The sequence below is a fragment of the Undibacterium sp. GrIS 1.8 genome, from assembly GCF_040544445.1.
GTDB lineage: Bacteria > Pseudomonadota > Gammaproteobacteria > Burkholderiales > Burkholderiaceae_D > Undibacterium.
Genome location: NZ_JBEONQ010000001.1, coordinates 1 through 115343, shown reverse-complemented (window position 1 = coordinate 115343; position 115343 = coordinate 1). Strand labels below are relative to the sequence as shown.

Here is a 115343-nt window from a genome sequence, read left to right as displayed (position 1 = left end):
TGTGCTACCACATGTTGCATTTCGCTCGGATGTTGAGTGGAGCAATATACCTGCATGCTCCGATCTTCTTTTGGCAGCGCATAGGCAATCTGACCTTCCAGATAAAACTGCTCTTGTCCGCCGACCTGTAATTGTCCCTGCACTTTATATGGAGCACTCAGCAAGGCTTGATGCGCATCACCGCGGCGTAAAGCCATCGGTGGCAATACAAAGGATTGCGCCTCTCTGGCCGCTTGCGGCGTCAAAATCGCTGGCAAATCTTCGTATACGATCTGCGCTTTCCGCGCGGCTCTGCGCGCCAGATCATGGCTGCTGGCGACGACCACAAAGATCGGTTGACCTACATATTCGACCACATCCTCTGCCAGAATCGGATCGTCATGCAGAATTGGGCCACAATCATTGGTGCCCGGAAAATCGCTGGCGACATAGACAGCAACGACGCCTTCAGCCGCTTTCACGGCATCCAAGTTGATGCTGATTAGCTTCGCATGGGCTCGTTGCGAAAGTCCTAGGGCGGCATGTAAGGTGCCACGCAATTCGGGAATATCATCGGTATACGTTGCGGTACCGCAAACATGCAAAATCGCCGATTCATGTGGATGAGCCTGACCGACTTCTGCCCACGGAGGGATTTGCGTTTCGTGCTTCATGCTGACGCTCCTTCCAGCGTATTTGCCGCAAAGACATCCAGCGCATTGACCGGCAAGGGAGCGTCAGTGCGTGTTTCCAGCCAGAAGCGACGCAGCAAATTTTGCGCTGTTTTCATACGATATGCGGCAGAGGCACGCATGTCGGACAGCGGTGCGTAATCTTGTGCCAGTGCTGACATAGCGGCTTCTACTGTAGCTTGATTCCAAGGCTGATTTTCCATCGCGGCTTCGGCATGAGTTGCGCGCTTTGGCGTTGCTGCCATGCCGCCAAAGGCAATTCGTACCTGACTTAGCTGGTCACCATTCAATTCCGCAGAGAATGCAGCGCAGACGGCAGAGATATCCTGATCAAAACGTTTTGCTAATTTATAGGTGCGGAAAATCTGCTGTGATGTTGAGAGTGCCACCGGTACCGGTAGCGGGATCTTGACCGCAGCGACGATTTCTTCCGGAAGCAGATCTTTTTTCTGATACGCCAGATAAAAATTTTCCAAGGCTAGCGTGCGTTCACCATGCACGCTATGCAGCACAACTTGCGCTCCCAGCGCGATCAGCCAGGGCATAGAATCCCCAATCGGCGAGCCGTTGGCCACATTGCCACCTAATGTGCCAACATGACGGATAGGCAATGAGGCAAAGCGCTGCCATAAATCATTGAGTTGCGGATAATGCTGGCAGACCGCACGGTAAGCATCATCTAGGCTCACACTGGCACCGATATGCAGCATGTCCGCATCGATAGATAGTTGATGGAGTTCTGCGACCTGTCCGAGATAAATAATGTCGCCCAGATCACGCAATTGCTTGGTCACCCACAGACCGACATCGGTAGCACCTGCTAGCAAGCAGGCAGTTGGTTTTGCGGCTCGTAACTTAGCCAGCTCTGCTAGTGTCCGCGGTGCATCAAAGCGTTGGCCTTGATGTGTATAGGCTAACGAATCTGATCGTTGCATGCTGCGCAATATCGACTTTAAATTGGCCTGATTGAAGACCGGCTTAGACTGCTTAGGCAGGGCACACATTTTATGTGCCGCGTCAATAATCGGACGATAGCCCGTGCAGCGACATAGATTGCCGGACAAGGCCTCGTCAATTTGCTTGCGTTGCAGCGGAAGGTCGCTATCGGTCTGTTTTAAATACAAATCCCACAAGGACATCACAAATCCAGGCGTGCAGAAGCCGCATTGCGAGCCATGACATTCCACCATTGCTTGTTGTACCGGATGAAGTTGATTGCCGGTCTTTAAATCTTCAACTGTGAAAACCGCTTTGCCATCCAGTGTCGGTAAAAATTGCAGACAGGCGTTGACTGACTTCATCTGTAATTCATCCTGCTTTGATGGATCTTGTGTCAGCTCGCCAATCACTACTGTACATGCGCCGCAATCACCTTCGGCGCAACCTTCTTTGGTGCCTGTGCAATGCAAATCTTCACGCAGATATTGCAGCAAAGTTTGGGTCGGAGATGCATCAATGATGTGATGCTGTTTGCCGCGGTAATAAAAACGGATGGGGTCAGACATGATTGCTCCGGCAAGTATTTTGTGAGGACTGTTGCTTAGCTGCCAAATTTGGCACAGAATGGCACACAGATAAGTAGCTTTTTCTCTTGTTACAGATTATCACTCAAGCACTAAATTGCCATACCAGAATGATGATGCGCAATATCAATCGTCAAGCATTTCAGCAGAAATTATCAATCGTAGCGAAGAAAATTTTGTAGTATTGTTCAATCGCTGTAATTAGTTCAATTGCTTAAAAATAAGACACATTAATGACATAAATAAATGGAAATACTTTCTGATCTTATTGTCAAAAATGCTAGTTTAAAGATGTATTCGAGTTACAGAAAAAACCTTGCCACACGGAAAAAATAGCGTATATTCTTTTGCCTATGTGCTTAATTTTCTTGCTTGGCGCAATGCTTGCTTGTAAAAAATTGATTCATAAACTAATCACGTACTACGCACTAAAAACGCGCATTAGCACTAAAAGCTGTATGACCACTTCTCGTTTTTATAATTGGCTATGCAATGAAAAAAGCAAGTTAGTTGATAAACCAGTACGTGGATTTTTAATTCCTTACTTCAATCAGACAGAAATATGAACTTCACAAAAATGAAGGTTGGTAAACGTTTGGGACTGGGTTTTGCATTAGTGCTTGCCCTGCTGATTGCGATCACCGCGCTCGGCATTACCCGCATGTCACAAATCCAGAGCCGGTTAGAAAAAATCGTCAACGTTAATAGTGTCGAGTCGCGTCTGATTATCGACATGCGCGCGATTGTGTACGACCGCATGGTTTCATTGCGCAATCTGACTTTGCTCAACGATGCTGATGATATGGCGCCAGAAATTGCCAAAATCGCAGAACAGTCTAAAAAATATACCGAGGCTGAAGCAAAGCTCGCTTCGATGTTTGCTGCAGAGTCTGCGACCACGCCAGAAGAGAAAGCCATGCTGGCTAAACTCAAGGAGCAAGAAAATGCTTCTGCCGCATTGCCTGCTAAAGCCCAAGAGTTGGGTATGGCAAACAATGCAGAGGTAGCTACCGTTACCCTGATCAAAAAAATTCGTCCGGTACAGAAGAAGTGGTTAGACGCTTTGGATGAGCTGGTTGTATTAGAAGATAAATTGAATGTGCAAGTCGCCCAAGATGCGCAGTCTGCTTTTGCCGCTGCGCGTAACTTGATGCTTGCATTGGGTGGACTGGCACTGCTGGCGGGGATTTTTGCCGGTGTTGTGATCACTCGCAGTTTGCTCAAACAATTGGGTGGTGAGCCTGATTATGCGGCACATATCGCCAGCCGCATTGCCGCTGGTGATTTGGCTGTTGAGATTGAAAACCATAGCAGTGACACCACCAGCCTGATCGCAGAAATGAAAACCATGCGTGACAGCCTGGTTAATATTGTTGGTCAGGTCCGTACCGGTACCGACACGATTGCCACCGCTTCCAGCGAAATCGCCAGCGGCAATCTGGACTTGTCTTCCCGCACTGAACAGCAAGCCAGTTCTCTGGAAAAAACGACCTCGTCAATGAAAGAGTTGACCACCACCGTTAAGCAAAATGCAGATAATGCGCGTGAGGCGAATCAACTTGCGGTCTCCGCATCGGAAGTTGCACGTCAGGGCGGTGTTGTAGTTTCGCAAGTGGTTGATACGATGGGATCAATCAGCGATTCCGCTAAAAAGATTTTTGACATCATTAGCGTCATCGACGGTATTGCTTTTCAGACCAATATTTTGGCTTTGAACGCAGCGGTCGAAGCAGCACGTGCAGGTGAACAAGGTCGTGGCTTTGCGGTCGTTGCAGCAGAGGTACGTAACCTGGCACAACGCAGCGCTGCTGCTGCAAAAGAGATCAAAACGCTGATTGGCAACTCGGTAGAGCAGGTTGAAATCGGTAGTAAGTTGGTTGGGCAAGCGGGTGTCACGATTGATGAAGTCGTCTCCAGCGTGAAACACGTAACCGACATCATTGCCGAAATCAGTGCTGCCAGCCAAGAGCAAAGCGTCGGTATCGAGCAAGTTAATCACGCCATCATCGAGATGGACAGCATGACTCAACAAAATGCTGCGTTGGTAGAAGAAGCCGCCGCTGCTGCGCAAAGTCTGCAAGATCAAGCCGCAGAGTTGGCAAAAGTCGTCAGCATCTTTAAACTCAATGCGCTAGAACAATCTTTTGTTAAAGTACCAGCACCAGTTCGCAAGGTTGAGGTTTCACCAATCAAAGCCAAACCAAAAACAATGGTCAAAGCCTTACCTTCTGCCAGAGCAACGGCAAAGCGCGCAGCAACCAGCAGTGCCAGCAAAACCAGCGCCAGCAGCAACGCAGCGCAGCGTAGCAGCCCAGCGAGTGCGGACGAGTGGGAAGAGTTCTAATCTAATCTGCGACCGCGACTGTAGTTGCGGTCGTAGCTTTTAATAGTTTTGCTGATCAGTTCTTATCTGGCCAAACTTTGCAACTTGTTGGTTAGAGACGTTTAACACTATTTGTGGCACAATTTTTATCTTACTTTGACAATGAAGAGTCTGTTTATGAACGCACGTTTATCCGCCATCGCCAGCGCTGTTCTACTTGCAGCGGTTGCCAGTTCTGCTATTGCAGCAGATGTAACGCCAACCATTGATAACAAATCCTGCGATCCACCAAAGTACCCAAAAGCTGCCTTGATGAATGAAGAAACAGGTACCGTATCAATGGGATTTTTGGTCGCTGTGGATGGTAAAGTCAGTGAATCAAAAGTAGAAAAGTCTAGCGGTTCCAAGAGTTTGGATAAAGCTGCTTTGTCCGCGCTGAGCCAATGTAAATTCAAACCAGGTACCAAAGACGGTAAGCCAGATCAGGTTTGGACTAAGGTAGATTTTGTTTGGAAATTAGAATAAGCCTAAGATAAGCCTAAGATAAATTTAAGCACTAGATAAGCTAGAAGTAGCTCGCTTGATATTTGTTTTGTATATCGAGTGCGGCATATACTCCCCTAGTTTTTATGCTAAATAGCCCGATTGTCTAGGTTTCTTATGGACACTCTTAAAATACTATGTGGGAGTATTTAGTATTCGTTGCGATACTTTAAGTCAATCTAAAGTAGGTTTGAACATAAAAAAAGGGAGCCATTGGCTCCCTTTTTTGTTGCTCCAGCTCGTGTGTGCTCGAGGTTTAATTCTAGCGGGGATTGCCCGACAAATGAGTAATCCCATTTTGCTTCAATTTGAATCAGAACCGGAACTCAAACTACAAAAAATCTGTAGCTGAGTTTGTAGCTAAATAGCAGCTAAGTTTGCAGTTAAGCTCTCAGTAAAGTTCTCAATAAAGCTTTATTTACTACCAGCTTCAGCCTTCAAGCCACGACGGATCAGCAAAGGATCAATCTTGGCATCCCTTCCACGGAAGCTACGGAAAGAATCCAGAGCATCTACACTACCACCGCGTGACAGCAGTTGTTGACGGAACCAGTCACCGTTTTTGCGCGTCAGGCCGCCGTTTTCTTTAAACCATTCCACTGTATCAGCGTCCAGCACTTCACTCCAAAGATAGGCGTAATAACCAGCTGAATAGCCACCGGCAAAAATATGCGAGAAGTAGGTGCTGCGATAACGTGGCGGTACTGGTGCAAAATCAACGCCAGCTTGCTTCAGCGCAGCAGCCTCAAATGCGAGCGCATCAGTCGGTACTTGGGCTGGCGTCAGTTGGTGCCAGCGTTGATCGAGTAAGGATGCAGCGATGTATTCTGTAGTGGTAAAGCCTTGATTAAACTTAGCGGTAGCACTCAATTTCGCCAACAACTCTGGTGGCATTTCTTCCCCAGTTTTGTAGTGGTGTGCATAGTTTTTCAAAACCTCTGGCCAGACTGCCCACATCTCATTCACCTGGGATGGATACTCGACAAAATCCCGCGGTACGCTGGTGCCTGAGAAGCGCGGATAACGCACGTTGGAGAACATGCCATGCAAAGCGTGACCGAACTCATGGAAGGCCGTGCGCACTTCGTCATAAGTCAACAAAGTCGGCTGACCTGCTGGTGGTTGCGGGATGTTGAGATGATTGGCAACGACCGGTAGCGTTCCGAATAAACCAGATTGCTCGACATACGCATTCATCCATGCACCACCACGCTTGTTGTCACGAGCGTACATGTCGGATAAAAACAGCGCCATCGGTTTGCCATCCGCATCAAATACTTCAAACACGCGCACTGTCGGGTTGTACACCGGCAGGTCTTTGCGTTCTTTAAAGGTAATGCCATAGAGTTTGGTCGCTGCAAAAAACACGCCATTTTCCAGCACATTACTCAGCTCAAAATAAGGGCGCAATTGGCTGTCATCAAAACTGTATTTTGCTTTGCGCACTTGTTCGCTATAAAACGCCCAATCCCATGCGGCAAGTTTGAAGCCGCCTTTTTTAGCATCGATCAGCTTTTGCATTTCTGCGGCTTCTTTCTTTGCATTCGCGACTGCGGCTGGTGACAATTCACCCAGCATTTTATTCACGGCATCCGTAGTTTTAGCGGTCTCATCTTCCAACTGATACGCGGCATGATTTGGGTAACCTAACAACTGCGCGCGTTCAGCACGTAACTTCGCCAGATCAATCGCCACCTGACGATTATCAAATTCACCGCCATGATTGCCACGCTCGATCGAGGCGTCATACAGGCGTTTGCGGATAGCACGATTCACCAGATTGGCTTCATAGGGCTGACCAGTCGTGTTCATTAACGGAATCAGATATTTGCCTTCCAGACCACGTGCTTTTGCCGCACTGGCAGCACTGGCGATCTCGTTATCGCTTAAACCTTTGAGTTCTGCTTTGGTATCTACCAGTACAGCGGACGCATTGGTTTCTTTCAACACGTTTTGGCTAAAGGTCGTGCCCAGACTTGCCAGTTGAGCATTCAGTGATTTGAGTTTGACTTTGTCGGCATCTGACAACTTAGCGCCAGCACGTACAAAATCGGTGTAATAGCGTTCCAGCAAGCGACGCGATTCAGGATCCAAGGCGAGTTGAGCACGCTGCTCGTACACTTCATTGATGCGCTGGAATAATTTGGCATTTAAGGTAATCGCATCACGATGCGCCGCCAACTTAGGAGCCAGTTCACGCGATAAAGCTTCAATCGTCGGATTGGTGTTCGCACCAGACATGCTGAAGAAAACGGTGGATACGCGCTTCAGAGTCTGGCCGGCACGCTCCATCGCAACGATCGTGTTGTCAAACGTCGGTTTAGCGGAATTGTCGGCAATACCATTAATCTCTGCCGTATGTTGCCGCATGCCTTCGGTAAACGCCGGCGCATAGTGTTCATTTTTGATTTTGTCGAAAGCGGGTAAGCCATAGGCTAAGGTACTTGCCGCTAAAAATGGATTGCTGACATAGTTATTCTCAGCAGATATGACAGATGTAGCGGGTGTAGCAGGTGCTGGCATTGGTGCAGACGGTAATGACGATTTTGCAGGCGTTGCAGGTGGTGTATCTGCTGCCATACTGGTATGGATCGCCAGGCTGGAGCAGAGCAACATGAACAGGGATTTGGACATGAGGGTCTTTTCTATCGAAGTAGTTGAAAAATGAATTCAGAAGTGACTGACAAATTGAGTGGCGAATTAGTGAATCATTTAATTGAATAAATAGATTTGAATCAATCCTGAGTAAGGCAGCAAATCATAGCACCAGAGCATGCTTAACATGTAGTAGCTCAGAGTTGACCTGACAACAACTGGTAGAAGACTGCGGCCAAATAGTTTTGCAGCAGTACGAGAGAGCCAAAAATGGAATAAGCAGCGATGCTTAGTGGCCAGAAGCGTACTATCCAACATGTTGAGTAAGATGCTCTATATCATTAACTTACTTTGAATAGGAAGGCGTAGGAACAATGGAATCTATTGTGCAGGATGCAGTTATGGCCAGGTCCGAGGGACTCTACGAAGACGCATTGCGACTGTTGAGAGGGGTATTTGGCCGCATAAGGGAAAGCGTTCCTGGCACCGATGAGTCCTACTTCATCACGATGTTCGAATGGAGTCAATTGTGCGCAGAATACTATCCAGCATATGAAGCCTTAGTCAGCGCCCGTGACGAAGAGGTGGTCTACCTGCTTAATGGCGACGATACCTTCGGTACTCGCGCAGTCGCCTGGCCGCATTCACGATTCCAAGTCATCGTGAATATGAACGAAACGCTCAATGATACCCGTGCAACATATGAGCTATTTAAGCAACTCTTGTCGCTACAGCCAACATTCGCACATCGCGAAGCTTCTTTTGCTTTGCCAGCCATAGTGGAGGCTGAGGACTTTGTTCTGGCGACTCGCTACCTTGCGGACCCATTACCTCGATTAAAGGAATTGAATCAGTTGGCGGCTCAGTTACCCCTGTTCCCGCCGATCTCTGTGGCGCCGCGCTTAGCCGCCGAGCTGATGAATTTTATGCGGGACGTGATATTAGGTGCGACTGTCTTAGAGGGACTGGGAAAAGATGCTGAGGCAAGATCTTTACGCGATGCTGCACTGACGGGTATCGCATCGGACGAAATCCGCGCACTCGCGAATCTGGAGATTGCAGTACCTGATACGATCATGCGTGAATTAAGCTCTCACCAGACGCGCCTCCATGAAGCATCCAACAAAGAATAAGCAATGGAAAGTAAGTCGCCGATGTCTGGCAAAAACCGAGCAGGTGCTGAACTTGAAGCAGGTTTATATATATGATTTTGGTTTAGTGTTTAAAAAGGAATATCGAATATTGTCTGAAATTCGATGCCGTCCTAACTAAGACATCAGTCTTTTTCCATAAACCTTTGCAGACGTTGCACACCCAACTCCAGTTTGTCTAAAGAGCTGGCAAAGCACCAGCGCACATAGCCTTCGCCTTCATTGCCAAAAGCACTGCCCGGTGCCAGCCCGAGTCCTACTTCTTTCACCAGACGTTTGCATAAACTGAGTGTGTCGGTTGCGCCGTCAAAACGGAAAAATAAATACATCGCACCTTTGGGTTTGGGCGTTGTAATGCCGGGTAAATCATTCAGACTTTGATACAGAAAATCGCGCGCGGCCTGATAACGTATCAGTGTGTTCTGTACGATGGGCTCGCCTTGCTCCAGTGCGGCGATGGCAGCGGTTTGGATGAAGCCGGGGGCGCAGGAAGTGTTAAATTCGATCAGCTTGCCGAGGTCTGCCATCACGCTTAATGGTGCGACGATCCAGCCTAGACGCCAGCCCGTCATGAGCCAGGATTTTGAAAAACTATTGGTAGAAATTACCCTATCTTCCGGGCTGGCGATATCCAAAAACGAGGGCGCGCATGCTAATGCTGATGGATCGTTGCTGACGCTGCCACTGACGCTGCTGCTATCGTTGTACACCAGACGTTCATACACATCGTCTGCCAAAATCCAGATGCCGTGTTGACGACAATGTGCCAAGACGATTTCTTGCTGATCACGTGGCATGACCCAGCCGGTCGGATTATTCGGTGAGTTAAGCATCAGCATTTTAGTATCGGGCGTTAAAGCATTTAGCAGCAACGGCAAATCTAATTCCCAGCTCAGACCAAATTGCAGAGGCACAGTGACCATGTTTGCACCGAGTATCTTGGGGATTTCGGTTAAGTTTGGCCACAGCGGTGTGACTGCGACGACTCTGTCGCCGGGATTCAAGATGGTCTGCGCCACCAGCATTAAGGCCGATACGCCAGATGAGGTCACGGCAATACGTTCCATGCTGATGGGCTGATGCAAGCGCGACAGGTAACTTGCAATGGCTTGCCGCAATGCAGGAATACCGTAGTTATGGGTGTAAAAAGTATCGCCAGCATCCAGCGCCTGTTTTGCCGCATCGCGGATAAATTGCGGCGTCATCTGATCGGGTTCGCCAAACCAAAAAGGCAAAACATCCGTCATACCTATGCCTGCATTAGCCACTTCACGTATCTGTGATGCACCGAGTTGCTGGACGATAGGGCGGGCTTGTGGCAAGAACATAGCAGACCTTTGTATTGATGATGTTGGTAAAGGATTTGAGCGTTGACGATACTCGCTCCGAGTGTAGCGCAAACTTTGTGGATTTGGGTTCGACTTGGACTCTGTATGATTTCTGATGCGAGCTATCAGCGCGTACTAAGTCAGCCAGAGAGTGATTGCTTCTTTTGTCATGGCAGTCAATCAAGCTGGGTTTGCTTATCTGTCCGAAAATGGCTAGAAATAGTCAGGCGGATGCCGTATAAAGATGGCTTCAGAAGCGAAAAAATCGCCATACCAACACGACCTTGGTCATCACAATCTAAACGGCAATGAGCACGATAAATTTATCCGATTTCTCTACCACGTTTAACGATACTGTCGAACGCGACCTGTATTTTTATCGTGCTTTGTCCGCCAAGGACAGTCGTTTTGACGGCGTATTTTTTGCTGGCATCAGTACGACCGGCATTTATTGTCGTCCGGTTTGCCGGGTCAAAATACCACGCGCATCTTCTTGTCATTTTTTTGATAGCGCTGCGGCGGCAGAGGTAGCGGGTTTCCGGCCTTGTCTACGCTGTCGTCCTGAGCTTGCGCCCTATGCTTTACAACAAAATCTGGCCTATGCCGTATGGCAGCGAATTGCCGCCGGTGCCTTGAATGATGCCGGGATAGAAGCGTTGGCGCTGCAAGTCGGTTTGTCTTCGCGCCAATTACGCCGCGTGTTGTTACAGCAGTTTGGGGTGACGCCGGTTGAACTGGCGCAGACGCAGCGGCTTTTATTCGCTAAAAAACTGCTGCAAGAAACTCACTTGTCAATGGCAGAAGTGGCTTACGCCGCAGGCTTTGGCAGCGTGCGGCGCTTTAATGCGTTGTTTGCTACTCGTTACAAAATGGCGCCCGGATCGATACGTCGCACGGCGTCAGAAGAGAGTGAGGGTTTGGTCTTGCGCCTGGCGTATCGCCCGCCTTATGCCTGGGATGCGTTGATGGCCTATTTACGCGGGCGCGCCATGCCGGGGCTGGAGGCGGTATTGGATCACGACGGCATCTACTCCTATATTCGCACTGTGCAATTGGAAGGTAAAACTGGCTGGCTACAAATTACGCATGTGCCAGACAAGCAGCAACTCGCTTTAAAAGTTGCCCCCGCATTGTCAACGGTGCTGATGCCCTTAATCGCCAAGGTGCGCCAGCTTTGTGATCTGGAAGCGAATCCCGTGGTGATTCAATCGCATCTGGCAAATGATCCCTTGCTGGCGGCACAAATAGACCGCACCCCGGGTTTGCGGGTGCCGGGTGCATTTGATGTGTTTGAGCTGGCGATCCGCGCCGTACTTGGGCAGCAAGTCAGCGTCGCCGGCGCGACCACCGTCTCTGGCCGACTGGTGCAGCGGTTTGGTGAGGTGACCAGCACGCCGTTTGCGGCCATTGGTTTTCACTTCCCTAGCCCCGCCAGACTGGCGCAATTATCGGTGGAAGACATCGCGCAGATTGGCGTCCCAAAAAGCCGCGCCGCGACTATCCAAAACGTCGCACGATTCGCGCTTGACGGTGGTTTGCAACGGCAACTGGGACTTAATTTTGATGAAGTCGTTACCCAGTTAAAAACGGTGGTTGGCATTGGCGAATGGACCGCTCAATACATTGCCTTGCGTGCTTTGCGCTATCCCGACGCTTTCCCTGCGGGTGATTTAGCACTGCAAAAAGCCGCGGCTGTATTGCCGGAAGTCCGGCTGACCGAGAAGCAGTTGCACCAGCGCGCAAACGCCTGGTCACCCTGGCGCGCGTATGCCGCACTGCTGTTATGGCAATCACTGAGTAAGGAAAGTAAAGATGGAAAATAAGAGCGGATTGCGCAGATCAGGTTGATGCGCTTGGCAGCCATCGAAAAATCATGATCTCTTCTACTGTTGCTACCACTCAGGTAATTAATGCAAGCTTTCAAATAATTTTATAGTGATCCGAGAATCGTCATGTTTTATACCCAAATTAATAGCCCACTGAAGACCATGTTGTTAGCCGCGACCGAACAAGGCTTAGCTGGCGTGTATTTTGAACAGCATAGCCATTTTAAAGGCAGTGAGGGCTGGATCAGGCAAGACAGCCATCCGGTCTTGCAACTCGCAGCGCAGCAACTGGACGAGTATTTTTCAGGACAGCGCCAGATGTTTGATATCCCGTTAGCTGATTCGCTAGGGACGGCGTTTCAAAAAGCGGTGTGGCAAATCTTACGTAGTATTCCTTATGGCAGCACCATGAGCTACGGCGAGATCGCTCAACAGCTCAACAACCCGGGCGCAGTGCGTGCGGTGGGCGCTGCCAATGGTCGCAACCCGGTGTCGATTATTGTCCCTTGCCACCGGGTGATCGCCAGTTCCGGCGCGTTGACGGGTTATGCGGGCGGTTTGCAAAATAAGCAGTGGTTGTTGGCGCTAGAGGGACAGCGTTCTTTGTTGTGAAGCAGATTTTGCACTGATGAAAACCCCGGAGAACAGCCAGTCAATCACGTCGATTCATAGAGTGAAAATAAATTACTCCCTATAAGTATATTTAAGTTGTCCATATAATGATTGGACAATAAAGGGGGCTTTATCAAAAAAATAGGGGAGTATATTTATGTTTGGTAGTTATTTGATTTTATTAAGGCACTCAAAAAACTCCTTATATTTACTTAATATCTAGTTAGTAGCGACTTAATATCGACTTGTTAGCGCGCCAGCTTTACGCAAGCTGTGCGTAATTCACACACTGTCCAACAATATTTACTCTGCGACTTTCACTTTTTGTCTTGCACCAACTCGGATAAAAAGCACGCCAACAGTGCGGTACAGCCAGTATTTGCACACCATCTGAGAAAAATCCCCCAGCCTGGCTATATACCATCGCACCATGTTGATGCGCGGCAACTAATATGGTTTTTGCGAATATCTCCTATACGAATAATCAATTTTTACAGATTTGTGCACTGCAGTATATTGAAGTCACCAAGAGCGGTTTTGCTGCAAATGTAACCTTAAAAAATCCACTTTTGTTGTCGCGCATCTATTTGATTCTTATTTGGTTTCACCACATTCTTCGGAGGTTTTATGTCTGCAACTACTCGTCATTGCTACGCCATTGCTGCCTTGTTACTGGCGGTCGCTTCTGCTCCTACATTCGCTGCAGAGATCAAAAGTCCTTTCGATACGAAGAACTGTGAAATGCCTGCTTATCCAGATAAATCACTCAGCCAAAGTGAAGAAGGCATGGTCAAGTTGCAGTTTTTAACCGATACCGCAGGCAAGGTGGTCGATGCCAAAGTAGTCCAGTCTAGCGGACATCGCAGTCTGGATAATGCGTCACTGAATGCGGTAAAAGAATGCAATTTCAAACCGGTAGCGACCGCTCAGTTAGTCGCCAAAAACTGGAGCAATATCTCGTTCGTGTGGTTGATGGAATAAGGTTTGCGTTTCGTCCGTATTGCAAGAATTGGTTGATTTGAATTTGAAACTGAATTTCAAACTGAATTTCAAACTAAGTTTGAAAAGTTAAATTTGGATGTCCAATCATTCTGCGGCTTCTAGCCTGTTTTTGGCTTGTAAGCCACAGAATGATTGGACTTCTATTTTCAAACACTTAAACCATCATTATTCCCTGTATTTCAAATATTTCATCTACCAGAAACAATCTCGGCATAAGCTACTGGTTTTCACAAAATTAATCATTTGTCGAGGGCTATGTATGTCGTTATATCAATTTCGCTCACCGCTGGTGCGGTTGAGTGTTTTATCACTTCTTGCGGTGCTGAGCGCCTGTAGTACTGTAAAAAGTACATCTGCACCAGACCAGTCTTCATTGCCCGCAGCAGGTAAAAGTGGCGTGCTGTATTCGTGGGTAGTGTTGGGTGAAAACGGCCAAGCGGTGGCGCGCAGTGTGACGCAAGACGCGGTTTGCCCGTCTATGATCATTGATGGCACACCACAAATTATGCAGGTGCGTGCCGCTGCGGGCACTGTGATGCAACGTGTAACCGCCAGTAGTGCGGATGATTCTAAGCCTTCTGATTTTCCTATTCTGACGTGTGAAGCGACATTAAGCCCAGCAATCAAATCGGCCAGTATTGCGGGTCAAAATTTGCCACTTCCTAAAGCCGCGCCGCAAAAAATTATCGTAATCGGTGACACCGGTTGCCGTATGAAGAAGACGGATAATTATTACCAACCGTGTAATGACGTCAGCAAATGGGCATTCCATGATGTGATTAAAACCGCAGCGACATTTAAACCCGATTTAGTCATCCATGTCGGCGATTATCACTACCGGGAAAATCGCTGCCCCGACGGCAATGCGGATTGCGCCGGCAGTCCTTGGGGTTATGGCTGGGATACCTGGAATGCCGATTTTTTTGCGCCAGCCGCACCTTTATTGCGTGTTGCACCTTGGGTATTCGTCCGTGGCAATCATGAGAGTTGCGTCCGTGCAGGCCAGGGCTGGTGGCGCTTGATGGACCCGCGTCCTTTGCTGGCGGGGCGTGATTGTAATTTGCCACAAGAGGATTTAAGCGGCGATTACAGCGCACCGTATGGCGTCCCTCTGGGTAAGATCGGGACTGATGACGCACAGCTGATCGTCTTTGATTCTGCCAAAGTCCCGAATAAAGTCTTGGCAAAAACCGACCCTGCGTATGCCTTGTATATGAACCAGTTCAATCAGGTAGAGCAACTGTCCAAGCAAGCTAGCTTCAATATTTTTGTCGACCATCATCCTATACTCGGGTTTGCGCCGGAGAAGAAAAAAGGTGGCCCGGTGGATTTCAAACCAGGTAATGCCGCCCTGCAGGATCTGATGCAAAACATTCATTTTGCTCGTTTGTTCCCTGACAATGTGCAAGCCGTTTTATCAGGTCATGTGCATTTGTTTGAGGCGATTACCTTCAGCACCGATCACCCGACGCAATTTGTGACAGGTAATGGCGGCTCGTCGCTGGATATTCCTATGCCTAATTTACGTCCTGCCACGGCGACACCGTTTATGGGGGCTGAGGTGGATTACTTTAGCAACACCAACGATGTCGGCTTTATGACCATGGAGCGCGAAGCACAGGGCTGGAAGATGCAAGCCTGGAATAAAGACGGCAAGTTGATGACCATCTGTTTGCTGAAAAATGGCAAAACTACTTGTGAAGCTGCTACGCAATAGTCATCTGGATAATAGATTTTTCTATGTCGTATTATGAAAAAAGCGAGACAAGAGTTGTCTCGCTTTTGATCACTCGAATTAATTTCATATACTGATCGTTGAAAAGCTGTTGCAGCGTGTCGCTAAGAGAAAATGTTATCGACTTGCAAAAAATCTCGTTCGGTATGTACGGTATTTACAAACAAGCGGATCATCTTGACACTATTTTTTGTGATCTGGTGGTGGTTTGGAGCAGCGTGTGATTTCACAACTACCACTGCTCCCGTGATCAACCCCTAGTTAAAAATAGCCTTTGAGTGACACCATATAGCTTCGCGGTGCTTGCCATTGATATTGATCTAACGCCATTGTTGCACCAGTAGATATAGCAGTCACTTTTTGGCTATTGGTGATGTTATAAATACTGAACTGTACTTTAAGCTTTTTGATCATCGATCCCAAATCGCCGAAGGTATAGGCTGCGTTCAGATCGGTATTTCCATACCCATCAATTTTATAGGCTGCTGGTTCGTTGTTGACCGCATACTGATCGCCCACTTGTTTATAGATTAATGAAGCGTTCCAAGGTCCTTGATTAAATAGCAGGCCCAGAGCAGCCGTCATTTTTGGTGCTTTTGCGATTGTGCCGACGCCAGCAGTGTTGTTGCTCTTAAATTTTGCACTATTGTATGAATAATTTGCATATAGCGCCCACCCTCCATCAACTAGCCAAGTTCCTTCCGTTTCAAAACCTTTATAAACTGTGCCGCCCTGATTGAAAAAGACGGTCTGACCGACTACGACACTGGAGCCAATTTGATTATTAAAATCGATGTAGTAAACGTCCGCCGCAAAATGGAACCGGTCCGATTTATGCACGCCTCCAAACTGGTAGTTTGTAGTCGTTTGAGGGTCTGGTGTATTACCTGGATTAGTAACCTGCAAAGCAGTCCCTAAAATCGGTACTTGCATACCTTTAGCATACTGAAGATAAAGCGCATCGTCCTTATCTAACATATGGTTCACTGTGAGGAAGGGAAGGCTTGACGTAAAAGTCTCAGAGAAATTAGCGGCGATGTTGGAGCCTTGGTTCTTAATTGCATCGACACTGCGCGTAAAGTGCGAATATTTGAATCCTGGTGTAACTGTGGTGCTATCCGTTACAGCCCATTCGAACTCGACGAAAGGTTGGTATTGTTTCCAGCTAGAATCTTGATTGAATTTCGTACCCTTACCAGCCAAAGTGGGATCCAGCAGTGTCATAGTGGATACGTCCAGGCCATACTGGTGACGTATCGTATCTGACTGCTCTAACCATAAACCGGCACGCAACAGGCCATTAGAAAATTCTTTAGTCGCTTTCAAAATATCGCCAGTTACGCGATAGTGATTTAACTTGTCATAGCCTAAAACTCCACCTGCCGGCACTTTAGCGCCGCTATACGAACTGGCATTAGTGCCTGCGCCGGCAGCGATGACGCCATGACCTAAATAGCCGCTTGCATCAAATCCTGCGATAGTTTGATTATCGTAAAAATAGCTATAGAGATTGTTATCTGTTTGGAAGCCGTTACCCCAGTCAGATTGCAGGCGGAGGTATTCAAAATCCGTTTTTTTATGAACTGTGTTGTAGCCATAATAACCTTGGCTAGTTGGGTCATTGTTAAGGCTGTAGTTCTTGCCGAATAAAGCAGCCTGAGCCAAAGTCGCTCCGGAAGTCGAGTCTGGTAACGCAGTCTTGATGTCGTTGTAGGTAGCAAACACAGTGAGCCGCGTATTGCTACCGAGTTTCTGCTGGTACTTTGCAACGAAATTCGCGCCATCCATCGTGTTGTAACTGAGGTAGCCATCGCTCTTGATTTGTTGCACATTCAATTGTAAGGTTGAGCCGTTCTCACCAAATTTTCCGCTCTCAAAGCCGATACCGTATAAATTTGTGTTCCAGTTGCCGTGCGAGAAATATACTTCTGTCGCCGCTTTGGCCGCGGGTGTTTTGGAATATAAATTTATACTTCCCCCATATGTTGCCTGCCCAAGATTACTAGCATTGCCCGTGCCGCGTTCTACAACCACACCGCCGATGACCGCCGCTGGAAAATAAGCGGTCGAATGATGTGTCGGGTCATTGGTATCGCCGAAAGGGATACCATCCCAAGTCACGTTATATTGCGAATCCTGAAATCCACGCAGTACAGTTTTAGTATCTGCTGCGCCTGGTCCATTCGATGACGGTTGGGTCGACGCACCAGGAGAAATACCAGCAATCGTGTTGAAATTACCTGTTGGCGCTACCGATTGTTCGATATAAGCACGTGAAATAATTGATTGTGGTTCCGTCGTAGTCAGATTTACCTGGGTAGGAGCAACCGCCGCAACTGAATCGCGTTTGGCGGCAACTTCAACTATTTGACCTGCGCCGCTTTGTGAGCCCACCGAGCCAAGGTTCACGGATTCTTGGCCGAAAGCAAGGTATGGGAGACTCAGAGACAATAGTGAAACTGATAATGCCTGATTCAAGTAGCGCTTACGAAATGGAATTGCATGAAGCATCTTGTTACTCCTGGTATTGAAATACATTGAGAGATAAAGCTATCGTTTTGCGGCGTATTAGATTGTCACTAAGCTCAGTGAACTATTTTGTCGCCGAAAATACTTGGAGTGAGATGAACAGTGCAAGGCAAGCACTCAGTGCTACTTCGTATGAAGAATGCCTTACAAAAGAGCCCGCACAGAAGGCATGTATGTTGCGGAATGTTTGTTACTTACCGATGACAGTACCCCTGATCTTGTCTCTAAGTTGCAAAATCACGACACACTTGGTTAGACCAATATCCTGCGATAAAACTTAGACGAGGAGGATTGAACTGCAGCTGTCGATGTTGAAAATTGAACATCCTCACCTCGATAAAACACATCATAAAAAAATCGCCAGCCTGATTCGCGGTTTTTTTATCAGCGGATAGTGCAATCTTCGCTATGTCTTTGTTAGCGTTGGGAAAAAATCGTAAATCCCTAAAAAAACGATATACTCCCCACTTTATTTATGTATAACAATGCTATCGTCCAGTATTTATAAGGGTAAAAAAATATACGTAGTGGGAGTATATTTTTCGGTGAGGGTTAATTTGACTCAGTTTGTGTGAGGACAATGCGCGATGCCAGTTTTTTTATTTGGCTATACGTCAATCAGGAATACATGTTGATTCTCACATTTTCATGTGTTCACCGTAATATAATCGGCGAGGGTATTGCCTATCAGCTTTTTACTGGATAGATTATGAGAACTTTTTTTCACCCGCTTTTCGGACTATTGGGTGTCGTTATATTGCTCTCCGCCTGCCAAAAAAAACCGGCGCCAGATAATTCTAATGTGACTGCATCAGCTGACCAGACGGCTGTATCGGCGACCGCGCCAACAGGTATCGTAAAAAATGCAATACGCCACACCGAAGAGACTGCCGATGTCACCAAGTGGATGGAAATGGCTTCAAGTAAAACGCCCGCGCAACTTGCTGAGGAAGCCAGATTAGCGAAAATCGCTAAAGATACGAAGTTGGAGCAAGAGGCAAAATTAGCGTTGGACGCCAAAACGCTTGCAGCTAAAACGACAGTAATTCCGCCGGTAGCTCCGCTTGTGCATGATCCTGTAAAAACAACTGCTGCTGCGGTCACACCACCAGCAACCGCCACCGCAATAAAACAGGCAGACGCACCACCGCTCCAGGTGGCTGCTGTACTACCTAAACCTGTACCCGCAGTAGTTGCAACACCAACGCCTGCGCAATCACAAGTACAGACACAAGAAAATACAGAGCAAAACCAACCAAAACTCTTGTCTAGCGTTCAGCCGACATTCCCAGTTACCGCCACCTTGGCCGGTGTGACTGAGGGCTCTGTGACTACGCGTATCAGCATTGGTAGCGACGGTAAAGTACTGCAAGTTGAGATTGTCAAAGCCAGACCAACTAAGGTTTTTGATAAAGAAGCGATCGCTGCGTTATCGCAATGGAGGTACGCACCGCTGGCTAGTCCGCAAACAAAAATAGTGGAATTGAGTTTTCAAAATGTACTTAAATTATTGACGAGCGTACAGCCTTTATTTCCAGCTGCTGCAACCCAGGCAGGCGTGACAGAAGGTCTTGTGAGTGCTCGCATCAGCATTGGTACCGATGGCAAGGTAAGCCAGGTCGAGATTATTAAATCTAAACCGACTAAATTATTTGATAAAGAAGTGATTGCCGCCGCATCGCAATGGAAGTACGCGCCGATCTCTAGTCCTCAGACAAAAATACTGGAATTCAGTTTGAAACAGAGTAATTGAGGCAGCCGCTCAGAGGGAAAAAACAAGAGGCAATACCGAACGCAGAGAAGAAAATAAAGCTAGCTAACCAACTACTCTAAACTAAAAAACAGTGGAAATCTTATTCCACACGAGCAAATTACATACTTGTTGCGAAATTGCTCGCAATCATTTTTCAAACTTGATAAAAAATACCAATCGGCTAAGCTAGGATAAAAATAAAAATAAAAATAGAGTATTAATCCTAAATCGTTGCTTTGTGGTAACTTAGCGCCCCTTGAGCGCAAACCGGACATAAATCGAATAATTATCGATTAATTATTGAGTAGCTACAGGTCGGTGATACATTCGTTGCATGCTAGCCATTGACTACTGATTGATCATTTTTTCGACTATCTGTCCGTGCATTTCAGATCACACCAAATCACTCAAGTCTCTCACCACGAGAGATGAACACCTGTTGTTTGAGAGAGTAATTTACCACTACGTTTTACTAAAAAGGAACTATATGAAACTAAAGCCCTACCTCGGCCTGCTTGCATTGCCATTGGCAATTTCCACAGCCTACGCCGCAGATATACCTGATGGTCCGACGATTACGATCAGCGGCTTTGGCACAGCAGCGTTAACCCGCGCCTCCACGGATGACGCAGAATTTGCTCGTGTCGCCCAACTAGGCGGCGTTAAAACCAGCGCAGGTACTGGTGTGGATTCTAATTTTGGTATACAAGCTACCGCCAAAATGAACGACTGGCTTTCATTCACAGCGCAAGGCTTAGTACGCAAACACGTCACCGACGAGTTTGGCGGCGAACTCGCCTGGGCCTTCGCCAAATTCAAAGTCACCGACAATTTAAATGTCCGCGTAGGCCGTATGGGACTCCCGGTCTACATGATCTCCGACTACCTCAATGTAGGCTACGCCAGCACCTACCTACGTCCACCGGTAGAAATGTACAGCCAGGTCAACTTAGAAAATGTTGACGGTGTAGATGCGATATATCAAAGCTCGTTTGGCGAAAGCACACTGACAACACAGGTCGCAGCAGGACAAAGTGAAACAAAGGGCAACGGCAACTCCTACACCGCGAAATTTAAAAGCATAGCCGGACTCAACATGGTGTTAGAGAATGGACCTTTTACGGTTCGCTTCGGACATATCTACACAAAATTTAGCGTTGATGACTCCCCCTCTTTAAATGCAGTAGTCGGTGGTTTAAACCAATTTGGTTTCACATCCCAAGCCAATAGCCTCAAACTCCACGACAACAAAGCGACGTTCACCTCGCTTGGACTCACCGTCGACTGGAAAAATATTTTAGTACAAACGGAATACGGCAAACGTAAATCAGAGAGCGTCTCCTTACCAGACACCTCCTCCTGGTACACCATGTTTGGCTACCGCTTTGGCAAATTTACTCCATACTTCACTCACGGCTCTGTCAAACAAGACAGCCCAAGAACGGTCGCAGGATTACCAACGACAGGACCCTTAGCAGGATTAACTGCAGGTGCCAACGTATTGGCATCACTGGCACCGATACAAACCAGCAATAGTATTGGCATACGTTGGGACTTCAACAAATCCGCTGATCTGAAAATACAGTTTGACAGATTGTCTCCAGAAAATGGCGCCGGTACCTTCGTGAACGCCAAGCCAACATTCCAGGGTCCTGTGAATGTCGTTGCGGCTGCTATTGATTTCGTATTTTAAGGGGGACGACATGAAAAAAATTATTCAAGCCAGTCTTGTTACCGCCAGCCTGACGCTTTTTGCTATTCCAGCAATGGCAGAAGTTGTTGCCATCGTTAGCGCAAAGAGTGCCGCTTCTGCTATGTCGGCAGATGAGGTAGCACAATTTTTCCTTGGTAAATCTGCCAAATTAACGCCAGTAGATCAGCCGGAGAGTTCTGCAATTCGCTCAGAGTTTTATAAAAAAGTAGCGGACAAAGAGCCATCTCAGGTGAAGTCGATTTGGTCGAAACTGGTCTTTACCGGTAAAGGTACTTTACCTAAAGAATATGGCTCTAGTGCGGACGTCAAAAAAGCCGTTGCTGCAGATGCTAATTTGATCGGTTATATCGAAAAATCTGCGGTCGATTCCAGTGTCAAAGTAGTCGTCAGTCTTCCATAAGCCTGGTTCAGGTTTGCGCTCTGTTGTGAGTAAATGTTTCTGCAACAGAGCGCTTTAGTTTTGATTTCATTTTCGAATTCAGTTTAAGTCGTAATCTCTTTAGATTTGCAATGTAATTTGTTGTTGTGCTTTTTTAGTATTGGCGGTTCATTTCATTTGTTTTGATGATTTTCCGTTGTATTACATGCATGATGTTCAATATAAAAGAGGCGTTTATGAAACTAAAGCCCTACCTCGGCCTGCTTGCATTGCCATTGGCAATTTCCACAGCCTACGCCGCAGATATACCTGATGGTCCGACGATTACGATCAGCGGCTTTGGCACAGCAGCGTTAACCCGCGCCTCCACGGATGACGCAGAATTTGCTCGTGTCGCCCAACTAGGCGGCGTTAAAACCAGCGCAGGTACTGGTGTGGATTCTAATTTTGGTATACAAGCTACCGCCAAAATGAACGACTGGCTTTCATTCACAGCGCAAGGCTTAGTACGCAAACACGTCACCGACGAGTTTGGCGGCGAACTCGCCTGGGCCTTCGCCAAATTCAAAGTCACCGACAATTTAAATGTCCGCGTAGGCCGTATGGGACTCCCGGTCTACATGATCTCCGACTACCTCAATGTAGGCTACGCCAGCACCTACCTACGTCCACCGGTAGAAATGTACAGCCAGGTCAACTTAGAAAATGTTGACGGTGTAGATGCGATATATCAAAGCTCGTTTGGCGAAAGCACACTGACAACACAGGTCGCAGCAGGACAAAGTGAAACAAAGGGCAACGGCAACTCCTACACCGCGAAATTTAAAAGCATAGCCGGACTCAACATGGTGTTAGAGAATGGACCTTTTACGGTTCGCTTCGGACATATCTACACAAAATTTAGCGTTGATGACTCCCCCTCTTTAAATGCAGTAGTCGGTGGTTTAAACCAATTTGGTTTCACATCCCAAGCCAATAGCCTCAAACTCCACGACAACAAAGCGACGTTCACCTCGCTTGGACTCACCGTCGACTGGAAAAATATTTTAGTACAAACGGAATACGGCAAACGTAAATCAGAGAGCGTCTCCTTACCAGACACCTCCTCCTGGTACACCATGTTTGGCTACCGCTTTGGCAAATTTACTCCATACTTCACTCACGGCTCTGTCAAACAAGACAGCCCAAGAACGGTCGCAGGATTACCAACGACAGGACCCTTAGCAGGATTAACTGCAGGTGCCAACGTATTGGCATCACTGGCACCGATACAAACCAGCAATAGTATTGGCATACGTTGGGACTTCAACAAATCCGCTGATCTGAAAATACAGTTTGACAGATTGTCTCCAGAAAATGGCGCCGGTACCTTCGTGAACGCCAAGCCAACATTCCAGGGTCCTGTGAATGTCGTTGCGGCTGCTATTGATTTCGTATTTTAAGGGGGACGACATGAAAAAAATTATTCAAGCCAGTCTTGTTACCGCCAGCCTGACGCTTTTTGCTATTCCAGCAATGGCAGATGTGGTTATTGTGGTGAACCCTAAAAATCCCCTAGCAAATATGACGCCGGAACAAGTGGCGCAGTATTTTCTCGGTAAATCTACTACTTTTACACCGTTAGATCAGCCGGAAAACTCAGCCATACGAGCGGAATTTTATAAAAAAGTGGCAGATAAAGAGCCATCACAAGTAAAGGCAATTTGGTCAAAATTGGTCTTTACCGGCAAAGGTACTTTACCTAAAGAATATGGCTCCAGCGCCGAAGTAAAGAAAGCGGTTGCGTCTGATTTGAATGCGATCGGCTATATTGAAAAATCCAGTGTAGATGTTACGGTTAAAGTCATCGCGAATTAATGGCTGTATTGAGTAGATGTAACTCAGGATCGATTATTTTTTATGTCAGACTCTGGTGAGAGTAAAAAAAATAAATGTAATGCGCAGCTAGCGCGTACAAGAGCAAAGCGTGTGTTAAGACACAATATTTTTCATTGTTTTGACAAAACAAGCTAGGCTATTTCCCTGTATCTTTTGGTTTACACGTATCGTGTTTAGTAGTTGAGACACTCAGCAATTGATAACGATTTCGTTCATTTGAATTATTAGCAAGTAAAGGCGAAGACATGAGCATTAAACGCAGAATATGGGCCTTACCAGTCATTGCCACGGTCATTTTCGGTGTTGGTCTGGCAGTCAGTGTATATTTTTCTACCATAGCGATTTCGTCGATTAAAGCTACTGCTGATGTCGACTATCCTGTACTCGACCGCGCAAAAATTTTGTCCTCCGATGTTCAGGGTTTGACCGACATGTTGAGGGACGCCGTATCTGAAGGTGATAAAAAGCGTATTGATGCGGTGGCTGAGACTGCCAAAAAAGTGAAAGAAAAACTCAAAAAATTAGGTGAAGTGCCAGGTCAAAAAGCACTCTCCGATAAATTAAGCGGCGAGTTTGATGCCTATTATGCGCCCGCCCTAAAGGTCGCCAAAATCATGCTGGAGATTGAGCAAGGTGATCCGCAAGCAGAGATCGGCACCATGCAAAGTGCGTTAAAAATCTTGCAGGCCGATTTGACCAAAACCGTAGAAACGGCACAAAGTCAATTCAGCATGGGTATTGAGAAAAGCGGCGATAACGTTCGCAACGTGCTTTACACCGCAATTTTGGTCGCACTGATGGTGACAATTTCTTTGGGTGTAGTGTCCTTCTTTGTCGTGCGTACGATCTGGCAACAATTAGGTGGTGAGCCAGAATATGCCCGCGAAATCGCTGCTGCCGTTGCTGCCGGTGATTTGAGTATGGAAATCAGTGTCGATGGCGAACATGGAGCGAGTTTGCTATCTGCCTTGCAAGAAATGCAGGTGCGTTTGCAATCTATGGTCTCTGACATTAAAACGTCTGCAGAAACCATTAAAGTTGCCAGCTCAGAGATCGCTTCTGGTAATGCAGACTTATCCAGCCGTACCGAATCGCAAGCCAGTAGCCTGGAAGAAACCGCCAGCTCGATGGAGACATTAACCGATACCGTAAAACAAAATGCCGACAATGCACGTCAGGCAAATCAGTTGGTACAAAGCGCCTCCGGCGTGGCAGTTAAGGGCGGAAATGTGGTGAGCCAGGTGGTAACAACCATGGCGGAAATTAATCAGTCCTCTAAAAAGATCGTCGACATTATTGCGGTGATTGATGGCATCGCATTTCAAACCAATATTCTGGCACTGAATGCTGCAGTAGAAGCGGCACGCGCAGGTGAGCAAGGCCGTGGTTTTGCGGTGGTTGCCTCTGAAGTACGTAATTTGGCGCAAAGAAGTGCCGCAGCCGCAAAAGAAATCAAAACTCTGATCGGTGACTCAGTCGATAAAGTTAATATCGGTTCGCAATTGGTGGATCAGGCCGGTAATACGATGGATGAGATCGTTGCCTCGGTTAAACGCGTCAGCGACATCATGGCGGAGATTACATCAGCCAGCCAAGAGCAAAGTGCAGGCATACAAGAGGTGAGCGTCGCTATCGGCCAGATGGACGAGATGACACAGCAAAACTCCGCCTTGGTAGAACAGGCCGCTGCGGCTGCAGAGTCACTGGAAGAGCAAGCGGATCATCTGACCCAAGCACTCGATGTGTTCAAGCTATCGTCTGCGGCACCGGCACCGGCACCGGCACATGGCATCAAAGCACGACCCGCTAGTCCTGCTGTGAAGACAAAGGCCTACCAGGCAACGGCAATAGGAATGGATTAGATTCCCGAGTCTGATGTCAGAATAGTGACATCAATTCGTTTCCTCCCGTCCGCTTGATTGGCTTCAAGCGGATTTTTTATGCCTGAAAAACTGAATACAAATTGAATCAATACCGTTGTTCAGGAGTGTAAAGCGTATACATTTTCTATAATTACCCATACATTCAGTAATCCCCTATACATTAATCACAGACTCATCAGACATATATTCTCTAAGCAATATTTTTCAGCATCTTGTTTGGCAATTCCCGATCGTTATTACTTCATTGGAAGGACTTACCGTGAAATTGTTTTATGACCTGAAGATTTCGGCAAAACTATTTGTGGGCTTTATTACCTTGTTATTGCTCACCTGCTTTCTCGGTGTGTTTTCTATCTATCAATTAGCTCAGGTGAACCAGACCACCACGGATCTCGGTACCAACTGGTTGCCGAGTGTTGATGCCGCGATGGGGATTAAAGAGCGTATCTCCCGTATCCGCTCGCAAGAGGCGCAGGTTGTTTCTGCCGAGAGTCCAGAAGAGGCTGATAAATATGCCGGACGGGTCAAAGAGGCCGTTGCCGGGCTCAGAGAATATGAGAAAAAATATCAGGTTTTGATCAGCTTGCCACAAGAAAAAGCCGAGTTCGACGAGTACCTGAAAATGATGAGTAGCTATCTCGCACTCTCGGACAAAATGGCTGCTCTGGCGCATGAGGGTAACAACAAGGACGCAACAGCAATTTTGCGTAATGAATCATCCAAGCTAAATACCCAGATTCGTACGATTGTCGACAAACTGGTCAAGATCAACAGTGAGGGTGCCGCTGCCTCCTATCAGCAAAGTACTGAAGTGTATAAAAGCTCGCGCTTATGGATTATTGGCGTTCTTGCCGCAAGCATTTTGTTAGGGCTGACGTTGGCGTACTGGATTGCTAACGTTGTCTCCAGTCCTTTGCAGTATGCAGTCAAGGTAGCGCAAACGGTAGCATCTGGTGATCTGACTAGTCAGATCGATGTAACTAGCAAGGACGAGACCGGTATGTTGCTGCAGGCGCTCAAAGAAATGAACGCAAGTCTGCTGAAAGTTGTCAGTGAAGTCCGCAACGGAACGGATCAAATTGCGTCTGCGTCGATGCAGATTGCGCAAGGTAATATGGATTTATCCAACCGCACCGAAACTCAGGCTAGTTCATTGGAAGAGACAGCATCTTCTATGGAGGAATTAACCTCGACCGTCAGACACAACAGCGACAATGCACGGCAAGCAAATCAACTGTCGATTTCTGCCACGCAGGTCGCGATGAAAGGCGGTGATGTGGTCTCACAAGTGGTTGATACGATGGGGTCGATTAATGCCTCATCGAAAAAAATTGTCGATATTATCGGTGTCATTGACGGCATCGCCTTCCAGACAAATATTCTGGCATTGAATGCTGCTGTTGAGGCTGCCCGTGCCGGCGAGCAGGGACGAGGATTTGCAGTAGTTGCGTCGGAAGTGCGTAATCTTGCGCAACGTTCTGCCAGCGCAGCAAAAGAGATTAAGGAACTGATCAATGATTCGGTTGAAAAAGTAGATCAGGGCTCACGACTGGTGGATCAGGCAGGTAATACGATGAATGAGGTGGTTGAAAGCGTCCGGCGGGTCAGTGACATCATCAGCGAAATCAGTGCCGCTGGCGCAGAACAAAGCTCGGGGATTGATCAGATCAACACCGCTGTCACCCAGATGGACCAGGTTACGCAACAGAATGCCGCCTTGGTCGAAGAGGCCGCCGCGGCAGCAAAATCCTTGCAGGATCAAGCCGCGAATCTCAGCGAAATCGTCAGCGTATTCAAACTCGACCAAACTAACCTCAGCCGCACTTCATCCGGCAAATCATCCATCGTTGCCGCACGTTCTATGTCTGTGGCAAACAAGCCCAAACCAGTTGCCCGCGCTTTGCCAAAATCCACCACGGCAGCTCCGCGTAACGGTAGTTCTGGCGCTGCAAAGTCTAAAGTCGCTACGGTGGAAACGGATGACTGGGAAGAATTTTGAGATAAAAAAACCTGTCAGGTGGCATCTTAAACACCAAGCTGACAGGTTCTTAAGCATGTCTCAAATCTGAAACTCACCAAGCGTTAAAGTAGTGCTATTGCGATACCTTAACGATAAAAAAACATCTGCAAAACAATATACTCCCCCTCATTTTTACTAAAAACACGATATTGTCCAGAGATTATATGGACAATAAAATATACATGGTAGGAGTATATATTTCCAGTAATTAACTTAATTCAGTTTGCTTGACGATAATGCGTGATACCAGACCGTATTCGCTGGCCTCGGATGCATTCATCCAATAATCGCGGTCAATGTCGGTCGTGACTCTTTCCAGCGATTGCCCTGACTCTTTTGCGATCAAGGCTGCAATGCGTTCACGGACTTTGACGATTTCACGCGCCTGGATGGCGATGTCGCTGGCTTGTCCGCCTGCGCCGCCGCTTGGTTGATGGATCAGGAAGCGGGTATTGGTCAGGCAGAAGCGACGCTCTTTTGGCACCGCCAAAAATACATTCACCGCGGCGCTGCCGACCCAGCCAGTACCGACCATATTTACCGGTGCATCGATAAACTTGACGATGTCATGAATCACGTCGCCTGATTCCACATGGCCGCCGGGCGACGATACCAATATCGTGATCGGATCTTTGGATTCAGCCGCCAGCGCGATCAGACGCTTGCTGACATCAGCAGCCAACTTGTCGTTGATGGTGCCAAATACCAGCACGGTGCGTGATTTGAAGGCTTTTTCTTCCAGAAAAGGGCTACGTGGTGCGTTGTCGTTGTTATTTTCGTCGGCCATAATATTGTCGTTTGGTTGGATTGGTGTAGTGGGTGGAAATTTTGTGTAGCTGATGTATAGCTTGCTTTAGATGGCTATGGGCTTGTATTTTTCAAGTAGGCTTCTGCCAGTCGTACCCAATAAGTTGCGCCTATCGGTAGCAAATCATCGTTAAAGTCATAACTGGGGTTATGCAGGTTGCATGGTCCCAGACCATGGCCCATATCGCGGTGCTCGCCATCGCCATTGCCTAAGAAGACATAACAACCCGGTTTGGCCTGCAACATAAAGGCAAAATCTTCTGCGCCCATAGTGGGTTCTACCTGCGCATCGACGCGCTCATCTCCGACGATAGAGCGCATTACATCGACAGCAAAGGCGGTTTCTCTGGCGTGATTGATCAGTGGCGGATAGTTACGTTTAAAGCTAAATTCAACGGAGGCATCAAAGGCAGCGGCAGTATGTTCTGCAATAGCACGCATCCGGTTTTCCAGCAGATCCACCACCGATGTGGTGAAGCCGCGCACCGTACCGATTAAGCTGGCTTCATCGGGGATGACATTGGTTGCACTACCGGCGTGGATTTGGGTAATGGACAGCACCGCGGTGTCCAGCGGGCTTTTATTGCGGGTGATAATCGTTTGCCAGCTTTGCGCAATTTGTACCGCGACCATGATGGGATCGATGCCCTTGTGAGGTTGTGCCGCATGCGCGCCTTTACCTTTGACGACGACTTCAAATTCATTGGACGAAGCCATCATTGGCCCTGAGGTCACGCCAAAACTGCCAACCGCCGCACCAGGCCAGTTATGCATGCCAAATACGGCCTCCACCGGGCATTGTTCAAACAAGCCGTCATCCATCATGCGCTTGGCGCCGCCACCGCCTTCTTCCGCTGGTTGGAAGATGACATACACGGTTCCGTCAAATTCTTTGTGCTGAGATAAATAATGTGCCGCACCTAGCAGCATCGCCGTGTGACCATCATGGCCGCAGGCATGCATTTTGCCTTCATTTTTTGAGGCATGCGGAAAGGTATTAAATTCTTGCATCGGTAAAGCATCAATGTCAGCACGTAATCCGATGGCGCGCTGGCTGCTACCGTTTTTGATGATGCCGACCCCGCCGGTGATGCCAAGCCCGCGAATGACAGGGATGCCCCATTCTTGTAACTTGCGGGCCACCACGTCTGAGGTGCGATGCTCTTCGAAACTCAGCTCGGGATGGGCGTGAATATCGCGTCGGATTTGTTGTAGCTCTGTATGGAACTGGAGGATAGGGTCAATTAATTGCATGATGTTCTCCGTACAAATAGTGAGCAATAGCGTTAGCAATGGCGAACAAAATAGCGAACCAATAGCGAACCTAAGAATTCACTCAGAATACTTGCTAATTTGTTGCGCCAAAACAGTGCGCAGTGTATGTTGTTGCACAATGCAGATTGGCAAGTAATCGGGCAAAAAGATAAGGCAAAAGATCGAGCAAACAATCAATCAGTGCAAGCCATCATCCCTACATTAGATGTGCAATCGCCAAAGGTTTTCGCCTTAGTGCGTGTTGTAAAAACAGTGTCAAAAAATAGCGTCAAGAAACTGTATTAATAAATTCAAGTGTAAATCATTTTGCTGCAATCGGAATCTAGTTCGTTTTCTATCCTAAGAACCTGATTGTGAGCACCGTTCCGTACTATTTTTAAGGAGTCTTCGATGTCGATGCTGCACACAATCAAAAGCAAAATAAAAATAAAACCACGCACAGTGTTGCTGGCCGCCAGTATCTCTGCGTTCTCTACATTAATGGCTGTCTCGCCCCAGAGTTTTGCGCAAGAATTTAAATTGGCAATGAGTTCGCCGCCGACTTCGCTCGATCCTCACTTTTATAATGTGTTTCCTAACCTGAATGTCTCAGACCATATGTTTGAGACTCTGGTCACGATGGATGCCGATAGTCGCATCATCCCTGGCCTGGCAGAATCATGGACGCTGGTGAATAACCTGACCTGGGAATTAAAACTGCGCAAAGGCGTCAAGTTTCATGATGGTTCCGAAATGACTGCCGACGACGTGATGTGGTCATTAGATCGTCCGGCAACCATCGTAGGTAGCCCGGGCAAATTTGATGTCTACACCAAAGCAATCATCAATAAAAAGATCGTCGATGCCTATACCATTCGCCTGACGACCAAAGAGCCTTACCCGTTAATGTTGCCGGATTTGTCAGCGATTTACATCGTTTCTAAAAAAGCCACGCAAGGTTTGACCAGCGATGATTTTTCTAGCGGCAAAGGGATGGTCGGCACCGGTTCGTATAAGTTTGTAAAATTTCTGCGTGACGACAGAATTGAAATGGACCGCTTCGATGGTTATTGGGGCAAAAAAGTCGGTAAATGGAGCAAAGTGACTTTGCGTTTTATCCCCAACGGCGCGACCCGCATTGCGGCTCTGTTAGCAGGTGATGTGCAAGCCTTGGAGAACGTACCGACCCCCGACGTCGCGCGTATCCGTAGCGACACCAATCTGACCATGATGTCAAAAGTATCGCACCGTCTTATCTATTTATATCTGGATGGTACACGCGATAAATCTCCGTTTATCACAGACAAAGATGGCAAACCTATGGATAAAAATCCATTGAAAGACATCCGGGTACGTAAAGCGATTTCGATGGCAATCAATCGTGAAGCGATTAAAGATCGTGTTATGGAAGGACTGTCACAGCCGACTGCCAACTTGGTTCCTATCACTTTATTTGGTCATAATCCCGAACTCAAAGTCATGAAATATGATCCTGACATGGCGAAAAAATTATTGACCGAGGCTGGTTATCCCAACGGCTTTGGTGTCACGATCCAGACGCCGAATAATCGTTATGTCAATGATGAGAAAATTACCCAGACTATCGCGCAGATGCTGTCAAAAATTGGTATTGCAGCTAAGGTAGAAGGTATGCCAATGTCGATCTATGCCTCCCGTGGGATTAAGCGCGAATACTCAATTGGCTTGCTCGGTTGGGGCGCACAGACTGGGGAAGTCTCTTCCCCTTTACGCGCGATTGCCGCCTGTGATGAGCCTGAAAAAGGGTTTGGCGGTAACAACTATCTCAAATATTGTAATCCTAAAGTGAATGAAATATTAGGTAAGGCAATGAATACAGTAGACGATAAAGTCCGTCTGAAGTTATTGCAAGATGCGACTGCGCTGGTGATCAATGATGCCGAGATCATTCCGATTCATCAGCAGGTGACGACCTGGGCGATGAAGAAGAATATTACCTATATTCCACGTACCGACGAACGCACTCATGCTTATGATTTCAGTGCCAAGTAGTCAGACCTGAATAGTCGTATCTGCCTTACTTCGCCATCGCTCATTCTCATTTCCATATACGAGAATATAGCGATGGCGCTTGACGTAGTTTAAGTAAGTTTTCACAGTGGAACAGGAAGTAGCATGTTGGTTTTTATTATTCGCCGTCTGATGCAAAGCATCATTGTTTTACTGGTGATGTCGCTGCTGGTGTTTGCCGGCGTGTATGCAATCGGCAATCCGATTGATGTATTGATTAGCCCAGACGCCGATCAGCTGGAGCGTGCCCGCACCATTGCCGCATTTGGTTTAGATAAACCGATGGTGGAGCAATATTTCATATTTTTAAAAAATGCACTCAGTGGTGATATGGGGCGCTCATTTGCATTTTCTACGCCCGCTCTTGCCCTGATTTTTGAACGCATGCCAGCAACGATGGAGCTTGCAGTCTGCGCCATTGTGTTGTCGGTAGTGATGGGCGTACCGCTTGGTTTGTGGGCCGGGTTGCGTCCCAACGGCGTAGCGGGAAAAACGATTATGGCGGTTTCCATCCTCGGTTTTTCATTGCCTACATTTTGGGTCGGGTTGATGCTGATTATGGTGTTTGCCGTACAGTTAGGCTGGCTGCCATCCAGCGGACGAGGCGAAACCAGTTTGCTCTTCGGTATCCCTGTGAGTTTTTTAAGCTGGGATGGTCTCCGACATATCTTGATGCCCGCATTTAACCTTGCCTTGTTTAACGTCGCATTGGTCATACGCCTGACGCGTGCTGGTGCACAAGAAGCGTTGCTGCAAGACTATGTCAAATTTGCACGTGCCAAGGGTTTGCGAAATAGCCGCATCATTGGCGTGCATGTACTCAAAAATATTTTAATACCCATCATTACCGTGATTGCTTTGCAATTCGGTTCGATTATTGCGTTCGCGATTGTGACTGAATCGGTGTTCGCCTGGCCGGGCATGGGTAAGCTGATTATTGATTCTATCCGTGTACTGGACCGGCCTGTCATCGTGGCGTATTTGCTGCTGATTGTGACGATGTTTATTTTGATTAATTTGGTGGTAGATGTTTTGTATTCTTTGCTCGATCCGCGAGTCCGACTTTCTGAGAGCAAATCATGACGACGACAGTGCAAAAAACAGCCGCCCCGTTTAAAGCGGATACGCCGTTCCGGCGATTTACCCGTCAATTTTTTGAAAGCAAAATCGCTACGGCTGGTTTAGTGTTGCTGGTATTGATTTTGTTGGCGGCAGTTTTCGCCCCCTGGATATCACCTCAAGATCCCTACGATCTCGGTAATTTAGATGTGATGGATTCGCGTCTGGAGCCTGGCCAGATGTCGGCCGACGGCAAATTACGTTTTCTGATGGGTACCGATGAGCAGGGACGTGACATGCTGTCTGCGATTATTTATGGCTTGCGTATTTCTGTGATGGTTGGTGTCAGCAGTACCGTGATTGCCCTGGTGATTGGCCTAACGCTGGGACTGTTTGCTGGCTACGCAGGCGGCAAGATTGAATCCCTGATTATGCGGATTGCCGATATCCAGTTATCGTTTCCACCGATTTTGATTGCCTTGATTTTGCTGGCGCTGAGCGGACAGGGCGTAGGCAAAATCATCATCGCGCTGGTCGCAGTGCAATGGGCTTACTACGCTCGCACCGCAAGGAGCGCAGCCTTGGTGGAGCGTAAAAAGGAATATGTGGAAGCTGCAATGGGCTTGGGTTTGTCACCTGCCCGGATTATTTTGCGACACCTGCTACCTAATTGCTTACCGCCGTTGATTGTGATCGCTGCATTGCAGGTAGCTTCGGCGATTTCACTAGAGGCGACGTTATCCTTTTTAGGTTTGGGTTTGCCAGTCACTGAACCCTCACTGGGACTGTTGATTGCGAATGGCTTCCAATACCTGCTGTCGGGTAAATACTGGATTAGTTTCTTCCCGGGCATCGCTTTATTAGTGACGGTAGTGTCCATCAATCTGGTAGCCGATCAGTTGCGCGATGTGCTTAACCCGCGTTTGCAGACACAATAAGAGGACGTGATGCCAGAACTAAAACAAGCAACGCAACCCACGCAACCGATGCTGACTGTCGAAGGATTGACGACCGAATTCCATACCCGGGCAGGAGTAGCAACTGCAGTGAATGATGTTTCGTTCTCCGTGATGCCAGGACAAATTATGGGATTAGTGGGCGAATCTGGGTCGGGCAAATCGATGACCGGTTATTCCATCATGGGTTTGATTGATGCCCCGGGTAAAGTCGTGGGAGGGCAAATTTTACTCAAAGGTCAGGACTTGCGGGCGATGTCTGCAGAGCAAATGCGCCAGGTAAGAGGCGACCGCATTGCGATGATTTTTCAAGATCCGATGATGACTTTAAATCCGGTATTGCGGATAGACACGCAAATGACCGAGGCCATTTTTGCCCATCACAAAGTAAGTAAATCTGCTGCGATGGAAATGGCACGTGATGCTTTGGTACGGGTTGGCATTCCTTCACCGGATGAGCGGTTGATGTCGTATCCGCATCAATTTTCTGGCGGCATGCGTCAGCGTGTGGCGATTGCGATTGCTCTGCTGAATAAACCTGATTTGATTATTTGCGACGAGCCGACCACGGCCTTGGACGTGACGATACAAGGACAAATTCTGTTTGAGATGCAAAAACTTTGCCGCGAATCCGGTACCTCCTTAATCTGGATTACGCATGACTTATCGGTGATCGCCGGATTGGCCGATACCGTGAGCGTGATGTACGCTGGCCGGATTGTTGAGAGTGGTACGGTGGAGCAAGTACTGAACCAACCACGTCACCCTTATACCTATGGCTTGATCGCCTCTGCGCCGTCACGTAACCCGCGTGGTCAGGCTTTACATCAGATTCCCGGCATGACACCCTCTCTATTAAACTTGCCAGTCGGTTGTGCTTTTCGTGAGCGTTGCAGTCAGGCGCAGAGCGATTGCGCCAATGTGCCAGCTTTAACAGAGATCGATGGCCGCTCTGTGCGTTGTTTTCATCCAGCACCCTTAGAGAGCGAGTTAGTCGCATGAGCATTATTCACTCTGACGCTACACCGATATTAGAGCTACGCAATGTCAGCAAACGTTTCGTCAAACCATTGGATACCGCCGCCAGGATCGCTAATGTGTTTGGTGCCAATATGCAGCAACAGACCGTGCACGCGGTTGATCAAATTGACTTGGTTGTGCAAGCTGGGGAGGTGGTTGGTCTGGTTGGTGAATCTGGTTGTGGTAAATCGACTCTAGGACGCATGGCAGTCGGTTTGCATTCGTTGTCTGAGGGTTCGCGTTGGTGGCGCGGGCAAGAAGTGAGGCAAATGGAAAGTACTGCACAGCGCAAGGTACAGCTTGGCATACAAATGATTTTTCAAGACCCGTATGCGTCTCTTAATCCGCGTATGCGAGTGCAAGACATTATTGGCGAAGCGCCTGTTGTGCATCAGATTATTTCAGCCTCTGAACAAAAGTCTTATGTCGAAAATTTGTTGCAGCGGGTCGGTTTAGATCCTGCTGTTTTACGGCGCTTTCCACATCAGTTTTCTGGCGGCCAGCGTGCGCGGATAGGCATTGCCCGCGCGCTGGCTGTGAAGCCCGAATTTTTGGTCTGTGATGAAGCCGTCGCAGCGTTGGACGTCTCGATTCAGGCGCAAGTGCTGAACTTATTTATGCAGCTACGGCAGGAATTAAACCTGACCTATCTGTTTATTAGCCATGATCTTGGCGTGGTGCGCCATTTGTCCGATCGGGTGGTGATTATGTATTTGGGCAAAGTGGTGGAGTCGGCACCTGCAGAAGAGATATTTGGACATGCCAACCATCCCTATACGCAAGCATTGATGGCCGCAGCACCTAAGCTGGAGGTGAAAAAAACCACATTTTTTGCTATCAAGGGTGAAATTCCATCTCCGCTGAATCCACCTTCTGGATGCTACTTTCATCCGCGCTGTCCGCATGCTATGCCACGTTGCGCGGTCGAACAGCCCTCTCTGAGAGAGATAGCTCCGCAACATTTTTCAGCTTGTCATTTAACTGAATTTAGCGGTGGGTAAGTCCTATCTTATTAACATGTTGCTGTAAATGAACATTATGTGTTTTGGAAATAACTGGTATACGAAAAATAAAGCAGCCTTATTTGCTGCGCTGCGATAAAGTGAACCTGTCTCCTCCAACACCGTAAAGGTTTGGATTTCAGCCCGCAACCTCAAGGTCGCGGGCTTTTTTTTGCCTATGAAATCAATAGTAGTTTGTTCCGCATAGAAAATGACGGGCTTTCCTATGGAAGTAAATTCGCTTTGATGTTGCGTAATATTTTGAGGGAAAATTTAGAGGAAAGACTCGGTAATTTGATATTCGCTTTGTGAATGATTGATATGCAAAAATAATGTTTTGTTTATTTGCTGCACTGCGATATAGTTACACCTGTCTCCTCCAACACCGTAAAGGTTTGGATTTCAGCCCGCACACTCTGCGGGCTTTTTTTTGCCTGAAATTTTGCGATGATTTTAATTGGGGGCATCTGAATTTATGCGATCTGATATGACGTTGTTTTGCCGCGATAATTTGTGATTGAAAATATACTGCTGTAAGTATATTTTAGACGTCCAAATAATGATTGGACATTAAGCCTAATTGCTAAAATTTTATGGGGAGTATATTAATTTGGCGGCAAGCGGTTGTAGCAAACAAGCCGCAACTTGTATTGGTTATGTTGATCTTAGTCGAGTCGCTAAACGCATATGTCAAAAATTTAAACCGCTTCGTCAGATCAGCTTACATCAGTGTAGACGCACATATTCATCTAACTCATTCAGCCACACCTGCTTTTGTTCCGGCGATGCGAAGGAAGCACAGAAGCTGTTTTTTGCTAACTGTATTAATTCGGCGCGTGTCAATTCCAGCGCGTCGGCTGTGGCGATGAAGTTAGTATTCATATAGCCACCAAAATACGCAGGATCGTCGGAGTTGATGGTGATGCACAGACCCGCACGCAACATGCGCGCCAGATTGTGCTGACGCAAATCGGATACTACGCAGAGTTTTAAATTAGATAAAGGGCAGACCGTCAGTGGTATTTGTGTTTGCTGCAAACGCTGCATCAGCGCGGCGTCTTCCTCCGCTCTGACGCCGTGGTCAATGCGTTCTACTTGCAAGACATCAAGTGCGCTGTGGATGTAGGATGGCGGGCCTTCTTCGCCTGCATGTGCGACCAGGCGGAAACCTAGCTCTAATGCTTTGGCGAATACGCGGGTAAATTTTTCTGGTGGATTGCCAACTTCGGCAGAATCAAGGCCGATGCCATTCCACAGATCGGCATATGCATCACGCAGCGCTATGGCGGCATCCAGCGTAGCGAAGGCGTCTTCTTCGCTGAGGTGGCGCAAGAAACATAAAATCATACTGCCAGAAAAATCATGTTCTGCTTTGGCCTCGCGCAAGGCGCGTGCAATACCAGCGAAAACGACCTCAGTCGTAATCCCTCTGGCGGTATGCGTTTGCGGATCAAAAAATAATTCGACATGGCGCACATTGTCAGCCAATGCCCGTTGGATGTAGGCCATGGTCAAATCATAAAAATCCTGCTCGGTCTGTAACACTGCAGCACCAGCGTAATACAGATCCAGAAACGATTGCAGGTCACTAAAGTTGTATGCAGCACGGATATCTTCTACAGATGCGTATGGCAGTTTGACCGCATTGCGTTGCGCCAGTGCGAACATCAATTCTGGCTCAAGCGAGCCTTCAATATGCAAATGGAGTTCGGCTTTCGGCAGACCACAAATAAAGTCGTGTAAGTGATTACTCATAGCGTTGCTGTACTCAAAATAGAAGATGGATTAGTCGGTATGTTTGTAACTGAGTTTGCAACTGCGTTTATAACTGAGTTTATAACTGAGTTTGTAGCTGCATTGATAGACAGTACCGGGTTCGCTGGCAGTGCAGGGGTGGTTGACCATAACTGCAATAATTGTGCGGCAACTGCAACCGCAATCACGCCTGGTTCTTTGCCTGGGATACCTGGCAAGCCGATAGGGCAAATCATGCTTTGTAATGCTAGGACGGGAATGCCACGTTCTTTTAAGCGATGCTCAAAACTGGCGCGTTTGGTCTGCGAGCCTATCAGTCCAAACCACGCTGCGTCGCCCCGCTTTAAAATTTGTTCGCTCAAGCGTAAATCTAAGCCGTGATGATGCGTCATGACTAAAAAATAAGTGCTGGTTTCAGCATGAGCGATGACGGCTTCCGGTGTGTCGGTAGCTTCGGTTTGTACGTTAGCAGGTAATTGTGCCGGGAACAAATGATCGCGTTCGTCTACCCAGAGAATCCGGCAAGGAATTTGCGACAAAACCTGCACTAAGGCGGCACCGACATGACCAGCACCAAATAAAATCAGTTGCGGTAACACCGGTCGCTGTTGCTGAAAATGACTGAGCTGCGTCGTAAATTCTGCATCGCTCCATTGATCCAGGCGGTCAAACTGAATCTGCACAGCGCCACCGCAACATTGCCCCAGACTAGGGCCAAGTGCCAGTTTTTCAGTACGTGGTGAGCTTGTTTTAAATAGGGTTTCAGATAGCCACAAACGCGCCATTGCCAGCGCTTTCCATTCCAGATGCCCGCCACCTATCGTGCCGTATTGCGTCGCGGGTGTGACCAGCATACGGGTGCCTGTGCCACGCGGCGTAGAGCCAAGTGCCGCGGTGATGGTAACTAATACCGCATGACGCTGATCTGACGACGTGCTACTGAGACTTTGCAAGCCACTGAGCCAATCGAGCGGGGAAATGGACGAGGACATGATAGAGGCGTTTAGTGAGGCTTAGTAGCGTTTAGTCGGGTTTAGTCGCGCTGGGTGAGGGCATTAATGCATGAAGTTTGACAATAGCATTTCTACTATCTCGTTGCATACAGCTAAGTGTATGCGAGCCATCACTGGTAGATGATTGAATAACCCTGAGCGCAGAGCGTGCTCAGGGTCATGTAGAGCTTGTGTGATTTGAATAGATCGCTATCTTTTACGACAGTTGACTTACTGATATGCACAGTGCGTGCTTAGTGCAGTTGTACCGATTGCTTCATGTAAGAATCGAACTGACCCAGAAAATCATCGATATCTTCGATGCTAGGTTCGCTGGCAATTAATTCGTGGACATCTTTGCGGAAGTTGGCAGCTAGCGGGCCGCCGATAAACCATTCGCGACGCACCGATTTATCGGTAATTTCATAACCGCCAAAGCGTAAAGCTTCATGGTCGGTGTCGGCGCCGTATTCAAAGACGCTGTATTGCTCGCTGTTGTAGATGAGATTCATTTTGCATCCTTTCTGGTCGGAAATCGTTGGTGGTTTCAATTTCTGTTACTAAGGACATGGTGCTGATCTGCGCAGATTTCAAGCCTCCCCACTACAACTGCCTTCTTTAGCTTGCCACCTCATATTACCTTTGACTTTGTATTTTGCTGGAATATTTTGTATCTTTGTCTTATTAGTGTTACGGCCGGGCAACGCAGAGCTTTAGCTTTTTCGGACTTAGGTGGATTCTTTGCTAAAGAAAATAGCTCAATATTGAATGATTGAGACCGACTCAATTAAATGATTTTATTTATATCTGCAGGAGTATATTTTATTGTCCATGTAATGATTGGACAATACGGCTATTTTTGTAAAAATGGTGGGGAGTATATGATTTTACGAGCTTTAACCCAGATTTTCCATTAGACCGCTACTACTTCGCAAAAAACGCAGAGGGCATGCGGTGTTAAGCGGGATAGCACGACCGCGATTCGAGTGGGATCGCTACAGCGACAATTGCACCTTTGGCGAACTGCCTGGCGTTGTTGCTCCTCCTGGCAAGATGCAGCTTGCGTCGTCGTCGCGTCTAGCCAGTCAGTCCGCCAAAGGCACACTTGTCGCTGTTCCAATGGAAAATCTGGGTTTAATTTACCAGCCAGAGCTTAAAATAATATCTGCATCGAATCTCAGCAAGTCCACATACGGCGCTTGTGATAAAAAGTCACGCAGTTGTGTTAAATGCTCTGGATTGCCTAGTGCCAGAAACAGATAATTGGGTTTTTGTCGTAACAGGCGATTGAGTGTAACGCGCATGGCGAGGTTGCCTATGCAACACATACAGCCGGGTGCGATGCGTTGTATTTGTAGTGTGGGTTTGAGCTTTGTCTGCGGTGCTGTTGCCGGATCAGACAATCTATCGTTGATGACTTGGAGTGCCAGTTCACCGCTAGGCAAGCCTTCCAGTATGACGGCGACAGAATTTGCGCTATGGATACCGGCAAGGACTTGCATCTTTTTTACAGCGGCAGCAATCGCAGACTCTCTTTGCTGATAACTGCCGCCGCTGACCAGCGTGACTGATGTAGGACATGTGGGCAACGTACGCAAGTTAGATTCTTGCATGCAGTTTTATTCGCCGCGTTTGGCGTATTTAACTGACTCCACTCCAAGTTGCTTTAATTTACGATACAGATGCGTGCGTTCTAAACCCGTTTTTTCTGCTACGCGGGTCATGCTGCCGCCTTCGCGGTTGAGATGGTATTCAAAATAAATACGCTCAAAAGCATCGCGTGCTTCTCTCAGTGGCAAATCGAAGGACAGATTGGCAAACTGATTATTCACCGCCGGTAGAGGACTTTGCGCCGTCGTAAAATTGCGCTGATCAAAATTGCTGGCGCTGGAGGCGAAGCTACTGGATGTCAGGCTATTGGAGTTACTCAAGCTATTGCTATTACCACTGTTGCCAAGAGAGTCGCCAGTTATTACACGTAAAGCGGGTGCGGCAGGACGGGCTACTTCTGGCGTGCGCGTCAGACCTTGCTGAACTGCTTTCAGCAGCTTTTGCAGGGCGATGGGCTTTTCTAAAAAGTTCAGCGCGCCAATCCGGGTGGCCTCGACCGCAGTGTCGATGGTGGCGTGACCAGACATCATGATGACGGGCATCGTCAACATACCGTCGCGTTGCCATTCTTTGAGGAGTGTGACGCCATCGGTATCTGGCATCCAGATATCCAGCAACACCAAGTCAGGGCGGGATGCCGCTCTTGCTTCGCGCGCTTGCTGGGCATTTTCTGCCAGTTGAACGACGTGTCCCTCGTCGCCTAAAATCTCCGAGAGTAGTTCCCGGATGCCCATTTCGTCATCGACGACCAATATGTTTGCCATAAATTACCCTATTAAATTCTGGTCCATTACCATGCAGTGTTCCTCTGGTGGGTTCCATCGCACATAGCAATAGTGGAAATCAAATTAAACGACATTTGAATCCGGTGCTAACTTTAACAGCAAAATCGATATTTTTGCACCGTTTGTATCGCTACGATTTTGAATATCAATTCTACCGCCATGTTCATCAATAATTTTTTTCACCATCGCCAGGCCTAAACCGGTGCCGCGTGGTTTGGAAGTGGCATATGGCTCAAAGGCGCGCGCTAAAATTTTACTAGAAAAACCGGGGCCGTTATCGATGATAGACAGCCGCACCGCAGCGCGTTCTGCCTTGTCGGCGCTGGTATAACGAACTAGCTCCGCGACCACATCAATTTGCGGGATCGCGCCTGGTTTGGCGTTGTCAGCAACCGCATCTTGCGCGTTTTGTAAAAGATTATGGATTACCTGGCGCAGCTGGGTAGCGTCACCCATGACTGAGGGAAGATTGCTGGCCAACTTGAGTTTGATCGCATCCCGCCCATCGCCAGCCATATACAAATGCAGTACTTCATCAATTAAGGCTGCCAGATTTAACGGTGTCAGCACGGCGGGCGGTGTTTTTGCGTAATCGCGGAAATCATCCACCATGCGCTTCATCGAGGTTACCTGATTGACAATCGTGGTTGTGCTTTTCTTAAGAATAGCAACATCAGCTTCGCTCAGCTTGTCTTGCAGCTTCATCTGCAAACGTTCGGCCGATAACTGGATCGGTGTCAGCGGGTTTTTGATCTCATGCGCTAGTCTTCGCGCCACTTCGCCCCAGGCGATTGAGCGCTGTGCCGAGATAATATTGCTGATGTCATCAAATACCACCACATAACCGTTACCCGAAGAGACCGGCAAATGTGAGCCGCGTGCCAATAAGGTAATGCCTTGTTCTTCGGTATTATTAGGCGCTGTGCTTTCAGTTCTGTTGGTTTGTAGTCGTGGAATTTCGATTTGCTGCTGCCAATGCTGTGCGTTCTCATCCTCGCCACCGGCGGCGGATTGTGCATGCTGCTCAGAGAATGCTTTATCGACTGCCACGGCGAAGCCGCTCATGCCTTCGATCTCGCTGATTGGCTTGCCGATGTCATGCTCTAAACTGCGTTGCAAAATCCGCTCTACTGATTCGTTACAGGTGACTAAATTGGCATGCTGATCAAGCACCATTACACCGGCGGACATGTTAGCCAATACGGATTCTAAATAGGCTTTGGCGTTTTCTAACTCGCTACGGTTTTTCTCCACTGCGGCACGCGCATCAAATAACTGCCGGGTCATCGTGTTAAACGATTGCGTCAGACTACCGAGTTCATCTGATGTTGTGATGATCGGCCGTGGTGAGAGATTACCTTCTGCTACCGCTTTGGTACCTTCGGCTAATAAAAGAAGAGGGCGCGCCAGCTCGCCGGAGATCAGAAAAGCGCTGGTGACTGCGGCAAAAATTGCCAGCAATAACGTCAGCGTGAGGGTAAAGATATACATGGTTTTCAAGCTGCCGCGTCCTAAAGAGCGGACTTGATATTCTGCCGACGCATTGCGCAGTGCTTCTGCATGCGTGGCGAGCGTGGTAGGTACGGGATGGATTAATTGCAAATAAATTGCTTCATTTTGCAAAGACAAACCACTTGTGTTGGTGCCAGTGGCGGAGTGCAGGGCAATCACGACGCGCGAACGTAACAGATCGCGTGGCTCCGCTGGCAGAACGGGGCGGCTGGCGCCGGCATTAGCGGCACTATTGTCAATAAACGAGACCGGTTCAGAATTGCCCTCAGTCGCGGCATAAGCATGCGATACCCGCGCCTGCCGTATCATCGCCGGGGTAGGCAAATCTGGCACCAGTCGCCCCATATTAGCGGAGGCGGTGGCAATAACGCGTCCTTTGCTATTAACGAGAGTGGCGTCTTGCACATCGAGCTGTTCTCGTAAGCGTCCCAACCGGATAGACAAACTCATTTCAGATGGTTCTGATAAGCGGCCGGACATATTTTGTGCTTTGGATTCCAGATCGGCTAATGAGAACTCGAGCGCACTGCGTCCCAGATTTAAGCCCGATTCAATCGCTGCTTCGACTTTGACATCAAACCAGGATTCGATAGAGCGGGTTACGAATTGCACTGATACGACGTAAATCACCGCGCCCGGCAAAATCCCTACTAACGCAAATAACATGACCAGACGCGTCATCAGGCGAGAGCCAAACTCCTTAGACCGATAGCGGCGCAACAGGCGCCACAGAAGAGTGATGACTAACACCGACAGCGCAAAAGCAATGACTGCATTCGCCCCCAGCAACCAGCCGTAATAATGCTCAAAATTGGCAGAATTTTCGGATGCAGTGGTTAAAAAGAATAGCAAGATGCTCATCAGAGCACCGCCAATAATCAGGGCATACCGGAGAAAACGTGTCACTTCTCTTCCGCCTTGAAGGTGAACTGTTTCCAGTCCGAGGCAAGCCGCCAGTCGCTATTATTTAAAGCGCTGATCAAAAACGGTTTCGGTAGCTGGCTTAGATCAAGTTTTAAACGAACTGCTACGTTGTACACTGCGCCATTCGTCAGAATGCCATGCTCTACAACGATCCAGCGCCTGGGGCGAAGTACCACGGCCATTGCTTCGCTAAGGCTGTCAAATGTTTGCTGTACGCCATTGTTGATCGTCGCAGTATATTTGAGCGTCAAAATGTTGTAGGCGATGCGGACGGTCTGCGACGAGCGTATGGTTTTTTCGTCAAACCAGTACCAACGCGGTCGGCTTAGCTCAACCTCGGTCGTAAATACCATCGGTATGCCGCGGGTGATCGCATCTTCCAGCCCGTGACTTAACTCAAAAGCAAAACCGGTAGCAATCCGGTAACCTTCTTCGGTGGTTTCCAGTTTTGCCAGGGTCACCTCAACATCGGCGGCCAAGGCCGCTGGTGCAGCTAAGGCAGTAACGCAGGCAAATGCCAGCATCAACAGCAAGTTGAACCATCCGGCCAACAGGCCGTTTAGTAAATGAATAGAGCGTCTGATCATAAAATTATGATGAGGCGAAACAAGGGTCATGATTGTCTGATAAGTATGAGTGCGGTTTTTCGCATCATAGCTTGAAAGTCGCTCTGAATTTTATTAAGTTTTAGCAATAAGTGCTAAGCGGCGGGTTTTTGAAACAAAGCGTAGAACAAACCGTCATGATCGTTGTTCTCAGCCGACGTTGTGTCTGATTCTGTTGCTTGCTCGGCGGTCTGTTCCGTTGTCTGCTCAGTTATCCGATCAGCCACAATGGCGGTCGGCAAAAGTTGACCAGGTGCATCCAGACGGATTGCGTTATGACGTTTTGCAAAAGCCGCTGCCTGCAATTCAGACTCCATTGGCCAAATAGAACAAGTGACCAACAGTAATTTGCCCTCTGGTTTCAGCATGCGCCATAGATTGTCTAAAATCCGGGCGGATAAGGTCGATAACTGTACTGCATCCGCCTTGCGCCTTAACCAGCGGATATCCGGATGACGGCGCACCACGCCGGATGCGGTGCAAGGAATATCTGCCAAAATCCGGTCAAACCCTTGTTTATCCCACCAGCCAGAGCGGCTGGCATCGCCTTCTTTCACCTCTGCTGACAATTGCAAGCGCGCCAGATTTTCGTCAATCCGCCCCAAGCGTTGCGGGTCTGCATCCAAGGCTAATAAATCGACATTGGCTGTTTCCAGAATATGGCAAGACTTGCCGCCGGGAGCAGCGCAGGCATCTAGCACTCGCATACCGTCTTGTACATCCAGCAAACTTGCTGCTAATTGTGCGCCTGCATCTTGTACTGAAACCCAGCCTTGCTCAAAACCAGGGATTTGTGCCACCGGCACCGGTTTTGTCAGGCGCACTGCATACGGTCCGATTTGGATTGCCTCTATGTGTTCGCTTGCCAGCGTTTGTAGATACGCCTCAGTCGTGATCTGACGACGATTCACCCGCAGCGTCATCGGCGGATGTTGATTGCCTGTGCGCAAAATTGCTTGCCATTGATCAGGGTAAGCCGCCTTGCATTGATCAATCCACCATTGCGGGTAATTCCACAGCGCCGCTGGTTGTTTGATCACGGTAGCCAGCAAACTGTCTTGCTCACGCAGAAAACGCCGCAAAATCGCGTTGACCATGTTTTTGGCATGCGCCATGTGTGAACTGGATGCCGCCGCATTGACTGCTTGGTCGACCACCACAAAGGCTTCGTACGGCAGTTCCTGATCTTCTTCCGCCTCATTTTTGACCAGCAAGGTCAACGCACAACACAGCAATCCGTATAACAAAGCTGGTTCCGGTGCTTTGGTCGTCATCAAGGTGAGTAAGGCATCAACCCGGCCAACCTGACGCATGGTGCGATAAGAAATGTCTTGAATCGCCCCTTTAATTTGCGGCGTTGCCTTGCTTTGTGTAAACACTTTAGCCAAGGCTTGTGGCAATGCCACGCCGTCTAATACATAGGCTACTGCTTGCGCCGCCCCCACCAGACTAAATGCGAGCGAATCTGCTTTGATATCCAGATACTCGATGCCCGATGTGTCGTGTACATAAGCGTTTGGCTGCGCGCTAGGGGCGTTTGATGAGCTTGACGGGCTTAATGAGGCTGGCACTACAGGTCTGGCCGCTGCTGCATCAGTTGCCGTCGGTTTGCCGGGCCGACGCTGGTCTGTAATGCCATTAGATGACGGGGAGGATTTTGGCGCTGGTGCTAATGGTGCCGACCGTGCCGGTTGGCCGGACTTTGCATATGGCTTAGAGGTCGCTGGCCTGCCTGATTTATTGGTCTTATTGTCCTTTTGGACAGCGCCTGATGCGGCAGTTTTAGTGATCTTTAAGGTTTTTCTTGGCGGTTGTAGCATATGTGCATTCGTTTAGACAATTTTGGCTGCCAGTGTAACAGCCGCGCCAGCGTATTCGCTAAAAACGCGTTCCGGTCAGCCAGCTTTTGAGGTAAAACCGTTTGCCACTGAGAATTACAAAGGCAAGGAGAAGATCGTGAGAATAACTAATAATTCGATATCAGCCAATATCAAATATCCCAGGTTTTAATATACTCCCCCATTTTTATCTAAAAAATGACGTATCAGGCAGGTTTTATATGGACAACTAATATATACCTGATGGGAGTATTTATGTTTTGTGACTAAGCTGTTGTTAGGCTGCGATGAAATGTCGCTGCACCAGCCATGTCCGCACATCGTCAAAGACACGGGTGGCTTCCAGCTCGTTAAAAATTTCGTGATAAAAGCCGTCGTAAAAATGCGCTTGCGCAGTTTCTTCCGGTAAACGGGCAAAAAAGCGTTGGCTGCCCTCGGGGTCAACCAGATGATCATCGCCTGCCACGATCATTAGCACGGGGATTTTAAGTTGTGGCGCGTGATCATGGGCGTATTCCATCGAGGCCAGCATACTATTTAATAAGCGGGCGCTGATTTTGGAGTGCACCTGAGTATCGTTGATGTAGGCCTGAATTACCTCGGCATCATGCGACAAATACTTTGTTTTTAAACCATTAGAAACACCAAGACCAGGGAACAAGACACTGGCAACTTTGAGTAAGGCTAGCTGCATGCCAGACATCGGTAATGCCAACGCCGGGGAAGACAAAATCAATCCACGGATAGGCGCCAAACCGGCAGTCGCAAAACGCGCTGCAAACAAGCCGCCCATGCTGTGCCCTAACAATAGCGGCGGCGCAGTCAGATGTTTACTGAAATCATTAATCACCAGTCTGGCATCACGCAGCAAAGATTCTTCGTCAGAACTATCGCCACGCGCACCACCAGATGCACCATGGCCACGATGATCATAAGTACGTACCGCAAATCCCAATGCGTTAAAAAACCGCGCCACATGTGCATAGCGACCACAATGCTCGCCCAGACCATGCATGATCACAATGCCATCGTGCACCGGTTTTTTGTCATCCGTCAGAGACAATGGCCAGTCACGCACAAAGAGCGACGTACCGTCACTGGCGGACAAGCTAAACTCTAGCGTTTTATCAATATGCGATGTCATCGCTGCCTCCGGCGCGGGACTAAACTAAACGCCCCACATTACTTCTCTTTGCATTTTATGCGCTGCATGCAGCATTTCAAGCAAAGGATATGCGCGGCTGGAGAAGCTGACGGTCTCTGTTTTTTCATGCTCGTTATCATGCTGATCGTCGTGGTGGTGCGCGTCAATATCGCGTTGCAATTCTTCCGACACACTATGTGCTTTGCTGTCAGCAACCGCAGCCTCGATGACCTGGATCGCATGTTCAGTTTCTGCTGCAGTGATAATGCCTTGATCGACATTTTTATTCAGCATGTCCAATATCCGACGCGCATGTTCTTTGTACATGGTGACTTCGGTAGCGGCTTTCGATTTGAACGTGATTAACATGAATTTTCCCTATTGATAAATATGAGCTGATGCTATTTTTGATTGAATTTGGTGGAGTCTTGCAGGGCTTGCACAAAACCGCTATCGCAGCCTTGCTATAACAGTTTTCTTCATTGGCGCTGGTTGATGAATAGTTCAGTTAAGCTTCGGATTAATGATATGCCTAAAAATTAGCCTCGGCAATTCTTAACCCATTCAGCTTACCTAAGTCACATCAACGGGTACGCTGATCTTCTGAACGGAAGCGCGTCACTTCAGGATCGCGCAAGGCTAGGTGCTTGGTACTGCGCCCCGTGACCCGTTTGCGCCACATCTCAAAACTGGATCGCTTCATATATTTACGCATGACAGCGATTACGTTTTTCTCGTCCAGCCCGAATTGTACTTGGATTGCCTCAAACGGCGTCCTATCTTCCCACGCCATTTGTATGACGCGGTCGACTGTTGCGGTATCAAGTTCTGGTAATTTCATACAGTGTGAGTCTCAAAGATAAAAAGATAATGGTTTTGCGTAAGTCCGATTACTTACTTAATCAATGACTTAATTAATTTTAAATGAGGTCATAAAAGTATCAATCACATCAGGGGTGACGGCTTTTTCTCGCCCCATAATCACCGCCTGATAAACCCAAGGCCCACGTGTGATAAACCGCGCTACCAATAGTACTGGTTGACCATTTTGCAAATTGCCGTGCGCCTCAACATCAACTGAATGCTCAAGTTTGCCTGGTTTTTCGCTCACGATGGTACCGTGGATATTATTGATCATGCCATTTTTCATGGCTGCCAATACCATAGCAATTTTGCTCGCATCCTCAATTTTAGCGGTACCGATGGCAAAGCTCACGCCGTCTACGTCTGCGCCTGTCATTTCCATTTTAAACTGCGTACCCTCCAACTGCATATCGCGTGAAAAACTGGCTGGCTTGGCGGGCATTAAAACTGTGTAAGGTACATCGCTGCCACGAACCTCACGCCAATCGAATTTAGGTGAGCAAGCACACAATAAAAATGCACAAGCAAGTGCGATCAGGTGAGGGTAACGACGTGGCATTTTTGAGGATAAAAATAAAGGCATTTGTACAATCAGTTAATAAGGGAAGTTCAAATTAAGGGCAGTTCAAATGATTTGGTTAAACCGGACGCAGCTAAGATAATGTTTTTCTTATAGAAGTTCTTCTATTGTATGTTACAAGCGCCAATTAGCTATTTAGCCAGAAATAAAGCCGAAGTCCTTGTACAGATAGCATTGGGTTTTTGCCTGACTACCGTTTATCCGGCACATCGACCAATAAAACCCTTAAGTCAGCAATCGGTCGTATCGTGCTGGTGACGGTGGCTGGTCCTCAATATAGTGTGCATATCGGCAGCAATGCCTTGGGAACTTCTAACAACCAATGGAGCATGATCATGCAAGAGCAAACACAACAAACAAACTCGCAAACACAAAAACCAGAAAGCACATTCGACGCTGTTACCGCTTTATTGAGCGAATTGTGGACGACTGTCATCGATCTTGCCCGCACCGGTCTGCGCTGGCTGCGCCGCTTGCCTGCGCCGCAATTGCTCACCTTGTCGATTGCATTAGCCATCGTGCTGACCATTTTGCCTTTGGCTCTGGTGTTATTTCTTAGCTTTTTGATGATTAAGCTCTTAATTTTGGTGAGTGTCTTAGCCACCAGAAAAAGTCGTCAACGCGCCACACGTCTTGAGCATTCCCGTTCAGTAGCGGGGAGTCATCCTGATCAGGGCGATCAGAGTGGCGGTGGACAATGAAATCCAATGGAAATAATCGCATTTTGACGATCGTTTTAGACATCGTTGAAACCACAACCGTATTGTGGTGGCGGTTTTTTGATTGGCTGGCGGTGGTGTCCTGGCAGAATCTGGCCATTGTCTGCTTTGCGGTGATGATGGTCGTCGGCCCGATATTGCGGACACCTGAATTAGGCGCGTTTTTTGCCATCAGCTCGGTCGCTATCAAAGTGCTGGCAGGTGGCAAGCGTCAGGCTGATTTAAAAGCGGCCGATGCCACTACCAAGGCCAATGTCGAAGCCTTGGAGCGGCGTTTGATGGAAGCGCAGATGGCAACCTTGCAGGCACAGATTGAGCCGCATTTTTTGTTTAATACCTTAGCCTTGATTGGTCAGCTGATAGAAACCGATCCGCTACAGGCTGCACAAATCCACGCCCATCTGATTCAATATCTACGCTCGGCTTTACCGCAAATGCGTGAGCAGGGCGGTGGCAGATTAGGGCAGCAGGTCGCGCTGTCGCGGGCTTACCTCAATATTATGCAAGCCAGGATGCGTGAACGTTTACAAGTCAATTTCGATGTTCCTGTGCACTTGGCAGACGCTGCTTTCCCGTCGATGATGTTACAAACCCTGGTTGAAAATGCGATCAAACATGGTCTGGAACCGAAGACCGAAGGCGGCATAATTCATGTCAGCGCCGCTGCCGCAGGCAACTATTTGCAAGTCAATGTCAGAGATAGTGGCATTGGCTTTAACGTCCACGCCGATGATGGCATAGGTTTAAGTAATATCCGCGAGCGGCTAAAAATTCTATATGGACAAGATGCGCAGCTGATGATTGAGGCACCGATTACCGGTGGAGCGATTGTGAGTATTCGCATACCGTATTCCGGACGTGCTTAAGTCCTATCGAATCAACAAGTGCAAAATCTTAAATTTGTAGAGTAAATTTTGACAGAATTTTTGTGAATCAAAAAATGACGAATCCAATCTCGACATCTTCGCCCCCTCTGACACCTCTCACCGCGCTCATCGTGGATGACGAACCTCCGATGCGCGATCAGTTACGCGCCAGATTGCGCGAAGTCTGGCCAGAGTTGCAGATCATCGCCGAGGCAGGCAACGGCATGGCGGCGGTCGAGCTGGCGAATTTACATCGTCCGGACATTATTTTTCTCGACATCCGCATGCCGGGACAAAGCGGGATTGAGGCCGCACGTGAACTGGTAGGGCAATCGCATATCGTATTCGTCACGGCCTACGATGAATATGCGGTGCAGGCGTTTGAACAAGGCGCTTTGGATTATTTACTCAAGCCAGTCGATGCAGACCGATTGCGCGCAACGTGCGAACGATTACAAAAGCGCTTGGCCTTGGCCGCACAAGCCACACCATCACAAGCGCCGCAAAACCCAACAAAGAATCTGGAACAAAACCAGCAGATCATGGATTTGCTGAGCCAGCTTGCGCAGCAAAAGCAAGCCAAGCGCGACTATCTGCGCTGGATACAAGCTAGCGTCGGCAGCAGTCTGCGTATGATCAGCACTCGGGAGATTTTGTTTTTTCAGTCCGACGAAAAATATACGCGGGTACAAACAGAAACCACCGAAGTGTTGATCCGAAAAACCCTCAAAGAGCTGGAGGATGAACTTGACCCGGATGAGTTCTGGCGCATCCACCGCTCGACCTTAGTACGGGTCGATGCGATTACCGAAGTGACGCGCGATTTCCGCGGACGGCAATTAATCCAACTAAAAAATCATCCAGAAAAACTAGAAGTCAGCCGCAACCATGCGCACCTTTTTCAGCAGATGTAGCGGGGACGGCTGTAACTACCCGAACTAGTTTGTTGAGGAAAAGAATCTAATTTTTAGACTGTCTACATTGATCGATATTAAGTAAAAGTACATATACTCCCCATTATTTTTTCGATAAATGCCACATTGTCCAATCAATATATGGACATAAGATAGATACTCACTTAGAGTATCTATCTTTGCCGAGGACGAAAAATTAAAGCTGAGATCGCTAACGTAGACTATGGCGGCGAATCCAGAGAATAGAAAGCTAGCAATAACTACTATCAATTTCATGCGCTGCCATGCTGGAGCAAATGCGGTTAAACCATGGGTTAAGCCAACGCATACCTTGCTTGAATTTTATCGGTTAGAGACGATTTAACCTCTAGCCACTCGTCATTCGTGATGCTGTAGAAAGCAGTATTTCTTGGCTTGCCATTGGGCTCAATTTTGTCCTTCCTTTGAATACCTTCGAAAATGGCGCCGATTTTTTCCAGAGCTTTGCGCGATCTGGTGTTATCAGCCTTTGCCCTGAACTGGACGCGATTCGCCAAAAGATGCTCAAAACAATACTGAAGCAATAGAAACTTGCACTCCAAGTTAACGCCTGTTCCCCAATATGCGGTATCAATCCAAGTGATGCCGACCTCTAGTTTTTTATCCAGCGAGTGGATTTCTAGGAGCCTCGTCGTCCCGATGATTCGCGAATCAATCAAATCAACAATCAAAAATGGATATGCTTTGCCAGCGTTACGATCACTTAATGCTGCGTTGAAGTTCGGATAAAAAATCTCTGGATTCGAGTAATCAACCGACGTTTGCTTCCAAATTTCCGGGTTGCAGGCAACTTTAAAAAGTTCGTCAAGTTGATCTGCTTCAAGAGGGCAAAGCTCCACCTTTTCACCGAGTAGATGAACGGGGTGTTGTATCCATGTGTTGGTCAAAATGATTATCCTCTGGTCTAACGTGTTTTAATTTTCATGTTGCAATGATAATCGACCGAATAAAAATAGGAAGCTCGCTTTTACCGAGCCAAGCGGGGGGGCATGGGCTTAAGCTCCTATGCACTATAACGATATAGCCATGATAAGGCTCAGGAAAAAAGCCACGCTGCGGCGAGCCCGAGTGCGCAGCCCATAGCGAGGACACCGACAATAATGGCTAATCTGTAGGGAGACCGTTCAACGCGACTGGCCCACGCATCGATTGGATCGATCAACTTCATGGGGCGGTATCGCAATAGCCACTCGACTGCTATGGCGAGGGGGATCGGCAATGCAACAAAAGCCAGCCAACCGATAAATGAAGTCGGATAGTGAGGGAACGACAGAACGATGTGGGCGGGTACCGAGATCAAACTAATGACAACGTACAAGATAGCCAAGCGGGCGAGACGCTTCAAAGGGGGTCTAACGTTTAACATGAGAGGTGTGCTTTATTGCGGCGTCTTGATTGAATGGTTAGCAACTCATTACGTGAGAGCGCTAGCCACATAGGCTGTCGATGTATTGCGAGAATGACGGGTATGCGGCGTTCGCTCGCGCAAGGACAGCCTGCGCCTTCATTGCGGCGACTTTTGAATTCATGCGCGCAAATTCAGTGAATTGAGGATTGGGCTTAGGATCTAGCTCTGGATATGCAATAGCTTCAAGGGGTCCAATACCGTCCGCTAGAAGCCACAGGTACTCGTCTAGGTTTGTAGCGACAATACCTCGGTCTCCCTCGGACCCAAGGAAAACTACGGGTTGTTCTTCGAGTACCGTTTCTGAAAGTGTGAACCACAGTGCCACGTAGCCGCCGGTTCCGTCTTGTCCAAATACGCGAAACTGAGATCCATCGACCGTTGAATTACCAGTCCATGTTTTGAACCAATTCAAGGTCTCCTCAGAAGATAAGAACGATTGATAGGGCTCAAAGTCTATTCCTTCGCCATCGTTATAGTCGAACGCCAACTCGTGGAGTTTCGCCAGTATGGTCGGAAGGGTTGTGCTCCATATGTTCATACTGACTCCGTGCAAGGTTCACGCTGTATAACGCATGGGTGAGTGGATGACCGCGTACGAAATTTAAAATACTGAACCGCATCACGGTCGGTCCTATCGACTACCTTTTATGCGGTCAAGATCGGCTCTGATAGTGTCGCGCCGGGCGAATGTTATGAACTCATTTTCTTTCGGATTCGCTTCCCAGAATTGGATGATAGCTACCGGAAGTAGTTCGCGTGGGACTTGAATCTCAAGAGGAACGCTCCAAGTCGAAAAACTTGGATCACCAAATCCGATGAGACAACCGCCTTTCACTAAACCTTCTATCACTTTTTCCAATGTTTTCTTATCAGGCGCTACTCGCAAACCTCCAAAGCTACCATTCTGAATATTCCAAAGAAAGACGAGGTCACTACTCGCTTCTTCAAGCAAGTTTTCAATCCAACTTTCGATGTGCGCAGGCGTGTGGGTCATGAGGGATAACGTGACTTAATTTTTATTTTGTAATGATACCCGACAGAATAAGGACAGGATGCTTGTTCTACATCTCATGAAACCCTCATGAACGTGAGCTGTACTTGGTTGTGCCGATTAAATACCCAGTGAAACCAAATACCTTAAGCCAATCCCACGCTCTTGATGTATGGTTTCTGGCGCAAGCAAACAAATCCGCCAAGATAAGATGAAATGCTTGGCAGGATTTGTTACCATGCAGCTATCCCCATATCTGATCGGTGCTGCGATGTCACTTCGTTCCTCTCTTTGCCTCGGCGTTTGCGCTTTGACTTTGCTGGCGGGTTGCGATCGCCTTGGGCTACCTGATCCCGCTAAAGAGGCCGCCGCCAAAGAGGCCGATGGCCGTGCCACTGGCGGCGCATGTCGTCATTCTGGCCGTGCGCTGGAAGATTGTTATGTGCTTAATCCCGAGGCGTCCAGGTCTGCTGTGTATGCCGGTTGGAAAGAGATGAGTGACTACATGCGCGAAAATAAAATTGACACCGTCAAGCCAGAGAAGGTAGACGCAGAGGCGCATGCCAAGATGGAAGCGGGTGCAAGTGCCTCGGCCAGCGCACCTTCCGCCAGCGCATCGGCATCGGACAGTGCTAGCGAAAGTGCTAGTGCCAAAGGCAAATCCGCCAAGCATTAAGTGGTGGTCGGTGGAATAAACCTGATTTGCCGACACGGCATGATTGCTGGTGATGCATCAAAATATTTATCTACGTAAAATAGATACTCCTATACAGTATTTTAAGGTGTCCATATAATCATTGGTCAGTAAGGCGATTTCTGTAAAATAAAGGGGGAGTATATAAAATTCACCCCATGAATCATGACCAAGGATGTAGTCAAACCAGCCGTGCCCTGATCCGCTAAAAGGAAATCCCATGCATCCGAATGCCCAATTAATCACCCAGTTTTATACCGCCTTCCAGCGTCTGGATGCCGAAGCGATGGCGGCTTGCTATGCCGCTGACGTGATTTTTTCTGATCCGGTTTTCCCTTCTTTGCAGGGTGCAGAGGCGGCGGATATGTGGCGCATGCTAACTAGCAAAGCGCAGAATTTTTCTGTCGTGTTTGACGGTATCTCAGCCGACGATCAGCGCGGGCAGGCGCATTGGGTGGCAACTTACACGTTCTCGCAAACTGGTAACACAGTGATCAATGATATTCATGCCAGCTTTGCTCTCCGCGATGGCAAAATCGTACAGCACACAGATCAGTTTGATTTATGGAAATGGTCGCGCCAGGCTTTGGGTTTGAAAGGCTGGTTACTGGGCTGGACGCCGCTGGTGAAAAATGCCGTGCAAGCCCAGGCTGCCAAAGGCTTGGCGATTTTCCGTGGCAAGCGCAGCTAATTGAGCTGAACTAGCGTAGATATCTGGCAGCCCGATTTGTCGGTGTAGAAGTCAGGACTTACGCAAAACCGTCCCAATTGCGTAAGTCCTAAAAAGTTTGTTTTGCAAACCGGCTTACCTGAGACGCTATTCCATGACGTCAGCTTTGTGAGATTTTTGGTAAATGATTTTTTTACGTCCACCGTCACAGCTTGCGACCACTCGGTTTTTGGTTTCTGTATCTGCACTGACTACTTGCAGCCTATAGTTTTTAACCCCTTTCCCCTCCAGCTTTGCTTCAATCTTTTCTTTGATTTCTGCACAAGGTGTGATGGCTGCCATGCCAGAGGCAGAAACCAACGTCAGGCTGCTTGCTAAGATAAGTTTTTTCATTGAACACGCTCCTTGTAATTGTCAGGATTTGGGCAACATTGTTTTTGTGATGTTGCGCAAGCCCCATGTGGATGGATCTGTGATTTTAACTCTTGCCCTCAGTGCAACAATGGCACATAAATCTGGCTGCGACAATCACTTGTGATTATTTGTGATTATTTGTGATTATTCATGATGCTTAGATGGTAAAAACGTATCATTTCTACCTATTAGGATTTTGTGGAAGTACTGCCTGTTTCTAACCCTTCTAAAAAATGAGCGCTCGCTTGATACCGATAAGTGACGGGTGCTTGATGTGCAGTTGATGTGCCGGCGACAGTCCGTTGATACTCATTATTATCGGTTCATCCACTGTTTTTACTATTCATGCTGACTATCCAATCTGAATCCGCATGAGTCGGTGTACGATAGCGAAAGTCGATGATAAATTTTTGTGCTGCCAGGATAAAACCATTCGAATGAAAAGTAACGGAAAACAGACCAGTCGTTTGGCTGCCGCACTTGGCATTTTTCTGGTGCTGACGATTATCGTTTCTGCCGTTGCCTCCATCTGGGTATTGCGCGGTCAAGAGGTTGAGAAATGGCAAAAGCAGACCGAGGCATTCAGCCTGATGCTGGCCGAAAATACGGCCCAGCAAATGGGCACTGCCTACCTCGCTTTAGATAATGTGGTTGAGCGGATACAGGACCGCTGGACTATCGATTCTGAGTATTTAAATACCCATGTCAACACACTGGAGTTTCATCAAGTATTGGCTGAAAAAAAGAAGTTGTCGCCGCAGATCGATGTGATTTTTATACTTGATGCTGATGGTAATTTGATTGCCAATTCACGTAGTTTCCCCTCCGTTACAATCAACGGTGCCGATCGCGATTATTTTGTCGCACAAAAAAATGACGCTAGTCTTAAAGAGTACGTCAGTACCTCCACACGCAATAAAGCCACTGGTCAATGGACATTTTTTATCAGTCGTCGCTTAACGGGCAGCGATGGCGAGTTTATTGGTATCGCTGCTATTGGTGTGTCGCCCTCCTTTTATTCCAGTTTTTACGAAAAAATTAGTATCGGTGGCCGTGCCGCGGTGACTTTGTTCCGCGATGATTTTACCTTTCTGACACGTTGGCCAGAGCGTGATGATCTGATGGGTAAGCGCAGCCTGACGGGTAGCACCTACCAGTTAGTACATGATCAAAAAAAGAAATCCGGTGTGATCATTACCAATACTGAACGAATGGCAGACGGTGGAAAGCCTCTGATGCGTATGGCGGCGATCCAGACACTGGATAAATATCCTTTGATCATTAATTTTTCGATTGAGGAAGAGCTTTATCTCACAGACTGGCGCCGCACCAGCGGCGTGATTGTTACCGTAGCTTTGGGCGGTGTGATCGCGGTCATCATGGCGTTTACTTTATTGCTTAGTTTGTTAAAACGGCGCGAAATTGATTTAGAAATTACCAAAGAATTAAAGCGTCAGGCCGAAGTGATCAACCGTAATCAAGCGACTTTATTACAAGATCTGACGCAGCAAAAAAGGGAGTTAAAAGAGTCGTCTGACCGCTTTCTGGCGGTATTTCAAAACGCAGCCGATGGCATCATCATGGTCGATGAGAACGGTAATATTGAAACCTCCAATCCAGCTGCTTTAGCGATGTATGGGTATGATCCTGAAGATGTCGTTGGCAAGCACGGAGAGTTTTTTGCGCCGCCTGATAGTAAGGATTTGATGGCGCTGGCGATGAGTTATCCAGAGTTTGTGAGTTCAGGGATGATTTATCTGGAGGCCGAGCGCATGCGTAAAGATGGCAGCTTATTTCCGGCGGAATTATCAATCAGTGAGTATCAGCTATCGGGACATCGCAAACTGATCGTCATCGTGCGTGACATCAGCGAGCGACGCAAGATGGAGAAGATGAAGAGTGAATTTATCTCTACCGTCAGCCATGAGTTGCGCACACCGCTAACCTCGATACGCGGCTCGTTAAGTTTGCTGCTAGGCGGCGTGGTTGGTGCCATTCCAGAAAAAGCGCAGATGCTAATTACGATTGCACATAAAAATAGTGAGAGCCTGACGCGCTTAATTAATGATTTATTAGATAGCCAAAAAATCGAAGCGGGCAAAATGGATTTTTCTTTCCAGACTTTGCCATTACGTGACTTATTAACCAGCGCGGTACAAACCAACCAGGCATTTGCTCAAAACTTGGGCGTGCGGATTGCGCTGAGCGAAGAGATTCCAGCGGTATCGGTCAATGTAGACGAGGGACGGTTTCAGCAAGTGATGGCTAATCTATTGTCAAACGCCTGTAAATATTCACCCAAGGGCGCGGATGTAAAACTCCTGGTGAAGTTATCTGCGGTGAATAAAGTGCGGGTAGAAGTGATCGATCAGGGTAGCGGTATTCCTGAAGATTTCCGCGAGCGGATTTTTCAAAAATTCTCGCAGGCAGATTCTTCTGATACCCGTGCCAAAGGTGGCACGGGACTGGGTCTGGCGATCACCCAGGCGATCATGCATCAAATGCATGGCGAGATCGGATATGAAGGCCAGCACGCAGAAGCGGGGACATGTTTTTATATTGAATTACCGATCTCGTCCTTGGCTTTGCCATCGCCCATGTCACCTTCGTCAAACTCACCACCAACTGCCGATCCAGCATCAGACTAAGCCGATATTACGTGCTTTGACGCCGGCAAATACATGATCCAACTGGCTGGCATTCAAGCCGTAAATACCTGCGAATAATCCGCCTAAGACGGCACGATATTCATTCAATACGGGGTAATCGCGGTTTTGGAATAATTTGGGTTGTTCCAGCTGAATTTGCTCACCGGCGACCTGGCCGCCTTTGATGCCACCGCCCAATACCCAGTACACACTGCCATGGCCATGATCGGTGCCGCGCTTGCCGTTTTCGCGGAAAGTACGACCAAATTCACTTAGCACCACCACCGTCGTATTGCGCCAAGCGTCGCCCATTTCTTGCTGATACGCGACCAGTCCGCGCCCCAGCTCATCAAACTTGCTGGCTAATGTGCCGCTGGCACCGCCTTGATTGACGTGGGTATCCCAACCACCGACATCGACAAAGCCGAGAGCATATTTTTCTCGCATCATTTTGGCGATGCGTCTTGCTTCCAGTTCAAAGCCCTTGGTCGAGATTGCATTGCGGTTAGCTGAATTCATCTCTTCTTGCATCTCGCGCGAGACTTCTTCGCGCACCGCAAAGCCTTCGGTGACTTGCTGCGCCAGACCGGTCTGGCTATACATTTGCGTAATGATTTTACTCTGGCGATTATCCACATTCGACTTGCCGGGCGACCTTAGCGACGTGTTGGCAATACGCGCCTTGCCTTGCATAACGATCGGTAATTGATCGGTGAATGACATTGCTGGCGCACCATTCAACACATCTGCCAGACGGTTTAAAAAACCCGAATGAAAATTACGTGTACCAACCAAAGGCTGCCCCAGTTCTATGCTGTCCTGAGTTTCAAAATGGCTGCGCGAGAGATCATCCGTACCCGCAAATGGGATAAAGGCGGCTTCTCCTTTTTGATATAAAGGATAAATGCTGTCGCGCAAAGCCGGGTGCAAGCCCCAGTCCGCATTCAGTTCCAATGCTGCATTGAGTTCTGTACTGATGCCCGTAGTATTTCCTGAACTGCTTCCACTCATCGGACGGGCGATGGCGATATTGGGACGCGCTTCGTAATAAAAATTACTCGATGTCGGGATCAATAAGTTACTGGCATCGTAACCTCCACGCAAAAATACAATGAGTAAGCGGTTTTGGGTGGCTGGTGCGGCAAACAGGCTGCTACTGATACTGGTGGCAGACAGTGCGGCAAATGCTTTGAGTAGATCACGACGGTTCATGATAATTCCTTTGTACTGGTGTGCTGATATCGGTCGGCTACGTTATTTGGACTGCGCACCCGACAAATTTTTTGTCAATCGTGTAGTGAAACCGTGTAGCAAATCACCGACGCATCATCTCTGGAGATGCCAGAAAAAACGCGTTCCATTCTTGTGGCGAATTGGCTTGCATCAATGCTTGTTGCGTTCCCACGCTGAAGCTATTCGCCCAATTTTTGACATAAGGTGAGTTAACTAATGCAGGTTGCGGCGGGCGCGGCGGTGCCGCTTGATTATCTATTTTGAATAAGCCAGGATTGTTGTTTGCCAGCGATTTTGCGACATCAAAACGCATGGTCATTTGCCCCGGGCTGGCCCAAGCGCTTTCTTGCATGGAATAGCCATCGGGGGTTTGCCGACCATTAGTCTGCTGCCCCAGCATATTGAGCCAATTCAGCATCGGGCCAGTGTTCATGATGGGATTGCCGTCGTAAGCCATGCGTATTGAAGAGACGACATAATGCATAGGGTCTTTAAACTTATTCCCCAGCGAGGCGATAAATTCTGGCGACTCAAACATACTGCGCAAGACTGCTGGAATATTGCCATCAGTTTGTAAAAACCGTTGCGCCATTTTGGATACCAGAGCATCGGACGGTGTATCCGAGACAAAATAAATCGCAAGTTTGCGGCTGATAAATTGCGCCGTTGCAGGCTGGCGACTGAGCAAGGTGATGACTTCATCCAACTCTGGTAAGCCGCGACCATGCACGACTTTGTTAAGTATTTTTTTATCGCCAAAATCGTGGCGCTGTGGGTTAAATTCAAAAATGCCATTGCGTACATACAGTCGTTGCAATTCAGCCTTCATCTTCGGTGTGTCCGGATTTTGGTTGACCCCAAATCCAGTAAGCACTCGCGCAAGTTCTTGCACATCGCCTTGGGAGTAGCCGCTGCCGACACCCATGGTGTGCAGCTCCATCAACTCTCTGGCGTAGTTTTCGTTGATACGATTGACCGCATTTTGATCATTATCTAGATAACGCAACATCGCCGGATGCAATACCGTGGCGCGTAATAAATCATGGAAATTGCCCAAAGCATTGGGCCGAATCGCACGCTCTTCAAAGTCGCCCAACAAGGCGCGTTCGTTGGCTTTGCCGTTATGAATATTAAAATGATTCATCCAAAACCAGCTCATCTGTTCTTGCAATTGGTTTTGTGAATACACTGCGCGCAATAGCGATCTGGTTGCGGCCTCTTTCGCCAGACGGGATAATTCTTGTTGGTAATCTTTGCCTAGCGTGTCGTCAATACCCTTTTGTTTTTCTGCGGTGATACGACGGGTTTCCAGATCTTGCATTAACTGGTCAAAAGGCCGCTGGGTAATCGTCATACTATCAATTTGTGCCTGTATTGCTGGCGGCAAGATGGCAACACGGCCACGCAATTGCTGGTCAAGGTAACGATCCATGCCCGCCGCGCGCAATTCTTGTGAGGAGGAGGCATTGGCGCCCCAGGTAATGCGGTTGAGTAGTTTGTCTGGATCTACGTGTGCCGCTTCCAGCACATGACTTACGGGGGCGTTATTAACTTGAGTGGTTTGGTTTTGCGGCGTATTCGCGCAGCTTGCCAGTAATAATAGTGAGCCTAAGCCGGCGATGTTGGTGATGTTAGCGAGCTTGATCCCGTAGCGCGCCAGAGTGAGAGAATTTGTTGTCATGATCGACCTTCGTAAATCGATAATCAGATGAAATTAAACTGATGTGAACTTGCTACCCGCCCGCTTTGCAGTATTTGCGTCTGGTATAGAAAGCGACTTTGCCGTCTAGTTACAACGCAGCACAAGGAAAAAAGTTATCATGGTTTTTTCGCTGAATCTGCAAATTTAGTAACAGGCTGTAACTCGGCTGCAACTCGGCTGTAACTCAGTTGTGGTTCAGTTGTGGCTCGGTTGTGGCTAGGCTAGGGCGGTTTGCGTAAGTCCTGATGACGTAACATAGCAGCCGCCAGTTGATCTTTTAATCTTGTCTGGAGTCGCCATGTCAGGTCTGATGAAGTCCCGAAAAAAGCTTTTTTTAGTCACAAGCATATGCGTTAGCGCTTTATTATCTTTGTCGTCGGTCTCTCCTTTATCTTTGGCAGCGCCCAATACCGCATCTGATCCAGCCCTAAATCCCGGGCTTGAGGCCGCAGTCAGCAAATTAGAGGCCGACGGATTTAAGGGCTTGGTATTAGCTGCGCACGGCGATCAGGTCTTGTTAGAGAAAGTCGTCGGCGAGCCGCAAACCGGGCAGCCTGCCTTGAGTAAAGATAGCGTGTTTCGATATGCCTCGATTACCAAGCTATTCACCTCGGTCATGGTGATGCAGCAGGTGGATGCCGGTAAGCTGGCGTTGGATATGCCGCTCGGCAAATTCTGGCCGGATTTCCCCAACGAGGCAGCGCGGGCAATCACCCTCCGGCAGTTTATGTTGCACATGTCTGGCTTGCCTAATCCAGATAAGTTACCGCAGTTTTATTTTGCCCGTACGCCAGCATCCGGTGACATGCAACTGAGCGCTACGACGGTCTGCGCCGCGCCTTTGCAGCGCGCGCCGGGCGAAGCATTTGATTACAATAATTGCGATTTTATCGTCTTAGGTGCACTGCTAGAAAAAGTCACTGGCATCAAATATCAAAAGTTATTGCAGCAAAAGATATTCAATCCCGCCAAAATGACCCATTCCGGTATGTACAGTCCGCCAAATTACGACGATCTAAGCCATGTGCATGGCATCGTCAGCGGCAATCCAGAAATCCCCATCAACTTTGCCAGCTACGGTGCCGCAGGCGCGACTTTTGGGACGTTGCGGGATTTATTGGCTTTTGATCAGGCCTTTAGCCGGGGTAGGTTATTCTCCCCAGCCAGCCGGGCTGAGATGGTGAAACCGAATGCCGTTGGCGGCGCTTTGGGCGTCTGGTCTTATCCATTTTCTGCCAAGGCGGATAAACCCGCCAGCATGATCGTCGAGCGCCAAGGCTGGATAGGTGGCATCCGCACACTCAATTTGATAGACATCAAAAACGAAGCTTACCTGATCATGATCAGCACCAACGGCGATGTCGATTTAAGCCAGACCTGGGCCAACAAAGGTCCGGCGGCAGGCTTGTTGCAGGCGACTTTGCTGGCGATTCCATAATTGGGTAAAAACAGAGCAGATGAATATACTCCCCTTATTTTTTTGTAAAATTGGCTTATTGTCCAGACTTTATATGGATAGTATAAATATACCTATAGGGAGTATATTTTTTGATATAGAGATTTATTGACAGATTTTGATTCAAAACCAGATTATTAGAGAACCACCGATGAAGCGATTACTCCTAATTTTGACACTCTTTTTCGCAGGTAATGCCTGTTGCCAAACCAATGAGCCAGCTCCGCAGCCAACTCAAAAGCTTGCAGCTAAGTTAGCAACTAAGTTAGCTAGCCCCGACTATTTATTAATGATGCGTCATACCAGAGCGCCCGGCGTCGGTGATCCTGCCAATTTCAAGCTGGGCGATTGTAAGACGCAAAGAAACCTCAGCGATGAAGGTATCACCCAGGCAAAAAGAATTGGTCAGTGGTTAAAACAGCAGGGCATACAAACTGCGGCGGTGTATGCGAGTCCTTGGTGCCGGACAAACGATACGGCGCGTCTATTGGGTTTTGGACCAGTCACACCAGAAAACGCGCTGGCATCGACTTTTGAAGAGAAGAATAGTGCGGCCTTAGCGCCCAGTGATTTACCGACGTTTATTCAAAGCGCGATCAAAACCAAAGGCTCAAAAGCGTTGATTCTGGTCACGCATCAAGTCAATATCTCGGCGTATTCTGGGGTAGATACCGCCGCCGGTGAGATGGTATTAATTAAGCTGGATCAAAACGGGAAAATGCTTTCCCGCGAGGTTTATCCGAGACCTGATTAAGCGCTCCAGCTTAAATATCATCCAAGATATCAGCACCAGCGTTGTCGTCCATGCTGCTGATATCGTCAATTCCGCTGGCATCGGCCAAACTGTTGCTGTCATGGTTGCTGCTATTGCTGTTATCGGCAGCAGTTTTATCTTCACTAAAGGAATTCGGGATTAATCCGCTGTCAGCATTACTGAGGCTGGCTGCCGGGTTGGTTTCTCGGTTCGTTCCTGCATTCATTCCGTGATGGTTGCCAACTAAATTCTCTATTCCCTGAAACAAAAACGCGCCTGCTGCAACACCAGCAGCAGTTGCCGCAACGGTACCCAGCATATTGCCGGCATTGCCGCCGAAGAAGCCTGAACTTGGCGCAGATGCCATCGGATTCGCAAATGCGGGTGCCAGAGCTGGCGCGGTCGGGTTTGCCAGCGGCGTTCCGTTTGTTCCGCTGGTCCCATTGATGGAGGTAGTTGCTGACGGCGAGCTGGTCGGTGAGTTTATTGGGGGACTACTGACGCTATTGCCCCAGGCCGTATTGGTGGCTTGCAAAAATCCACCGGCAGTATTGCCACGCGTGGCTTTGAGTTCCGCGTTTTCCGCTTGTAACTGCGCGATCTGGCTTTGCGCGTTGGTCACCGCTTGTTCCAGCAACAAACTGCGCTGCACCAACAAATAAGCCGCATCCGGCTGGCGTGCAGTGGCATCGGCAATCATGCTTTGTGCCTGCTGATCCTTATTCAAGGCCTGGGTTTGCACCAGTTGCGTTAAAAAAGTTTGCAATAATTGAATTTCGCTGGGGGACATGAATTGCTCCTTGGAGAGGTGTGCGCAGGGTAATAGAGTAAATGCGGTGCATACGATGAGACTTATCTTGCTGCGAAGGGGCGCATTTCAAGGGACAAGCCTGAATTCACTGTTTCCAGCCAGTTCTTAATTCGCCCCCAACGTTCTTCAGCGATCTTCAGCGCTCTTTTAAAGCCCTGCGATACTGGATCGCCTCAGCAACATGTGGCTGACCTATTTGCGCGACGTTGGCAAGATCGGCAATCGTACGCGCTACTTTTAGCACCCGATGGTAGGCACGCGCTGACCAGTTAAGTTTGATCATGGCATTTCGCAACAGTTGTTCGGCAGCTTGGTCGGGCTGACAATACTGATCAATCTCTGTCGTCGATAAATGGTTGTTGGTTTTGCCTTGGCGCACAATTTGCCGCTCAAAAGCCGCCTCAACCCGCGCATGAATTGCGGCAGTCGTTTCGCCATCCGCTTGTTTCAATAAATCCTGATGAGGCAATGCACCGACCTGGATTTGCATATCGATACGATCCAATAAAGGACCAGAAATTTTGTCCTGATAACGAGCGATATTGTCCGGTGTGCAGCGGCATTTGCCATTGGCATGTCCAAAGTATCCGCATGGGCAGGGATTCATCGCAGCGATGAGTTGGAACTTAGCCGGAAAATCCGCTTGTCGCGCCGCGCGTGAAATCGTGATATGACCAGACTCCAGCGGCTCACGCAAGACCTCTAAAACACGACGGTCAAACTCAGGCAGCTCGTCTAAAAATAAAACACCGCGATGAGCGAGCGAGATTTCTCCGGGGCGCGGGACGCCACCTCTGTTAATTACAATAAAAATAGCGACTGAAACATTTGACTTTACTAGTATAAAGTAACATTATTAACATCAGAAATCACGACTGAATTATATTTAAAAGAGCTACTAACTTTTTGAAACATGAAATGATACGACTAGATTTAAAACTCCCTGTTAGAGAGATAAAGACAAGCAGACGGTCTTTAACTGGGCGAGTCTCTTTATTAGGCGGTGGAAATGCTACGTTTGAGTCTTCGTTAGAACGTGACTGGCTGATCTCGTTAGATTTTGATCCATCGATCCAGTTAGTTCGAGAGCAACCTTTTTCTCTTTTTTACAAATTCGAAACTTCAACGCGCCGCTATACTCCGGACGTACTTGTTGAGCAAGTTTCTCCGTGTGGAAATATTTTTACGATAGTTTATGAAGTCAAGCCGAGAGACGAATTAATAAAAGATTGGCAGTTGTATAAGCCAAGGTTTAAAGCGGCAGTTAACTATTGCCGTGCTAAAGGTTGGCGCTTCAAAATAGTAACGGAGAAGGAAATTCGTACTCCTTTCGTTCGTAATGCGAAGTTCTTGCGTAGATATCGTCACTTACCTGTGCAACAACTAGTCGGTGACCAGCTTCGCTATACTCTTAGAGCACTTGGGGAAACAACACCACAAGCGTTACTTGCTGCCGCCTATTTGACCAATGAGTTACAAATGACGGCTGTTCCCGAGTTATGGCGTCTTATCGCTTCCAGAAAAATTGCTGCACTGTTGGATGATAATTTAACGATGTCATCAGCAATTTGGTTACCAGGAGACTGACTTGGCTGGAATTTCAAAATCTTTTTTTAAAGCTGAACCAGGTCAACTAGTTGAATCAGATGGAGAGCTTTTTAAAATCACTCACCTTATGTCAATTAGCAGCGTTTTGGCCGTTAATATAAAAACAAATGAAAGTGTCCGACTTCATGTCGAGAATTTAGTGCCAATTTCTCCCACTGAAGTAACTGAAAAAAAATATGAGGAGCGCCTGCATCCTGATCTTGCCTTATTCAGCGATGACGAATGGGCCGAGGCACAGCGTCGCTTTCAAGCAATCAAACCCTTGTTACAAAATCCTATTCGTACAAGGGAAGATGCAGAGACAATTGCGACGAAGCACAAGATTCATCCTGCTACCCTTTATAAATGGTTGAAACTTTATCAAGATGCAGGACACGTTTCGTCTTTAGTACCAACAAAAAGAGGACGTAAGACTGGAACGAAGCTATTGGCGAGTGAGCAGGAAAAAATTATTGAATCTGCGATTGAAGATATTTACTTAAGTAAACAACGTCACAAACCTCAGGACGTTATTGAAGAAGTCCTCCGACGGAGTCGACTGGCGAAAATACCTCCTCCGCATCCGAATACCGTTCGGAATCGATTGGCTGTCCTAAGTCCAGCTAATACTTTGCGCCGTAGGGGTTTTAAAGAAGCAGCAAGAAACAAATACGCGCCAATTTTGGGGCAATTCCCTGGAGCGGACTATCCGTTTTCAGTCGTTCAAATTGATCATACTGAAGCAGACATAATTCTTGTAGACGAAGCGCATCGCAAGCCTATTGGGCGCCCTTGGTTAACGCTTGCTATCGATGTTTACAGCCGAATGATTGCTGGGATTTACATCACATTTGAAAAACCAAGCGCTACCTCTGTGGGAATGTGTTTAGCTCAGGCTATCTGTCCCAAACGTGAATATTTAGCTGAAGTTGAGGTCGGGGGTGAATGGAGTGTCTGGGGAGTAATGGGAACGGTACACACTGACAATGCGAAAGAGTTCAGAGGTACGGTATTAGAGAGAGCATGCGAGGAGTATTTTATTGATTTGCAGTGGCGGCCAGTTATGCTCCCTCATTTTGGTGGCCATGTAGAACGTCTAATGGGGACGATGGCTAACGAAATTCGTAAATTGCCGGGAACGACCTTCTCTAATCCAACTCAGCGAAAAGGTTATGATTCTGAAGGCATGTCGGCTTTGACAATTAAAGAATTTGAGCGCCACATCGTTGAATTTATAGTTAACGTTTATCACCAGAGAGTACATTCTCAAATAGGAATGTCTCCTAAGCAAAAGTGGGAGCTAGGAGTACTTGGTGACGCTAATTCCAGTGGGACGGGAGTCATGCCAATTCCTGCGGATCCACTGAGAATTAGATTAGATTTTATGCCTTTCTTTGAGCGGTCTGTTCAGCAATATGGCATACAAATCGACGGAATTTCCTATTACGATAAAGTGTTAGATCCTTACATTAATGCAGCAGACCCAGATAATCCAAAAGCTAAACGAAGCTTTTTAATCCGGCGAGATCCGCGAGATATCAGTAAGGTCTATTTCCTTGATCCTGTAGACCAACGCTACGTTCCATTGCCATATCGAAATATTGGATATCCAGCGATGAGTGCTTGGGAATTAAGAGAGGTTCAGCAAACGTTAAAGACCCAAGGTATGCGTAACGTAGATGAACATATGATTTTTGAAGCGTTAGACCGCATGCGAGTTCGAATTGAAGAGGCGAAACAAAAGACAAAAGCAGCTCGTCGACAGCAAACTCGTATTCCTTTACCCAAGCTGCCAGTGGTAGTGTTTTCAAAAATCCATTCACCAGCAGATAAATCTATGAATCAAAATGAGCGAAATTTCGGAATGGCCGAAGATGATCCCTTTGCGCAACCGATAAAGCCATTTGATGAAATTTCAATTATTCGATGAACACATTTGAGCATTTGGATGCGCAAGTAGCCGACGCGCTAACACTTCCTAATCTTGATAGATTGGAGTTTTGTCGATCAGATAGATGGATGGGTTACACGCGCGCTGCTCAAATTCTAAAGCAGCTTGATCAACTATTGATTTATCCCAAAACACTACGAATGCCGAACCTTTTGATAGTCGGAAGAAGCGGTAACGGGAAAAGCTCAATTCTTGAGAGATTTGCACATCGTCACCCTGTACAGATAACAGAGACCGGCAGTCCCATCGCTCCATTATTGCAAATACAAATGCCCGATACACCGAATGAAACCGAATTTTGGTCAACTATACTTTGGGCATTGAGTATTTCTCACAGAGAAAAAGATCCTGTCTCTATAAAGAAGCGCCAAGCAAAGTCAGCTTTGCAATATGCGTCTGTAAGATTATTAATCATTGACGAGTTTAATAATCTTGCAAACGCTGGGAAAAAAGCACCTGATCTTTTAGCCGCTATAAAAGGGTTAAGTAACGAATTGAAGTTATCGGTAGTTGCAGCGGGAACTCAAGCAGCTATTAACGCTTTGAATTCTGATCCTCAAATGAAATCTAGATTTGAACCAGCAGCACTTGATCGCTGGAGACTAGACAGCGAATATCTTCGATTTCTTGCCAGCTATGAGAAGCTTCTTCCTTTGGCTGAACCTTCTGGACTCGCTTCTCGAGAGATTGCACCAACGATTTATGGAATGGCAGGAGAGACTATAGGTGCAACTGTAAAACTCTTGAAGTCTGCAGCGTGCTATGCAATTGAATCCAAAAGAGAGCGTATTGACGAGCATATACTCAGGAACTTGAATTGGACAAAGCCTGGTGAGTGGGATGATGTTGCCCGTAGGTTGTAATTCTATCAAACCGTGGACGTTCAGAGTTGCGGCCAAAAGCGATGAGTTACTTAGCTCGTATCTTGCGCGCGTAGCATATGCACATGGAGCAACCCCTTACCGTTTTTATTCTTTCCACTTACCATGTAGAGCTATCTGGTCCAGAGATATCGATCGTAGCGCATCAGAACAGTTAATTTCCGATATCGCAAAACTTTCAAGCTTAGAGCCTCATCAGATTTTATCGATGACCTTATGTCAGTTTGAATCGGTGTTTAAACCATTGAACGCCATTAATTCTCAAAATAAAGCAGGTGTGTGTCCATGGATAAATACCGTTGGCATATTTCATCGATACCGCACTGGTTATGGTGTGCAGTACTGTCCTTTTTGTCTTCATGATGACATGACTTTTAAAAAAGTATGGAGATTATCGTTCGCTACCGTTTGCGCCATCCATAACTGCTCTTTAACTGATTGTTGCCCGCACTGTGATAAACAAATCATTTTTCATCGGACAGACTCTTTTTACCCAACCTGCCATTTCTGTGGCGGCATTCTAACGATCCCTTCCCCTAAATTAGTAGGTGACGTTGATTTCCAAAAACGTAAAGAATTTCAATCTACACTTCTTCAAATTAGTTTGGGGAGCAGCATTAGAATACTTGATAGAGAAATTAATTCTTCTGATTTCTTCGCTGGGTTATCAATTTTGATGAGTACGACCAAAGCTTCGTTACGTTTACATAAGGAAAACACGGGATTGTCGGCCATATTAAAAAATTGTTCGGGGAAAAGAATTGAACAATTGAGGATCGACCAACGCACCCAGCAATGCCTTATCTTGGATGAGATACTTTTTGACTGGCCTAATCAATTTCTTAAACTTGCAGAGTTATTGCGGATGACTCAATTATCCTTTGATCGCCGCAAAGTTTTTCCGGAGTGGCTGAATATTGTCTTCGAATTAATGCCTAAGGGGGTGAGTCGATACCGAAAAAATGTTCCATTCGCAGTGTGTCGACAACTTGAGGATATTCAAAGGGTAAAGTTAGATGGCTGGCGAACTGAACGAGCAAAAGTACTAATCACCGCGGCAATAACATCATGAGTATTGATTTAAAACACGGTAGATATTGCGACGAATGCGGTAGGACAATACAAAAAGCAAAACGAGTTTTTGAAGGTAAGGACTACTGCTCGTCATGTTACCCAATTGTTTTTGTGAAAAGTGTTTGCACTTCATGCGGCGGCTCAGCAAGGATGCACCGTTTCTCTAAAAATACTCCTTTGTGCTCTCTTTGTACTCGTATAGGACGCGTTTGCGCTCGCTGTGAAAAGCCCGTGTTGAAAGCTGGATTAATTTATTCTGGCAAGGCTATATGTCCATCTTGCGTCCCTCATTTTAGGGCGCAATTAGCATGCTCCTCTTGCGGATGTTTAAGTACTAGGTTATCTGCTATGCCATCAATGGGTATAGAGGATAAAATTTGCGATTCGTGCCGCAATAAATTTACACATAAAACATGTTGTGTATGTAGAAAGTTTCGCAAAGTTGAATTTATTAGCGAGAAAAATAGGCCATTTTGTGCTTCTTGTGTTCCTGGGAAAGAGCTTTCACATTCATGTCCTGACTGCAACATGGAGGTTCAGGGAAATGGTTTTTCACGTTGCAGAGCGTGTTTGAATTGGAATCAAATTTCTCACGAAGCAAACATGTTTCAACACGTGTTAACTCGCGAGTGGGCAAAAAATATTTTCTTGGGATTCGGAAATTGGTTTCATCAACGAGATCCAGCAAAGCCTAATTTAGTTAAAAATTTTAGAAATCATCAATTATTTTTTGAACGACTTGATGCCACATTTATTTCTTTAGATGAAATAAATTCGAAATCGTTATTACAGTTTTTTGGTACAGCTGTTCTCCGAAAGCATTTGATAGTAATGCAATATTTTTCTGAGGAAATTGGCATTGAGTTATCTAAAGAAGCCAAATTAGACAGCGCTGAAAGAGGGCGGATTGGCAACATATTGCAGCAGAGTAAAAAATTTTCTTGGAACAAGATACTTGAGCATTATTCTAATTGGCTAGAACAATCCGGCGCCGCTGTTCGCACACATAGACTTTACTTATCAAGTGCAGCATCTTTTTGTAAACATGCAAATCTGTCAAATCAGCCATGGACTGAGGATATTATTCGTCAATTTCTACAACAAAACCCAGGATTGAGAGCCAATCTTTTTAAGTTTGTAGGATATTGCAAACGTTCTTACGGTTGGGATGTATATGTTCCACCCCGATCAGAAAATGCGAATTTAGATGCGGTTACAAAAACCGTTTCAGATTTGAGAAAACTATTTTTGAAAGTTGCTAAGGAGGGTGTTGACTTTGTCGACAAAGGGACACTTGCTAGGATTATTTCGAAGTCTTTTGGATTTCCGCTGAAGGATTTGATGAATTTATCACCAGATCAATTTAGAAACGGACATGAAGGCTTAGTTTTTAATTTTATGAATGAATCCATACTTGTACCATCCGGGTTAGAGGAGATAGTCAGTGTTTATATTAGGCGTCTTTCGCCTTGAGATTCTTGTAGAAAGTTAGCATACGGATTTTCTTGCTTAACATTCTCATGTGGCCCCAAATCTTATTTTTCATTGATTAGTTCAATATTTTTAATCTGGGATACACTAATATTTTGTATGGAGGCAATATGGAACATAGCAGCAAAAAATTCTGGATTGTGACTCTCGGTACTTTAGCTCTAATACCCCTGATTTTGATGATGCCTGGCGTATATGACTCTATGCCAACTAGAGTAGGTATTATGATGGGTATCGGCCCTTTAGCACTTCTTGCGGGAGGTGCAAGTTCGGTTAGTTCATGGCAAAAGTCATCGTTCTTTTGCGGATTAGCGTTGATCATGCTCGGTATAGGCTTCTTCGCCTTACAAGGTGGATTTGCCACTATTGCTAAGATTGCTGAAACAAACGGACGGTTTTCAAAGGAAGACGTGAAATTCTGGTCTGAAGGTATAGAGCTTTGGATTTATTCTGTTCCAGTAATCAGTATTGGCATCGGTATAAATGTAGTTTCTGCTTACATTAGTTCTGAGCGACCCAGCTTGGACGGTAATACTAATTGATGATTTCAATGGCTGACAACTTGTGAGTGTAAGCGTTCATCTCTTCAGTTTGTTCTAATCGAAGGCATTTTTGGGGAACAATTGGCCATTGTCGGGCATAAATAAACGTTGTACCGGCGGACATTCAAACTATTGGGAATAAGGGCCGATTTCCCGACTATGTGATGCTTGTCTATATATCCAACTGTGGTAGAATTTCCGGATACCAGCGACTAGGAGCAGCTCCAGTCTAATGTCTGGTCCCTAGGGCGATTTATTAACTTACGCATGCCCGGTCGCTGGCTCAGCCCGACCGGGCGTTTCGTATTATCCGCACAAACTTGCAGTTGAATGTGTAGTACTCGCATTGCGTAAATTTTGAGGGTAACTGCTCAATGAATCCACGGCCGCTGCATCAGCTGTTCGATGCGATGTATCGCGATAAGTATCGATTTGAAGAGTTCTTGACGCTAAAGCCCGAAGAGCACTACAGTCCCGTCCGCTGGAAAAATCGAACCATATACAAGCCCTCGCCAACACTGAAGGAATTTCACAATTTTCTCAATGGCTTCCTCCTTGAGTCCCTTCCTGTGGACAACTCAGTTTCGTTTGCTTATCGTAAAGGGGCAACCCTTCTTCAAGCCGTTTTACCTCATGCTCAGAGCCGCGCTTTCTATCAGACAGATTTTGAACAGTTCTTCGAAAGTATCACTTCGAATCTGATCCGATCGATCCTTAGTCGAGCTAACACTCCTGTCTCGAATCTAGCCGAGCATATCGACCATATCCTTGGCCTCCTAACCATTAACGGCAAGCTGCCGATTGGCTATTCGACATCTCCGATACTGAGTAACGCTTGTTTGCTTGGATTCGATAAGCGCTTAGCTGCCCTAAGTAACGCGCGAAAATGGGTGTACACCCGCTACGCTGATGACATCATCCTTTCCGCGGAAGATCGTCTAGCAATTGAAGGTGCTAGCCACATAGTTGAAGATTGCCTTAAAACTGAGCTTGGAGACGGTTTTACACTCAACCAAAGCAAAACCAAACTTACCACCGTCGGAAGAAAGGTAAAGCTTCTTGGCTTCGTCATTTTGCCTACTGGCAGTATCGTCATCGATCGTGTTGTTAGAAATAGGATTGAGTCTTGGCTCCATTTTTATGTGACAGATCGGTCTCGTTTGGCGAAGATATTTGTAGAAGAGCGAGGCGAAAGAATGGAAGATGGTTTGCAAAGGCTTAGTGGGCTAATTAGTTATGTATATTCAGCGGACTTGGCCTATCTGGAAAAACTGAGAATGAAGTTCGGGAGTACTGTTATTGATAGTTTTCTCCATAGGTCCACTCAATGACTCGTCTACAAGTGACCCTCGAATCGATTCAGCACGTAACTAGCCTGGCATTGGATCTTGATCTCTCCCTCCCCGGATTGGTTTGCATGGTGGGACGAAACGGCACCGGCAAAACAACCCTAGTCCGAGCACTCCGCAATCTCACCAATGCCGATACTTTTATCAGGACCGCAACCCCCTACGCATTTTCTCCCGCGAGCCGAATCACTTATATCGTAGATGGAACCCGGGTGGTGTTCGAATATGACGAAAAAATTCGTTCGTTGAACTGCAAGGGAGTTATACCGTTCGAGCTACGAAATCTTATTGCAGCCGAGCTGCCGATGCCACACGGTACTCGATTTAATTACTTCAAGAGCGCTAGCGAGGCGGATTTGGACATCCGCAAGGCGATCATTCTTGGAAATCATAATCATCCTGAGGAACTCATTTCCTTCCTTGCAGCTATGTATGGCTCGACACGCTATTCGAACATGGTGGAGGTTTCAGTTAAAGGAAAGAGTTATTACGCCATCGTCAAGAGTAACGGACTGTATATCCGAGAAGACTACCTAAGCTCTGGGGAATATTTCCTTATAAACCTATATCGAACCATCAAAGATTCCGCTCAACTTATCGTTATTGATGAAATAGATATTTCCCTTGATTCGGCAGCTCAGGCAAATTTGGCGGGATGGATAAGAGCTTTCAGTGCACTTTATAAATGTAAGATTCTATTTACAACGCACTCGCTCGCCCTGATGCAACAGCTTGAAACCAGTGAGCTCTTTTACATTGATGAGAGAGGCGGACACATTTCTATAACCCCTAGATCCTATAGCTACGCGAAAGCGCGTCTATTCGGATTTTCAGGATGGGACAGATACATTCTTACTGAGGACGAGGTGCTTCTTGGCTTTATTGAGGCATTAATAGAAAAATTTTGCCCGAATAGCTTCTTCCGTTACAAAGTTATTTTCATTGGAGGTGGAACACAGGTCGTTGCTCTAATGAAGCACAACGAGCAAGAGCAATTCTTATCTTCACCGGAAAAAACCATTGCTATTCTCGACGGGGACCAAAAAAACGAGAAATTTACTTGTTATCCTGGCGTCCACTTGATACCCATTGATAGTGTTGAAAAGGCCATTTATGCAGACAGTCGCTCGAACGCCGAATTCCCTTTTATAACCGATAGGGCCGATTTCACTGGCCCCAAAGATTTTCACAACTATCTCAAGCAAAAAAAGATAGCAACGCAGAAACAAATCTTCGAGTACTTGATTAGCAGAAACGACGAAGCGCTTCAAAACATAGTCGGTGTGCTTCGCAATTTTCTTACCCCTACCGTCTAATATGTTCTACGGACTGGTGTGTTAAAACCTTTTGTTTAGACAACATGGCGTGATAATTGACGTGATATTGTGAAAAATTAGAAGATATTGAAACAATTCAATCTTACTTCTAACTATTCACATGTGATTTGTAATCGCAGAAGCATACACGCCGCGATCGGATTAAGCGAAAAAGTGCTGGATGGCTTTGATTAAAAATCGCGCAGAGATATGGGATCCATACAAATGCAGTTCGTCATTCTTTGCCTCACCACAAAGGTCAACTACCGTCTTGGCACAAATGCAAGAAGGCGAATATGGAGAAAGTTCAGCCGCCCTATGTATAGAAAAAATTTCCATATCCAAAGCGTTGACTTTTCTATGAATTGCTTCAATCTTAGATAAAAAATCTTCACTGGCAATTACTGCAGAACCGCTAGTGAAGATCCCAGCTTCGGGTTTAGGTACGGTGTTTGGGCGCGTGGCTGTACCAAAACCTTCCTCTAACTCAGAAACCAGATCGTCTGAATCGATCAGTTCTTTTAGCTTTGTAAGCGTGGTGTGATCTGTCGGGACTTGATAAGGCTCCTGGGAAAATCTGTCGTCCGTCCATTTACCAGATTGATATTCGTAAGCCATACTAGAAATAAACAACTGCCCCATTTTCGCTCTATCACTAAAACCACCACAGATCCCGCTCATTCCGACGACACTAGGTTTAAATCGGTCGATACACAAACTTGCGGTGATAGCTGCGTTCACCAGACCCATCTGGGGCATTAAAATAACTGTTCCCTTTTTCCCCTCTAAACTAATATCGTAACAGTCAATGCCACTGCGAATGATCTTTTTTCCCGGAAGCAGTGTGATGTAAGGATTCCTTTCCTTTTGTAGCGCGCAGAAGATAATAAAATCGAAATTCAAATTCTTTTTAATTTGGATAATTAAATGATCTAATGTTGATTGCCAGCTCTTCTTGTTCGAGTAGTCCGCCAAAATGCATCCATTAGATTCGTAGAAATTTCTCAGTTCTGGAAAATCACCAGGATATGAACTAATCGCGAGCAATAATGCGTCATTCTTTCCAGCCTTAATGATCGTTTCTAATATTGCTCGTCCATTTTGATATGCGACACCCTTATCAACACTCGGTAGTTTGAAATCGATTATAAATAGCACTATATTAGAGTTCAGCTTGGCAGCGAAATCTGTCATGTTTCTCGCATGAATTACATCATTTTCGGAAATACCTTGCGACTTCAAACGGCCAATTATAGCTTTTGACTTTGAATTATCATCTTCAATCAACATTATCTTCATTGACATGTCCTTAGAATGGACATAATTTTTTGCAATGTTGGCTTCGATTTATAGTTATACAAAACTGCACCTACAACAACTTGGCCATACTTTTTATGTATCATTTCGGCAGAATCTTTCAGCTTGACTTTTTTGCCAGCGATATAGAAATCAGGATATTGCGTTACTATCAATATTTTAGTTGTTTTTTTTGCAGATTTAAGTGCACGTAAAACTTCAATGCCACCTTGCGCTTGATCATGACCCTTTTTCTTATCATCCGCATTATCCCCAAAAGTGGATAGTGCCATATCAAGAATTATCAGAACGTGGTCACTCTCCGTAACTTTCAACACGGCACTGCTGACGCTATCGACTATCTCGGGATCTAATCTATACACCTCACGCACGCATTGCTTTATTTCTTCACGCTTGTGAACTTCATCCTCTACAAGTAGTATCTTCATGATTCAATTTCTGCAGTGATCGATTCTGTTGAAACTTCGACATGCATAGAGAATCCTATCGTCAGTCCCCCTGATGCTTCATCGGCCGAAAGTCTTACCGTGTGCGAGCCTTCGCTCGCGCGAGTAATAATCTTTATTTTTTTTATGCCGGTATAGCCCTCTGTGACCATATCCGTTACCGCCTCTTTGGATTGAATTGCGCTAGAGATTCTCTCATAGGATGGCGTGAAAGCAGATCCAGAAACTGTTGAAGTTATATCAATGGACACCAAATCCAAAACAGAATTAGCATCTACTTGATTTGAGTTTACGTCTATCAATATCTTTCTATTTTTGTCCCCATGCTTTTGCGCATTTTTTAGTAATACCGCTAAACAGTCATACAAACGGTGCACACTAATGCCCGTGTACTTATTTTCAAGAGCATCCCCGATATATTCAACCTGGTTGTTCCTATGTAATTCAATTAGAATAATTTGGCATAACTCTCTGACAGTCGCAGAGATAAAGCCTGTTTGAGGAACTTGAAACCAATCAGCAACTTTTCTTAATACTTCATTGACTGCCTGATGTAGATCTGCTTTTATTTGCGACTCAATTACGCCAAAAGATCCGGAAAAATACTTATCTATGGTTGCACTGGCTTCTTTAAGTAGAGTGGTCCTAATATATCTAGCAGCATGCTCCAATTGAGGTGTAATCTGCTGCCAACAAAAAGCGATTACCAAATCATTTAACAGCTCACTCGCCCCAGCAGTTCTTAATGAATTCGACAATTTTCTAATATTATCTTGAGTAGTTACTTCCTCTAAATCAAGGATGGCATTGAAGAATGAACCACTTGACTTGAATTGGAGATAATCTCTCCTCAGTTTATCGATCAGAGCCTTATAAGCAGACGTCCAAGCATCCACCGTCTTTCGTAAATTGGTATTGGACATTAAGATGCTGTATTCTGACTTCCTGAACACAGCGTCGACGGTATCAGTCGTTACACCGTCTAATGTGTTGTGCCTGATGCGACGTCCCAAGTAAGATTGAATACCAAATTCGGTATTTAAGCAAAATTGTTCAAACGCATCTTTAGATATCTGCGAAAGAAGGTATTCATCTTGATCGCTAATACCAAAAAGTATTAAGCCCGGCTCGGCTTGTAGTCCTGCATTTATGGAGGCAATTAATGCCTGATTTTTTGGGTATAAGGATCGATATTGCTCAGTATATATTGTCGGATTGCTATCGAGCCACTTCTTCATCGAAACGCTATCAACGTACATTCGACTGCTATCGAAATACCTCTCTAATGCTGAAAGTTTTGATCGGGTGTCTATCGCATCTGCTTCGATAATATATTCAATTCGATTTAGACGCTCACCTACGGCTCGCAAGATATCTACCCGAATTTTGGCTGCCTCTGACGCGTTTTTGACAAGTGTGTACAATTTTTCCAGAGTCACCTCGTCAAGTGATACAGCGATATAGTTAGCTACAGCGGGAGAATCTTTTAATAAATATTCGATGAATTCGATGATCGAACCATGATGCTGAGAATTTACATGCGAAATAAAATCTGAACGAAATTCGAAATCAATGTCTGGGTCGATTGACTTAGATCTGAACAACGCCATGGCAAGAACAGCAACCAAGCTTTTTGTTTCTTCAGAAGCAGTTAGATATAAAGTGTTAATCTCCTCCTCGGTTAGAAGGACGTCTAAACTTAGAGTATTTTCAAAAACAAATTTGATCTCATCTTTCGATAGTTGCAAAATGTTCGATTTATTTTTTATAAATTTGAGGAACAAAAACGTCCGATAGAAAGTATCTAACTTTATGGGAATGTTGTCTGATAATAAAGATCCGTCATTGAGTAATAAAACAGATTTACTGTTTAGAGAGTCAGAATCTAAAAAAATCTTATCTCCAATTATTTCCGCCAGCAAACGTGCACCGATGATACGGTCTAGTTGGCTCCTAAACCTCGCAAATTTTTTGCGCTCTAAGAAAGCTGAGGACACACGGTACATGTTTAAAGTAGTATCACTTTCTATGTCATGTGACATATAGTGATCGGTAACTATATTGTCTTCATCTGGCTGGTCTGCAAATTGTTGCATGCTCTGCATTTGATTAAAAATTTCTGTAGAAAGATGCAATTCAAATTCGCGTTTGATGCTGTCAAAATCTTCACTTAGGTTGAAAATTATTAAAGTTGAGTAGATCGCATCGATTAACGATGATTCAGTAGCTCTTAGCAAGAACCCTGCGACATCCGTCTCGTTAAGCGGCGTAGGTACAAAATTACTAAGAGATAGTGCTTTCCTAAAATCTCCGTTTACCCTTTCGACAAGACCACTTATTCGTCTTTGAGCCACGCCGAACAATGAAATTTTTGAGCTCAAATTTTCAAGCGCACTGAAGTGCATGCCGGCATTTTTCTGATGCTCTATTTCGTTCTCAATTTGAGTTACGATGAAAAGTGCTGCCGGAGATAGGTCTCGCGCGCTTCTTATATATGCGAGCTTATAAGAAACATAATTTGATGCTCCGTACTTTTGACACATCTTGAGCATTAAGTCCAATGCAAATTCGGAATCTAGGCGTTCAAGGTATACAAGATTTTTGATGGCGAGCAGCATTTCAAAAACCATATCGCTCATCGAATTTATATAACCCGCTGTGTAAGAAACCTCATTGCGCCATGTAATCGGTGGAAAACCTGTCATGACGAATAAATCATCACTAGTTCTCTTTTTTCTTTTTTTTGAAGTTTCCCGGAGCCCATGAGGTCCTTTTAATAAGGCTCCCACTATTGCACTATCGTGGCTAGTATTCCCTGCGCGGATAGTATTTATATCTTGGTTCAATAGACTTTCTTTCGCAATGTAGCCGCGTAATAAGTTTCTTTTATTTACGCTACGAATTTTTGAGATCAACTTGTAGACATCAGCAGTGCGGGAGAAATTAAGTTTTGAGAAATTATTTTTCACTATAAATTGTAGATATATAAATTTGTAATCCGAATCCCCAAACCAGTCAAGGATGCCGCGAACTGTTAGCCCTATAAATTCTTGGATGCTACTCAGTTAATATTGATCCTGTGTGCAACACATATAAAACACTGTAACGACAATTTTCATTTGTTTGATTGCGAAGGTTTCTCCTGAGTAATTCGATACTGTTGGTTGTACAGTCAAGTTATATTTTGAGTTAACTTAATAATAAAGCAAAGCATAGCGTACTAGTAATTAACATAAAGTTGGCTTACCTTGATTACATCACGACGGTAACTTTTTTGATTTTATTAAGTTTGGTCAAAACTTAACCACATGAGCACAGCAGCGTTTTCTACGCTTTACTATCAAGCATAATATGCACTTTTGAGAGATCGTCTGACCAAATGTTAGTACGTTGAACTTCGGTTGATATACGAATTAGTGCATTGGATATTTGGGACAGCAATAGCTGACACTTACAAGAGAGAAATTTATGCGGTCATTGCCAGAACAAGTCCAGGATATTCATATTCTGTTGGCTCTAGCACCTGAAGAGCTTGGATATGAGGTGCTTCGACTAGCAAAAATAAATGAACAGCTTGGCTCCTTTCATCCGGCCTCATTTGATCAGCAAGCAAACGGGCCGAAATATCCAGAGCAATATCGTACCGAGGCAGTCGTTGCATTGGGTGAAGCTCTGGCATGGTTGACGGCCAACATATTTATAATGCCGGTGCCGGGCGTTAACGGCCAAAACGGACATATGATCCTCACTCGTCGTGGGAGACTCGCACTTGAGCGGAAAGTCTATGATCGATACCGCAATGCTGCAGTCTTTCCAAAAGTACTGTTACACCCCTCAATTGCCGACGATGTTTGGCTAAATTTGGCACGGGGAGATTACGACACCGCGGTTTTTCAAGCCTTTCGCGCCGTTGAGGAGTCCGTACGCGAGGCAGGGGGATTTCGCGCTGAAGACGTTGGTGTCGATCTTATGCGCCGTGCCTTTAATCCGGCGAATGGTCCTCTTGCTGACCGAAACCCAGCAGCGCCGATTGCGGAAAAGGATGCATTGTCGAGCCTCTACGCAGGCTCCATTGGTTCTTACAAAAACCCACACTCACATAGGACGGTTGCTATCGTTGACGCGACTGAGGCTCAGGAAATGGTTATGCTTGCTTCGCATTTGTTACGCATTGTCGATGCCCGCCGTTTTGCAAAACCTCTAAAATAATGATCATTACTTTGTTTGCAAAATGTGATTTGACATACTAATTTTTATTAAAAGGCAGTAGCTCAATATTAGCGCCAATTTACAGAAAAGCTCCAATTATGATCGGTTGGTGGATAGCCATCAAACTACACTTGCCAGAAGAATTGAGTGAGATGAATACGGACTATCTGGCACCAACACTGGCTTCGGAAGCCAGTATCGGTGGTATCGGTTGGCAACAAAGATGGTAAATGATGGCAAGGCTACCCATTTTTTGAACGGTGGATATCCAAATAGTTATGCGGGCAAACTTTGTGACATGTAACCTTCAATTATTGGCGGCGGCTGCGTAATACCAAATAGCGTTCGAGAGGAGATAATTACGCGGCTTGATAAAATGAAGGCTTGCCAACTAGATCAAATTTTAACCATTGAGGTTTGGGATCAATCATGAAATGACAATAAAAATCTTCTATGTTGCCTGAAAAAATATTAGGGAGTATTCATCAGTTTTTATCATCTAATTGAGTAAAAGAATCGGGTGAGAGATGCGATTGAGAACTCAGAACTGTCTTTCGATTCATAAATATGCATATAAGTTCGAACAGATCCTTCAACTTCTGCCAAACCGTTTTGTAGCGGTATATCCAAGTTTTTCCCCTCATGTAATGCGATAATTTCAATGCAGTGAGAAACGGCATCCAATGGATCACAATTAAAATTGTATAAAAATGGAGATCTGAAACCTCCCGTCCTACTTTCAATCTCGATCCAATATCCTACGATATCTTGAAATTCAATCTCTATTACGAGTGCTGCACGTGGTTGTCCTATTTTTAGTGATCCATCGTCAAGCCGTTTGCTAGGCGTTACCAGCCGCCATCCCTTTTTAGGCCATTTCCCTGTAATTCTTGATTCTTCGTCTAAAAAATTCCAGCAAGAGTCTCCAGAATGTCTAATCGTTTGTAGTTGTGATGGCGGTGATATCACTGTGAAACGAGCAATGATTTCCTTATCTGCCAGTTTTTTTAACGCGTTTTGCAGATATTGAAATCGTTGCTCCGGTTGCCGCACTAATTCGATCTCAATGCGTACCTCTGAGACATTATTCTGTCCGTAACCTAAATTTCCAGGAGAGGTCATGTCTCCACCATCTATGTTTGGCTTTGGCGATGACGGTTTTCCGGTGTATGTTTTGCTCTTGATTTTCTGTAGTGTAGAGATCGTTGGTGGATTAATCCACGTCAATGTATCCATAACGAGTTCAGTAGGCTGTCCCTCACTCATTGCGTCCGCATTATTATTGATGGTAGTCGCATCATTGGGTGGTTTTGGTGTTGGGACGCCGCTCGAAAAAGGCGGCGGCGCATCTACTTCCGTTACTTCTGATCCTCTTAAGGAGTTGACATATGCAGCAGTTTTTATTTCTGGCACCACTGGGAATGAACTCGCAATAATTTTTGTGATAAGGATTTTGGTGGGTTGATGCTCATTACTAACTTTATTTTTATTTAAAGTAGCATAAGAATGTAGAGCAAATCCTCTTACATCTAGGCTTACTGGTGTGTTTCCTTGAAAAGGAATTTTTGCACTTATGTGCCACGGATTGTGTGCTCCAAATCCCCGCTCTTGTAGAGCATTTGAGTAGATTGATTCTGCACATACGCGGGCATGTGGATCGAAATAGTAGAGCGCTAGCAAAGGCGCTAGTTCTCGCTTTACTCCAATCTGGCGAACTAAGTTCCACACTCCGGTTTGCTCATCAATCTCGGTCTTCATCCCAGAGTCTAATTCTCCAGTGAAGATGAGACTTTTAAGTGCTTCAGGCCAAGGTCCGTTCGTAAATGCACGAGCCATGGATGTGTGCAGAGCGTAATACGTTTGAAAAATTACTGCCCTAGGAATTACATAGGTAAATTTCTTTGTTCTAAATACTAAGCATTGGGAGTGCGGAAAACTTTGTTTTGGAACACTAAACTCAGAAGGGTTCAAAATCCTGTGGGGGAATTTAGGATCCCAACCTAGACTTTGTGGAATCTCTTCTTGCAAAGTTACTGTTTCGCATGATGCCTCCCCCCCTGGCAAAAAGATTGGTAATCGTATTGTAGGAATATCGCCGACTAAAACTTTATGCTGATATACCTGCCCAATATAAATTGAAGGAATGGCTCCAGCAAGTACCCGAGGACACGGATTTGTAAAATGTTCAGGGTTTTTAAATGCACTGACGTTCAAGAGACTTTGAATGTCTTTTTCTGAAAGGCGGTTTAAAGAAGGAAGAAGTATATCCGGCAATTTTTGAAGGAGAACTTCAACTGATGCAGATTTGGTAGACAAGTGAGGTAGCTGGATTTTATCTACCCATTTAACCATCCAGAGATGGTCATCATCAGGGAATTGATCAAATGTTGCCATATGCGACGCCTTAAGTTAAGCCAGTCGCAATATTACATGTTTGGTAGTGTTTTTACGTGGAATTAACAACCTCCGCCAACTAATGCAACCCCAGATGCTGTGTGATGCGGCGACCTAAAAGGGCGATTCTTCCATTTAGAGACCGAGAAGCCGCTTGTCAAGGATTGCACCGCGGCAGATTCCAATGCTTCCTGGTCGGTCATGCTCGGCAAAATTCCGGGGAAACGCGCTGCCAACATGGATTTTCCAGTACCTGGCGGACCCACCATCAAGACACTATGCATGCCTGCTGCGGCAACTTCTAAAGCGCGCTTGGCTTGCAGTTGCCCTTTCACTTCCATAAAGTCGGGATAAGGCTGACGTTGCGTGACCGTAGTCACCTGATGCGGCTTGAGCTTTGCCGCTGCGTCAAATCCGGCGAAGTGGGCGCACACCTGTAATAGCGAATCCGCAGGATAAATGGTGGCGTCTTTGACCAGTGCGGCCTCATCCGCGTTAGCGCGAGGCAAAATAAAAGCACGTGGATTTTGGGTATTTTTACAAATCGCAAATGTCATCGCTAGCGCACCACGGATAGGGCGCAACTCTCCAGACAACGATAATTCCCCTGCAAATTCATACTGATCTAAAGCATCACCCGGGATTTGACCAGACGCAGCCAAAATGCCTAGAGCAATCGGCAAATCAAACCGACCAGATTCTTTATGTGAAAAATATCACTAAATGAGAACGACACAACGCTATTTGCGAATGCATTGCAATTAGCGTTGAATTTCAGACTTGTTTTACTTTTTTATTAAGGAATCTATATGAACAAAGATATAACTACAAAGCAAGATGTTCTCAATTTGGCAGACGCAAGCAACGAGTTGTGCACAGCAATTGAGATATTTAAACTTGCCCATCCAGATAGTGACAGTCTTGCATGGAAAAATCTTTGCAAGCAAAAAGAACTGCTTTGGAACTTACTTCCCAAATTTGGCTATTAAAGGCTAAGTGATGAAGACAGTTATTTTAATCGCCAAGGGTTTCTGGTTTTTCTGGAATATCCCATTTAGGAACAACAGCGATCAAATTGGGATCATCAATTTCAAATCGAGCGACGGTCTTTGTCACTTGTATTGGATGCGTTGTGTAGAAAAAACACCAAGCAATAGCATTTGCCTCGACAACATCGTTCAGCGTCCCCATCAATGCTCTGTCATTTTCATTCAACCATTTTTTGGTGAGTTTAATTTCAGCCGAAGTAGTTTTGCTAGTTTTCTTACCATCCAGGCGTATTTTGGAGTGAAATTTCAACAGGTATACGTAGTCAAGCTCAACTATAGAAACCTTCCCCCGGTAAATTCTTTGTCGTTGCAAACTGGGATGGAAACCAAGGACTGGTATGCAAATACTATAAAAATTTCCTCCAGCAATATTTTTTATTTCAAGCGGAATATCCTTGCGAGCATGTTCAGTAAGCGACAAATAGGTCACTGCCACTTGCAACATGAATTTAGAAGTCGTTGGGCGTTGCGTGTCCGAAGCGTCTCCTCCTTTCGCCGACCCCGATCCACTCCCATTTCGCTCTTTCGGTTCAAGCGTTTCCTCGTTCTCAGTGGTTTTTGGTTTCGAGCTGCTACTTTTTTTCCCTCTTGGATCAAAGACAAAACCCGAACTGGCCACAACGGAACTCGCTTTACTTGCCGGGATATTTTTTTTGATTTTGGAGTTCGATGTCTTAACGTCCGGTCTCGTTATCCAAGTACAGGTGGCGATATGAGGATATGCAGCGTGTCCGCGGAAATACGGGGACTTAAACTTCTCTCCAAAAGCATCGACTCGGTCATACAACGCAGCGACGACCAAAGTAATTTTTTCATTGCGACATTTTGGGTCACCGCACCAAAAGGTGAACCGCTTCCTTTTACCCTCTGGCTGTTTGAAAAACTCTATATGAGCCTCTTCAAGAGTGATATTTCGTTCAAGCTCTACACAATACCCAACAGCTTTTGTCATACAAAAGCTCCTTTGAAATTCAAACCTATTTAAATGCCCAATGAAAATATACAATATGAAAAATACCATATTATTTGTAAAGAGCGTTCAACCAAGCATCAGAAATTGTGAACCAAAACCTGTCCAAGCAGTGGCAATCCTCAGATGGAATTGAGGGGTTATTCATGCCAAAACGAATAATTGGCCCTAGCCATTACAGCGCTACTGGGCGAGTATCGTCACATAAAAATGGTTTAAGTCGAGACGCAGAATCGGGATTGGAACAGGATTTCTTAGTATTACTTGAGTTTGATAACCAAGTAGCTCGTTACGCTGTGCAACCAATCACCATTCAATGGGAAACCAAGGAAGGTCAATTAAGAAAATATACGCCAGATATTTTGGTTCTTTATCATACGAAAATGGTGGATTCTCTTCCGATTTTTCCACCAACAATATTTGAGGTCAAGCCGAGAAAAATATTGAAACGCGACTGGGAAGTCTTTAAACCAAAATTTAAAGCAGCAATGGCGTGGGCGCGAGAAAATGGTTTTCGATTTAAATTGATTACAGACGAGCAAATATGGACACCGTATCTCGAGAACGTACGTTTCCTCACTCGATATAGAGAGAATAGTTCGACTAAAAACGAAGTGTTTGATCGGAGCAGACACATTGCTTTGCGTGAGGCACTTCGCAAATTAGAGCTGGCAACTCCTCAATCATTATTATCCTTCCTTACCGAGTCGCGTCAATTCAGGTTGGAACTTATTCCGATGATTTGGCAATTGATGCACTCAGGGGTCATTGCTGCAGATTTAACTAAACCACTGAATATGAATACTGCCATTTGGCTAAAAAAGCAGGTACGCTAATGAATATGCCTTCTCCAGAGCTATACCCAGGTAGTGTTGTTGAAAAAGACGGTGTTACCTACTGTATAAGAAGGATTAGTGCGCGAAAAAAAACTATAACAGCAGTAAACATTGATGGTGATTTAACAGATGAATTCAATTTTACCCTTGAACAATTTGGTAACTCACGGATTGCAAAAAGCTCGAATCCAGAATTCGACTTAGATGAAATTAATCCGGAGGATTGGGAGCAAGCGTTAGAACATTTCCGCTTAACAAGGCCGTTATTCGCTGTTGGCTCAAGAACAAAACAAGATGTAATGAAAGTTGCAAATGAGGCACAAGTTAGTGTTTCAACGATTTATCGGTGGATGGATAAATTTTCCAAAACAGCGAGAGTATCCGCCTTTCTTCGGTCGAAGCGGAGCGATCACGGCTCTGTAAGACTGACCCGTGAAGTAGAAGTATTGATTGCCCAATTGGTGAATGAGCAAGTACTGACTAATCAAAAATTAAAGATCTCGAAAGTATTTAGATCATTAACGATACTCTGCCGCGATTTGGGGTATCCGATTCCTCACCCAAATACTTTTTTAAATAGGGTCAGGCGTATCGCACCGCTTACGCTCGCTACAAAAAGACGAGGCAGAAATGCTGCCCTTGCCTTAAGCCCTATTCGCGGATCTATACCTTGGGCAGATACACCTTATAGCCTGATTCAAATTGACCACACCGTAGTTGATCTCATTCTGGTTGATCGTGTTCACCGTGTTCCACTGAAGCGGCCATGGCTTACGCTTTCAATTGACGTCAATACTAGGATGGTCGCTGGCTACTATATTGCCTTCGATCCTCCCGGAGTGTTAGGAACAGGCATTTGCATATCTAACTTGATTCTACCTAAAGACGCTATTTTAGCGAGGTTTGGCATTGACACCTATTGGCCCTGCCAAGGTATTCCAGGAATTATTCATTTAGATAATGCGAGAGAGTTCAGAGGAAATGTACTGAAGATGTCTTGTAATGAATACGGAATCGAGCTGAAATTTAGAAAAATTAAGAAGCCAGAGTACGGCGCTCATATTGAGAGGCTAATGGGTACTTTCATGTCGGAGGTACACGCGCTACCTGGAACAACTTTTTCTAATGTACAAGATCGTGGCGAATATAACTCTGAAAAAGAAGCTGCCATGACTTTGGAGGATTTTGAAAAATGGCTTCTTAATTTGATTCGAGCATATCATCATCGCCCCCATAGCGAACTGGGCATGCCACCAATTCAAAAATATCTGCAGAGCCTAGAGGGTAACGATGACCAACCTGGTATAGGAATGCTACCTACAGTTCAGGATGATGAAAAGCTACGAATCGATTTTCTTCCGCTTGAACGACGCAGTGTTCAACCATATGGAATTTTAGTCGATAAAATATATTACTTCTCTGATGTATTACACCGATGGATCGGTGCTATCGATCCAAAGTCGAGAAGAGAGAAGCGAGAATTTCTTATCCGTAGAGATCCTCGGGATATCAGTTACATCCTATTTTATGATCCCGACTTATGTCGATATTTCAGAGTCCCGTATAAGAATACGTCATTCCCTTCAATCAGCTTATGGGAGCTAAGAGCCATCAATAAATACTTAGCTGACCTAGGTAAGGAGGACGTCGATGAAACTGAAATTTTCAATGCATACAAAGAAATGCAAAGTATCGCAAGTAATGCAGTGAAGCTAACAAAGCGAGAAAAAAGTGCTCGTCTAGCCAACGAGCGCCAACACACCATTGTGACACACCCTACACCTATGTCTAATTCTGGAGCAGCTGAAAAGAATGAAGCTGATTTCTCAACGCTTTCTCTCTCGAAAATAATAACTCCATTTGACGAAGTTGAGGATATTTAGGATAAACATGACTGTTGACGAGATAAGCAATGCAGATCGAATTAAAGCACTCGAGAATCTTTTTTGGATAGGATATCCGAAAGCCGCCGAGATTCGAAATGAGTTAGAGGCATTGCTGCAACATCCTAAAATGCATAGGATGCCGAATATGGCTGTCATTGGAGAAACAAATAACGGCAAAACGATGCTATTAAATAATTTTTATAAAAAGCATGCTGTACCAATCGATCCAATCAACAGAAAAACAATTCTGCCAATCGTCAAAGTACAAATGCCACCTGAGCCAGACGAGAACCGATTCTATGATGTGATTTTAGAGAGACTTTTTGCCAATGAATCCCCTAGAGAGCCCGTGACATCTAAAATAAGTAGGCTAAAAAAATTATTTGATCGACTGGAAACAAGACAGCTCATTTTGGATGAATTTCAGCATTGCTTAGCGGGATCTACGAGCCGCCAGCGAAAATTTCTTAATGCTCTGAAGTATCTTGGTTCAGAAACACAAATCACGATCGTCGCAAGCGGGACTCTGGAAACCTTAAATGCGTTGCAAGCAGACGTACAGATTGCAAATCGCTTTAACACCATGTTTTTACCCAAATGGATATTGAACGATGATCTGCTTCGATTACTGAAGACAATGGAACCTAAGTTAGGGTTAAAAGAAGAGTCTGGATTATCAGACGAAAGACTGGCGTCATTGATATTGGCCGAGTCTCAGGGGACGATCGGAGAAATACATGCATTGCTAAAAGCGCTTGCGAAGTATGCAATTCTCTCAGGGGAGGAAAAAATAAGCGAAAAAATGTTTGTTACATCTACATTAAGATTGGCTAAGTGGCGTAATCCAGCCGATCGAAAGAAAGCGGAATAAACGTCATGTCAGTCGAATGCTGGCTGATGCGACCTAAGCCCTTAGAAGATGAACTTTTGTCTTCTTGGATAGTACGGATTGCGTGGGAGAACGTGGAAAAGCTTGAATCAATGAGCTCAAAATTATGGGGTACTCATAGCCAGGTTTGGAGCAAAGATGTAGATCGCTTTGCCGGTCGATCCGTTATTGATTTGGTTGCTGAAAAATGTGGTGTTTCTATCGCCAGAGCAAATCAAACGTCCTTGCGTACTTATGAGGGTATTTTGTACGAAACACATGGCAATAGAGGCGCTGCCCGGTGGATTATGCCTATTGGTAGCAAAAGTAGAAAGAGATCACTGTTTGGACTCCAATGTTGTCCGCACTGTTTGAAAGAAGATATCGAACCATACTACCGGCGCAACTGGCGTTTGGCGTTCGTTACGATTTGCTCAAAACATAGAACTTTATTAATTGACCGCTGTGATCAATGCGGATCTTCAATTACATTTCACCAATCAGATTTTGGATCGTTTGAATTGCCAGATGACCTGAGAATGACTTTTTGCAAAAAATGCGGGCGAGACTACCGAGACATAGAAGGTCAAATTGTTGTGAGCCACATTTTAGGTCCTTGGGTTGAGTACTTCCAGAAGACCGCGGAAATGGTTATGTTTGATCGTTGGGTTGCCCTAAGTAAAAGGATTGAAGTTCCCTCTGTGATGTTTTTTGAAGGTGTTAGGCATCTTATCCGAACGCTTGGTTCAAATTCTTATGCCAGTAAATTGAGAAGTACCGTTTTAGAAAATTTCAATTTGCCGAGCGCACCTTTAAACTATGTAAACGGCATCTTCTTTGAGCGGCTCGCTTTAACAGAGCGGTTTTTATTGATTGGAATCATGGGTTGGCTGCTAAGCGATTGGCCCGTTCACCTTATAGATTCTGCAAAGAAAGCACGTCTATCCAGTTCTTACTTTCAGATTTACCAAGACCCTGTCCCATATTGGCTTGCAATGCCAATTGAGTGGGATTTAAAAAGAACTTGGTATAAGCCGAATAAACAGGAAATTGAGGCCGTGGTGCGGTATCTTGATGGACAAGGGTTACCGATAAATCGTAATAGTTTAAGAAAATGGTTGGGACGATGGTATGTTTCTAGGCATAAAAAAGAGAAGGTTTGTTGTCTAGATTCCGAGTTTCCATTGCGTAGCCATAATTAGATTTATAAGTGGATAGCTGCGGGTGCACGCTGGGAGTGCTGCACTTACCGCGGTGGGCTATCTGCGTCTGCTGGCGCAAAACATGTCTATAGCGCGGCGTGACGAAGGCGTCTCTGTACTTGAGCCTTGGGCTAAGCGGTTGAAGCATCGCTCGTTGCGATATCACTACTTTTGGTGGCACGGCAAGTAGATGTCGTTGGGCTTTTCGCGCAATTGTCTCCTCGATCAAAACGCCATCAAACAGTCGCTCACGTTGAAACTCTAATGTGATGTGTAGGCTAGTGTTCGCTTGGACTAGTGCGCGTTTCATATGGCAAAGGCGTATATTTCCATTTATTGGAGTAGCCGATCGTTGTCAGCGATTTTTTCGACCGCATAAAACCAGATTGTGTGATTTTACGCATGGAGCGTTGATTGTCTGGTCGATCATTGTGACGGGGTGACGTTTATATTTTGGGAGTACACCAAGTTTAGACGGTTGTGGGCTCCGAGCGCGCAAAAGGTACGCAAGTACAGGTCAGCGATATTTTAAGAAGGAAGTGGAAGTGTAGAAGGCGACTAGGAATTCCCCGAGGCTTGGCTTGGTCGATGTCTAAGGCGGTGCCTTCGACATCGCAGGTCCGAGACATCGCGGATTTCTCTCTATATGAGCCCTCGCAACTCTGCGTACAAGTTAAGCAAGTCTCAATGCGAATGCTCCAGTGTATATTTTTGTTTTAAATATTTACATTACTAATATATATCTCACAATACAGCTGAGAATGATCGCTGCATAAATGAACCAATTTCTAAAAGGAAAAATATGACATCAAGAAAACCGTTTGAGCGTGCGATTATCTATTCTGGTATTTTGGGGGGACTATCACGTGAGGCTATCAATGAACTTCTGAAAGATGCAGATCAGAATGCTGCTTATGTGCCGGAAGCTAGTTACAAGATGATGCGTGAAAGTTATTTTAAAAAAATGGTTGGATGTATTGGTAATATTGCATCATCCAATGAAAACGGATTCGGCGAAATGATTAGAAATCCCAAGCCGATTGGCAAGTTACATTCATAGCGCGGAAAGCAATATGTGAAAGTTACGCGTTTGGGGCCAAAAATACGTCGCGGAAAACCTGAAGACATTTTCAAAAGGCACCATAGCAGCAAGACATTCGATTAGGAGCGCCGACGCGCTGAATAGCGCGCAAACTATCCGAGTAAAAATGCTGTGCGTTTAATACTATTGGCTTATTCAGTCAAATTGATTGTCATAAAGGTTGTGGATGCAAAGCGATAATCGAATGCCAATTAATGGTCGCCCAAAGATGTCATCAAATGATCAAGAGATCCTTAGATCAAGATTGTTTGACTTCGGAGTGCTTAATGAATTTTACGATAGTGCTTCTCCCCTGGAAACTTCCATATTATCCTCGGCCACATCTCTTTATGAATTTTTTCACTCAAATGGCTACATGATACGGCGAAGCGAATGGGAGCTAAAAGGAATTTATCCGGGGCCTCGCAGTTACCGAGGTTGGGTTTATGCATTTTATGGTGAGCAAGATTCGCCAATCTATGTTGGTGAGACCGGTCAACAATTTACGAAGCGATTTAACCAGCACAAAAAGCAGCTGTGGTGGCAAGGCTGGGAAAGGGTGAAAGTTTTGCCGTGTCCCAATCAAACTATGCGAAAGGTTTTCGAATCCCTTATAGGCCTTGCTGGCGGCTATAGCGCTAACATAATGCAGCCAACAGGTGAAGATAACATTTTGAATGATGTTATTCTTTCATTGATTCTATTAGGGAACGAAACATGCGCGAAGCCGACCTTCCCAAATCAAATGATCCTTGATCAGGCCAATCAACTGCAGTATGAAGTTGAAGCCCTTGGCAGTCTAGATAAGTCATCGGGAAATTGATGAAACGAACTATTGAGACGGTATCAATTTTGGGACACGGGCTCATTAAAGTCGTAAATTAATTACGAGAATAGTTTAATTTAGATTAGAGCGTGTTGACATATAAAAAGCTGTTAACTTTCTGCGAAAAGTTTGGGATGTTGGAAATCTTGGCGTGATTGAGGACAGCTGACTCACTGCCAACTCGACAAAAACGACACGTTCAACAACTTCTTTGCGCGGCCAGCACTCATAGCAGCAGTTAAGCTACTTCCCTGACCAGGACCCTCTGCAGCCCCCATGGCGTGTATAGCAACGGCATTTCCGTCAGTGTCCGTCCATAACATCCCACTATCTCCTCTAAACGTTCCTGAGCCACCCGCTTGGATCACTACATCGGCATATTTTGTCCCAATCCGTTGTTCGACCCCCATTACCACTCCAGTTCGCATACCTGCCCCTGACAAGCCAGAAACTACCTGACCCAATTTCGGCAAATTAATCGCTTGGAGTACCTTCGCTCTTTGAGCACGAGCAATCAACTCTTGATCGAGGCACGAGAACATTGCAGCATCAGAAAATCCATAATTACCTGAGATTCCACTTCCATTCCCGGTTACTGAGATGAAGCTTTCACCCACGGTGATGTAGTCCGCTTGATCTGGGGACCACACAGCGATTGTGGCTGGTGTATTTGGATCGAGATCAGCTCCCGCAATACAGTGAGCACATGTTACGCAAAATAGCCCAGTTTCAGACTTGCCAAAGCAGGAAACGGAGCCTGTCTCAGTACCGTCCCACGTACCGAGGTTGGGTGGAAATTTGGTACTCTGGTACGAAAGTAAACCGATTTGTACGACATCAGTTAACACAGACTTATTTTCTATAGAAATAACCTTGGGTATGCGATGGCTCATCTTAAGGTCGTCTGCAGCAAGCTTTCGGCGGACAAAAACAGTAAACGCTAACTCATCGCACAAATTTCCGTTCCTCGCTTTGAGTCCAATCATAGTTCCGACAACGTTCGGGTAACTTGAGACCAATGATTCTAGCCGAGCACGGTTCCCTCGAATCGATTTTGCTCGTTGAAGAGAGATAGGTTTCATTGTTCACTGCTTTCAAAACTAAAATTTAACTTCGATAAGTTTGGTAGTCCCGGTCGTATTATCAATTTCGTACAACGTAAATGTAGGAGCATCATCTCTCTGCGGCGATATCTTCTCTATGACTCCATCTAGCTCTCCTTTGAGTCTATCCAAATTGTCTCGAATAGCCATACCTGGTGCGCCAGGCGCCTTGCTCGCGATAATGTGTTCACTCCAGGATTTTGAGGTCGCTTTGAGGTTTGTAAGCGCTGCAAGTAGATTTTGCTCACCGGTCGGGCCTATTAGAAGCTTGCCAGCCGCCTCAATTTGTGTAGCTATCTCAGAGCCAGTTTTTTGTTCGTTTTGGGTCAGCTGCAACGGTTGTGCACTTTTTATAGTTGTATTTAGATCGGCTGCAATCTGCTTGAGTGCTATACCTTGTTCGTTGTAATTCACTCCTGATTGCGGTTTCAGTAAATCTGTCTCTTTCCTAGTCTTAGAAGCCCCTGCAAGTGCTTGGTCAAATCCGCCCAAAGCAGTGATTAAGGCAGGAATACTTGAATCTGTCTTTGAGCCAAAGTTTGTTAACATCCCATTCGAAAGCGCGATAGACACATCTGCCGACCCATAGCCTGGCGTCGCCTTCGCATAGATAGGCTTTGATAAATCTGGGATATAAATTGATTGCACGTCAACCGGTTTGTCTTTGTTGCCTGTTCGAGCGATTAATAGATACGGTTTCGGAGTATAAAATTTAATTCCCGTCTCAGCACCCGACAAATCGGGGTTAGTAAAGAATTGCATTCGCGCGCAGGAGACTGTCATAGCAACCAGAACTAAAATGGCCGCAAAGCGAAAAATCTTCATAAATGCTCCAAAAGGTTAATAGATGCAAATGTAAAATTCAGAATCCATTTCGCTCAATACTCGATTTTTCAGTGGACGTAGAATCGATGAAATGGCGATCTGCGGTGTTTTCAACCCTGCCCATAGTGAGGCTCAAAGGAATTTTTTTTAAGACAAATGATAGAAACAAGCAAAACTGAAACTGCCAGCATAAGGTCGAGCACCGCGCTTACTCAAACATTTGACGTTGATTTTGTCGCAGGCAATTTTGGCCGCGGTAATACGAACGACCACATCATTTCCATAACTGAACGCTGAATTTCCAATCCCCGACAAGATCAACGCAAAAAAATGCACTTAGAAAACAGAATCTATGAAAAGTGGCATAACCACCTTTTTCTTTAAGGTAAATAAAAGACAACTACGACTTTTAAGGCTTTAATTCAAAGAAGTAATTCGGTTTGCCGATTCAATTAATATCTACTCATTGATCAATGAATACCAATAAGAACCTGGAGTAACCTTTTGTTGCATAAGATACAGTTTAATAAAATATAACATTATTTTGCATAAATGCATTATTAAAATATACATAAAATTATGTTTAAAAATAATTAATAAGTTTCATAAAAGAAACTAAAATTTGGAGCCGTACTTTACTAGCTGCTTTCGCAGGCGCCTTATATAGCCCACCCTCAAGACAATGCAATTTAGAAATTTTTACTCAATTCCCCCTATTCATCGGTCTGTAAATGACTTTTCATTTTTAACTACTATTTTGTCTGATTTATATCGAATTGTTTTTGTGATATCATTATCTAATTGGTGCATTTTTATTAACAAAATGCATCTTAAGCAAATACTGAAATATCCTATCAAGACAACTTAAAGCAGCCTAAAGATGAGCTTAGCGGAAGATTTAGCGTCCCTCGGACATGGCATCAGTCAATACAATCGCCTCCTTAAACTGACAACGCCGCTTGGCTCAGACGTACTTTTGCCGCAACGGCTGGTTGCCCACGAGCGTTTAGGTCGTGGCTACGATTACACGATTGATCTATTATCAACAAAGGACGACATCAATCTTAAAGAATTGATTGCGAAACCTGTGACCCTATGGGTGATGCAAACGGATCAGCGTTATCTACCAGTACACGGCTATATTCATACCATCAAGCGGCTAGGCAGTGACGGTCAATTCACCGCTTGCCAACTATCTTTCGGACCATGGCTACGTTTTTTAAAATTCCGTCAGGATGCAAGGCTTTGGCAAGATAAAACTGTTGAAGATATTTTGACGGAGGTATTTAACGGGCACTCACAGGCCGCAGGTAATTTTCGTTTTGATCTAACTGAACCTGTTCCTCCTCGCTCTTATTGCACCCAATATGAAACGGACTGGAATTTCTCCCAAAGGCTGATGGAAGAGGAAGGCTGGTATAGCTACCATGAACAAAAAGAAGACGGTTCAGGACATACCTTAGTCATCACTGACACGGTGCGTAACATCACACCGCTAGCAACCCAATCCATTGCATTTCATGGTGCAGGTACCAGCGATGAGGTGGACAAAATTATCCAGTGGAGCGGTGCGCGCAGCTTATCGTCAAGCCAGCTCTCCACTAAGACCTTTGATTACAAATCGCCCAACGATCAAAAAGACAGTAGCGTTACTGTATTGCCAGATCATGGCGATCTTCCAAGTCAATTAGAAGTGTACGAATACACGGGTGCTTATACCTATTTAGAGCAAACAAGAGGCGATAAGCAAGCGCAAGTCAGGGTAGAAGAATGGGAATCCCGTATCAAGCGCTTTGTGGGTGTTTCAGGCAAACGTAGCTTACCTGTTGGGCATTGGTTTAGTTTAGAGGATCATCCTGCACATGCGAACGATATTCCAGAAGACAAGCAATTCTTGATTATTGCTGTGGAATGGTTTATTGAAAATAACCTGCCCCTCTCCAATAATCTCAAAGATTTTCCAGGCAGTCTCAAATATCAACTAGATACGTTTAAGCAGCAGTTGTCCCTTGATGTTTCTAATGGCACTGGCTATGCAGACCAAGCAAATAACGAACGCACAGGCCATTGTTTTAATCGCTTTGAAGCACAGCGTAGAAAAGTCGAATTTAGAAGTCCAATAGAACATACGCAGCCAACGCTGCATCCTCAAACTGCCACGGTGGTCGGTCCCGACAGTGAGGAGATCTATACCGACGATTTAAACCGCGTGAAGGTTCGCTTCCATTGGGACAGGAAAAATCCGGGAGATGAAAAAGCCTCCTGTTGGGTACGTGTTAGTTATCCTAATGCGGGACAAGAATGGGGTGCACTCAACGTTCCGAGGATAGGACAAGAGGTCATTGTGACTTTCCTTGGTGGAAATGCAGATAGACCTGTCATCACCGGCCGCTTATATAACGCTGAGCAAACGCCTCAGTGGCACACCGATGGCAAGTTGTCTGGCTATAAAACCAAAGAATATAAAGGCCTTGGATTTAACCAACTTGTACTCGATGACAATACGAACCAGAATCGGATTCATCTCTACAGCACGAATACCAATGCTCAGCTTAATTTAGGCTACTTGGTTACTCAGCAAGGTAATAATCGTAAAGATTTTTATGGTGCAGGCTTTGCATTGAGCACTGACGACTACGGTGCAATCGTGACTAACAAAGGGCTCTATCTCAGCACCTTTGGACGTCCCGGAGCGCAGGGGACACAACTGGATGTCACTGAAGCTCGTCAACAACTTAAATCAGGCGCCGAGCTCACTAAGAGCCTGTCCGATACAAGTGTGAAAGCTGGCGCAGAAACGTTAGCAGGACAAGCCGGTCTGAACAAATTCACCGAAGCAACCGAAGAGTCTTACACAGGACAAGGTCAGGAACAGGCTAATCGTTTTAAAGAACCAATACTTCTCATGGCGTCACCTGCGGGTATTGGCATAACGACTTCGAAGGACACGCATTTGCACTCAGGTGCGAATGTCACACTGTCGTCCGGCACGGATACTAATCTGGCTATCGGTAAAAGTCTGGTCGCCAGTGTCGCTGAAAAAATCAGTTTGTTTGCGTATAACGCAGGGGTTAAGCTCTTTGCGGCAAAGGGCAAAGTCGAGATACAGGCACAAAGCAATGACCTTGATCTGATCGCAGAAAAAGTTGTTCGCTTACTGTCCACCACCTCTCGAATAGAGATTGCCGCCAAAGAAGAAATCACGATTTCTGCTGGCGGTTCATCCATCAAGATCAATGCTTCTGGCATCACAAACAACACGCCGGGTAAATGGGAAGCGAACGCTTCTATGCATTCTATGCCAGGGCCACAAAATAGCCCTTACGCTATGCCAGATTTACCCGTTAGTTCGATTACGCCAAATAAGTTAGTTATTGAACGGCTCTATCACGATAAAGAACCATTGGTCGGTACACCGTTTGAAGTGAGTTTCCCTAACGGAGAAATTCGCAAAGGCAAACTTGATGGAGCTGGTCGTGCAATTCTCACTGATGTACCCGCGGGTACTGGCGAAGTGCGATTTGGTGCAATGCCGGGTCAATACGAACGCAAGGGTATGGAACCCATGCCAAACCACAAACCGAAACCGAGTACCAAAGATATAGATGCGTTACTCGATAAATATGGCCCTAAACCCAACCCAGACCCAGGAACAAAATAATGCGTATCTTTTTTAAAAAAACAGTACTTCACTCACTGCACAATTCTGCACGTTTAGCTTTGATAGCACTGAGTATCACCTGTACCGTCGCCTATGCTGAGTCGCCCGCTGATTGGATCGATGCTGGCCCCTCTATTGATGGCGATGCAAAAATCCAGATGAGTAAAACATTCACGATGCAGTCGGGTAAATTCAAGGCGACACCAGAATCGATGCTTGACAAAAAAGACTCCATTTCAGGAAACTTTTTAGTGGGATCGTATCGCTATGTCTATAAGAAGGCAGAAAAAGACAACGGACAACTGGTCGATGAAATGGTCTCGACTGAAATTATGGATTGTGAGAATAAATTTTACGGTACGTTAAAGCAAACTAAAAAATACAAAGGGAAAGTCGTATCGGAAAAGTCCACACCGTTAGCGCAGGTACAAATGATGCAAACAAGCATGGGCACTACCGACGGCCAGTTATGTGCATTGTATGTGGGGAAAAAGCCAGCTGCGACAGACCGTAAAGGCGTGACCAATCCCGACTACAAGCCCACCATGACCAAAGAGGATATGGACGCAAAGTTGGATAAATACGCGCCAACAGGAACAAAAAAATGAGTTTAGTCTCAGATCAAGCAATCAATGCACTCGGCTTATCCGAGAAAGAACTGAAATACCATGCTACTCAATTACAAGTGTGGCTTTGGCAGAACTTGAATACAGAGCCTTGGACAAATAAACTCGCCTGTGGCAAAGCCTTGACTGAGCTGAGCCTACGCATGGTGCCACTAAAGACCGATACCAACGTCTTGAAGAATTGGGCAATGATCGTCGCTATGATGCTCAATGGAACAGAGCATATCTATGGCGATCCTGATCCATTTACGATGGAGCGTGGTAAATCACCGGAGGCTCAGGCATGGAGGTTACTCACCATTATGGCGCTCGGCTTTGTGCCAGGTGAAGGCTACCTGATCTCCAATGTTAGTCGCATTGCGCTGAGTACGATTGATCTCCCGTTTGAATTCAAACTAGGCGTCGGTAAAAGCTGTCAAGAATATGGGGCTGACATTATTCACTATCTGAATTATGAGGGGCAAGGAAACAGTATCGCTTGGTTTCTACAACTTAATCTTAACCAGCACAAAGCGACAGTGCTGGAACGAGTGCAAGCTGTTCTCACAGTCTGGCAACAAAGCTTTGCCTGCTTTAGTGAGCAGATACATAAGCCTAGTGCTTTTGCGGATTGTCTGACACGTCAAAAGTATGCGCTGCAAGCAATGATCAATCAGGCTCCCAAAATGATCGCCCCTGCATTACAAAATATTGCTGGCTTGCTTAAACCATTGCAACAAATGATTCCCCCTCGTGCGGAAAAAGAACTTGGTGCGCGGGCAGCAATTCCGTACCAGCTCAAACAAATGATTCCTAATTCTCACTACGTTGCCAGTGCTACACGCGCAGAGATTGATGCAGTCTTCGCCAACTACTTCCCTCCTAGAGGGACATCGACAGTGGAGGATGCAGTATGAGCGATGGCGCCCCTGGAGGATTAAGCTTTAAGGAATTCAAACTCCTCTCCGCTGAAGCAGGTCAATGGCTGCTAGGCACAGTCAAAGGTGCATGGAATGAAAAGCAAAGTCTGTCCCAAATTATTACTGATGCTGTTATCGGCATGATCCCTGTTGTAGGCGATGTCACTGCCGTGCGCGATCTTTTAGCGGTAGGTACAGGACTGGCGACCAGCGAAGAAAAACGTACCCACACCATGGAGTGGGTACTTCTCGTCATCTTTATCTTTGCGCTGATTCCCGTTATTGGCGGCGTGATCAAAGGTGTTGGACGGATTTCTTTACGAGTAACCGAACTCGTCGTAAAAGATAGCGTTGCAGCAGCCAAGCTAGCTGACGAGGTGATTCAGTTCCTCAATCGCATAGGTCATAAGAACGCTGAGAAATGGTTTAAGGCATTAGACGTCTTGAAATACGAAGGCGAAATCCTGACCAAGTTCCGCAGCTTTTGCGACACGATTATTCTTGCCATTGATCGCTATGCATTACGTTTCAAAGCAGCCTTGCCACAAAGTCTAGTGTCACGCATGGAGCAGCTATCGGCTGGTTTTACTCAGATCAAAAAACTGGGTGACAAAATGATTCCAGAAGCATTAAAGAAGTTTCATGAAGATCTAGAGTACCTACAAAAGTATATTCATGCTGGTGGCGTACCACCTCCAAGTAAAGCCAAAGCCATCATGGCGCAGACAGGTCAAAAAACGGTCACCTATGTTGAAGAAGCTAGGATCATTGAAAGTGGCGCTGCTAAGAAAATTGTGCATGCTGGGAAGTACAGCCAGAATTTGGCAGCCGTAAAAAGAGAGAGTGACATTAGAAAAGTCTACCAATATGAGGCTGGCTTTCCTAATTTGATGAAACGTGCTGATTCAGCGACTGTTGGCGGCGAGGAAGTTAAATATTACTCGGCAATTGCAGCAGCAACCGGTCCCATTAAAAACGAAATGCTTGAGGGAGAAACCTTGTTTCGGTCATTTGGCCCCAAAGGGGAGACACATGGGGTAGAGGTTGGGAAATCAAACCCCATTGGACAATTTTGGGGACGAGGTGCACCACCGAAAACCGCAAAAGAGTGGCGAGAACAATATGCTGTTCTTGACGAATGGAATCGCAATGGTTGGGTGTCAGTAGTACATATCCCAAAAGGTGTCAAAGTACCTGCCTGTACCAGCGTAGTATCAGAACAATTTAGTAAAAAAATCGCCGGGCAATATCTCGAAGGTGGCGGAAAACAAGCAGTTATTGACGCCTTTTTTGAAAAGGATCTTATGGCAGCGACTGACATGCTTTACAAAAAAGGCGGAGGAAAAATGACGATGCCAAACGGCGTGGTGGTTGAGATCCGTCAAAGTGGTTGGTCAGGTATCAACAAAAAGGTTGGCTACGATAAAGAAGTGATTCCGGGAGCCTCAATGACGGAACGATTAGGTGTCACTGAAATTCAAGTCAAGGTCAAAGACGAAGCAGTGAAACAAGCAGTGACTGCAGGTGCTGCCAAACAACAACGTGATAGTGAAAAAACCTATTCAAAAGGAACATGATGGGATTGCTTGATATATTTAAAACGCAATGGTCAGGTAAGGACATGACGCCGGAAGATCGTCAGAAAATGTTCTGGTACCTGAAGCGTAAGACGAGCTATACCGCCTGGAAACGCGAAGCAGATGCCTTTGATCGCTTTGCGGATATTTTTGAGAAGCAGGTTATTGAAGAGCCCCACGCAGATGGATTGATGGAGGGAACCGATTGGGATGATCGGTATCCAGAAATTTTAAAAGCACAGGTGCTATTCGAACAAGCATTGAGGCAATTAGGTAAAGGTGACAGGACGGTATTTTTGTATAACAGTCTCGGATTGTTAAGAGACGCCTCTGAAATAGCGCAATCCTGGCACAGCGAGTTAGTCAATCATGGTCCACAGGGAGACCATTTTTATGATGGTAAATATGTAGAAGCGATGACAGAAGCTATCGCAGAATTTTTTCTATGTTCTGATGATACTGGCTATTTTCAACCTTCCATGTCCGGTGGAGCTGCCCCCGAGTTTTGGGGTGACTGGATGAAAAAAGAATTGGTACGTGTTTGCATTTCACCTGATTTAGTCGAAGTTCCGGAACCGGAAATACCAACATTAGTAAAAACTGGGGAAGAGGTTCCCGTGTATGGTATTTACGAACCGCAAACCAAAGATGGCTGTATGAATTATTTATTAGCTGGTGTGCCTGCACCACTTTTATGGGATGCGGATGGAACTAGTCGTAAGTTTGATGTTACCTGGCGTTTGCTATGGGAAGACATACGCTATCTTGATGGTGCTATACCCGCAGAAGAAAGTAACTACTTCCCATTAGAAACAAAAGTAGCAAAATCAGCTCCATTGGTTGTCAATGACGATGTTCTGTCTGCCCTCAGCGGCACAACTTGTCCAAAGTCGGGGATATGGGCTGTTCTGGATGATCTGAATGGCAGACTCCATGTTGACAAAGGCGATTTGCTACCACAACACAATGGTCGTGACGTGACTTGGGTACATACTGAATAAGCACGGAGGAAGGCTGATGATCAGCTAATTTGTTCGATTTAAAACCAAGTGATTAGATAAATAAATGTGCAAAAAAATATCAGAAAAGTGTTCTGGTGGTACTAATCAAGACAGAGAGACGACCTTTTTATTGACTGACTATCAGATTATCCACCTACCCGTAAATTTATAAAAACAGAATATGCCCCTTCCCGTAGTTCGCTTAGGCGATAAAACATCCCACGGTGGTGTCGTGATTAGTGCTTCCGTCACACATACGATCAATGGTGTTGGTATTGCACGTGTCGGAGACACAGTTCAGTGTCCACAAAAGGGACACGGTGCAAATCCTATTGTCGAAGGTGCTGTGACCTATTTGGTTGGTGGTCGCATGGTTGCTTTACATGGGAACCGTTCGGCTTGCGGTTGTTTATTGATCGCTAGTCTAGTGAGTGCTACACACGGATAACTTTGTATTCACATTTCATCGTAGTAGAAAATAATGCCTCCATCGTTAGCAAATATGTCCCACGATGAACTGCGTCGCCGGCTGACTATTACTCAACTTACTCCCTTGATCCAGAAGACGATGATCAGGGAATTGGGTGACTTACCTTACCCGGTGGAGTTTCGCAATTCAGCGGCGCTAGAGGGATGGCAACGGATTCTGAATAGCAACGAATCAGGTAAGGCACTTTTGCAACGGTGGTCGAAACCAGAGTTCACCTGTGAAGCTGGAATGCTGGCAGTTGAAAATTTTTTGTTCAGTTTAATTTCATTGGATCGAAGCGGTGATGCAGAGCGATGGCGCTCTATTGTTAACGGTATTGCGATACACATCAGTAGCAATCTATTGTATGCCCGACGGCAAGGGACGTTAATAGAAACTACCGCCGCATTGGAAACATTGCTGACACACGCTGATGTCGATCAAGCCTTTCCGATGGGAATGTTGGCGCTACCATTTGCTGCACAGTATTTGCGATTTGGTGATCAAGCAGCCCATTCCCTACCTTGTTTTTTTGAGGATGCCGAGGCTGTCGCAGATGGCGTCTTTTGTTTTGTATCAAATACGCAGGAATCGCTCGATACACAAATATCAGCAAAACAATTGCAGTTGATATTTGTGATCAAACGACATAATCGACATCACGGCTTCCTGCGCTTAGAGCATCCCATTGAATCACCTCAAATGCTGTTATCGGACTGGGTTCGGCAACTCGCTGACAAAGAAAAAAGTATCAAAATAGTTGATCAGAAACAGATTACTGATTTGGTCAACTATGTAGCGAAGGTATTTTTGTATTTGGGATTAAAAGAGGCGCGACATATCCAGATCAATGACTACAGCGATGCACAACAACGTATGCAGGGAATTGGCCCCAAAAAGCAAGCGAAGCTCGGCAGAAAAATTACCTCACTGTATGACCGGATTATGGTCGGCCCTCAAGGGTTAATAGCGACACACCAATACGATGTTAGTGGCCACGCTGTTGCACCGCATTGGCGTCGTGGACATTTTAGGATGCAGACACATGGAGTTGGTAGCAAAGAGCGTAAGCTAATCTTTGTAGCACCTGTTCTAGTCAGAGCGGACCGACTTAAGGATGAACAGCCCTCTCCGAAAGCGTATCGAGCAGGACAGCAGACTATAAAAAATCTGCCGGGAACACCGTTATAGATCTAGAGTTTTCTGGTAACTGGCCATTGATCAACACCAAGGAATTAGATGAGAGTTGTTTGTATGACCTCTTCCAATTTACCCTACTTGGCCAAATATCGAGTGCGTACCAACAACCCAAAACTTAATGAGCAAATTTTGATTACTGACATTCCATCTATAAGTACTCCGGATGACGACGTGTCGTCGAAAATTACCCAACTCCTATTCCTCAAGGTCGTACTCGTAAAATCGCATATTAATCGCTACGACGACGAAATCGCGCGTATTCAAGCGCTAAAGAAAGCTAGCGAAGTAGAAGAGCGTGAGTTGGCCTTCGCGCCGAGTCAGCTCATTTTGCGCCAAGCTCAAATTGGATTGGCTAGATTAAAGTCTTCGAAAACACTCGCGATCGTCCGATCTCCATTCCGTTATTGGCAGCTCCGCAAAGCAGCCCGTGGAGCTCAAAAAGCACACGACGCAGTCATTAAGACTTTTGATTCTCCGACCCAAGCGTATGAGAGAACACAGCGCATCACCGCTCATAACCAAGCCGTACAGGACGAATGTCAGCAGCGGTTGTAAACTGATACAGAGGGGGTGCGGATAAAAACTTGGACTACTTGGAGGTAGTTCATGTATTCATACGAAGATCGTATTAGAGCAGTAAAGCTCTACATCAAATTTGGGAAGCGCACTGCGCCGACCATCTTGCAGCTGGGTTACCCGACAAAGAATGCTCTCAAGAGCTGGCATCGGGAATTCGAAGAATGTTGTGATTTGCCGGAAAGCTATGCGTGCAGGAAACCGACGTATTCTGAGCAGCAGAAGAAAGAGGTTGTTGAACATTACTTTAATCACGGTCGCTGCATTGCTGCCACGGTCAAGGCATTGGGTTATCCCGGGCGAAAGACACTGAGCGACTGGATCAATGAACTGCACCCCGAAACAGAGAAGCGGATTGTTGGCAAAGTCTCGGGACTATTACGTCCCCAAGAGTTCAAGCAGGCAGCGGTCATTGAACTTTGCACACGACAAGAAAGCGCGCAAGTAGTTGCACAAAAGCTGGACGTGGACAGGACGACGCTATATAAATGGACAAATCAACTACTTGGCCGTGAGGCCCTAGCATCCATGAAATGCTACAAAGACTCACCGCCAGAACCTGAATGTGCGGAACTGGAGCGACAAATCGAATCGCTTCGACGCGACATCCGACATCTGCAGCTAGAACATGATCTCTTAAAGAAGGCCAACGAAATAATAAAAAAAGGCCAGGGCATCGACCTGCACCTTCTGCGCAATCAGGAGAAGACGATGTTAGTTGATGCCCTGAGAGAGACTTATGTACTGCCAGAACTTCTTACTAAGCTGGGTCTGGCGCGCAGCTCCTACTTTTATCATCGGGCCCGATTGCAGCTTGCTGACAAATATGGTGGTGTGCGTAGCACCATCACTGAGATCTTTGAACTCAATCACCGTTGCTACGGCTATCGTCGGATACAGGCATCACTGGGCAAGCAGCAGGTCTTCCTCTCGGAAAAGGTCGTGCAGCGTTTGATGAAGCAAGAACGCTTGATCGTCGCCAAGGTCAAGCGACGCCGTTATAGTTCCTACCTAGGCGAAATCTGCCCTGCACCAGAGAATGTAATCAATCGCGATTTCCGTGCCGCAGTCCCCAATGAGAAGTGGCTCACCGACATCACGGAATTTCATATCCCGGCCGGCAAGGTATATCTATCGCCGATGATTGATTGCTTCGATGGCATGGTCATCAGTTGGTCAATCGGCATGAGTCCAGACGCAAAGCTTGTCAACACGATGTTGGATGCCGCCATCGAGACGGTGGTCAATAGCAACGACCGGCCCATCGTTCACTCTGATCGTGGGGCTCATTATCGCTGGCCTGGGTGGCTATCGAGGATCAGTGATGCAAAGTTGATTCGTTCGATGTCGCGCAAAGCGTGCTCGCCTGATAATGCGGCATGCGAAGGATTCTTCGGGCGGCTGAAAACAGAAATGTTCTATCTTAGGGAATGGCAAGCGACTACCATTGAGCAGTTTATTCAGGCACTTGACTCATACATTCGTTGGTACAACGAAAAACGGATTAAAATTTCCCTTGGCTCTCGCAGTCCACTAGAATATCGCGAGAGTCTCGGCTTAACGACATAAATCAGTCCAAGTTTTTATCCGCACCCCCATGTCGCGCTTGAGTGTTTCAACTTGCCGCTCCAATTTGTCACGATCCGAATCTGCCAATGAGCGTCTGTCTTGTTTCATAGAAGCTGAGGCCTCTCGGCCAAGTAATTGGTTCTTCCAGTTGTAAAGGGTTACTAGATCAACGCCCAACTTTTGCGCAACGTCCTTTGCACTTCCTTCCCTTGTGCATAACTCGTACACGGCAGCGCGTTTGGACGCCAAAGTAACTCTCGGCCTACCAATTTTACCAACGACGTAATGTGCAGTTTCCGGGTATCGTTCGCGAACCCATTCTCTTAGTTTCGCTCGGTCGGGATATCCCAGCGCCTTTGCGGTATAGACAATGCAGCGTCCATGATTTGCGTAATGGTTCAGTGCCACATTCTTTTGTTCTTCCGAATACTTCGGTGTTGGGCGAACGTACCCGTTCTTTAAATCGCCGCTCTCTTGGAATTCGTTATGCCACGCTTTTAACGAATTCTTTGTCGCGTAACCTAATTGACGAATTGTCGCCTTGCAGAGCCTACCGAGCTTAATATATAGCTTCACCGCCCGAAGACGTTCTTCATATGAGTACATGAACCACTCCCAAAAGTAGTCCAAGAAAATTTCCGCACCCCCTGCAAACTCTGAGTTCAAAATGAAAATCGTCGACTATCGAGCACAAAAATTCCGTTTTTTTTATTACGAAAATTGAAGAGCTTATACAAAGTGCTCCTCATGGCGAACAAATCGAAAAAGAAGCGCTTATTAGCCGATTGCAGCAACAAATTGTCGACGCTCGCTTTATATGAAGCATAAAAAGTTCAAAGATAACCAACGCTGGATAAATACTCCGCACTAGTGCAAGTGCCTCGGGCAGGTCATCTCTAAATGAAGCGAGCTCCGTACAGGCTTGGGACATACATATATTGAGTTTTAGCACTTGCATGTGCACTCCAAGCCGCCATGCTGGTAAAGACGTTTCAATTAGGCACGCTATTTAATTTTTAGGTTTCGCTCCAAACGTCTGATTCACAATCCACTGACCAGAAACTTTTTCTGGTTTATGTTTGAATGAGCTCCAATTCAAACCAGCTACGTTGATGAAGGCTTTCGTTCCGACTGTTTTTGTTGCCGCATAAGCAAATAGAGCTTCTTTTAACTTTCTCAATATTTCCGTTGAGCTATTTCCGTCTCTTACCCACAACACTTGATAACTAAGTTCCTGCTCTTTTCTTTGCTGGAAATCGACCAAATACCGTATTTCTTCGCCTTTTTTTAATTCTGCGATCAAGACAAAGCGAGCTTTAAGAGGCATTTTGCTTATTAAATGAAACATTTGTCTCGGGAAATAGCTTCTAAAATTAGAAGGGTATACGTTGAAATAAACGCCATCAATAATAGTGAAATGCGGCAATATTCCTTCTAAAAACGTAACGGTTACAATTTTCTCATCAACTGCATTTTGCAAAAGGCGAATGGTTCTTTGATAAGCCATGCTGCCAATTTCACGTGATATCTCGTTAGATTCTGTGGGCTCAGACTCGAAATCAGTCGGAGCTTGAATGTTTACTTTCCTTAGAGATTCGCCCTTACCGTTTCCTTTAGCCGTTGTTAAACTACGTAAGAGAGACGTTACATTACGCAGTCTGCGACGTCGAGCAGGTAGGTTTGTTTTTGATGCGGGGATTTTATTCCATGGAATACTCATTATTTCGGGAAATCTGCTCCCTAATTCGATTCTCCTAAAATCTGCTGCCAGGCGAGGATCCATGTAAGTGCCGTCCGCCATGGTTGGTGGATTTGCTTCCGCCGGATCTCCCTCTAAATCACAGGGCACCTCGTCTACCTCGCCATCTTTATTACTTGGCGCATCCTCAAAGTTGTTTTCGCGGTCAAACTCTAAAGTATTGAAGTTTGTTTGATGATAGCTCTTAATCAATTTAGTAACAAAAATACGAGTTTTTCCACCTGTTTTGATCGGTATATAGAAGAACTCAAGGTCTACCTCACCATCTACTGGTGGATAGGCGAGAACATCTCTATAAATACCTTCTTTACGAATGGCTTCCAGATGTATTAACTGCGCAGCACTAAGCACTTTGGGGTCAGAAAAAAATGATGCAATGATCTTTGCATCACTATCAAGCATTTGCTTTCTTAATGTGATGAAAACGTGTCCCTCTAAAGGTCCAAAGGACCTTCCTTCTAAGGCATCAAATAAGTGCTTCTCTGGTTCAAAAATACGTCCATCGAATAACACGTTTGCCATGGTGGAAGAAGTGCAATAGAAAAAACGTAAAATTTCAGCGCAAGGAAAAATAATTGCGTATGGATCCTCTCCAATGCGAACGCCAATGCACTTTGCATTTGAGTCCGGCATCTCCTTTAAACGATCTGCCTTGAAGGCTAAGATCGGCTCATTTAGCTCGTCGATTTCTCGCCGATTAAATACCGTTAAATTTCCCCTTGAGAAATCAATTTTACTGCGGCCGTTTGACCGACATTCGAAGGGCAGTTTTCCGTCTTTCCAGGGACTTACGACTAAGCCTTTGTGCAATATTGCATTTATATGAATCAGTGGTAAATAACCGATTGGTAAATCTATATTCTGGACTATTGCATCAGCAGCTGGAGCACAATGGTTGAAATTAGGATGATGGACATTACTTTCAATTTCAATCCAATAGACTCTTATCCAAGATGAGCCTTTGTGTTCGTTTACCTTTTTCAGTTGCCCGATCCACAAAATTCGCGCCAAGCCGTCGACGTAAAATTGAGGATGAAAAGCGGCGCGTTCTTTCTTTTCGACCATAGGTTCTTATTTATCTATGTGCTATTCGCATATAGCGATGTGCATTCTCAAATAAAAATATTGTTCATACTTTAGGTAAATCTGCGGGTGCCAGATTGACAGTGATGCGCTTGGTAGGGAAATCAAACCGCGCATTTTGCAAAGCCGCTCTGACGCGATCTTTAGATTCTTTGACCTCAGTTTCGGGCAAACCCACAATCGTAAACGAGGGAAGACCATTTGCCAGATGCACCTCCACAGTGACCTCTGGTGCTTCCATCCCGGTAAGGGCACGGCTTTTCAGTACGGCGAGTGACATTATTGTTTGAGCTTAGTGTTTAAGTTTTATCGGCCGGTACTTCTAGCGCAGCGATGCGCGCTTCTAATGCCTCTAACTTGGCACGGGTTTTTGCCAGGACTTGCGCCTGGATATCAAATTCTTCCCGGGTAACCAAATCCAGTTTGGAGAAACCCTGACTCATCATCGCTTTGACATTTTTTTCAATGTCTTTGGCTGGTGAATTTTCTAACACCTGGTTAATTTTGGTTTGAATATCACTAAAAAAATCTTGCTTGTTCATATTGATTTCCTATTGGTCGATTTTTATGCACAAAATTAGTGCAGTTAATTTAGGTGTGTAATTTTATGGCGCCAAGTATTGGTGCATTTTTCTTGATGTCCAGAATTGTATTGCCTATTTAATACCTAACTATACGCTAAGCAGAGTGAAATCATAACGTAACAAACACATCTATGAACTTAGATGCTCCCTCTAATATGAATTTTTACGATGTTTGCTGCGGATGATTCATCAAATTAGCAAATTTTATTTTGTTTAAATCCAGACTTGGCACGACTCCTGCTAATGGTACGAATGATAAAAGTTTTTTAAACCGTAACATAACTAAAAATGGGAAAGTACGATGAAAAAATTATTATTAGCAGTCGCAGTAGCAGCCTCATTTGGCGCGAGTTTAGCCCATGCAGAAGATGCTAAGCCGGACAACGAAGTTAGTTTCAATATTGGTGGTGTAAGCGATTACCGCTATCGCGGCATTTCGCAATCTCGTCTAAATCCCGCTTTACAAGGCGGTGCTGACTATACACATAACCCAACAGGTTTTTACGCTGGTACTTGGTTATCAACGATCAAATGGACTAAAGATGCTGGTGGTGACGGCAATATCGAGTGGGATATCTATGGTGGCAAACGTGGCGAAATCGTTAAAGACGTTTCTTATGATGTTGGTTTTCTCTCCTACGTATATCCATCCAACGGACTAGGTAGCGTGCCAGGTTTTGCAAATGCAAACACGACGGAAATCTATGGTCAAGTTGGCTACGGTCCGGTCTATGCAAAATATTCACACTCTGTGACGAATCTTTTCGGTTTCGTCGATAGTAAAAACAGCGGTTATCTTGATATCGGTGCCAACGTAGAAGTCGTACCAGAATCTGGTTACACACTGAATTTGCACGCAGGCCACCAAACAGTCAAAAACAATAGTGCTTCTTCCTACACAGATTGGAAAATCGGTGTGACTAAAGAATTTGTAGGCGTTACTTTTAGCCTTGCCGCTATCGGAACTAACGCTGACGAAAAATTGTACTTTACTCCTGCCGGCAAATTTACCGGTAAGACAAGCGTAGTTTTCTCCGCACTGAAGTCGTTCTAAAACATTTATTAAATAGAGGTCAGCATGAAACTGATTACCGCCATTATTAAACCCTTTAAGCTAGACGAGGTGCGAGAAGCACTGTCTGCTATTGGTGTGCAAGGGATTACAGTCACTGAAGTCAAGGGTTTCGGACGTCAAAAAGGGCATACCGAGTTGTATCGCGGTGCTGAATATGTCGTCGATTTTTTGCCTAAGACAAAAATTGAAGCTGCGGTAGATGATGCGATTGTTGATCGTGCTATTGAAGCGATAGAGACTGCTGCTCGTACCGGGAAAATCGGTGACGGCAAAATTTTTGTCTATGACTTGCAACAAGTTGTGCGTATTCGTACCGGTGAAACCGGCAACGACGCACTGTGACCGATATCGTGGAATCAGGGAGATCACACATGAAAAAAACATTCTGCAAAGCGTTGATAACTAGCGCCTTGTTCCTGTCCGTTGGCTTTGCATCGTCGGCAATCGCAGCCGATGAAGCATCTGCCAAAGTGGATGCACCAGCTTCTACTGCTGCTGTTACTGCGCCAGCCGTTGCATCAGTGCCTGCTGAAATGGCATCCGCAGCGGCCAGTGCTGCCGTGGCACCAGTAGCACCGGCAGCGGCGACAGATGCTACAGCCGCTTCTGGCGCTGTTGCAGCACCTGCACCTGTTGCCAACAAGGGCGATACTGCCTGGATGATGGTATCTACTTTGTTAGTCATTTTGATGACAATTCCAGGCTTGGCTTTGTTCTACGGCGGCTTGGTTCGTTCTAAAAATATGCTGTCAATCTTAATGCAGGTCTTCATGATTTTTGCAGTGATTATCGTGCTGTGGTGCATTTACGGCTACTCATTGGCATTCACAGAAGGTGGCAAATTTATTGGCTCGTTTGATCGCCTTTTCCTCAACGGTATTTGGGATCCGGCTAAAGCAACTTTCTCTACTGCGGCAACTTTCAGTAAAGGTGTTGTGATTCCTGAGTTTGTCTATGTGGCTTTCCAAGCGACATTTGCAGCGATTACATGCGGTCTGATCATCGGCGCATTTGCTGAGCGTGCTAAGTTCACCGCCGTTCTGCTGTTTATCGTATTGTGGTTTACTTTCAGTTACTTGCCGATCGCGCATATGGTCTGGTTCTGGACTGGCCCTGATGCGATTAAAGATGCGGCTACTGGCGCAACCGAGTTGTTGAAAGGTGGATTTTTGCAGCAAAAAGGTGCGTTAGACTTCGCTGGCGGTACTGTCGTTCACATCAACGCTGCGGTTGCAGGTTTGGTCGGTGCTTATTTGATTGGCAAGCGTGTTGGTTACGGTAAAGAATCGATGGCACCACACTCCCTGACAATGACCATGATCGGTGCGTCATTATTGTGGGTGGGCTGGTTTGGTTTCAATGCAGGTTCTGCTTTAGAAGCAGGCGATGTCGCTGCATTGGCTTTCATCAATACCTTGCTGGCTACTGCTGCTGCGACTGTTTCCTGGGTTTTCGGTGAGTGGATGTCTAAAGGTAAGCCATCTATGCTGGGTGGTGCTTCCGGTGCGGTCGCAGGTCTGGTTGCGATTACACCAGCTTGTGGTTTCGTCGGTCCTATGGGTGCCTTGATCATTGGTTTGCTGGCAGGTGTGATTTGCCTGTGGGGCGTCAATGGCCTGAAACGCTTGCTGGGTGCAGATGATTCATTGGACGTGTTTGGTGTGCATGGCGTCGGTGGTATTTTGGGTGCTTTGTTGACAGGTGTGTTTGCATCACCTGCTCTTGGTGGTCAGGGCATCATGGACTACGTCACCAACAAAATGTCTACTGATGCCTACTCCATCATTGGTCAGGTTCAAATCCAGGCAACGGCAGTTGGTACGACAATACTGTGGTCCGGTATCGTTTCTCTGATCGCTTACAAATTAGTTGATCTGGTCATCGGTCTGCGTGTGCCTGAAGATGAAGAGCGCGAAGGTTTGGACATCACCAGCCACGGTGAATCCGCTTACCATTCTTAATTGGTACCGTTATATGAGTATCGATGCGAGAGCCAGGTTGTCGGTTCTCGCATCAGAGGTAAAGTTTTTCTCGGGGTAGTATCTTCAGTGCATGTTTAGAGCGCATGTGACTGATTTAATGGGCACCTTTTCGGAGGTGCCTTTTTTTTGGGGAGAGTTTTAAGCAGATATTTTTAGCTCAGTGGTTTAGTCGAATTAATATACTCCCGCAAAAATATATAGAAAATACCCTATAGTCCAATGATTATATGGACAAATAAAATATACTATAGTGGGTATATGGAATAACTCAAAGAATTGAGTCTTAAAAGTAAGCTTATACCCGAAGGTCTAATCTGATCCCGGATAGAAAAAGGGATGCGCATTGTTTGCACATCCCTTTTGATTTTCAGACCCGTTGTTACTGGAATTTCTGACCGCCCGAATCAGGTGATCAGAGTCAAACCAGCAAAGTCAAACCAGCATTTTGCAAGCTAATTAGTTTATTTCATCAACATCCATAATTTAGCCAGATCAGCGGTGCCATCACTGCCTTGGATCGTTTTAAAAACTTCAGCTGCTTTTACTTTATCGCCGGATTGCAAATAGGCCAGGCCTAAGTGCAGCTTGGCTTCTTCGGGTGCTTTTAAGCCGCCTTTAGCGATACCGTCATTGATCAACGCAATACCTTTGTCGTATTGATTATGGATAGCGAAGTTGTAACCCATGTTGACCATGCCGGTACCATTTTTAGATGACTTGGCTGCTGCTTCGCCGGCATCAAGAGTTTTGGCATCATCAGCCGCTTGTTTGTTGACTTTGTCGCGCAATACTTTGTGCTTAGCTGCATCTTTGCCTTGTCCCAAGATGTTCGCGGCATAGCCTGCATCCACAGCTTTTTGTGCCTCTAGCGGCAAACCTGCAAGCAGAGCGAGTTCAGCCATTTCAACAAATTGTGCGGCGTCTTCGATATTGTCTGTCTTTAACAGAAGACGGTATAAATCCAGACGCAAACGATCCGAGAATCCTGGCTTACGTTCTACGCGGTAGATCAAATCACCCCAGTATTCTTTTTTAGGATAGTAAGTGACCAGCGCCTCTAAAACGGTAATGTAGCCTGCGTTGTCTTTTAGCTGCTGATAGCAATTGCCCAAGAGTCGCAGATTGTCATTATTTGGTGTTCGTTTAGCATCTTCGTCGGCCTTCAACAATTGCTTCAGCTCAGTTGCCGCACCTGCAAAATCATTTTGCAAGTACATGGAGCGGGCTAACAGGGTATGTACTGGCTGGCTGCTATTGTCTTTTTCTAAGTAACGCAATGCCCATTTTTTTGCCAGATCGTATTTCTTTTCATTGAAATAAGTTCCTGCCATGGCTTCGATCAGACGAAGTTGCTCCGGCGTTTTTAAAAAATTAGTTTTAAGCATGCCTTCAAATGAGCTCGCCAGCATGTCAGTGTTGTTGGTACCTGATGCAACGACTGCACGCATGCGATCAATGGCAAATGCCTCATAAGGCGTTTTCTTTTCAAACGCATCCAGCGCGTTAATTTTTTCTAAAGCTTGCGGAAATTGTTTGTTGTTCAGTAATTCTTGAATTTCATTGAGTGGTTTGCCCATTTCAGGACGTACAGTTTCTGCTTTTTCTGGAGTTGCCGCTTCAGTTTGAGCATAGGCTGTAGTGGCAGTTAATGGCAATGCGCCATAACCGAGTGCCAGAACCAAGCTTGCCAAGAGGAGAGATGAATTCTTTTTCATGAGCATTAAATTAGAGAGAGGTTTCACAGGAGTTAATTAAAACAGGAAGGAGTATATTTTTAGCGTCCTGCAGAGACTTCGGTGCAGGCAAGGCTTTTACTCATACGGCGCATTATATCTGAGTGCAGTTCGCTACTAACATCGTTAAAACTTGGAGCAAATTTAGCCTGAATCGTCAAAGTGATTAATCGCTTTCCCTTTGCTGCACCAATATCCAGGGTTTAACGACCACTGTCCATAAATGCGCGTCACTCTCAAGCCAGGCTTGTGCTTGTAAATCACTGACTTTACTAATGGTTCCTTCGTCTAGCCATTGCTGAACCAGAGATTTATTATCCATCGATATTTGGAGCCCAACTTCGACCAGATCATGTTGGTCGGCAACCATAATCACATCGCCTGCTGCGAAGTAACGTAATAACTCTGTCCAGGGGAATTGTGCGGTTTCTGAATTGAGCTTAGCGCGGGCTGTGTCGTTAGTATTCATTCATTAATATTCATTCGTCAGTATTGATTCTTCAAGATTCATTTTTTAGATTTACCAGCTTTTAAGCCATTCTGTTGTCCAGCTAGCTACTTGTTCCCGCCATTTTCTCTGCGAAAAGGTGTGATTGGCACCAGCTAGCGTAAGTTGTTTCAGTCGTGGTGACGTGAGTAATTTTTTCCAATCAGCAGAGCTGGAAACCAGATCAGAGAACTCTTGCGCGGTCAGATCGTTTTCACTCAAAATAATACATGTCTTGCCTTTAAAACGCTGTAACCCAGATAACATTTTTTCGGGCAAGCCAAGTTGTTCTTCAGAATCTGAATGTACGTTCTTACTTGTTACTGCCTGGCGCAATTGCATCACCAATGATTTAGCCGACGTAAAAAATCTAACTTTACCCAGCAACATTTTTTTCCAGAATTCTGCTGTGAATAGTCTTTGGACGTAGTAATGTTTTAGATACGTTTTTGCAATTCCAGCCTCAGTTCTGACCCAGGGGTTGAGCAAAATTAGCCCTGTTATCCGTTGATCTTGATGTGCATAAAACAGGGCAGCTGACGCTGCATCGCACAGCCCCCACAGTACGACTTCTTGTAAATGGGTTTGCGTTTTAAAGAAGTAGTCTAATGCCGCTTTTATATCTTCTGTCGTTTCGGAGAAATGCAGAGATTCGCCTTCGCTGTCGCCCATGCCACGGTAATCGAAGCGCATCCCGCTATAACCATTTGCAGCCAAATCGCGGGCTAATAAGGTAAATTGGCGATGGCTTCCTGCTCTATATTGAGGACCACCAACGATAAACAAAACACCGCGTGGAGAGGCTTGCGCAGGCGTACTTATTACGCCATACAAACATGCCCCTTTTACTTTGAAGCTAACGGCCTGTTCTTGTAAAACGTCAGATGTCATCTCTTGCGATCTCATATTAATGAGTCTTTAAAAATATTCGTCGTAGCAGTGAGCAATTCATGGGAAACAGCAATGTCTTGAGTAGTCCAAAATGCGATACTTTTGACGCTATGGACATGAAGATCGACACCTGAGTCTAGCCAGTATGTCATCAGTTTTTTTCTAATTGGTGATATTGGCTGATTGTCCTCGCTTACACATTCGAACCAATGTAATTGTGCAGAGAAGTCGTGCCAGCATGCGGCATCAAGATGATCAATGCTTTGCACTAAGCACGGACTTATTTCGTAGCCAGCAACTTCTACAGTTTGCCCTTCTTCTAACATTTGTCGAACGGACTTATTCGTTACAGCGTCCTCCTTTTTACCTAGCATGTCGCTTGCTAAACGTAAGCGGAAGAATTGATTTAAATAAGATGAAGCTTGCAAAACAGGTTGCCATAAGATGATTTTTTCCAACTGTTGGGAAGGTTCTCTTGCAATGTCCAGCGCCATCAGCGCCCCTAATCGCAGTCCCCATAAGCTGACTGGAGCATTAATTTTTTCTCGCAGCACTTTAATTGCCAGCAAGACGTCGGCTTTCCAGATATCCCAATCTGCACTCTTCAGTTCACCGCTACTGTCGCCGCAGCCATATAAATCAATAACTAAGACGCCGTAGCCACAACCGACCAAACTACGCGCCTGGATTGCCGCCATGCGTCGTGCTTTGTTCATTTCTTCTGCAAAAGCAGCAATATAGATAATACCGCCGCGACAAGTGGCGGGATTTACCGGCGGATAGTACAAACAAAATCGTTGACCTGTTGCTGCGCCCTGAAAAAAAGCTTCAGCCGGTGCCGGTGATGTGCTGGTCTCGGACATTAATTTAATTTGCTATCGACAAATGCAGAGAGACTGCCCAGAGTTTCAAAGGTTTTGCCATTAATTTCGTCATCGTCGATCGTAATGCCAAAATGCTCCTCCAACGCAGTAATCACATTGATGACAGCCATGGAGTCTAATTCTGCTAATCCACCGAGCAAAATTGACTCTGCCATTAAGGTTTCTTTCTGTGGGCCAAGATGTAAGACATCCGCTAATAAGTTTTTTACTTCTTCTAAAGATTGCATTAGGGATCCAAAGGCACGAACTATGTTTTATAGCGGCCATTAATTGAGAAGATTGTTGAAACAGGTAAATTTTAATGATTATATTTGACCGTGCAATCTGTGCGATTTTATTTAAAAATAAGTGCAATTTAGATAATTAATACGTTGGTATTTGTATCCATTGAATGGATTTTTTTCTTAAAATCGTAGAAACTATAGCGCCTTTCAAAAAAAGCAAAATACGAGATCTTTGCACGATAAAAAGCCAAGCAGAGTGTTTACCTCAAATGAGACAATAGCAACAGGATAAATTTAAAGAGTGGCAATCATGGCGTGGA

General features: G+C 46.0%; 96 protein-coding genes and 4 pseudogenes (1 of these 100 running past the window's edge). 56 read left to right on the top strand and 44 right to left on the bottom strand.

Features of this window, described 5'->3' with window-relative positions; genetic code table 11:
• Together xdhB and xdhA are read right to left on the bottom strand one after the other, a co-directional pair.
• A protein-coding gene (gene xdhB, locus AAKU64_RS00500) for a xanthine dehydrogenase molybdopterin binding subunit (RefSeq protein WP_354360821.1) crosses the window boundary here: on the bottom strand, nucleotides 1-653 show its beginning. It extends 1669 nt beyond the left edge of the window; only the first 653 of its 2322 coding nucleotides appear in the window; the start codon lies at nucleotides 651-653; the stop codon falls past the left edge of the window.
• On the bottom strand, nucleotides 650-2176 hold the full coding sequence (gene xdhA, locus AAKU64_RS00495) for a xanthine dehydrogenase small subunit (protein ID WP_354329223.1): 1527 nt from the start codon (nucleotides 2174-2176) through the stop codon (nucleotides 650-652). The genes xdhB and xdhA overlap by 4 nt, the downstream gene beginning before the upstream one ends.
• Before the next feature lie 580 nt (nucleotides 2177-2756).
• Here xdhA and AAKU64_RS00490 point away from each other — a divergent pair.
• Both AAKU64_RS00490 and AAKU64_RS00485 read left to right on the top strand, forming a co-directional pair.
• Nucleotides 2757-4538 carry a methyl-accepting chemotaxis protein gene (locus AAKU64_RS00490; protein ID WP_354329221.1) on the top strand — a complete coding sequence of 594 codons (1782 nt, stop codon included), beginning with the start codon at nucleotides 2757-2759 and terminating at the stop codon, nucleotides 4536-4538.
• 156 nt (nucleotides 4539-4694) lie between these two features.
• On the top strand, nucleotides 4695-5042 hold the full coding sequence (locus AAKU64_RS00485; RefSeq protein WP_322120504.1) for an energy transducer TonB: 348 nt from the start codon (nucleotides 4695-4697) through the stop codon (nucleotides 5040-5042).
• Nucleotides 5043-5474: 432 nt separating this feature from the next.
• Here the strand turns inward: AAKU64_RS00485 and AAKU64_RS00480 are convergent, their stop codons facing one another.
• Complete coding sequence (locus AAKU64_RS00480) at nucleotides 5475-7583, bottom strand: M3 family metallopeptidase (RefSeq protein ID WP_354329358.1); 2109 nt, start codon at nucleotides 7581-7583, stop codon at nucleotides 5475-5477.
• A gap of 446 nt (nucleotides 7584-8029) precedes the next feature.
• Between AAKU64_RS00480 and AAKU64_RS00475 the strand changes: the two genes are divergently transcribed.
• Entirely contained in the window at nucleotides 8030-8788 is a 759-nt protein-coding gene (locus AAKU64_RS00475) for a hypothetical protein (protein ID WP_354329219.1), read from the top strand.
• A 143-nt stretch (nucleotides 8789-8931) separates the two neighbouring features.
• Here AAKU64_RS00475 and AAKU64_RS00470 read toward each other — a convergent pair whose 3' ends face one another.
• Nucleotides 8932-10134 carry a pyridoxal phosphate-dependent aminotransferase gene (locus AAKU64_RS00470; protein WP_354360819.1) on the bottom strand — a complete coding sequence of 401 codons (1203 nt, stop codon included), beginning with the start codon at nucleotides 10132-10134 and terminating at the stop codon, nucleotides 8932-8934.
• Nucleotides 10135-10442: 308 nt separating this feature from the next.
• On the opposite strand from AAKU64_RS00470, the gene AAKU64_RS00465 reads away from it, so the two are divergent.
• From AAKU64_RS00465 to AAKU64_RS00450, 4 genes are all read left to right on the top strand, one after another.
• A complete protein-coding gene (locus AAKU64_RS00465; protein ID WP_354360817.1) occupies nucleotides 10443-11957 on the top strand; it encodes an AlkA N-terminal domain-containing protein in 1515 nt (504 codons plus the stop codon).
• A 129-nt stretch (nucleotides 11958-12086) separates the two neighbouring features.
• Nucleotides 12087-12572, top strand: a complete 486-nt coding sequence (locus tag AAKU64_RS00460) for a methylated-DNA--[protein]-cysteine S-methyltransferase (protein WP_354329213.1) — start codon at nucleotides 12087-12089, stop codon at nucleotides 12570-12572.
• A gap of 627 nt (nucleotides 12573-13199) precedes the next feature.
• Entirely contained in the window at nucleotides 13200-13553 is a 354-nt protein-coding gene (locus AAKU64_RS00455) for an energy transducer TonB (protein ID WP_354329211.1), read from the top strand.
• A 280-nt stretch (nucleotides 13554-13833) separates the two neighbouring features.
• The gene (locus tag AAKU64_RS00450) at nucleotides 13834-15291 is read left to right on the top strand and encodes a metallophosphoesterase family protein (protein ID WP_354329209.1); all 1458 of its coding nucleotides are present in this window, start codon (nucleotides 13834-13836) and stop codon (nucleotides 15289-15291) included.
• Between the two features lie 279 nt (nucleotides 15292-15570).
• Here AAKU64_RS00450 and AAKU64_RS00445 read toward each other — a convergent pair whose 3' ends face one another.
• Nucleotides 15571-17820, bottom strand: a complete 2250-nt coding sequence (locus tag AAKU64_RS00445; RefSeq protein ID WP_354360815.1) for a TonB-dependent receptor — start codon at nucleotides 17818-17820, stop codon at nucleotides 15571-15573.
• 727 nt (nucleotides 17821-18547) lie between these two features.
• Between AAKU64_RS00445 and AAKU64_RS00440 the strand changes: the two genes are divergently transcribed.
• From AAKU64_RS00440 to AAKU64_RS00410, 7 genes are all read left to right on the top strand, one after another.
• Nucleotides 18548-19591, top strand: a complete 1044-nt coding sequence (locus AAKU64_RS00440) for an energy transducer TonB (protein WP_354360813.1) — start codon at nucleotides 18548-18550, stop codon at nucleotides 19589-19591.
• A gap of 487 nt (nucleotides 19592-20078) precedes the next feature.
• Nucleotides 20079-21284 carry a porin gene (locus AAKU64_RS00435; RefSeq protein ID WP_354360811.1) on the top strand — a complete coding sequence of 402 codons (1206 nt, stop codon included), beginning with the start codon at nucleotides 20079-20081 and terminating at the stop codon, nucleotides 21282-21284.
• A gap of 10 nt (nucleotides 21285-21294) precedes the next feature.
• A complete protein-coding gene (locus tag AAKU64_RS00430) occupies nucleotides 21295-21705 on the top strand; it encodes a hypothetical protein (RefSeq protein ID WP_354329203.1) in 411 nt (136 codons plus the stop codon).
• Between the two features lie 215 nt (nucleotides 21706-21920).
• Complete coding sequence (locus AAKU64_RS00425) at nucleotides 21921-23126, top strand: porin (protein WP_354360811.1); 1206 nt, start codon at nucleotides 21921-21923, stop codon at nucleotides 23124-23126.
• Between the two features lie 10 nt (nucleotides 23127-23136).
• The gene (locus tag AAKU64_RS00420) at nucleotides 23137-23541 is read left to right on the top strand and encodes a hypothetical protein (RefSeq protein ID WP_354329199.1); all 405 of its coding nucleotides are present in this window, start codon (nucleotides 23137-23139) and stop codon (nucleotides 23539-23541) included.
• A gap of 266 nt (nucleotides 23542-23807) precedes the next feature.
• Complete coding sequence (locus tag AAKU64_RS00415) at nucleotides 23808-25424, top strand: methyl-accepting chemotaxis protein (protein WP_354329197.1); 1617 nt, start codon at nucleotides 23808-23810, stop codon at nucleotides 25422-25424.
• Between the two features lie 280 nt (nucleotides 25425-25704).
• Nucleotides 25705-27444 (top strand): methyl-accepting chemotaxis protein, encoded by a 1740-nt coding sequence (locus AAKU64_RS00410; RefSeq protein ID WP_354329195.1) that lies wholly within the window; start codon nucleotides 25705-25707, stop codon nucleotides 27442-27444.
• A gap of 229 nt (nucleotides 27445-27673) precedes the next feature.
• Here the strand turns inward: AAKU64_RS00410 and AAKU64_RS00405 are convergent, their stop codons facing one another.
• The gene (locus tag AAKU64_RS00405; protein ID WP_354329193.1) at nucleotides 27674-28252 is read right to left on the bottom strand and encodes an ATP-dependent Clp protease proteolytic subunit; all 579 of its coding nucleotides are present in this window, start codon (nucleotides 28250-28252) and stop codon (nucleotides 27674-27676) included.
• A 74-nt stretch (nucleotides 28253-28326) separates the two neighbouring features.
• On the bottom strand, nucleotides 28327-29526 hold the full coding sequence (locus AAKU64_RS00400; RefSeq protein WP_354360809.1) for a M20 aminoacylase family protein: 1200 nt from the start codon (nucleotides 29524-29526) through the stop codon (nucleotides 28327-28329).
• A 501-nt stretch (nucleotides 29527-30027) separates the two neighbouring features.
• Here AAKU64_RS00400 and AAKU64_RS00395 point away from each other — a divergent pair.
• From AAKU64_RS00395 to AAKU64_RS00375, 5 genes are all read left to right on the top strand, one after another.
• Nucleotides 30028-31557 (top strand): ABC transporter substrate-binding protein, encoded by a 1530-nt coding sequence (locus AAKU64_RS00395; RefSeq protein ID WP_354329356.1) that lies wholly within the window; start codon nucleotides 30028-30030, stop codon nucleotides 31555-31557.
• A gap of 123 nt (nucleotides 31558-31680) precedes the next feature.
• Complete coding sequence (locus AAKU64_RS00390; protein ID WP_354329189.1) at nucleotides 31681-32658, top strand: ABC transporter permease; 978 nt, start codon at nucleotides 31681-31683, stop codon at nucleotides 32656-32658.
• The gene (locus AAKU64_RS00385) at nucleotides 32655-33572 is read left to right on the top strand and encodes an ABC transporter permease (RefSeq protein ID WP_354360807.1); all 918 of its coding nucleotides are present in this window, start codon (nucleotides 32655-32657) and stop codon (nucleotides 33570-33572) included. The genes AAKU64_RS00390 and AAKU64_RS00385 overlap by 4 nt, the downstream gene beginning before the upstream one ends.
• A gap of 9 nt (nucleotides 33573-33581) precedes the next feature.
• The gene (locus AAKU64_RS00380; RefSeq protein ID WP_354329185.1) at nucleotides 33582-34592 is read left to right on the top strand and encodes an ABC transporter ATP-binding protein; all 1011 of its coding nucleotides are present in this window, start codon (nucleotides 33582-33584) and stop codon (nucleotides 34590-34592) included.
• Nucleotides 34589-35611 carry an ABC transporter ATP-binding protein gene (locus tag AAKU64_RS00375; RefSeq protein ID WP_354360805.1) on the top strand — a complete coding sequence of 341 codons (1023 nt, stop codon included), beginning with the start codon at nucleotides 34589-34591 and terminating at the stop codon, nucleotides 35609-35611. The genes AAKU64_RS00380 and AAKU64_RS00375 overlap by 4 nt, the downstream gene beginning before the upstream one ends.
• Before the next feature lie 726 nt (nucleotides 35612-36337).
• Here AAKU64_RS00375 and AAKU64_RS00370 read toward each other — a convergent pair.
• The 12 genes from AAKU64_RS00370 to AAKU64_RS00315 all read right to left on the bottom strand — a co-directional run bounded on the left by AAKU64_RS00370 (nucleotide 36338) and on the right by AAKU64_RS00315 (nucleotide 48200).
• Entirely contained in the window at nucleotides 36338-37366 is a 1029-nt protein-coding gene (locus AAKU64_RS00370) for an adenosine deaminase (protein ID WP_354329181.1), read from the bottom strand.
• Entirely contained in the window at nucleotides 37363-38358 is a 996-nt protein-coding gene (gene xdhC, locus AAKU64_RS00365; protein ID WP_354329179.1) for a xanthine dehydrogenase accessory protein XdhC, read from the bottom strand. Before xdhC ends, AAKU64_RS00370 begins: the two co-directional genes overlap by 4 nt.
• 254 nt (nucleotides 38359-38612) lie before the next feature.
• Nucleotides 38613-38870: a BTH_I0359 family protein gene (locus tag AAKU64_RS00360; RefSeq protein ID WP_322120359.1), complete on the bottom strand. Its 258-nt coding sequence runs from the start codon at nucleotides 38868-38870 to the stop codon at nucleotides 38613-38615.
• 627 nt (nucleotides 38871-39497) lie between these two features.
• Nucleotides 39498-39971, bottom strand: a complete 474-nt coding sequence (locus AAKU64_RS00355) for a GTPase (RefSeq protein WP_354329177.1) — start codon at nucleotides 39969-39971, stop codon at nucleotides 39498-39500.
• 6 nt (nucleotides 39972-39977) lie between these two features.
• On the bottom strand, nucleotides 39978-40733 hold the full coding sequence (locus AAKU64_RS00350) for a response regulator (protein WP_354329175.1): 756 nt from the start codon (nucleotides 40731-40733) through the stop codon (nucleotides 39978-39980).
• An 84-nt stretch (nucleotides 40734-40817) separates the two neighbouring features.
• On the bottom strand, nucleotides 40818-43172 hold the full coding sequence (locus AAKU64_RS00345; protein WP_354329174.1) for a sensor histidine kinase: 2355 nt from the start codon (nucleotides 43170-43172) through the stop codon (nucleotides 40818-40820).
• Nucleotides 43169-43777 (bottom strand): DUF4390 domain-containing protein, encoded by a 609-nt coding sequence (locus AAKU64_RS00340; protein ID WP_354329172.1) that lies wholly within the window; start codon nucleotides 43775-43777, stop codon nucleotides 43169-43171. The genes AAKU64_RS00345 and AAKU64_RS00340 overlap by 4 nt, the downstream gene beginning before the upstream one ends.
• 113 nt (nucleotides 43778-43890) lie before the next feature.
• Nucleotides 43891-45615 (bottom strand): 16S rRNA (cytosine(967)-C(5))-methyltransferase RsmB, encoded by a 1725-nt coding sequence (rsmB, locus tag AAKU64_RS00335; protein ID WP_354360802.1) that lies wholly within the window; start codon nucleotides 45613-45615, stop codon nucleotides 43891-43893.
• 295 nt (nucleotides 45616-45910) lie between these two features.
• The gene (locus tag AAKU64_RS00330; protein WP_354329168.1) at nucleotides 45911-46777 is read right to left on the bottom strand and encodes an alpha/beta hydrolase; all 867 of its coding nucleotides are present in this window, start codon (nucleotides 46775-46777) and stop codon (nucleotides 45911-45913) included.
• A 24-nt stretch (nucleotides 46778-46801) separates the two neighbouring features.
• Nucleotides 46802-47146, bottom strand: coding sequence for a DUF1840 domain-containing protein (locus tag AAKU64_RS00325; RefSeq protein ID WP_354329166.1), 345 nt, complete (start codon nucleotides 47144-47146; stop codon nucleotides 46802-46804).
• Nucleotides 47147-47360: 214 nt separating this feature from the next.
• Entirely contained in the window at nucleotides 47361-47618 is a 258-nt protein-coding gene (locus AAKU64_RS00320) for a TIGR03643 family protein (RefSeq protein ID WP_322120351.1), read from the bottom strand.
• 69 nt (nucleotides 47619-47687) lie between these two features.
• Nucleotides 47688-48200 carry a hypothetical protein gene (locus AAKU64_RS00315; protein ID WP_354329164.1) on the bottom strand — a complete coding sequence of 171 codons (513 nt, stop codon included), beginning with the start codon at nucleotides 48198-48200 and terminating at the stop codon, nucleotides 47688-47690.
• 203 nt (nucleotides 48201-48403) lie between these two features.
• Between AAKU64_RS00315 and AAKU64_RS00310 the strand changes: the two genes are divergently transcribed.
• From AAKU64_RS00310 to AAKU64_RS00300, 3 genes are all read left to right on the top strand, one after another.
• Entirely contained in the window at nucleotides 48404-48922 is a 519-nt protein-coding gene (locus AAKU64_RS00310; RefSeq protein WP_354329162.1) for a hypothetical protein, read from the top strand.
• Nucleotides 48919-49806, top strand: a complete 888-nt coding sequence (locus AAKU64_RS00305) for a sensor histidine kinase (RefSeq protein ID WP_354329160.1) — start codon at nucleotides 48919-48921, stop codon at nucleotides 49804-49806. The genes AAKU64_RS00310 and AAKU64_RS00305 overlap by 4 nt, the downstream gene beginning before the upstream one ends.
• 74 nt (nucleotides 49807-49880) lie before the next feature.
• Entirely contained in the window at nucleotides 49881-50720 is an 840-nt protein-coding gene (locus tag AAKU64_RS00300) for a LytR/AlgR family response regulator transcription factor (protein ID WP_354329158.1), read from the top strand.
• A 314-nt stretch (nucleotides 50721-51034) separates the two neighbouring features.
• On the opposite strand, the gene AAKU64_RS00295 is transcribed toward AAKU64_RS00300, so the two are convergent.
• From AAKU64_RS00295 to AAKU64_RS00285, 3 genes are all read right to left on the bottom strand, one after another.
• Complete coding sequence (locus AAKU64_RS00295) at nucleotides 51035-51646, bottom strand: GNAT family N-acetyltransferase (RefSeq protein ID WP_354329157.1); 612 nt, start codon at nucleotides 51644-51646, stop codon at nucleotides 51035-51037.
• 540 nt (nucleotides 51647-52186) lie between these two features.
• On the bottom strand, nucleotides 52187-52705 hold the full coding sequence (locus tag AAKU64_RS00290) for a hypothetical protein (RefSeq protein WP_354329155.1): 519 nt from the start codon (nucleotides 52703-52705) through the stop codon (nucleotides 52187-52189).
• A gap of 93 nt (nucleotides 52706-52798) precedes the next feature.
• Complete coding sequence (locus tag AAKU64_RS00285) at nucleotides 52799-53161, bottom strand: hypothetical protein (protein ID WP_354329153.1); 363 nt, start codon at nucleotides 53159-53161, stop codon at nucleotides 52799-52801.
• Nucleotides 53162-53396: 235 nt separating this feature from the next.
• Between AAKU64_RS00285 and AAKU64_RS00280 the strand changes: the two genes are divergently transcribed.
• Nucleotides 53397-53834, top strand: coding sequence for a hypothetical protein (locus AAKU64_RS00280; RefSeq protein WP_354329151.1), 438 nt, complete (start codon nucleotides 53397-53399; stop codon nucleotides 53832-53834).
• Nucleotides 53835-54072: 238 nt separating this feature from the next.
• Nucleotides 54073-54543 carry a nuclear transport factor 2 family protein gene (locus tag AAKU64_RS00275; RefSeq protein WP_354329149.1) on the top strand — a complete coding sequence of 157 codons (471 nt, stop codon included), beginning with the start codon at nucleotides 54073-54075 and terminating at the stop codon, nucleotides 54541-54543.
• A gap of 126 nt (nucleotides 54544-54669) precedes the next feature.
• On the opposite strand, the gene AAKU64_RS00270 is transcribed toward AAKU64_RS00275, so the two are convergent.
• Nucleotides 54670-54915, bottom strand: a complete 246-nt coding sequence (locus AAKU64_RS00270; protein ID WP_354329147.1) for a DUF1161 domain-containing protein — start codon at nucleotides 54913-54915, stop codon at nucleotides 54670-54672.
• 458 nt (nucleotides 54916-55373) lie between these two features.
• On the opposite strand from AAKU64_RS00270, the gene AAKU64_RS00265 reads away from it, so the two are divergent.
• Nucleotides 55374-57584, top strand: coding sequence for an ATP-binding protein (locus AAKU64_RS00265; protein WP_354329145.1), 2211 nt, complete (start codon nucleotides 55374-55376; stop codon nucleotides 57582-57584).
• Here the strand turns inward: AAKU64_RS00265 and AAKU64_RS00260 are convergent.
• Together AAKU64_RS00260 and AAKU64_RS00255 are read right to left on the bottom strand one after the other, a co-directional pair.
• Nucleotides 57576-58796 (bottom strand): DUF1501 domain-containing protein, encoded by a 1221-nt coding sequence (locus AAKU64_RS00260; RefSeq protein ID WP_354329143.1) that lies wholly within the window; start codon nucleotides 58794-58796, stop codon nucleotides 57576-57578. The two genes, AAKU64_RS00265 and AAKU64_RS00260, sit on opposite strands and share 9 nt — an antisense overlap.
• A gap of 103 nt (nucleotides 58797-58899) precedes the next feature.
• A complete protein-coding gene (locus AAKU64_RS00255) occupies nucleotides 58900-60498 on the bottom strand; it encodes a DUF1800 domain-containing protein (RefSeq protein WP_354360800.1) in 1599 nt (532 codons plus the stop codon).
• A 319-nt stretch (nucleotides 60499-60817) separates the two neighbouring features.
• On the opposite strand from AAKU64_RS00255, the gene AAKU64_RS00250 reads away from it, so the two are divergent.
• Together AAKU64_RS00250 and AAKU64_RS00245 are read left to right on the top strand one after the other, a co-directional pair.
• Entirely contained in the window at nucleotides 60818-61957 is a 1140-nt protein-coding gene (locus AAKU64_RS00250) for a serine hydrolase domain-containing protein (protein WP_354329139.1), read from the top strand.
• Nucleotides 61958-62126: 169 nt separating this feature from the next.
• Entirely contained in the window at nucleotides 62127-62729 is a 603-nt protein-coding gene (locus AAKU64_RS00245; RefSeq protein ID WP_354360798.1) for a histidine phosphatase family protein, read from the top strand.
• Between the two features lie 10 nt (nucleotides 62730-62739).
• On the opposite strand, the gene AAKU64_RS00240 is transcribed toward AAKU64_RS00245, so the two are convergent.
• Entirely contained in the window at nucleotides 62740-63519 is a 780-nt protein-coding gene (locus AAKU64_RS00240) for a DUF2076 domain-containing protein (RefSeq protein ID WP_354329135.1), read from the bottom strand.
• A 157-nt stretch (nucleotides 63520-63676) separates the two neighbouring features.
• Nucleotides 63677-64333 (bottom strand): annotated as a pseudogene (locus AAKU64_RS00235) (ATP-binding protein); the annotation flags it as partial.
• 125 nt (nucleotides 64334-64458) lie between these two features.
• Here AAKU64_RS00235 and AAKU64_RS00230 point away from each other — a divergent pair.
• From AAKU64_RS00230 to AAKU64_RS00195, 8 genes are all read left to right on the top strand, one after another.
• Nucleotides 64459-65127: a TnsA endonuclease N-terminal domain-containing protein gene (locus AAKU64_RS00230; RefSeq protein ID WP_354360796.1), complete on the top strand. Its 669-nt coding sequence runs from the start codon at nucleotides 64459-64461 to the stop codon at nucleotides 65125-65127.
• 1 nt (nucleotide 65128) lies between these two features.
• Entirely contained in the window at nucleotides 65129-67057 is a 1929-nt protein-coding gene (locus tag AAKU64_RS00225) for a TnsB C-terminal domain-containing protein (protein WP_354360794.1), read from the top strand.
• Entirely contained in the window at nucleotides 67054-67941 is an 888-nt protein-coding gene (locus AAKU64_RS00220) for a TniB family NTP-binding protein (protein ID WP_354360792.1), read from the top strand. Before AAKU64_RS00225 ends, AAKU64_RS00220 begins: the two co-directional genes overlap by 4 nt.
• Nucleotides 67919-69031: a TniQ family protein gene (locus AAKU64_RS00215; protein WP_354360790.1), complete on the top strand. Its 1113-nt coding sequence runs from the start codon at nucleotides 67919-67921 to the stop codon at nucleotides 69029-69031. The genes AAKU64_RS00220 and AAKU64_RS00215 overlap by 23 nt, the downstream gene beginning before the upstream one ends.
• The gene (locus AAKU64_RS00210; protein ID WP_354360788.1) at nucleotides 69028-70506 is read left to right on the top strand and encodes an RING finger protein; all 1479 of its coding nucleotides are present in this window, start codon (nucleotides 69028-69030) and stop codon (nucleotides 70504-70506) included. Before AAKU64_RS00215 ends, AAKU64_RS00210 begins: the two co-directional genes overlap by 4 nt.
• A 128-nt stretch (nucleotides 70507-70634) precedes the next feature.
• The gene (locus AAKU64_RS00205) at nucleotides 70635-71066 is read left to right on the top strand and encodes a hypothetical protein (RefSeq protein ID WP_354360786.1); all 432 of its coding nucleotides are present in this window, start codon (nucleotides 70635-70637) and stop codon (nucleotides 71064-71066) included.
• Nucleotides 71067-71440: 374 nt separating this feature from the next.
• Entirely contained in the window at nucleotides 71441-72397 is a 957-nt protein-coding gene (locus AAKU64_RS00200) for a reverse transcriptase domain-containing protein (protein WP_354360784.1), read from the top strand.
• Entirely contained in the window at nucleotides 72394-73731 is a 1338-nt protein-coding gene (locus tag AAKU64_RS00195; RefSeq protein ID WP_354360782.1) for an AAA family ATPase, read from the top strand. Before AAKU64_RS00200 ends, AAKU64_RS00195 begins: the two co-directional genes overlap by 4 nt.
• A gap of 162 nt (nucleotides 73732-73893) precedes the next feature.
• On the opposite strand, the gene AAKU64_RS00190 is transcribed toward AAKU64_RS00195, so the two are convergent.
• Genes AAKU64_RS00190 through AAKU64_RS00180 form a run of 3 tightly spaced genes read right to left on the bottom strand, consistent with a single transcriptional unit; the run spans nucleotide 73894 to nucleotide 78463 of the window.
• A complete protein-coding gene (locus AAKU64_RS00190) occupies nucleotides 73894-75030 on the bottom strand; it encodes a 5'-methylthioadenosine/S-adenosylhomocysteine nucleosidase family protein (protein WP_354360780.1) in 1137 nt (378 codons plus the stop codon).
• Nucleotides 75027-75476, bottom strand: a complete 450-nt coding sequence (locus AAKU64_RS00185) for a DNA-binding transcriptional response regulator (RefSeq protein ID WP_354360778.1) — start codon at nucleotides 75474-75476, stop codon at nucleotides 75027-75029. Before AAKU64_RS00185 ends, AAKU64_RS00190 begins: the two co-directional genes overlap by 4 nt.
• Nucleotides 75473-78463 carry a hypothetical protein gene (locus tag AAKU64_RS00180; RefSeq protein WP_354360776.1) on the bottom strand — a complete coding sequence of 997 codons (2991 nt, stop codon included), beginning with the start codon at nucleotides 78461-78463 and terminating at the stop codon, nucleotides 75473-75475. The genes AAKU64_RS00185 and AAKU64_RS00180 overlap by 4 nt, the downstream gene beginning before the upstream one ends.
• Before the next feature lie 499 nt (nucleotides 78464-78962).
• On the opposite strand from AAKU64_RS00180, the gene AAKU64_RS00175 reads away from it, so the two are divergent.
• The gene (locus AAKU64_RS00175; RefSeq protein WP_354360774.1) at nucleotides 78963-79703 is read left to right on the top strand and encodes a TIGR02391 family protein; all 741 of its coding nucleotides are present in this window, start codon (nucleotides 78963-78965) and stop codon (nucleotides 79701-79703) included.
• A 98-nt stretch (nucleotides 79704-79801) separates the two neighbouring features.
• Entirely contained in the window at nucleotides 79802-79933 is a 132-nt protein-coding gene (locus AAKU64_RS00170; RefSeq protein ID WP_354360772.1) for a hypothetical protein, read from the top strand.
• A gap of 265 nt (nucleotides 79934-80198) precedes the next feature.
• Here AAKU64_RS00170 and AAKU64_RS00165 read toward each other — a convergent pair whose 3' ends face one another.
• Together AAKU64_RS00165 and AAKU64_RS00160 are read right to left on the bottom strand one after the other, a co-directional pair.
• Nucleotides 80199-82097, bottom strand: coding sequence for a hypothetical protein (locus tag AAKU64_RS00165; protein WP_354360771.1), 1899 nt, complete (start codon nucleotides 82095-82097; stop codon nucleotides 80199-80201).
• A gap of 68 nt (nucleotides 82098-82165) precedes the next feature.
• Nucleotides 82166-82801 (bottom strand): annotated as a pseudogene (locus AAKU64_RS00160) (ATP-binding protein); the annotation flags it as partial.
• Nucleotides 82802-82906: 105 nt separating this feature from the next.
• Between AAKU64_RS00160 and AAKU64_RS00155 the strand changes: the two are divergent.
• The gene (locus AAKU64_RS00155; protein WP_354329133.1) at nucleotides 82907-83086 is read left to right on the top strand and encodes a hypothetical protein; all 180 of its coding nucleotides are present in this window, start codon (nucleotides 82907-82909) and stop codon (nucleotides 83084-83086) included.
• 25 nt (nucleotides 83087-83111) lie between these two features.
• On the opposite strand, the gene AAKU64_RS00150 is transcribed toward AAKU64_RS00155, so the two are convergent.
• Nucleotides 83112-84098 (bottom strand): hypothetical protein, encoded by a 987-nt coding sequence (locus AAKU64_RS00150; protein ID WP_354360769.1) that lies wholly within the window; start codon nucleotides 84096-84098, stop codon nucleotides 83112-83114.
• A 107-nt stretch (nucleotides 84099-84205) separates the two neighbouring features.
• On the opposite strand from AAKU64_RS00150, the gene AAKU64_RS00145 reads away from it, so the two are divergent.
• The 6 genes from AAKU64_RS00145 to AAKU64_RS00120 all read left to right on the top strand — a co-directional run bounded on the left by AAKU64_RS00145 (nucleotide 84206) and on the right by AAKU64_RS00120 (nucleotide 90812).
• The gene (locus AAKU64_RS00145; RefSeq protein ID WP_354329128.1) at nucleotides 84206-84952 is read left to right on the top strand and encodes a TnsA endonuclease N-terminal domain-containing protein; all 747 of its coding nucleotides are present in this window, start codon (nucleotides 84206-84208) and stop codon (nucleotides 84950-84952) included.
• Nucleotides 84952-86835, top strand: a complete 1884-nt coding sequence (locus AAKU64_RS00140) for a TnsB C-terminal domain-containing protein (RefSeq protein ID WP_354329126.1) — start codon at nucleotides 84952-84954, stop codon at nucleotides 86833-86835. Before AAKU64_RS00145 ends, AAKU64_RS00140 begins: the two co-directional genes overlap by 1 nt.
• A 7-nt stretch (nucleotides 86836-86842) precedes the next feature.
• Nucleotides 86843-87709 carry a TniB family NTP-binding protein gene (locus AAKU64_RS00135; RefSeq protein WP_354329124.1) on the top strand — a complete coding sequence of 289 codons (867 nt, stop codon included), beginning with the start codon at nucleotides 86843-86845 and terminating at the stop codon, nucleotides 87707-87709.
• A gap of 5 nt (nucleotides 87710-87714) precedes the next feature.
• Nucleotides 87715-88908, top strand: a complete 1194-nt coding sequence (locus tag AAKU64_RS00130) for a TniQ family protein (RefSeq protein ID WP_354329122.1) — start codon at nucleotides 87715-87717, stop codon at nucleotides 88906-88908.
• Between the two features lie 802 nt (nucleotides 88909-89710).
• A complete protein-coding gene (locus AAKU64_RS00125; RefSeq protein ID WP_354334521.1) occupies nucleotides 89711-89968 on the top strand; it encodes a hypothetical protein in 258 nt (85 codons plus the stop codon).
• Between the two features lie 208 nt (nucleotides 89969-90176).
• Nucleotides 90177-90812, top strand: a complete 636-nt coding sequence (locus AAKU64_RS00120; RefSeq protein ID WP_354334523.1) for a GIY-YIG nuclease family protein — start codon at nucleotides 90177-90179, stop codon at nucleotides 90810-90812.
• Between the two features lie 173 nt (nucleotides 90813-90985).
• Here AAKU64_RS00120 and AAKU64_RS00115 read toward each other — a convergent pair whose 3' ends face one another.
• The gene (locus AAKU64_RS00115) at nucleotides 90986-91465 is read right to left on the bottom strand and encodes a hypothetical protein (protein WP_354334524.1); all 480 of its coding nucleotides are present in this window, start codon (nucleotides 91463-91465) and stop codon (nucleotides 90986-90988) included.
• Nucleotides 91466-91915: 450 nt separating this feature from the next.
• On the bottom strand, nucleotides 91916-92743 hold the full coding sequence (locus AAKU64_RS00110; RefSeq protein ID WP_354334526.1) for a hypothetical protein: 828 nt from the start codon (nucleotides 92741-92743) through the stop codon (nucleotides 91916-91918).
• A gap of 880 nt (nucleotides 92744-93623) precedes the next feature.
• On the opposite strand from AAKU64_RS00110, the gene AAKU64_RS00105 reads away from it, so the two are divergent.
• From AAKU64_RS00105 to AAKU64_RS00065, 9 genes are all read left to right on the top strand, one after another.
• Nucleotides 93624-96404: a type VI secretion system Vgr family protein gene (locus AAKU64_RS00105; RefSeq protein WP_354334527.1), complete on the top strand. Its 2781-nt coding sequence runs from the start codon at nucleotides 93624-93626 to the stop codon at nucleotides 96402-96404.
• Nucleotides 96404-97012 (top strand): hypothetical protein, encoded by a 609-nt coding sequence (locus AAKU64_RS00100; protein ID WP_354334529.1) that lies wholly within the window; start codon nucleotides 96404-96406, stop codon nucleotides 97010-97012. Before AAKU64_RS00105 ends, AAKU64_RS00100 begins: the two co-directional genes overlap by 1 nt.
• Nucleotides 97009-97926, top strand: coding sequence for a hypothetical protein (locus AAKU64_RS00095; protein ID WP_354334531.1), 918 nt, complete (start codon nucleotides 97009-97011; stop codon nucleotides 97924-97926). Before AAKU64_RS00100 ends, AAKU64_RS00095 begins: the two co-directional genes overlap by 4 nt.
• The gene (locus tag AAKU64_RS00090) at nucleotides 97923-99506 is read left to right on the top strand and encodes a hypothetical protein (protein WP_354334533.1); all 1584 of its coding nucleotides are present in this window, start codon (nucleotides 97923-97925) and stop codon (nucleotides 99504-99506) included. Before AAKU64_RS00095 ends, AAKU64_RS00090 begins: the two co-directional genes overlap by 4 nt.
• The gene (locus AAKU64_RS00085) at nucleotides 99506-100507 is read left to right on the top strand and encodes an Imm71 family immunity protein (protein ID WP_354360767.1); all 1002 of its coding nucleotides are present in this window, start codon (nucleotides 99506-99508) and stop codon (nucleotides 100505-100507) included. The genes AAKU64_RS00090 and AAKU64_RS00085 overlap by 1 nt, the downstream gene beginning before the upstream one ends.
• Nucleotides 100508-100688: 181 nt before the next feature.
• Complete coding sequence (locus AAKU64_RS00080; protein ID WP_354334536.1) at nucleotides 100689-100955, top strand: PAAR domain-containing protein; 267 nt, start codon at nucleotides 100689-100691, stop codon at nucleotides 100953-100955.
• 33 nt (nucleotides 100956-100988) lie between these two features.
• A complete protein-coding gene (locus tag AAKU64_RS00075; protein ID WP_354334538.1) occupies nucleotides 100989-102167 on the top strand; it encodes an AcrVA2 family anti-CRISPR protein in 1179 nt (392 codons plus the stop codon).
• Between the two features lie 63 nt (nucleotides 102168-102230).
• Nucleotides 102231-102731, top strand: a complete 501-nt coding sequence (locus tag AAKU64_RS00070) for a hypothetical protein (protein ID WP_354360765.1) — start codon at nucleotides 102231-102233, stop codon at nucleotides 102729-102731.
• Nucleotides 102732-102782: 51 nt separating this feature from the next.
• Nucleotides 102783-104321 carry an IS3 family transposase gene (locus tag AAKU64_RS00065; RefSeq protein ID WP_354360762.1) on the top strand — a complete coding sequence of 513 codons (1539 nt, stop codon included), beginning with the start codon at nucleotides 102783-102785 and terminating at the stop codon, nucleotides 104319-104321.
• Nucleotides 104322-104348: 27 nt separating this feature from the next.
• Here the strand turns inward: AAKU64_RS00065 and AAKU64_RS00060 are convergent.
• The 4 genes and pseudogenes from AAKU64_RS00060 to AAKU64_RS00045 all read right to left on the bottom strand — a co-directional run.
• Nucleotides 104349-104927 (bottom strand): annotated as a pseudogene (locus AAKU64_RS00060) (transposase); the annotation flags it as partial.
• Between the two features lie 403 nt (nucleotides 104928-105330).
• Complete coding sequence (locus AAKU64_RS00055; protein WP_354330109.1) at nucleotides 105331-107145, bottom strand: hypothetical protein; 1815 nt, start codon at nucleotides 107143-107145, stop codon at nucleotides 105331-105333.
• 70 nt (nucleotides 107146-107215) lie between these two features.
• Nucleotides 107216-107443 (bottom strand): annotated as a pseudogene (locus tag AAKU64_RS00050) (magnesium chelatase domain-containing protein); the annotation flags it as partial.
• Between the two features lie 19 nt (nucleotides 107444-107462).
• Complete coding sequence (locus tag AAKU64_RS00045) at nucleotides 107463-107705, bottom strand: accessory factor UbiK family protein (protein WP_322120335.1); 243 nt, start codon at nucleotides 107703-107705, stop codon at nucleotides 107463-107465.
• A 343-nt stretch (nucleotides 107706-108048) separates the two neighbouring features.
• Between AAKU64_RS00045 and AAKU64_RS00040 the strand changes: the two genes are divergently transcribed.
• From AAKU64_RS00040 to AAKU64_RS00030, 3 genes are read left to right on the top strand one after another with little or no spacing between them, the layout of a single operon-like run.
• Nucleotides 108049-108801, top strand: a complete 753-nt coding sequence (locus AAKU64_RS00040) for a TorF family putative porin (protein WP_354330111.1) — start codon at nucleotides 108049-108051, stop codon at nucleotides 108799-108801.
• A gap of 24 nt (nucleotides 108802-108825) precedes the next feature.
• A complete protein-coding gene (locus tag AAKU64_RS00035; protein ID WP_186953856.1) occupies nucleotides 108826-109164 on the top strand; it encodes a P-II family nitrogen regulator in 339 nt (112 codons plus the stop codon).
• 29 nt (nucleotides 109165-109193) lie between these two features.
• Complete coding sequence (locus AAKU64_RS00030) at nucleotides 109194-110783, top strand: ammonium transporter (protein WP_354330113.1); 1590 nt, start codon at nucleotides 109194-109196, stop codon at nucleotides 110781-110783.
• Nucleotides 110784-111265: 482 nt separating this feature from the next.
• On the opposite strand, the gene AAKU64_RS00025 is transcribed toward AAKU64_RS00030, so the two are convergent.
• The 5 genes from AAKU64_RS00025 to AAKU64_RS00005 form a co-directional block, all read right to left on the bottom strand.
• A complete protein-coding gene (locus AAKU64_RS00025) occupies nucleotides 111266-112519 on the bottom strand; it encodes a tetratricopeptide repeat protein (RefSeq protein ID WP_354330115.1) in 1254 nt (417 codons plus the stop codon).
• A 184-nt stretch (nucleotides 112520-112703) separates the two neighbouring features.
• The gene (locus AAKU64_RS00020) at nucleotides 112704-113006 is read right to left on the bottom strand and encodes a DUF2288 domain-containing protein (protein WP_354330117.1); all 303 of its coding nucleotides are present in this window, start codon (nucleotides 113004-113006) and stop codon (nucleotides 112704-112706) included.
• Between the two features lie 51 nt (nucleotides 113007-113057).
• Nucleotides 113058-113915 (bottom strand): hydrolase 1, exosortase A system-associated, encoded by an 858-nt coding sequence (locus AAKU64_RS00015; RefSeq protein WP_354360760.1) that lies wholly within the window; start codon nucleotides 113913-113915, stop codon nucleotides 113058-113060.
• A gap of 11 nt (nucleotides 113916-113926) precedes the next feature.
• Nucleotides 113927-114778: a hydrolase 2, exosortase A system-associated gene (locus tag AAKU64_RS00010; protein WP_354330121.1), complete on the bottom strand. Its 852-nt coding sequence runs from the start codon at nucleotides 114776-114778 to the stop codon at nucleotides 113927-113929.
• Nucleotides 114778-115026 carry an acyl carrier protein gene (locus AAKU64_RS00005; RefSeq protein WP_354330123.1) on the bottom strand — a complete coding sequence of 83 codons (249 nt, stop codon included), beginning with the start codon at nucleotides 115024-115026 and terminating at the stop codon, nucleotides 114778-114780. The genes AAKU64_RS00010 and AAKU64_RS00005 overlap by 1 nt, the downstream gene beginning before the upstream one ends.
• Nucleotides 115027-115343: the final 317 nt, after the last annotated feature.

What these genes read in the sequence shown, in the direction of transcription:
- xdhA (WP_354329223.1), bottom strand. Translation starts at nt 2,176, where the DNA reads ATGTCTGACCCCATCCGTTTTTATTACCGCGGCAAACAGCATCACATC.
- AAKU64_RS00490 (WP_354329221.1), top strand. Translation starts at nt 2,757, where the DNA reads ATGAACTTCACAAAAATGAAGGTTGGTAAACGTTTGGGACTGGGTTTT.
- AAKU64_RS00485 (WP_322120504.1), top strand. Translation starts at nt 4,695, where the DNA reads ATGAACGCACGTTTATCCGCCATCGCCAGCGCTGTTCTACTTGCAGCG.
- AAKU64_RS00480 (WP_354329358.1), bottom strand. Translation starts at nt 7,583, where the DNA reads ATGCCAGCACCTGCTACACCCGCTACATCTGTCATATCTGCTGAGAAT.
- AAKU64_RS00475 (WP_354329219.1), top strand. Translation starts at nt 8,030, where the DNA reads ATGGAATCTATTGTGCAGGATGCAGTTATGGCCAGGTCCGAGGGACTC.
- AAKU64_RS00470 (WP_354360819.1), bottom strand. Translation starts at nt 10,134, where the DNA reads ATGTTCTTGCCACAAGCCCGCCCTATCGTCCAGCAACTCGGTGCATCA.
- AAKU64_RS00465 (WP_354360817.1), top strand. Translation starts at nt 10,443, where the DNA reads ATGAGCACGATAAATTTATCCGATTTCTCTACCACGTTTAACGATACT.
- AAKU64_RS00460 (WP_354329213.1), top strand. Translation starts at nt 12,087, where the DNA reads ATGTTTTATACCCAAATTAATAGCCCACTGAAGACCATGTTGTTAGCC.
- AAKU64_RS00455 (WP_354329211.1), top strand. Translation starts at nt 13,200, where the DNA reads ATGTCTGCAACTACTCGTCATTGCTACGCCATTGCTGCCTTGTTACTG.
- AAKU64_RS00450 (WP_354329209.1), top strand. Translation starts at nt 13,834, where the DNA reads ATGTCGTTATATCAATTTCGCTCACCGCTGGTGCGGTTGAGTGTTTTA.
- AAKU64_RS00445 (WP_354360815.1), bottom strand. Translation starts at nt 17,820, where the DNA reads ATGCTTCATGCAATTCCATTTCGTAAGCGCTACTTGAATCAGGCATTA.
- AAKU64_RS00440 (WP_354360813.1), top strand. Translation starts at nt 18,548, where the DNA reads ATGAGAACTTTTTTTCACCCGCTTTTCGGACTATTGGGTGTCGTTATA.
- AAKU64_RS00435 (WP_354360811.1), top strand. Translation starts at nt 20,079, where the DNA reads ATGAAACTAAAGCCCTACCTCGGCCTGCTTGCATTGCCATTGGCAATT.
- AAKU64_RS00430 (WP_354329203.1), top strand. Translation starts at nt 21,295, where the DNA reads ATGAAAAAAATTATTCAAGCCAGTCTTGTTACCGCCAGCCTGACGCTT.
- AAKU64_RS00425 (WP_354360811.1), top strand. Translation starts at nt 21,921, where the DNA reads ATGAAACTAAAGCCCTACCTCGGCCTGCTTGCATTGCCATTGGCAATT.
- AAKU64_RS00420 (WP_354329199.1), top strand. Translation starts at nt 23,137, where the DNA reads ATGAAAAAAATTATTCAAGCCAGTCTTGTTACCGCCAGCCTGACGCTT.
- AAKU64_RS00415 (WP_354329197.1), top strand. Translation starts at nt 23,808, where the DNA reads ATGAGCATTAAACGCAGAATATGGGCCTTACCAGTCATTGCCACGGTC.
- AAKU64_RS00405 (WP_354329193.1), bottom strand. Translation starts at nt 28,252, where the DNA reads ATGGCCGACGAAAATAACAACGACAACGCACCACGTAGCCCTTTTCTG.
- AAKU64_RS00400 (WP_354360809.1), bottom strand. Translation starts at nt 29,526, where the DNA reads ATGCAATTAATTGACCCTATCCTCCAGTTCCATACAGAGCTACAACAA.
- AAKU64_RS00395 (WP_354329356.1), top strand. Translation starts at nt 30,028, where the DNA reads ATGGCTGTCTCGCCCCAGAGTTTTGCGCAAGAATTTAAATTGGCAATG.
- AAKU64_RS00390 (WP_354329189.1), top strand. Translation starts at nt 31,681, where the DNA reads ATGTTGGTTTTTATTATTCGCCGTCTGATGCAAAGCATCATTGTTTTA.
- AAKU64_RS00385 (WP_354360807.1), top strand. Translation starts at nt 32,655, where the DNA reads ATGACGACGACAGTGCAAAAAACAGCCGCCCCGTTTAAAGCGGATACG.
- AAKU64_RS00380 (WP_354329185.1), top strand. Translation starts at nt 33,582, where the DNA reads ATGCCAGAACTAAAACAAGCAACGCAACCCACGCAACCGATGCTGACT.
- AAKU64_RS00375 (WP_354360805.1), top strand. Translation starts at nt 34,589, where the DNA reads ATGAGCATTATTCACTCTGACGCTACACCGATATTAGAGCTACGCAAT.
- AAKU64_RS00370 (WP_354329181.1), bottom strand. Translation starts at nt 37,366, where the DNA reads ATGAGTAATCACTTACACGACTTTATTTGTGGTCTGCCGAAAGCCGAA.
- xdhC (WP_354329179.1), bottom strand. Translation starts at nt 38,358, where the DNA reads ATGTCCTCGTCCATTTCCCCGCTCGATTGGCTCAGTGGCTTGCAAAGT.
- AAKU64_RS00360 (WP_322120359.1), bottom strand. Translation starts at nt 38,870, where the DNA reads ATGAATCTCATCTACAACAGCGAGCAATACAGCGTCTTTGAATACGGC.
- AAKU64_RS00355 (WP_354329177.1), bottom strand. Translation starts at nt 39,971, where the DNA reads ATGCAAGAATCTAACTTGCGTACGTTGCCCACATGTCCTACATCAGTC.
- AAKU64_RS00350 (WP_354329175.1), bottom strand. Translation starts at nt 40,733, where the DNA reads ATGGCAAACATATTGGTCGTCGATGACGAAATGGGCATCCGGGAACTA.
- AAKU64_RS00340 (WP_354329172.1), bottom strand. Translation starts at nt 43,777, where the DNA reads ATGATCAGACGCTCTATTCATTTACTAAACGGCCTGTTGGCCGGATGG.
- rsmB (WP_354360802.1), bottom strand. Translation starts at nt 45,615, where the DNA reads ATGCTACAACCGCCAAGAAAAACCTTAAAGATCACTAAAACTGCCGCA.
- AAKU64_RS00330 (WP_354329168.1), bottom strand. Translation starts at nt 46,777, where the DNA reads ATGACATCGCATATTGATAAAACGCTAGAGTTTAGCTTGTCCGCCAGT.
- AAKU64_RS00325 (WP_354329166.1), bottom strand. Translation starts at nt 47,146, where the DNA reads ATGTTAATCACGTTCAAATCGAAAGCCGCTACCGAAGTCACCATGTAC.
- AAKU64_RS00320 (WP_322120351.1), bottom strand. Translation starts at nt 47,618, where the DNA reads ATGAAATTACCAGAACTTGATACCGCAACAGTCGACCGCGTCATACAA.
- AAKU64_RS00315 (WP_354329164.1), bottom strand. Translation starts at nt 48,200, where the DNA reads ATGCCACGTCGTTACCCTCACCTGATCGCACTTGCTTGTGCATTTTTA.
- AAKU64_RS00305 (WP_354329160.1), top strand. Translation starts at nt 48,919, where the DNA reads ATGAAATCCAATGGAAATAATCGCATTTTGACGATCGTTTTAGACATC.
- AAKU64_RS00300 (WP_354329158.1), top strand. Translation starts at nt 49,881, where the DNA reads ATGACGAATCCAATCTCGACATCTTCGCCCCCTCTGACACCTCTCACC.
- AAKU64_RS00290 (WP_354329155.1), bottom strand. Translation starts at nt 52,705, where the DNA reads ATGAACATATGGAGCACAACCCTTCCGACCATACTGGCGAAACTCCAC.
- AAKU64_RS00285 (WP_354329153.1), bottom strand. Translation starts at nt 53,161, where the DNA reads ATGACCCACACGCCTGCGCACATCGAAAGTTGGATTGAAAACTTGCTT.
- AAKU64_RS00280 (WP_354329151.1), top strand. Translation starts at nt 53,397, where the DNA reads ATGCAGCTATCCCCATATCTGATCGGTGCTGCGATGTCACTTCGTTCC.
- AAKU64_RS00275 (WP_354329149.1), top strand. Translation starts at nt 54,073, where the DNA reads ATGCATCCGAATGCCCAATTAATCACCCAGTTTTATACCGCCTTCCAG.
- AAKU64_RS00270 (WP_354329147.1), bottom strand. Translation starts at nt 54,915, where the DNA reads ATGAAAAAACTTATCTTAGCAAGCAGCCTGACGTTGGTTTCTGCCTCT.
- AAKU64_RS00265 (WP_354329145.1), top strand. Translation starts at nt 55,374, where the DNA reads ATGAAAAGTAACGGAAAACAGACCAGTCGTTTGGCTGCCGCACTTGGC.
- AAKU64_RS00260 (WP_354329143.1), bottom strand. Translation starts at nt 58,796, where the DNA reads ATGAACCGTCGTGATCTACTCAAAGCATTTGCCGCACTGTCTGCCACC.
- AAKU64_RS00255 (WP_354360800.1), bottom strand. Translation starts at nt 60,498, where the DNA reads ATGACAACAAATTCTCTCACTCTGGCGCGCTACGGGATCAAGCTCGCT.
- AAKU64_RS00250 (WP_354329139.1), top strand. Translation starts at nt 60,818, where the DNA reads ATGTCAGGTCTGATGAAGTCCCGAAAAAAGCTTTTTTTAGTCACAAGC.
- AAKU64_RS00245 (WP_354360798.1), top strand. Translation starts at nt 62,127, where the DNA reads ATGAAGCGATTACTCCTAATTTTGACACTCTTTTTCGCAGGTAATGCC.
- AAKU64_RS00240 (WP_354329135.1), bottom strand. Translation starts at nt 63,519, where the DNA reads ATGTCCCCCAGCGAAATTCAATTATTGCAAACTTTTTTAACGCAACTG.
- AAKU64_RS00230 (WP_354360796.1), top strand. Translation starts at nt 64,459, where the DNA reads ATGATACGACTAGATTTAAAACTCCCTGTTAGAGAGATAAAGACAAGC.
- AAKU64_RS00220 (WP_354360792.1), top strand. Translation starts at nt 67,054, where the DNA reads ATGAACACATTTGAGCATTTGGATGCGCAAGTAGCCGACGCGCTAACA.
- AAKU64_RS00215 (WP_354360790.1), top strand. Translation starts at nt 67,919, where the DNA reads ATGATGTTGCCCGTAGGTTGTAATTCTATCAAACCGTGGACGTTCAGA.
- AAKU64_RS00210 (WP_354360788.1), top strand. Translation starts at nt 69,028, where the DNA reads ATGAGTATTGATTTAAAACACGGTAGATATTGCGACGAATGCGGTAGG.
- AAKU64_RS00205 (WP_354360786.1), top strand. Translation starts at nt 70,635, where the DNA reads ATGGAACATAGCAGCAAAAAATTCTGGATTGTGACTCTCGGTACTTTA.
- AAKU64_RS00200 (WP_354360784.1), top strand. Translation starts at nt 71,441, where the DNA reads ATGAATCCACGGCCGCTGCATCAGCTGTTCGATGCGATGTATCGCGAT.
- AAKU64_RS00195 (WP_354360782.1), top strand. Translation starts at nt 72,394, where the DNA reads ATGACTCGTCTACAAGTGACCCTCGAATCGATTCAGCACGTAACTAGC.
- AAKU64_RS00190 (WP_354360780.1), bottom strand. Translation starts at nt 75,030, where the DNA reads ATGAAGATAATGTTGATTGAAGATGATAATTCAAAGTCAAAAGCTATA.
- AAKU64_RS00185 (WP_354360778.1), bottom strand. Translation starts at nt 75,476, where the DNA reads ATGAAGATACTACTTGTAGAGGATGAAGTTCACAAGCGTGAAGAAATA.
- AAKU64_RS00175 (WP_354360774.1), top strand. Translation starts at nt 78,963, where the DNA reads ATGCGGTCATTGCCAGAACAAGTCCAGGATATTCATATTCTGTTGGCT.
- AAKU64_RS00170 (WP_354360772.1), top strand. Translation starts at nt 79,802, where the DNA reads ATGATCGGTTGGTGGATAGCCATCAAACTACACTTGCCAGAAGAATTG.
- AAKU64_RS00165 (WP_354360771.1), bottom strand. Translation starts at nt 82,097, where the DNA reads ATGGCAACATTTGATCAATTCCCTGATGATGACCATCTCTGGATGGTT.
- AAKU64_RS00155 (WP_354329133.1), top strand. Translation starts at nt 82,907, where the DNA reads ATGAACAAAGATATAACTACAAAGCAAGATGTTCTCAATTTGGCAGAC.
- AAKU64_RS00150 (WP_354360769.1), bottom strand. Translation starts at nt 84,098, where the DNA reads ATGACAAAAGCTGTTGGGTATTGTGTAGAGCTTGAACGAAATATCACT.
- AAKU64_RS00140 (WP_354329126.1), top strand. Translation starts at nt 84,952, where the DNA reads ATGAATATGCCTTCTCCAGAGCTATACCCAGGTAGTGTTGTTGAAAAA.
- AAKU64_RS00135 (WP_354329124.1), top strand. Translation starts at nt 86,843, where the DNA reads ATGACTGTTGACGAGATAAGCAATGCAGATCGAATTAAAGCACTCGAG.
- AAKU64_RS00130 (WP_354329122.1), top strand. Translation starts at nt 87,715, where the DNA reads ATGTCAGTCGAATGCTGGCTGATGCGACCTAAGCCCTTAGAAGATGAA.
- AAKU64_RS00125 (WP_354334521.1), top strand. Translation starts at nt 89,711, where the DNA reads ATGACATCAAGAAAACCGTTTGAGCGTGCGATTATCTATTCTGGTATT.
- AAKU64_RS00120 (WP_354334523.1), top strand. Translation starts at nt 90,177, where the DNA reads ATGCAAAGCGATAATCGAATGCCAATTAATGGTCGCCCAAAGATGTCA.
- AAKU64_RS00110 (WP_354334526.1), bottom strand. Translation starts at nt 92,743, where the DNA reads ATGAAGATTTTTCGCTTTGCGGCCATTTTAGTTCTGGTTGCTATGACA.
- AAKU64_RS00105 (WP_354334527.1), top strand. Translation starts at nt 93,624, where the DNA reads ATGAGCTTAGCGGAAGATTTAGCGTCCCTCGGACATGGCATCAGTCAA.
- AAKU64_RS00100 (WP_354334529.1), top strand. Translation starts at nt 96,404, where the DNA reads ATGCGTATCTTTTTTAAAAAAACAGTACTTCACTCACTGCACAATTCT.
- AAKU64_RS00095 (WP_354334531.1), top strand. Translation starts at nt 97,009, where the DNA reads ATGAGTTTAGTCTCAGATCAAGCAATCAATGCACTCGGCTTATCCGAG.
- AAKU64_RS00090 (WP_354334533.1), top strand. Translation starts at nt 97,923, where the DNA reads ATGAGCGATGGCGCCCCTGGAGGATTAAGCTTTAAGGAATTCAAACTC.
- AAKU64_RS00085 (WP_354360767.1), top strand. Translation starts at nt 99,506, where the DNA reads ATGGGATTGCTTGATATATTTAAAACGCAATGGTCAGGTAAGGACATG.
- AAKU64_RS00080 (WP_354334536.1), top strand. Translation starts at nt 100,689, where the DNA reads ATGCCCCTTCCCGTAGTTCGCTTAGGCGATAAAACATCCCACGGTGGT.
- AAKU64_RS00075 (WP_354334538.1), top strand. Translation starts at nt 100,989, where the DNA reads ATGCCTCCATCGTTAGCAAATATGTCCCACGATGAACTGCGTCGCCGG.
- AAKU64_RS00070 (WP_354360765.1), top strand. Translation starts at nt 102,231, where the DNA reads ATGACCTCTTCCAATTTACCCTACTTGGCCAAATATCGAGTGCGTACC.
- AAKU64_RS00065 (WP_354360762.1), top strand. Translation starts at nt 102,783, where the DNA reads ATGTATTCATACGAAGATCGTATTAGAGCAGTAAAGCTCTACATCAAA.
- AAKU64_RS00055 (WP_354330109.1), bottom strand. Translation starts at nt 107,145, where the DNA reads ATGGTCGAAAAGAAAGAACGCGCCGCTTTTCATCCTCAATTTTACGTC.
- AAKU64_RS00045 (WP_322120335.1), bottom strand. Translation starts at nt 107,705, where the DNA reads ATGAACAAGCAAGATTTTTTTAGTGATATTCAAACCAAAATTAACCAG.
- AAKU64_RS00040 (WP_354330111.1), top strand. Translation starts at nt 108,049, where the DNA reads ATGAAAAAATTATTATTAGCAGTCGCAGTAGCAGCCTCATTTGGCGCG.
- AAKU64_RS00035 (WP_186953856.1), top strand. Translation starts at nt 108,826, where the DNA reads ATGAAACTGATTACCGCCATTATTAAACCCTTTAAGCTAGACGAGGTG.
- AAKU64_RS00030 (WP_354330113.1), top strand. Translation starts at nt 109,194, where the DNA reads ATGAAAAAAACATTCTGCAAAGCGTTGATAACTAGCGCCTTGTTCCTG.
- AAKU64_RS00025 (WP_354330115.1), bottom strand. Translation starts at nt 112,519, where the DNA reads ATGAAAAAGAATTCATCTCTCCTCTTGGCAAGCTTGGTTCTGGCACTC.
- AAKU64_RS00020 (WP_354330117.1), bottom strand. Translation starts at nt 113,006, where the DNA reads ATGAATACTAACGACACAGCCCGCGCTAAGCTCAATTCAGAAACCGCA.
- AAKU64_RS00015 (WP_354360760.1), bottom strand. Translation starts at nt 113,915, where the DNA reads ATGACATCTGACGTTTTACAAGAACAGGCCGTTAGCTTCAAAGTAAAA.
- AAKU64_RS00010 (WP_354330121.1), bottom strand. Translation starts at nt 114,778, where the DNA reads ATGTCCGAGACCAGCACATCACCGGCACCGGCTGAAGCTTTTTTTCAG.
- AAKU64_RS00005 (WP_354330123.1), bottom strand. Translation starts at nt 115,026, where the DNA reads ATGCAATCTTTAGAAGAAGTAAAAAACTTATTAGCGGATGTCTTACAT.